Below are 115,343 nucleotides of genomic sequence, written 5' to 3' on the forward strand. Positions count from 1 at the left end.
TTACTTGTGTTAAAAAATTGTTAATTTATTTTAACTCTTAGTAATAAAATCACACCAATAACTGCGGCAATAAATGAAGCTGCAAATACACCAAGTTTAACTGCTGAAATAACTTCTTCACTTACAAAGGCTAAGTGAGTAATGAAAATTGACATTGTAAATCCAATACCAGCAATAAATCCAACTGCTAAAATCTCACTCCAAGAAATAGTATCTGGTTTTTTAACAATCTTAAATTTATGGGCTAAATAAGTAAACCCTAAAATCCCAATAGGCTTACCAATAACTAGACCAAGTACTACACCTAAAACAATTGCTAAGTTAGCATGAACTGTTGAGAAATCTATTAAAACCCCTGCATTTGAGAATGCAAATAAAGGCATAATAAAAAATGCTGATAAGCCATGTAAGTTATGTTCTAATCTTACAAGAGGATTTTGAACTTTATCATAACCATAACCGATAGTTTCTAAAGCATCAATTTGGTGATGATTTAAAACTGGGACTTTATCCATGTTTTTTTCAAAGTCATCTACTGATTGTCTAGTTTCTTTGATAAATTCTTTTTCATCTATTTTTGAACTAATAGGAATGGCAAAGGCTAATAAAACACCAGCGATAGTTGCATGGATACCAATTGCATGTATGTAAACCCAAAGAGCAATACCTAATATAAGATAAGGTAAAAGGTTAGTTACTCCTCTTTTATTTAAAATCCAAATAAGTGCATATATAATACCCGCATGCAAGAAGTATTGAGTTTGAATATCACTTGTGTAAACAGTTGCTACAACTAAAACAGCACCTAAATCATCAACTACTGCTAAGGCAACTAAAAAAAGTTTTAGTGCAGGATTTACTCTTTTACCTAAAAGCATTAATATACCAAGGGCAAAAGCTATATCTGTTGCCATTGGAACACCAAAACCTAAGGGATTACTAGGGTTTAAAGAAACATAAATAAGAGCTGGAATTACCATACCACCAACTGCTGCAATTAACGGGAAAGAAGCTTTTTTTATAGTTGAAAGTTCTCCAATTAACATTTCTCTTTTTATTTCTAAACCAACCATTAAAAAGAATAATGCCATTAATGCATCATCAATCCAATAAGTTAAAGTCATAGAGACTTTTATTTCTCCAATATTAATTCCAAGAGGTAAGTGCCAAAGGTCATAATAAGCTTGTCCAAGACTTGAATTAGCAACAATTACAGCTGCAAGAGTTGCAACAAATAATAAGATTCCACTTAAGGCTTCTTTATTGATAAACTTTTCTAAAGTAATCAATGGTTGAATCATATTTTAATTTCCTTTTTTTAAACAATTTGGGCAGATACCCTTTATAACAATATTATCTATTTTATATCCTACTAAATTGAAAAATGGGCTTTCATGAATACACTCTATTTTTGAACAACTAGTACAAATAAAGTGTGAATGCTCACTTTTTTGAAACTCAAAATATCTTTTTCTATCATTTGATTCGAAAGAAGTAATAATATTTTGATCTTCGAAAATAGAAATATTTCTATAAAATGTAGCTTTATCCATTTTTAATTCATCTTTTATGTCTTCATAACATAGCGGACGTTTAGTATTAATAAGTATTTCTAGAATTGCTCTTCTAGCTGTTGTTAATTTTACATTAGATTTGTTAGCTATTTTTTCTATGTTCATCTTTTCATTATATCTTATTTGTTTTAAATTTTCTATACTTAAAAAGCTAAAAAATACAACTAAGTTGCATAAAAGTTTTTATATACTAATATTTCAAATAAAATGCAACTGGGTTGCAAATAGTATCACAAAGGTAAAAAATGAAAAATATTTTTATAGCTTTTTTTGCATTGTCTGCAATATTGTTAGCTAAAGAAGTTACTGTAAGTATAGTTCCTCAGGAATTTTTTGTAAAGAAAATAGCAGGAGATAAGGTAAATGTAAATGTTATGGTTAAGCCAGGAGCTTCTCCTGCTACTTATGAACCAAAAGTATCACAAATGAAAAGATTAGCACAGTCAGAAATTTATTTTGCAATTGGCGTTCCTTTTGAAAATGCTTGGTTAGAAAAGTTTGAGAATGCAAATAAAAGTATGAAAATTGTTGATACTTCAGAAGGCATTGAAAAATTAGAAATGCAAGCTCATTCTCACCATGACCATGATGAGCATTTATCTAAGCATGAAGAAAATGGGAATACTCATCACGACCATGAAGATGAACATGCACACCATGACCACGATAAAGATGAACATGAACATGCACACCATGACCATGAAGAGCATGATCATGATGGACATAAAGAAGAATCAGAGCACCATGGACATGAACATACAGGACTTGACCCTCATATTTGGTTAGAACCGACATTAGTTAAAAATCAAGCAAAAATTATCTATAGAGAATTAGTTAAAATAGACCCAGAAAATGAAGAGTTTTATAAAAAAAATTTACAAACTTTCTTAGTAGAGTTAGAGTCTTTAGATGCTCAGATAAAAGCTATTTTGAAAAAATATGAGCATAAGGCATTTATGGTATTCCACCCATCATGGGGATATTTTGCTAAAAAGTATCATTTAGAGCAAATAGCAATTGAAATTGAAGGGAAAGAACCAAAACCTTCTCAATTAGTTGAGCTAATTGAAGAAGCAAAAAAACATGATATAAAAGTTGTATTTGTAGCTCCACAGTTTTCTAAAAAAGGTGCAAAAACTATATCAAGTACTATTAAAGCAAATGTAGTTACAATTGACCCATTATCAAAAAACTGGGATAAAAATCTATTAAAAGTAGCAAAAGAAATTGCAAACTCTTATAAATAAATTCTTTTTATTTTTATTTATTTCAAGTAGTGCACTTTATGGGTGCGCTATTTGTACTATTTATTCTCCTGAAACAAAATTCTATGTTGAAGTAGATGCTTCACCTAAAAAAATAAATACTGCAAAAGTTACTTGGGTATTAACAAGAGAATTCACCGACTCATTAAAAGATGTTTATGATAAAAATGCAAACAATTTTTTTGATAAAAATGAATTAGAACTTATTGAACAAGCTATTTATGATTATGTTGTTCCTAGAAATTATTTGGTTCAACTTTCTTATTCAAAAACTTTAGATAAAGAGAGTTTTCTTCCTATAAACGTAAATAAAAGAAATGTTTATATTAAAAACTCAATTTTACATTTTGATTATACTATTGATTTGAATTTTGAGGTAAAAGATGAGCATGTTTTATATTTTAGGCTTAGTGATGATGAAAACTATTTTGTTTTAGTGCATTTTGATAAGTTATCAAAAATTAATAAAATTGAAGATGTTAAAACAACAAAAATAGCAACTAGGGATGAATTGATTTTTAATTTCACCCTTGAAGGTGCACTTGCCCAAAAGCCTACATACGAAAAAAATGTTAAACAAATAAAACAAACAGAAAAAGAAATAGCAAAACAAAATCTATATGAAGAATCAGATAAAGAAAAGAATCAATCTATTTTAAAAGATTTTGTTAAAAAAGTTAAATACTATCTTGTAAGAATTGAAAATGGTGATAACTTAGCTTTACTTATGCTTTTAGTTGTTTCTTTTGTTTATGGAGTTATTCATGCTTTAGGTCCTGGACATGGAAAGTCTTTAGCTTTTTCATATTTTATGGCAAACAAAAGTTCATATACTAAAGCTTTTATAATTTCTCAAGCTAGTGCTTTTATTCATATAATTGGAGCCATGATTTTAGTTATAGTTTCGATTTTTATTTTGCAGTCAGTTTTAAATAGTTTTGTAAATGACTCAGTGGAAATTTTAACAAAGTTCTCTTCTGTGCTTATTATGGCTTTAGCCCTTTTTATTTTATATAGAAAAATCAAAAATAAAGGTTGTTCTTGTAGCTCTTGTTGTTCTACTTCTACTAAAACAACTAAAAGTCCTTGGAGTACTAGTAAACCAAAAACAACAAATAGTTTAAAGCCAAACTTTATGAAGCAAGACTGGTATTTTGTAATAACTTCAGGACTTATTCCTTGTCCAGGTACGGTAGTATTGTTTATTTATGCTTTTGTTTTAAAAACTTATTTTGCTGTAATTTTAGCTTCCATTGCCATTAGTTTTGGAATGGGTCTTGTGATTTTTGCAAGTTCATTTTTAGGTATTAGTGTAAAAAATTTAAGTGAAAAATCTCATAAAGTTACATATGCTTTAGAGATTATTGCTCCAATAGTGATGTTTATCTTAGGAATCTTTCTATTTTTAAATGCTCAGATTTTTTAATTGATTGAAATCAACAGCTAAACTTTTGTATTTGATTATACTTACAATAAAAAGGTCTTCAAATGCAAAAGTTTAATATTTATGACAAGATAGAATATAGTGAGGAAAAAGTTTTAATAACTCCTATGTTTGATGATGAAAATAGAAAAGAAATAAGAATAGTCTTTACAAAAAATCAAATAATGAAAGACCACAAAACAAAGTTTCCAATTACTGTTGAAATAGTTGAAGGTTCTATTGATTTTGGAGTAAAGGAAGAGGTTTTTTCTTTAGTAAAAGGTGATATTGTTGCTTTAGATGGTGATATTATGCATAATCTAAAAGCAAATGAAAATTCAGTTGTAAGATTAAGTTTATCAAAAAATGATACTACAAATAGAGTAAAAGGTGTTTTAAAACTTTAAACTAAAGGTTTAACCCTTTAGTTTATTCTTTATTGCAAGATGAACCACAAGTATTGATTTTAAAAGGACAATAAAGTGGACACCATCTAATAATACCTGTTGCAAGAGGTATTAAGCCAATAAGTCCAAGCCAACTGTTCATGATAAAACCAGCTACGATTATTACAAGTCCAACTACTATTCTAAGTGCTCTATCTATATTTCCAACATTTTTGTTCATGACTTTTCCTTTTTAATCTATGTTATTAAAAGTATAGGATAAAAAGTTCTTTTTGTCAGTAACTTATGTTACATTATTTAAAAGTTCTATTTTTTTTCTGTGAAGTTTTACTATCTTTTTATTTTCTAGTTCTTTTAATACTCTTGAAACAACTACTCTTGAAGTACCTAGTTTACTTGCTATTTCTTCATGGGTTATTTGAATAATATTATTATTCTCTTTTTTTAGTAAGCTTATTATTCTTGAGTCTAGTCTTTTGAATTTTATATCTTCAATTAATGTAGTTAAGGCAGTAAATTTTACAGAGAATAAAGAAAAAATATATTGTTGATAAGTAGGAGATTTTATCATTAGTTCTTGAACTATTTTTGCAGGAATCAACCAGCCTTTGATTTGAGTTGTTGTTTGTGCGGTTGCAATTGCAGGTGTATTTGATATTGTACTTGATACATTAACTATACACTGCTCACCTTTTTTTATTTCATATAAAGGAATAACTTCACCTATATCTGCATAAATCAATAGTTCAACTGAACCTTCTTCTAAAAAAAGGATATCTGTGCAAATATCCCCTTGATTAAATAGTGTAAAGTTTTTTTCAATTTCAATATATTTTGAGTTATCAAGAATATATCTTTTCTCTTCATCAGTTAGATTTTTATAAAACTCAAACTCTTTCAAAATATATCCTTATGATTCTAACTTTTTAAACTCATTGATTATCTCTTCAATGGGTTCAACTCCTACAGAAATACGAATTAAATCTACTGGTAAATTAACTTCTTCTAAATGTTTTCTTCCACTTTCTGTAATAATTAAATCATAGTGTGCAAGATAAGTATAGGGCATAAGAAGTGTGAACTCTGTTCCTAGGCTTGGTCCTTTTGCAAAATTTAATTTATCATAAGTTTGAGTTAAAGGCTTTGTAAATTCAATTGAAATAACTCCACAATATGAATTATCATCAATAATTGTTTGAGAATAAAGCTCTTTATTTTCTTCATCCATACAGTGATAAACTTTTTTTATTAAGTCAGAATTTTCAAGGTATGAAACAAGCTTTTTAGTATTTGTTGAAATAGCTTTTACTCTTTCTTTATAATCTTTTATCTCATATGCTAATCTTTGCATCTCTTTTATATGTACTGGTTCACAGTGTTTAAAAAACTCCCAATTCATATGTGAAAGAACATGTTTTTTATTTAAAATAACTGCTCCCATTAAAACATCTGCATTTCCACAAGCAAATTTTGTGAGTGATTCTACAAAGATATCTGCATAGGCAGTTAAATCAAGGTTGAAAGGCGTAGCAAATGTTGTATCAATAATCAATGGAATATTATACTTATCACAAAGCTCTCTAAGTTTTTTTATATCAAGGCATTTTAGTAAAGGGTTTGTTGGAAGTTCTGTAACTATAGCACTAACTCTTAAACCATTTTCTTTTAAATACTCTTCTAATAAATCAAGTCTATTAAGATGAGGAAAACTTTTTGATTCTTGATTATGATGATTTATTATATTCATAGTATCAAGATATAACCATCCTAATTGAATTAAAACAGTTCTTCCATTTTTTGCTTGAATTGAATTTATTCCTCTTATTGCACTGTACATAGCATTCATTCCTGAAGGTGCTAAGTGTATATTTTCAAATGGTTGTTTATATGCATTAGCTAAAGTAGAAATAATTATATCTTTTGCATTTTCTTCTTTTTCTAGAGTTTCTTTATGAATCTCTTTTATTAAAACTCTTTCATAAAGATAACTTTCTGCTAGCCTTGAAGAAAGATTACAACCAACATGTTGAATATAAGTTAAAACTCTTTGTAACTGGCAAGTTCCATTTTGAACTAAAATTACTCCAAAGGGTTCATCTATATCTATTTTATTGTGAATATAATATTTATCACTTACAAGTTTAACGGCTCTTTGTGAACTTAAAAGTACTACTTCATATGCATCACTTACTTTGTACTTTTCTTTTATATAACAGGCAAGTTTTTTTAAATATGGATGAAGTATAAACCTTGGATAACCACTTTTTATAACTTCTAAAATTTCAGGTGTTTGTTCTTCATAATCAATCACATCTTGAATATTTGGCATAGAAACAGAAACTGCATGAACATTTTTTACAGGTAATGTTTGCCCACAAGAAATATGATTGAAATAGTTTTTATTCATAGTTTGACTCTTTTTAAATTACTGCCTGTTTAATATCTTCAATCAAGTCTTCAATATTTTCTAATCCAATAGAGAATCTAACAGTTCCTTCAGATATTCCAATTGCTTCAAGCTCTTCTTTACTAAATGATGCATGGGAAATCTTAGCAGGAATTTCTATTCTACTATCTGGACTTCCAAAAGAACACTTTTCCCCAAAGATTTTAGTATTTTCAATAAATTTTTCTGCCAACTCTAAACTTTCAAAATCTGCACAGAATACACCAGGAATATACTCCATTTGTTTTTGAGCTAAATCATATTGAGGATGAGACTCTAAAGCAGGGTGAGTTACTTTTGTAATATAGTCTTGTTCTTCTAGGAAGTTTGCTATTTTAATAGATGAATTTTGATGTTCTTTCATTCTAACTTTTAGTGTTGGAATACCTAAAGAGATTAAGTACACGTCCATTGGATTTTGACTTCTTCCACCTGCATTTGCATAATAGTGAATTTGTTGAGCTAAGTCTTCAGTTTTAGCAACAATTGCACCTGCAACTACTGCTCCATGACCAGATATATATTTTGTTGTAGAAAATAAAGAAAAATCAGCTCCTAAATCTAGTGGCTTTTGAGAAATAAATGTTGCAAGAGAGTTATCAACTGCAAAAAGAGCATGATATTTATGTGATAGTTTAGCAACTTCTTCTAAATCAATAATTTTTAGACCTGGATTTGTTGGGCTTTCACAAAGAACTAAATCAATAGGATTATTTGACAGTATTTCTTCTATCTCTTCAAATTTAGTAAAATCAGCAAAGTGAACTGTTACATTATATTTTTCTTTAAATACTTTTAATAATCTAAATGTTCCACCATAACAGTCTGCTTCAACTAAAATTTGAGAATTTGCTTTTAAAGTTGTTTCAAATAAAAGTGCAACTGAAGCAATACCTGTATGCGTACAAACGCAACCAGCTCCATTTTCAACTTGAGTAAATAGGTTTTCTAACATTTCTCTTGTTGGGTTATCTGACCTTGTATAGTCGTAAATTTTACCATTTTCTGATGAAGAATCTTGCTTTTTTAAATCAAAAGTTCCTGTATTGTAAATAGGAAAGTGTGAAGCACCTGCTACATCTTCAAATGGAGCAAATTTAGCTATATGGCTTAATGAGGTTTCAACATGCAAATCTTTCATAATAGTCCTAATTTTTTCGCCGATTATAGCTAAAATTTTCTAAGAGTAAATTTTGTAAGCTAGCTTAATTTAAAAAAGTATTTGAATAGTTAAATAAGATAAAAAATATCTTATTTTATAATTGATAAAATATGAAGAGGTATTAATGAAACTAAATGAACTAGAAGCAAAGTGTGATTACTTTGAATTCGATGATAAATTTTATGAAAAGATACAGCCTCAACCACTTTATGATGCACATTTAATAAGTTATTCTAAAAAAGCATGTGATTTAATAAACTTAGATTATGGTGAGTGTGAAACACAAGAGTTTGTAGAATTTGTAAATGGAAAGAAAACTTTAAAAGGCTCAACTGCTTATTCTCAAGCTTATGCTGGACATCAATTTGGTTATTATGTTCCACAATTAGGGGATGGAAGAGCTATAAATTTTGGAAGTGTAAATGCTTGGCATTTACAAACAAAAGGAGCAGGGCTTACAAAATATTCAAGACAAGGTGATGGAAGAGCTGTTTTACGATCTAGTATTAGAGAATATATTATGAGTGAAGCTATACATGCATTAGGAATACCTACAACAAGAGCACTAGCAATAATTGGTTCAAATCATCCTGTTCATAGATCTTATGAAAAGGAAGAAACAGCAGCAATAGTTTTAAGAATGTCTCCTTCTTGGATAAGAATAGGAACATTTGAGTATTTTGCAAAACAAAAAGATACAAAACATCTAAAACAGTTACTTGATTATGTAATAAAAAACTCATATTCTCATTTAGAAGGTTTAGAATACTCTTATGAAAGGTTTTATTTTGAGCTTGTAGATAAGACTGCAAAACTGATGTCACAATGGATGGCATATGGATTTATGCATGGAGTTATGAATACTGATAACATGTCAGTAACAGGGCTTACTATTGATTATGGTCCATTTGCATTTATGGATAATTTTGAGATGATGTGTATTTGTAATCATACAGATATAGAAGGAAGATACTCTTATAATAATCAACCACATATAGCAAAATGGAATTTAGAAGTTTTAGCATATGCATTAAAAGATGTTTGTGATGTAAATAAGCTACTTGAATATTTAGATACTTTTATGTCCTCTAATCAAAAACACTACTTAGAACTTATGAATAAAAGATTAGGTTTAGATGATAATTTAAGTGGTGATTCTAATTTAAATTTAGTAGTTTCATTATTAGAAGCTTTAGAAGTATCAAAGTGTGATTATAACTGCTTCTTCTGGGAACTTACAAAGATAAATTCACTTGAAGATTTTTCAAATGTTTTAGACATAGTTCCTATTAGAAAACCTTTAAAACAGTGGTTTGAAAAATATGAAGATACTTGTAAAAAACAAAACCAAGACTTTGAGTCTATGAAAAAATTAATGAAAAAAACAAACCCAAAATATGTAATTAAAAACTATATGCTTCAAGAGTCTATTGAAAAGGCAAAAGAGGGTGATTTTTCTTTAGTAAATGATTTGTTAAAAATTGCTCAAAATCCATTTGATGAGCATAAAGAGTTTGAAAGATACTCTAATCCAACTCCTAAAGAGTATGTGAATTTACAGTTAAGTTGTTCTTCTTAAGAAGGACTAGTCCTTCTTAATTCTTTTTTACTTCTTCATATGAGTTTTCTATTCTATTTCCAGCTTCATCAACAAGTTCTTCAGTTTTATCTGCAATATCTTCAGCTTTATCTTCAGCCTCATCAACAATATCTTCAACTTTATCTTGAGCTTCATCAACAATGTCTTCTGATTTATCAGCTGAATCTTCAACTTTATCTTCAGCTTCATCAACAATATCTTCTGACTTATCAGCTACATCTTCAACTTTATCTTCAGCCTCATTAACAATGTCTTCTGACTTATCAGCTACATCTTCTGCTTTATCCTGAATCTCTTCTTTTACGTTATCTATTTTATCACTTGTTGTATCTTCACTCGTACAACCTTGTAACGTAAATATAGCTATTACTAATACAAGTAATATATTTCTAATATCTTTCATTTAAATATCCTTTTTTTTTATTAATATTTTTATTTTTTTTATTTATAACAGTATTTAAAATAACTGAAACAAATAATAATATTAAAAATATAAAAAATATTATTTTAACAATTCAAGTTAAAACATTAGTAATGTCTGTGAAACAAAAAGCTTTAGAAACTAATGTAAAAACTAAAATTTAATTGACCAATATATCATAACTTTTCCTTAAAGGTCAAAATTACAATTATCATACAAAAGAAAAATTGAATAAATCTTTAATAATATTATAAATTTATTATTTAAGGTAAAAATAAAAAAATAATAAGATATTTATTTGGTAATAAAAAATGATATAAATGTTTTATTTTCTGACTGTTAGTCAGTTTTTAAAAATAGTTTAAGTTTCTTTTATTTATACTTCCAACAAGTAATTGACCGACGGTCAGTCAAAAAGTTAAATTTTTGATTACTTTTTATCTGGAAGGAGATAAAACTTGAGTCCTAGAAAAATAAATAAAGAAGAAAAAAGAAGAGAAATAGCTTTAGCTAGCTGTGATTTGATTTATGAAGTAGGAATGAAAAAACTTACTGTTGCTGAGGTTGCAAGAACTGCAGGAATAGGTAAGGGAACTATTTATGAATATTTTGAAAATAAAGAAGACATTATTTTTGAAATAATAAATATGCATATTGAACAACATCATAAAGAGTTTACAGAAAAGGTTTCAAAACTAAATACTATTGAAGAAAAATTAGAATTATTTTTTGATTTTTTATTAAATGATACAGAAGAAAATATGAAACACTTCAATGGATATAAAGAGTTTTTATCAATTGTTCTTGCTGAAGAAAATCTACCTATGAAAGAGTTTAATTGTGAAAAAAATGAATATTTTGGTGGAGAGCTTATTAAGATTTTAGAAGATTCTATTAATAAAGGTGAGATAAAAAAAGAAGCTATCAATTTATCAAATGGAATTTTAACTTATCAAAAAGGACTTGCTATAAGAAAAATGAGTCAAGCTAATTTTGATGTTAGAACAGATTACGAAAGCTTTATTGGAACAATACTGCAATTAATTGAGATTAAAAATGATTAATCCAAAATATAGAAGACTAACTTTTGCTTTTTTTATGTCTTTATTTATGAGTTTTATTATGAGTATGGTAATTACATTCATTAATTTAGGATTTATTGATGGATTTATATTAAAGTGGATGGAAGCATTTGTAAAAGCATTTGTATGTGCTTTCCCAATCGTATTTTTTGTAGCTCCAATGGTACAAAAAATTACAAACAAGTTAATTTTAGAGGAAAAATAATGATAAAAAAATTGTTAGGTATAACTATTTTTTCTGCTTCACTTTTTGCAATGGGAGGTCCTTCGTTAGTTGAGACTTCAAAGGTTGTAAAATCAGAAGTTAACCCGTTACAAGAATTTGTTGGAACAATTAAGTTTGATAAAAAATCAGTATTAGCAGCACAGAATTCAGGTGTTGTAAAATCAATTAATTTTGAAGTTGGAGATAAAGTTAAGAAAAATAAAATTTTAATTCAAATAGATGCTGATATTTTGAATGCTCAAATTCAATCAGCAAAAGCATCTGCTACTAGTACTAAAAAAGATTATGAAAGATATACAAAGTTACTTGATAATAAATCTATTTCTCAAAAAGAGTTTGATGATGTAAAAGTAAGATATATAGAAGCTAAAAGTACTTTACAGGAGTTGCAAATTCAAGCACTTAAAAAAAGAATTAAAGCTCCTTATGATGCTGTAGTTGTAGAAAGACATGTTGATTTAGGAGAATGGGTAAATGCAGGAAGTCCTGCTGTAACAATTGTAGATACTTCTAAAGTAGAAATTACTTTTGATATTCCATTATCAATTGTAAGTGGATTAAAGAAAAATGGTATTTATGATATTGCTGTAGAGAACAACACTTTAAAAGCAAAATTAATTGCAGCTATTCCAGCTGGAGATAAGCTTACAAGAACTTTTCCTGTTAAATTTAAAGCAGAGGTAAAAGATACTTTTATCTTTGATGGACAAGAAGCAAAAGTAAGTCTTTCTAAAAATGGTAAAACTGAAGCTTTAGTTGTACCAAGAGATGCAGTAATTAAAAGATTTGGACAGAATGTTGTATTTATAATTACTGATAAAATGACTGCTCAAATGATGCCAGTTCAAATTGTAGGATATCTTGGTGAAAAAATAGCAATTGATGCACAGGGTTTAAGTGAAGGTATGGATGTAGTTAGTAAAGGAAATGAAAGAGTATTCCCTAACTCACCAGTTAAAGTATTAAATAAATAGAGGTAAATGATGGATTTAATTAAGTTTTCAATAAAAAACCCCGTTACAATAATAGTTTCAGTACTGATTGTTGTACTTTTTGGTTTTTTATCATTATCAAAACTTCCTTATCAATTGACTCCTACTGTTACTAAGCCAGAGATTAAAATTACAACTGCTTGGCCTGGTGCAACTCCCTATGAGATTGAAAGAGAGATAATTGAAGAACAAGAGGATACTTTAAAAAGTTTAAATAACTTGATTGAGTATGAATCTAGTTCAAATGATGATTATGGTGAAGTTACATTAACTTTTAAATTAGGAACAGATTTAAGAGCTGCATTACAAGATGTATCAAATAAATTAAATGAAGTAAGTTCTTATCCTGACAATGTAGAAGAACCAGTAATTGAAACAGCAACAGCTAGTCCTGTTATTTGGATGATGCTTCAAACTTTAGAAAATAACAAAAGACATGTAGATGAATATAAAACATTTTTTGAAGATGAAATAAAACCAGCAATTAGAAGAGTTGAGGGTGTTTCAGGAACCATGGGTGGTGGTGGAAGAGAACAAGAGATGCAAATTGAGTTTGATGTTAACAAACTTGCTTCTTATGGTTTAACAATTCCAAAAGTTATAAATATTTTACAAAATGAAAATGTAGATGTTTCAGCAGGACTTCAAAACTTAGAAAGACGTTCATATAGAATTAGAACTGTTCATAAATTCAAAACTATAAAAGATATTGAAAAAGTTGTTTTAATATCAAACAGAGAACAAAGAGTTACAGTAAAAGATATTGCTAAGGTAAACTTCGGATATGAAACTCCAAGTACAGTTGCAATGTTCTTAGGTAAAGATGGGATTTTTTTAGGTGTTCAACCTAGTTCTGATGTGAATGTTGTAGATCTTACAAATGATGTAGAAAAAGTTGTAAATGATTTAAATGCAGGTGTTTTAAAGGATGAAGGTTTAGAAATAAAATGGATATATGATGAAAGACCATATATCGTTGGTTCTGTTGATTTAGTTCAACAAAACATTATTATTGGTGGTATTTTAGCAGTTATTATTTTAATAATGTTCTTAAGAAGTTTATCTCCAACAGCTGTAGTTTCAGTTGCTATTCCAATTTCTATTATTGGTACATTTATTATTCTATCAGTAATGGGAAGAAGTTTAAATACAATTTCTTTAGCTGGTATTTCCTTTGCAGTTGGAATGCTCGTTGATGCGGCTATTGTAGTATTAGAAAATATTGATAGACATAGAAAATCAGGAGAAGAGATTAGTGAAGCTGCATATAAAGGTGCTAGTGAAGTTTGGGGAGCATTAATTGCTTCAGCATTAACAACAATTGCTGTTTTCTTACCAATTATTTTCTTAGAAGATGAAGCAGGACAACTATTTAAAGATATTGCAATTGCAGTAACAGCTGCTGTTTCATTTTCACTTTTTGTTTCAATTTCAGTTATTCCAATGCTTTGGAAAAAATTTGCTTCTATTTCAAAAAAAGAACCAAAAGATGCAGGGAAATTAGCTCAATTTGGACATAAAGCGGTAGATTTTATTATGTCTATTGTGGAAGTTTCATTAAAAAATACAAAAACAAAAGTTCTTACAATTTTATCATTAGCTGTTTTATCAGTGGGAATTATTTATACTCTATTTCCTAAACTTGATTATTTACCACAAGGTAATAAGAACTTAATTTTTAATATTTTAATTACTCCTCCTGGATTATCTTATCAAGAAAGATATGATATGGGTGCTTATTTAATGAAAGGTGTAGAACCTCATGTAAATAAGGATGTTGGAAATGTACCAGGAATAAATAGAGCCTTTTATGTATCTTTTGGAGATTTCAATCTTTTTGGAGCAACTTCAGTTCATGAAGATAGAGCAAGGGATTTAATTCCTATGTTTGCTCCTTTAGTTAACTCTTTGCCTTCAGTTTTTGGGGTATCTTTACAATCAGGAGTTTTTGAAGATGGAATTGGTGAAGGTAATGTTGTAAATATTGATATTTCTGGTGAAAGAATTGAAGATATAGCTTCTGTTGGAGGTCAATTATATGGTGCAACTATGCAAACAATTAAAGGTGCTCAAGTAAGACCTGTACCTTCAGTTGAATTACTTTATCCAGAAGTAAGACTTAAACCAAATCAAGATGCATTAAAAGCTTTAGGACTTAGTTCAAGAGAACTTGGGGTAACAGTTGATGTTTTAATGGATGGAAGGAAAATTGGTGATTTTGAGCAAGAAGGTAAAAAGAAAATTGATTTAGTTTTAAAAGCTAGTGATAAACAAATAGCTTCTCCTGAAGATATTTTAGCTTCACAAATTGCTTTACCAAACTCATCTTTAGTTCCAGTTTCTTCACTGGCAACTACAGAGTTTACAACTGGTATTAGTGAAATTAGACACTTAGATGGAAAAAGAACAATTACTCTTCAAGTTACACCTCCTCAAGGTATGACAGTTGAAGAGTCTATGCAAATGATAGATGGTATGCTTAAAGGAATGAAAGCAAAAAATATGATTCCTCCTTCTGTAGAAGTTGGAATGTCTGGAACAGCTGATAAACTTACTGAAACAATAGGTTTACTTTTAGGAAACTTTATTTTAGCTCTTGTAATTGTTTATTTACTTATGGCATCATTGTTTGGAAACTTTTTGTATCCAATAGTTATTATGTTTACAGTTCCCTTAGCAACTGCTGGAGGTTTTATTGGGCTTGCCTTAACAAATACTTTTATTGCTCCACAAACCTTGGATATTTTAACAATGCTTGGGTTTATTATTTTAGTTGGTATTGTTGTAAATAATGCAATTTTAATAGTACATCAAAGTTTAAATTATATTAGAACTAAAGGAATGGAACATAAAAAAGCAGTTATAGAAGCTACTAAAACAAGAGTTAGACCTATTTATATGTCTTCAATGACTTCTGTTTTTGGTATGTTGCCTTTAGTATTGATTCCTGGACCAGGAAGTGAATTTTATAGAGGGTTAGGTTCTGTTATTACAGGTGGATTAGCATTTTCAACTATTTTTACTATCTTTGTAACTCCTGCACTTTTAATGTTTTTTATTAAATTAGAACAAAGAGTTAAAAGTAAAAATAGTAAAGAACCAGTTGATGTAAGTAAAGCATAAAGGAGAGTTTATGAATAAAAAAATATTAAAACTTTTGCCTCTAACATTTTTAGGGGCAAATCTATATGCTTTAGATATAAATGAAGCAATAAATAAAGCGTTAACTAATAATAATAGTTATATAAAACAACAATATATTTATGATGAAGCAAAAGCCAATGTAACAAAAAGCCAAGCTGGCTTTTTGCCGAAGTTAAATACTTCATATACATATAATGCAAATAAGTATGATATTGGAGAAGGGAAAGATAATGCTAATGCAAGTGCTATTCTTTCATACAACCTATTTAGCGGCTTAAGTGATTATTATGGGTTAGAAGCTGCAAAGAAAAATAAGTTTGCCTCTAAGTATAGTTTAGAAGCTGCGAGATATGATTTAATATATGAAGTAAAAGTAAAATATATAAATTATTTAAAAAGTCTAAAAAATATTGAGACTTTAGAAAATGCTTATAAATTATTACAAAAGCAATATAAAGATTCAGAAAATAGATTTGATCAAGGTTTATTAGCTAAAAATGACTTACTACAAGTAAATGCACAAATGCTTCAAGCCAAACAAAATCTTGCAAGGGCAAAGGCTAGTTCAAAAACTGCTTGGTATAGTTTAAAGAATATTTTAGGTGGAAACTTATCAAAAGAAGAGAAGATTGAAGATTTAAAAAGAGACACTGCTTTTATTTTTGATTATAAAGAAGAGGAAATATTTTCACGAAGTGAAATAAAAGCTTTAAAAGAAACTATAGAAGCTCTTTTAAACCAAAGAAATGCAAATGCATATGGAACAGCATTACCTTCAGTATCTTTAGATTTAGCTCATACAAAGTATGGTCAAGATGCTTCTTTAAACTCTGATGAATTAGCTTTTGATGAACAATCAAGGGCAACAGTAAATGTAAAGTGGAATTTATATAATGGAGGAGCAGATAAAGCTCAAACAATAATTTTAAGAAAGAAATCTTTACAAGCAAAAGAGGAGTTAGAAGAGTTAAAGTTAAATGTTAAATTACAATATGAAAATGCTGTTGAAGATTTTAATGTCTCTAAGTTAAACTATGAAACAGCTAAGATATCTTTAGAGCAATCAAAAGAGAATTATAAAATTGTAAATAATAGATTTAATGAAGGTTTATCAACAAGTACAGATTTAATAAATGCTAACTTTTTATTAACACAAGCAAAACAAAGTTTTGATGATGCCTTTTATGATAGATTCTTAGCTAAAGCCTCTTTAGATAGAATCTTAGAAAAATAAAATATATCAATCGAAGAATTTGAACTCTTTTTCAAGTTCTTCTTTTGTAGCACCTTCTTCTTTTCTCTTTTTGTATTTTCTCATAGTTTTAAAATATTTGTAACTTTGAAAAATAGCAAAAATTACAAAAATAAATAAAAATAAAGAGAAGATTATAAAAATTATTTCCATATTATTCTCCTATTAGTTTGATCCAAATCCTAGAAAATTACCTTTCTTTTCATTTTTTTCTTCTTGTTGTTTTTTGGTAGGAACATTCTCTACCCCTTTAAATTCATCAAACCATTTTAGTTGTTCTGGTGTACGTTTAATATCTTTGTTCTTATCTGTTGAACTAAAGTCAAATCCGCCTTTTCCAAAGTCTATTCTATCATAAACTAAAAATGCAAAAATTATAATTGCAATTGTAACTAGGATTTTAAACAGTGTTTGAGATACAGTTGTTGCAACTGTCTTCTTTTTTTGTGTTTTGTATTCTTTTGCCATAATAGTAATTATTACATAAAAATTATTAAAGTAACTTTTTTTTAATTAAGAATTAATTTATATACATAAAACAATATTGATACTATTTTATTACCTTTGCTCTGTAAACTTACATAATTAATAGCAGGAATGAAGATGAATCAAATAAATTACAAATATACTTTTTTAACAATATTTTTTCTAATGATCTTTGCATTATTGTCATTATTGACTTATTCTTTTAAAGTTTCAAATAAAAATGATATTAATACTTTGTCTGCTGATAGGATAAAAGAAAAGATGTTTATAAAAGAAAAACAGTTTCTATCTGCAATCAATAGTTATAAGTTGACATTAGAAGCAATTTCTCATAATTCATTTTTTAAAGAGTATATAAATAAAAACGAAAAAAAAGAAGAACTACAACAACTACTTATTATATTACAAAAGGCACTTCCTGAGGCTACGCAAATTAGAGTGTTAGATATGCAGGGTAAAGAAAAAATAAGAATAGATAAAACATTATATGGAAGATTAAAAGAGAAAGAGTTTTTTCATGCAGTTGCAGAAAATAGACTACAAGATAAATCAAAAAAAGACTATTACCATATGTTTAGGAATTTAGATTCTTATGAAATAGGATTTTCAAATATTGATTTAAAAACAGAAAATGAAAAAATTGTAACTCCTAAACAAACTTCATTGAGAATAGCAACTATTGCAAATAATAGTAAAGGTAAAAAAAGTGCTATTATAATTATAAATATAGATATTATGAAGTTTTTTGATAAGTTTAAAAAGAATGTTTTGTATGATGTTATGATTGTGGATAAAGAAGGAAAGTTTATTTTACATTCAGATAAAAATTATGGCATTCTTTCTAATACTTTTTATACATTTCTTTTTAAAGATGCCTTCAATAAAAAAGATACTTCATTGGCATTAAAAGAAGATGAATTCTCATCAAAGGTTTTTTATTCAAAGAAATTAGATGAATTGAATAACGATCAAGATTTAAGACTAGTTTTAGGCTTAAAATATCAAGAGTTAGCAGTTATAAAACAAAAAGATAGAGATTTGACTTATTTAATATTTATTTTATTGGTGCTATTTCTGTTACCTTTGATTGTACATTTTTCAAAGATACCTGATAACTTAGCAAATAAATTAAAAACTCAAATGGTAACTGATAATTTAACAAACTTATCAAATAAAGAAGGTTTACTAATTGAGTATAAAAATAATAAAGATGTAGGAAAAATAGTTGTTATCATAAAAGTTGATAACTTTTTAAAAGTTGCAAATGCCTATGGTTATAAAGTAGCAAACCAATTACTAAAATCAATAACAAGCTTTTTAGAAGAGTACCAGTATAGAGACAAGTTTATGGAACTTTATAAATTAGATAGAGACTCTTTTGCTTTTATATATAATTTTGAAAATATACATATTTTAAAACAAGACTTAGAAAAATTATATAAAGATATTGAAAATGAAGAGTATGTTATCAAAAATAATTTTAGAATTTTAGTTGAGTGTACAGTCTCTTCAAGTAGCATAGAACCTTTTACAAGTATCTCAAGAAAATTACAAGAAGCAGAAATTGCTTTAGAAACTGCACACCATAAAAGAAGTGACTTTTATATTTATAATAAAAATGATAGAAGAGCAGAACTAAATAAAAATAATATAAGATTATCAACTAAGGTAAAGAAAGCTATAGAAAATGATGATATTCTTGTCTATTTTCAACCAATTTATAATAATAGAACAGGGCTCATTGAAAAATATGAAACTTTAGTAAGATTAAAATATGAAGATGAGATTATTTATCCTGATTATTTTTTACCAATTCTAAAAGATATTAAAAAATATAAAAAGGTCACTAAAATAATAATACAAAAGTCATTTGAGTACTTTCAATATTTAGATTGTGAATTTTCTATAAATCTTAGTGTAGAAGATATCTCTTCTAAAGAGATGAGAAGTTATATTTATAAAAAAATAGATGAATATAAAATTGGAAATAGACTTGTTATAGAAATTGTAGAGTCTGAAGCGATTGAAAATTATGATAATTTTCTAAAGTTTATTAAAGAGGTTAAATCTTTAGGTTGCAAGATAGCAATTGATGACTTTGGAACTGGATATTCAAATTATCAATACATTATTAATCTAAATGAATATATCGATTATCTTAAAATAGATGGAACTTTAATTAGAGATATTCATACAAATAGAAAAACACAACTATTAGTTGGGACATTAAAGTTTTTATGTGATAGTTTAGGCATAAAAACAATTGCTGAGTATATAGAAAATGAAGCAATATTTAATTATGTAAAATCAATGGGAATAAATTATTCACAAGGTTATTATATAGGTAAACCACAAGAAGAAGTTATCAATAAGATAGAAGTTAGTTAAAGTTTTTAAATAAATCTCTATTTGAAAATACAAATAAGAAAACTCCTATTAGCATAGATATAAATACTAACATTGTGATATTCCAGCCAAAGTTTGCATATACAAAAGATGGGGCAAAAGAACCTATTGCGCCACCTAAATAATAAAAACTTAAATACATACCTGAGGTAAGTGCCTTTTGATTTTGTTTTAAAGAGTTTGCTATTCTTGTTGAAACAGTATGAATAATAAACATACCTAAACAAAATAAAAATACTAAAGAAAATAAGAATAGGGCATTTGAACTAAAGAATCCTACAGTTGCAAGGAAGAATATTCCAATTCCTGCTAAAACAGTTGGTACTTCTGTTTTGAATAAGGCAATAATCTTGTGAATAGTAAGTGAAACTACAATTCCTACACCATATCCAAGATAAAGTAAACCAATTTGTGTTTCAGTTATTTCTGGGACTTGTTCTTTAATTCTAAATGGTAAAATATTTAATATACCTCCAAAAATAAAGAAAATAACGAACATTAATGAATATATTACAACAAACCTTTTATCTTTTAAAATATTTGCTACATCAGCTAGTTTTGGTTTAGCTAATTTTGTATCACCTTCAAAAGATAATCTTCTAATTAAAAGTAAACCAAATAAAAGGGCTAAAGATAGTGAGAAGAAAACTACTCTCCATCCAAATTCAGTAGCGATAAATCCTGAAAAAACTCTTCCTACAAGTCCACCAAAAACCGTTGCAGCTACATAAATAGACATATTTACTTTTGTTTTTTCTCTATCATTTGCCAAAATAGTCATACAAGCAGTTAAAATAGCTGGAACAATCATAGCCTCAATAGTTCTAATAGTTAAAAATATTTCATATGAGTTTGAAAAACCAAGTGCTAAGTTTGTCATAAATAGTGTAATTGAAGCCACTGTCAAAACAGTTTTTGTTTTTACTGATTCTAAAATGTATCCATAAATAATAGGTGAAATTGCTAAAAAAAGCATGATAACAGCTGTAAAAGAAGAAGCTTTTACAACTGATACATCAAACTCATTTGCTAATAGTGGTTGAATAGGTTGTGTTGCGTACATTACTGATAATAAAACAGTAATTGTATATATAATAATAAAAAGTTCGTTTTTTTTCATTTTTTAGATGTGAGCTCCTGAAGCCGCCATAATATCTTTTCCATCATCACTAATCATTGAAGGATCCCAAGGAGGATCAAAAACTAAATGCACATAAGCTTCATCAATAATATCAACTGTTTGTGTTACATATTTAACTTGTTCAACTAAGCTTTCAGCAACTGGACAAGCAGGAGAAGTTAAAGTCATTTCAACAGTTGCATAAACATAATTGTTTTTTTCTTCAAAATCAATTTTGTATATTAATCCTAAATCATAAATATTTACTGGTATTTCTGGATCATATACAGATTTTAGTCTTTGTATTACATCTTCTTTTAATTTTTCTTTACTTTCTATAATTGACATCTATAATCCTTTATTTAACCCTACTTATAAAGTTAGGGCATACTCTTTAATTTTCTTAATCATGCCAATTACTCCACTTTGTCTATTTGGAGTAATAACTTCACTAAGACCTAGTTCATAAACTATATCCATATCAACTTCTTTTAACTCTTCAATTGTAGAGTCAGAAAAAATATTTAGAATAATATAAACTAAACCTTTTACAATAACTGCATCTGAAGTTCCTTTAAAATAAAGCTTATTGTCTTCTTTTTGGGCAATAAGCCATACTTGAGAAGTACAACCATGTACTATATTTTCAGGAACTTTATATTTTTCTTCAAGTTGGGGAAGTTTTTTCCCTAAATCAATAATATATTCATATTTTTGTAATTCATCATCAAAAAACTCTAAATCTTCTTTTATATCTTGAACTCTTTTTTCAATAGTATTCATATCTCTCCTTAACTTAACATATCAAGGGCTTTTTTTAAAGCTTCAATTAATTTGTCAACATCTTCTTTTGTATTATAAAAAGCAATAGAAACTCTTATAGTACCTTTAATATTTAGTTGTTTCATAATTGGTTGAGCGCAGTGGTGTCCTACTCTTAAAGCAATTTTCATTTTGTCAAGTAAAATCCCAATATCATCATGCATGATATCTTTGAAGTTAAAACTTTTACTTCCAATTGAGTCTTCTAAATTATTATAGAAAATTATATTTGGCAATTTACTTAACTGATTGATTAAATACTCATAAACTTCATGCTCTTGTTTCATAATTGCATCATAACCAACTTTATTTATATATTCTAGGGCTTTTGCAAAGCCAATTACACCCGCAATGTTTTGAGTTCCAGCTTCAAATTTATATGGGGCATCAAGCATAGTTGATTTTGAAAAATCAACTTGGTCTATTGTTGCTCCACCTGTTTGATAAACATCTACTTCTTTTAAATATTCTTCTTTTATGTAAATAGCTCCAACCCCAGTTGGTCCAAAGGTTTTGTGTGCTGAAATAGCAAAAAAGTCCACATCAAGTTCTTGCATATCAACTTTCATATGGGCTAAACTTTGTGCTCCATCAATCATAACAACACAATCATATTTATGAGCTAATTTTATTATTGCTTTTATATCATGTATTTTTCCGAAGGCATTTGAAATATGAGTAACACTTACAAATGAGTTTGGGTTTTGCTTTAATATATTTTCAAAATCTTTAAAATCAAAATCTAAGTTTTCATTACAAGATACTACTTCAAGACCTTCACCTAAAGTTCTTCCTTGCATATGCCATGGAACAATATTTGAGTGATGTTCTAACGAAGAGATGATTACTGTTTTAAACTTTTTAGCAAAAGAAGATGCAATAAAGTTAATTGACTCTGTTACACCTTTTGTAAATATTATTTGCTCTTTACTTGAAGCATTGATAAACTTTTGTAAAATTTTTCTTGCATTTTCATAGTTTAAAGTTGCTTTATTTGCATCTCCAAAAGAGCTTCTGTGAGTATTAGCGCAATAGTTTTCATAATACTCAACTTGTGAAGTAATTACTTCTTTTGGTTTTTGTGTTGTAGCAGCATTATCTAAATAGACAATATCACTATTTGAAAAATAGGGAAAATCTTTTTTAAACATAACTGCTCCTTTCATAATTTATTGCAAAATCTTTTACTTTTTCGTCTAAAATAGTATCTAAAATCTCATTTTCAATGGCTTTTAAAAGCATCTTTTTAGCCAATGCTTCATCTATACCTCTTGATTGTAGATATAAAAGTTGATCTTTATCTAAAGAACCCGTTGTTGCACCATGGCTTGCTTCTAATTCATCAATGTTTATTTCAAGATGAGGTTTTGCAAAAATAGTTGCATCATCACTTAATAAAATAGTGTCAGTATTTTGATGAACCTTTGAATATAAAGCTTTTTCATTTACTTTTGACATAGCTTCAAATACTGCTTTTGAATTATCATGTAAAATATGTTTATACTTTATATTACTTGCATTGTTCTTTTCTATATGATTTGTATTAAATATAGAAGAAGAGTTTGCTTTTTCAAAAAGATTTATATAACCATTTATATTTAAAGTTGTATTCTCTTTTTCTAAATTAGAATCATAAATACAAAGGGCAAAACCTTTTCCTAACTCAAAGTTTGTATGGTTTATAGAAGAGTTATCTTCTAAATTATTTATATAATTAAGTATTAAAGATGTTTTTTCACTCATATCTTGTATTTTTAAATACTCTAAGTGAGCATTTTTCTCACAATTAAACTCTCTATTTACACTATAAAAGTTATTCTCTTTTTCATTTACAAATATTTCAATAACTGAAGCTTTTATACCTTTTGATATATTTATTTTTAAAGAGTTTGTATTTATACTATTTTGATCTTTTAACTTATGTACAATCACAATTGGCTCTTTTGTATCTTCACTTATATTTAATTCATAAGTTTTTGTTTCTAATTTTTCGTTTATTTTAATTAGTTCATTTGAAGATTCTATAGTCTCGCTACTTTTTTGAACTTCTATATTTAGTTTGTATTCAGCAAAAGATTCAAACTCTTTTTCTAATAAAGGGTTTAAATTTATCTTTCTAAAATCTTCATCTTTTTTTGTTGGAAATTTTATATTTTCTAATTCAATTAATTTCATAATTACTCCAATCCTTGAAACCCAACACTATCAAGTTGTTGAGCTAGTTTATAATCTCCTGTTTTAACTATCTTTCCATCTTTTAAAATATGAACAAAGTCAGGTTTTACTAAATTTAGTAGCTTGTCATAGTGTGTAATCATTAATAAAGATCTACTTTTATCTTCTAGTAGACTATTTATAACTTTTGCAACAGTTTTAATAGCATCTACATCAAGTCCTGAATCTATTTCATCTAACATGATTAAATCAGGTTTTAATAAAAGTAGTTGAATTAGCTCATTTCTTTTTTTCTCACCACCAGAAAAACCATCATTTAGATCCCTTTGTAAAAGTGATTTATCAATATCAAACTTTGCTAATTCACCTTTTGAGTATTTTAAAAAGCCCATTGCATCTAACTCTTCTTCTTTATGATATTTTCTTTTTTCATTTACAATAGTTTTTAGAAAATAACTATTATTTACACCTGGAACTTCAACAGGATTTTGAAAACTTAAGAAGATACCTTCTTTAGCACGTTGTGAAACATCTAATTCTAAAAGATCTTTATCTTTATATTTAATTTCACCATTAGTAACTTCACAGTCATAATGGTCACTAATTGTTTTAACTAATGTTGATTTTCCTGCACCATTTTGTCCCATAAGTACATGAATCTCACCTGGCTTTATGTCTAAATTTAAACCTTTTAAAATCTCTTTATTTTCTATATTTACTTTTAAATCTTTTATATTAAGCATTATTTATTCCTTTTAAAATGTTCTTCTTGTTTTATCCCACACTTCCTTCTAAAGAGATACTAAGTAACTCTTTAGCTTCCGCTGCAAACTCCATAGGTAACTCTTTTAATACCTCTTTACAGAAACCATTTACAATCATAGCAATAGCATCTTCTTCATCAATACCTCTTTGAGATAAATAAAATAGTTGTTCTTCAGATATCTTTGAAGTAGTTGCTTCATGCTCAATATGTGCACTTGAATTTTTAATCTCATGGTATGGATAAGTATGAGCTTTACATTTATGTCCAATTAATAATGAATCACACTCAGAAATATTTCTTGCATTTTTTGCATTTTTACCCACACTTACTAAACCTCTATAAGCATTTACTCCACTCATAGCAGAGATACCTTTAGAGATAATAGTAGATTTTGTATTTTCACCTAAGTGAATCATTTTACTACCAGTATCAGCTTGTTGGGCTTTGCTAGAAATTGCTACAGAATAAAATTCTCCAACAGAATTATTTCCTTTTAAAACACATGATGGATATTTCCATGTTAAACTAGAACCAGTTTCAACTTGTGTCCAAGAGATTTTTGAGTTCTCACCTTTACATAAACCTCTTTTAGTAACAAAGTTTAAAATACCACCTTTACCTTGCTCATCACCTGGATACCAGTTTTGAATAGTTGAATATTTTATTTGTGCATTATCTAAAGCAACTAATTCTACAACTGCTGCGTGAAGTTGTCTTTCATCTCTACTTGGAGCTGAACATCCTTCATTATAAGAAACATAAGAGTTTTCATCACAGATAATAAGTGTTCTTTCAAATTGTCCTGTATCTAAAGCATTTATTCTAAAGTAAGTTGAAAGCTCCATTGGACATTTAGTATTAGGTGGAATATATACAAAACTTCCATCTGTAAATACTGCACTATTTAGTGTTGAAAAATAGTTATCATTTTTACTTACAACTGAGGCTAAATATTTTTTTAAAATTTCTGGGTGAGAGTGGGCTGCTTCTGAAATAGAACAGAATATAATCCCTAACTTCTCTAACTCTTCTTGATAAGTAGTTTTAACAGAAACTGAATCAAATACAGCATCAACTGCAACACCAGCAAGCATTTTTTGCTCTTCTAATGGAATACCTAGTTTTTCATATGTTTTTAAAATCTCTGGGTCAACTTCATCTAATGAATCCAATGCCTTTTTAGGTGCACTATAATATGAAATATCTTGATAATCTATTTTTGGATAGTTTAGATGTGCCCAATCTGGCTCTTCCATCTTTAACCAAATATTATATGCTTTTAATCTAAATTCAAGTAACCACTCAGGCTCTTCTTTCTTTTTTGAGATGGCTTTTATTACATCTTCATTTAAGCCTTTAGGAAATGTATCACTTTCTACAAGTGTTTCAAAACCTAATTTGTAGTCTTGTTTCAAAATTTCTTTTAAATGCTTATTTTCACTCATTTTAAAACCTTTTTATATTTAGGACTAAAATTGTCCTATTTAGGTAAATTTAACATATGTTCATTAAATAATAGTATAAATGTTTAACTAATATTCTACTTTAAATTAAATTTTAATTTATTTTATTTTTGCTTCTAATCTCTTTGTATAGTATGAAATAGGGTAGGTTAGAAGTAAATATCCAAGTGCAAGGGGAATATAACTTTCCAGTGTAGAATATGTATAGGCATTTACCTCTTGGGCATTCATCGTAAATTCACTTATTGATATGATAGAAAGCAGGGATGAATCTTTTATAATACTTGCAAATTGTCCTGTTAAAGCTGGTAACATTCTTCTAAAAGCTTGAGGGAAAATCACATATTTATACATCTGATAATTTGTCATTCCAAGACTTAAACTTGTTTCAAACTGTTCAATTTCAACTGATTGTATAGCACCTCTAATAATTTCACTTACATAAGCCCCTGCAAATAAAGCTAAGATAACGGTTCCAACTACATATCTATTTTCAAAGCCTAAATTGTTTGCAAATACATAAAAGAAAATAAGTATTTGTACTAAAAGGGGCGTTCCTCTTATTAGTTCAATATAGAATCTAGAAAAAAATCTAAGAAGTATAAACTTTGAGTTTTGTCCGTAAGCAAAAAATAGACCAATAATAAAACTTAGAATAAGAGCAAAAAATGAAATAAAGATAGTCATAAGAAAACCATCAATAAACTTTTGTCTATATTCATAAACACTATGCCAATTAAAGTTATAAGAGATATTTTTAAACATAAAATAGAATGTAATAAAAATAGTAAAAATTAAAAGTAGAAAATTAAAAAGGTAAATAGCTTTTGAAAGCTTTTTACCTTTTTTTAATCCTAATTCATGGATAAATAAATTTTTTAGTTTAATTTTTAAGTCCTAGAAGAAAAATGCAATGCCAAGTTCATCAAATGTTTTTTTAGCATCAGTTAAATATTTGTCTGCAAAAGAGTCAAATGTTCCATCTTCTTTTGCTTTTTTAATGAAAGCATCTACATCTTTTTTAAGTGGGCTATTCTTTTTAAGAGCAACTCCCCAGTACTCAAAATCTTCTTGGAAAGATTGAAGAAGTGCAACAGTTGTATCTTTATGTTGTGCATAGTTTTTATAAATTGTTAATTGGTCATATAAAAATCCATCAGCTTTTCCTTGAACAACTTCTAATACACAAGCAGCTTCTTTGTCAAATACTAAAATCTCAGCATTTTTTAAATTGTCTTTTGCATAAATATGTCCAGTTGAACCTTTTTTTACTGCAACTTTTTTACCAGCTTGGTTTAAATCTTTAATTGACTTAACTTGGGAATTTTTATTTGTTAAGATAGCTAGTGAAGATTGAGCATAAGGAACTGAAAAATCAATAGATTTTTTTCTTTCTTCAGTAATTGTCATAGAAGAAATGATTAAATCAATTTTTCCAGTCTTAAGTGAAGGAATAAGTCCATCCCATGCAATATTTTCAATTACAACTTCTCTTCCTAGATAATCACCTAGTGCCTTAGCAAAATCAACAGATACCCCAGATGGAGTTCCATCTTTTTCACTCATTTCAAAAGGAGGATAAGCAAGCTCCATTCCAACTTTTAATACTTTTTTTTCTTCTTTTTTGTTTGTAGAATCATCATTACAAGCAGAAATAAATACCATCAAAAATGGTATTAAAAGTGATAATAAAATTTTTCGTAACATAAATAATAACCTTTAAAGTTTTTTATATTATCTCATAAGAAACTTATTTTTTTATTAGAATTAATTAAAATCATCTAAATTTTTTAATTAAGACTATTTTTATCCTATTTGAAATATAATTACGCGATTTAATTAAAAATAACGCATATTTTTGCAATAATATAGTGTTAAATGTAAATAAAAATAGGAAAAAGAATGGAAGTATACTTAGATAATAATGCCACAACTAAGGTTGACCCTGAAGTATTCAAAGCTATGGAACCTTTTTTCTGTCATATTTATGGGAACCCTAACTCTTTACATAAGTTTGGAGCTGGAACACACCCTAAAATGGTAGAAGCTTTAGATTACTTATACTCGGGAATTAATGCAAATGATGAAGATGATATTATCATCACAGCAAATGCAACAGAGAGTATTAATGCAGTTATAAAAGGTATCTGGGTAGATAAAATCTTAAATGGTAATAAAAATCATATTATTACAAGTGAAGTAGAACACCCAGCAGTTACTGCAACATGCAAATTTTTAGAGTCTCAAGGCGTAAGGGTTACATATCTTCCTGTAAATGAAAAAGGTGTATTAGAAGCACAGCAAGTTGCAGATTATATTAAAGAAGATACAGCATTAGTAACAATTATGTGGGCAAATAATGAAACTGGAAAACTTTTCCCAATAAAAGAGATTGGTCAAATCTGTAAAGAAGCAGGAGTACCTTTCCATACAGATGCAACTCAAGCAATTGGAAAAGTTCCAGTTGATGTTCAAGATACTAATGTAAACTATTTATCTTTTTCAGCTCATAAATTCCATGGACCAAAAGGTGTTGGTGGATTATATATTCAAAAAGGTTTTGATTTAATTCCATTATTACATGGTGGTGAGCAAATGGGTGGACACAGAGCAGGTACTGTTGATGTTGCATCTATGATTGGAATGGGACTTGCAATGAAACTTGCAACTTCACAAGAGGCATTAGAGTATGAAAATACTGAAGTTAGAAGATTAAGAGATAAATTAGAGAATGCAATTTTAGAAATCCCTGAAACAATTGTAATTGGTGGAAAAGATAATAGAACACCAAACACTACACTTATTTCAATTAGAGGTGTTGAGGGTGAATCAATGTTATGGGATATGAATCAAAAAACAATTGGTGCATCAACTGGTTCAGCATGTGCAAGTGAAGATTTAGAAGCAAACCCAGTAATGAATGCATTTGGAAGTGATAGTGAGTTAGCTCATACAGGTGTTAGATTCTCTTTAAGTAGATTTAATACAGAAGAAGAGATTGATTATGCAATTGATGTTATTAAAGGTGCAGTTGCAAGACTAAGAGGAATCTCTAGTTCTTATGCATACACTCCAAAAAATCACGTATCAGAGTTGTAAGAAGAAATAAAGGCAACTCGTTGCCTTCTTAAGTAGAAAAAATGAAGGTCCCTTTAACAAATGGGACATTTTTAAAGGATAAAAAATATGGCAAAAAATGATTTAATTAGTGGATCAATTTGGGACGAATACTCAAACCAAGTTATTAGAAGAATGGATGACCCAACTCACCAAGGTGAAATTACTGAAGAAAGAGCAAAAGAGTTAGGTGGTAAACTAATCATTGCTGACTTTGGTGCAGAATCATGCGGTGATGCAGTAAGACTTTACTGGTGTATTGAAGAAGGTACAAACAAAATTTTAGAGTCAAAATTCAAATCTTTTGGTTGTGGTACCGCAATTGCTTCAAGTGATGCGATGGCTGAATTGTGTGAAGGGAAAACAGTTGATGAAGCTGTTAAAATTACAAATATTGATGTTGAAAAAGCATTAAGAGACCATCCAGATGTTCCTGCTGTTCCACCCCAAAAAATGCACTGTTCTGTAATGGCTTATGATGTTATCAAAAAAGCTGCTGCTACATATAAAGGTGTAGATATGGAATCTTTTGAAACTGAAGTAATTATTTGTGAGTGTGCAAGGGTAACTTTAGGGACAATTCAAGAAGTAATTAAATTAAATGATTTAAAAACTGTTGAAGAAATTACTGATTATACAAAAGCAGGTGCTTTTTGTAAATCATGTATTAAACCAGGTGGACATGAAGAGAAAGATATTTATTTAGTTGATATTTTAAATGATGTTAGAGCTGAAATGGAACAAGAAAAATTAAAAGAAGCTGCTGATGCAAGTGCTGCTGGTTCTTCAACTTTTGATAAAATGACTATTGTTCAAAGAATTAAAACAATTGATGAAGTATTAGATGCTGATATTAGACCTATGTTAATGATGGATGGTGGAAACATGGAAATCATTGATATTAAAGAAAATATGCCATTTTATGATTTATATATTAGATATTTAGGTGCATGTAATGGGTGTGCATCAGGTGACACTGGAACTTTATATGCAATTGAATCAGTACTTAAACAAAAAGTTGATGAAAATATAAGAGTTTTACCAATTTAATTAATAGCATAAAATAAATAGATTATTAAAACCCAAGTTGTTTTCAACTTGGGTTTTTTTATATTCAATGAATTATTATTCAATAAAAAGTAAAAAGAAAGTAAATTAAAAGAAAAATAAAGTTAGAATTTATTAAATTTTTTATGGAGTATTTTATGTTTAGTTTTGGTAAAACAGAAGAAGAAGGTAGATTAGCCGCTTTAGAAGAGAATTATGCAATCATATCATTTAAGCCAGATGGAACAATTATTCAAGCAAATGATAATTTTTTAAATGCATTAGGTTATAAATCAAATGAAGTAGCAGGAAAACATCATAGAATATTTTGTGAAAAGACTTATATAAATTCTTCAGCTTATACAGATTTTTGGAAAGAATTAGGCAGTGGAAAATCACAAATAGATGAATTTGAAAGATTTAGAAAAGATGGTAGTTCAATTTGGATTCAAGCTTCATACACTCCTGTAAAAGATAAAAGTGGTAAAGTAACTCGTGTTGTTAAATTTGCACAAGATATAACAGATGCAAAGAGAGTTATTCACTGTGTAAATGATGCTATAGATGTAGCAAAAACTGGTGTAATGAATCAAACTATTACTGAAAAAACTAAAAATGATGGCATTGAAGAGTTAAAAAATGGCATTAACGATTTATTTGAAATAGTCTCTTCAAAAGTAAATGGGAATTTAAATGCTATTTCTGATGCTTTAAATTCTTATCAGAAATTAGATTTTAGATTTAGAATTGAAGATAATGACTTGGGAGATACGGCAAAAGGTTTAAATAGCCTTGCAGAAGTTATAAATAAAATGTTAGTTGATAATAAAGAGAATGGATTAACATTAGATGAAAGTTCAAATATTTTACTTAAAAATGTAGATAAGTTAAATGTAAATACTAACGAAGCCGCAGCTTCATTAGAAGAAACAGCAGCTGCCTTAGAGCAAATTACTAGTAATATCTCTGCAAATACCCAAAATGTAATTAAAATGTCAGAATTTGCAAACCAAGTAACTAGTTCTGCAAATGAAGGTAAAACATTAGCCCAAGAAACAACAAATGCAATGAATGATATAGATGAAGAAGTAAATGCAATTAATGAGGCTATTACTGTTATTGATCAAATTGCCTTCCAAACAAATATTTTATCACTTAATGCAGCAGTAGAAGCAGCAACAGCAGGTGAAGCAGGTAAAGGCTTTGCCGTAGTTGCTCAAGAAGTAAGAAATTTAGCAAGTAGAAGTGCAGAAGCTGCAAAGGAAATAAAATCTTTAGTTGAAAATGCTACATCAAAAGCTAATAATGGTAAAACAATTTCTTCAAAAATGATCGAAGGTTACAATGGACTTAATGAGAATATAAGTAAAACAATTGAGCTTATCTCTGATATTGAAAGTGCTACTAAAGAACAACAAACTGGAATTGAGCAAATAAATGATGCTATTAATAGTCTTGATGAACAAACACAACAAAATGCATCAATTGCTAATCAAACTCATGATATAACTGTTCAAACTGATACAATCGCTAAACTTATAGTTTCAGATGCAAATGAAAAAGAGTTTATTGGTAAAGAAAGTGTAAAAGCTAAAAGCCTAAAATAAATAGATAAATAATTATATGTTTTTAAAGACTAATGTATTTTGCATTAGTCTTTTTTTATTTAAAATAACTACTTGACTAATCGGTCAAATATTTGTTATACTTTTTTGATCACAAATATTATTAACAGGGAAAAGATAATTATGATTGAAAAAATTAAACATTTAGGTTTTCCAATTTTGTTTGTAGCCTTATATGGTAGTGGTTTTGTTGGAGCAAAATATGGTTTACCATATTCAACTCCTCTTAGCTTTTTAACTTTAAGGTTTTTTCTTGCAGGTTTAATTTTACTACTTGTAATGAAGTATATGAAAGTAAAATTGCCAAGTACAAAAGATATTTTTCATATAAGTATTGCTGGTATTCTAACAGTTGCAGTATTTTCAATAGGTGTTTTTATTTCTATTGATATGGGACTTTCTCCTGCACTTAGTGCAATGATTATTGCCTTACAACCTATTTTAGTAGCAACATTAGCAAAAAGTTTTCTAAGTGAAGACACTGGAATTATTCAAGGCTTTGGATTGCTTATTGGTCTTGTTGGTGTAATATTAGTATTAGTAAATAATATGGATATAACAACTGCATCTGTTTACTCTATAGCTTTATCTGTATTTGGTTTGCTTGGACTTTCTCTTGGGAATTTGTACCAAAAGAAATTTTGTCAAGATATGAATATTTTTTCTGGTGGTGCCATACAATCACTTGCTTCTGGTTTTGTTTGTCTTATTTTGATGTTAATGTTTGATTCATATGAAGTTATTTGGACAAATGAGTTTATATCTGCTTTATTATTTATGACAGTTGGGGTTTCAATTGGAGCTTTAAGTTTATTATATATAATGATTAGAAGAGCAGAAGTTAGTAAAGTGGCTTCTATTTTTTATCTTTTACCAGTTAGTGCTGCAATAAGTGGTTATTTTATTTATGAAGAGACTTTTGAATTGATAACTGTATTAGGTATTGCAATTGTTGCAGTAGGTGTTTATTTAAGCAATTATTGATAGTTAAATTAAATTTTAACTATCATTGTTGTTCATACTTTTATATGCTAAATATAAATTTTTAAGAAGTTTTAAATATTTTTCATTGAAATTAATCCAATAATTTAAAGCATATTTGTATTTTTCATCATCCTCTTTATTTATTTCATAATAAGAGATAAATTCATCAATTGTTTTTAAAAGTTTTTCAACTTCTTTACTATTTTCAAAGTCCTCATTCATTTCAAAACATTTTTTATACTCTTTTAAATCATGTTCCCAAACTGATAATTTTTTTATTAATTCAAGTGTATTCAATATTCTCCTTTAGCCAAATATATCCTAATTTTGATATAATCCCATTTAATTAGTCCAAAAGAGGAATTGTATATATGTCAAATCAAAATGAACAAATACTAAAAAATACAAATGCACAAATTTTAGATGAGTTTAATGCCTCAATAATGTTTGATAAAGAGTTATACTCTCAAGATATAAGAGGAAGTATTGCTCATTCACAAATGCTTTGTGAACAAGGTGTTTTAACAAAAGAAGAACAAGAAGCTATTGAAAAAGGTTTATTGCAAGTAAAAGAAGAAATAGAGTCTGGAAATTTTGAATTCACTTTAGCAACTGAAGATATTCATATGGCTGTTGAGTCAAGGCTTACTGAAATTATAGGAGAGCCTGGGAAAAAACTTCATACTGCAAGAAGCAGAAATGACCAAGTTGCAACTGATTTTAGACTTTATGTTCAAGAAAAATCTTTATCTATTAAATCTCAGTTAAAAGAAATAGTTAATACTTTTGTAAATGTTGCAAGCAAACATACAGAAACTTTAATCCCTGGAATGACACATTTACAACATGCACAACCTTTAAATTTTGGTTATCATCTTCTTGCTTATGCAAATATGTTTAAACGAGATTATGAGAGATTTGAAAGTTCATATGAAAGAAACAATTATTCTCCTCTAGGAAGTGCAGCATTAGCAGGAACTCCACATAATATTAATAGAAATTCAACTTGTGAAAAGTTAGGTTTCAAAGCTCCAACTGCTCATGCCATGGATACAGTTTCTGATAGAGATTTTGCTTTAGAGATTTTATTTAATATCTCTACTTGTATGATGCATATTTCAAGAATCTCTGAAGAGCTTATTACTTGGTCTTCTTATGAGTTCCAATTTGTAAGAATGAGTGATGAGTATGCCACAACATCTTCAATTATGCCTCAAAAGAAAAACCCTGATGTACCAGAACTTTTAAGAGGTAAAACAGGAAGAGTTTATGGAAACTTAATTTCTCTTCTTACTGTTATGAAAGGTTTACCTTTAGCATATAACAAAGATACCCAAGAAGATAAAGAGGGTGTTTTTGATTCTGTTAAGACAGTTGAAATTTCACTATCAATTTTAAATGAAGTTATTAAAACTATGATTGTAAATGTAGATAAAATGCAAGCAGCTTGTAAAATTGGACATTTAAGTGCTACTGATTTAGCAGACTTTTTAGTTCAAAAACAAAACATGCCATTTAGAACAGCTTATTATATTACTAAAGATGTGGTAGCATGTGCAAACTCTTTAAATAAAGATATAAGTGAACTTACAATTGATGAAATAAGAAGTTCAAATGATGAGTTAAAAAATATAGATGAAGAAATTATTATGTATTTAGATTTAAGAAACTCTATGAATGCAAGAACAAGTTTTGGTGGTACATCAACACAACAAACTCAAAACCAGATTGAAATTTTTGAGAATTGGTTACAAAATAAATAAAAATAATTAAAAGAAAATAGAATAAAAAAGACTAAAAATAGTCTTTTTTATTTAGTAAGATAAATGTTGCTTAGCAGCTTCGTATAAAGCTTGAATATCAGTTTTACCAATAAAACCATCAACTCCAATACTATTCATTTTATTTTTAACTGCATCAGTAGTCATTGATGAGTTTACAATAATTGGAATATGTGAATATTTACTATTTTGTTTTACAAATGAAGCAACTTGGAAACCATCAGTTTCTGGCATTTCAATATCTGTAATTATTAATGCAACAGTAGAAGGGTCAATCTCTTCAAGTCTGTCTAATAGTAGTGCTCCATTATTATAAATTTCATAATTAATACCAGCTTTTTTGAAGAATTTAGTTAATACTTCTCTTGCAACACCAGAATCTTCTGCTGCTAGCACAATTTTATTAGTATCAAATTTCGATTCAACATATTTATTTAATGTTTCTTCTCCATCTTCAACCCAACCTAAATCTTGTAATAGCTGTTCAGCATTAAATACTGTACATAATTCATCTTTATCGTGTACTTTTACATAAGTAGTATATGTAACTTTTGAGTTTGTTTCTTCTGTATGTCTTAATTCTTCTGTTGTCTTTTCGACAATATCAAGCATATCTCTAATTAAGAAACCAACTTTTTTGTGGTTAAATTCACAATAAATGATTAACTTGTATTCTTCTTGTTTTAATTTTGGAATACCAAGCCATGCATCAAGGTTAATTAATGTAACAGGTTCCCCTCTAATTGTTGCAATTCCAGCAACAACATTACTATCTGAAGGAGTATCATTTATAGTTACTTCTTCTGCGATAACAAATGCTTTAACCTTTGCAATATTGATTGCATAAATGTTATTATGACCAGTATAGAAAACAGCTAATTGCTGTACATTTCTTAAATGTCCTTGTGTCATTTGTTCAACACTATTGATACCACTCATGTATGCCCTTTTTGACTAATATACTAGATTATATAAGTTTTTTTCTTATAATAAACTTTAAAATATTACTAAAGTATTACTAAAGTATTACTTTATTTGTTTCTACTTAGTAACTTATTTATGGTAATTGCAGCCATCATAAAGCCGAATGAACCAGTTACAGCTTCAAAACTACCTTTTTCTATACAATTAGGGTTTTCACCTGAAAAAACAACTTTAAATTTCTTTTTAAAACCTCTTTTTTTAAGTTCAGTTCTAATTTTTCTAATAAACGGGTCATTATAGGTATCCCAAATTGATTTATATTCAATTTTACTTGGGTCTAATCTTTTTGCCCCACCACTTGTACTAATTACTTTAGTAAAGTATCTTTGAATTAGATGAACTTTTGGACTAACATCATCTATTGCATCTAAAATATAATCATAAGAGGAAAAGTCAAAATTGTCTATCCATTGGGGAGTTATTTTTGCATGAATTGCTTCAACTTTTGGATATCTTTGTTTTAAAGCTTCAACTTTAACTTTACCCACATTCCCATGACTTCCTAATTGTCGATTCATATTTGATTCTTCATAAGTATCAAAATCAACAATTGTGATGTTTGTTAAACCAGTATTATATAGAGAGTCTAAAGCAAAGCTTCCTACTCCACCTACACCTAATAAAATAACTTTTGCATTTTTAATTTTTTCAAAATTTTCTTCACCAAATAGTTTTATGGTTCTATCGTATTCTTGCATATCTACTCTTTTATAAAAATTTCGATATTATATCAAATTAATACATAATGAAAATAAAACAATAATTTAATAGGAGCCTTATCATGGATAAAGAACCAATGACAAGAGTTGGGTATGAAAAAATAACAGGGGAATTAGAATTTTTAAAAAATAAAGAAAGACCTGAAACTGTAATTGCATTGGATGAGGCAAGACAATTAGGTGATTTAAAAGAAAATGCAGAATATCATGCAGCAAAAGATAAATTAGCTTTAATAGATTCTCAAATTGGTGAATTAGGTTCTATTATCTCTAAGGCTGTAATTATTGACCCTGAAACATTACCTCATGATAGAGTAAGTTTTGGTTCAACAGTTCATTTAGTAGATGTAGAAACAGACGAAGAGTTTACATATGCAATTGTTGGTGGAGTAGAATCAAATGCAGAAAAAGGATTTATTTCTTTTAATTCACCTCTAGCTAAGCAACTTTTAGGAAAGCAAGAAGGTGATGAACTTACTGCTACTTTACCAGGTGGTCAAACATCTTTTGAAATTTTAAGTGTGGGATATAAGGAGTTAGAATTATAATGAATGTAGCAATTATTGGCGCAAGTGGTTATACAGGCTTAGAGTTAATTAAGATTCTTATTAATCATCCGACTTTTAATATATCTTATATTGCAAACTCTACAGGAGAAGAAAATGTACAAGAATTGCATCCTTGTTTAAAAGATGTTATTGATGTTGAGGTTTCAAAGGCTGATGCTAATGAAGTAGCAAAAGTTGCAGATTTAGCATTTTTAGCACTTCCTCACAAGACTTCAATGTCTTTTGCTAAAGAACTTTTAAATTTAGGTGTAAAAGTAGTTGATTTATCAGCTGACTATAGATTAGAACTTGAAACATATGAAAAACATTATTGTCCCCATGAGGATAAAGAACACATAAAAGATGCAGTTTATGGTTTACCTGAATATTATAAAGAGGAGTTAAAGTCTTCAAAATTAGTAGCTAATCCAGGATGTTTTCCTACAGCAGCACTTTTAGCACTTTTCCCTTTTATTGATTATATTGATACAAATGCACAAATCTTTATAGATGCAAAAACAGGAATGAGTGGAGCAGGAAAAGGTTTAAAAGAGATTACTCATTTTGGACATTTAAATGAAAACTGTCATGCATACAACCCTTTTAAGCACAGACATATGCCAGAGATTCAAGAAAAGGTAAAATTAGTAAAAGGAGTAGATTGTCAAATTAATTTTGTACCACATTTATTGCCTATTACTAGAGGAATGTTAGTTTCTGTATTTGCAACATTAAAAGAAGATGTTGATGTAAACAAAGTACTTGAAGAAGCTTATAAAGACTCTGCTTTTGTTAGAATTAGAAATACCCCTGTTGATTTAAAGTCAACAGCAGGAACAAACTTTTGTGATATCTTTGTAGAAACTAATGAAAAAGCATTATTTGTAAACTCTTCTATTGATAATTTATTAAGAGGTGCTTCATCTCAAGCAGTTGTAAATGCAAACTTAATGTGTGGATTAGATGAAGAAGAAGGAATCCCAATAATAGCTTATGTTCCATAATATAAAAAAAGATTCAATTTTTATAGCAGATTCTCATTTTAATGAGAAAAATCAAGAACTATTAACTATTTTAGAAAAAATAGTTAATAAAGAATTGAACCCATCACAACTTTTTTTGATGGGGGATATTATTGATTTTATTTCTGGCGAAAGTAAATACTTTATAAAGATAAATAAGAAAGTAATTGATTTAATAAATGAAATCTCAAACAGTATTGAAGTTTTCTATCTAGAAGGAAATCATGATTATAATTTACAAAAACTATTTCCTAAAATCAAAGTCTTTAAAAGAGAAAATCAACCAGTAAAATTTATTTATGAAACTAGAAGTATAGCTATGTCTCATGGAGATATATTTACTCCTTGGCATTATAATTTATATTGTAAAATTATTAGAAACACACCACTTCTTATATTTTTAAACTTAATTGATTTTGGTAACTTTATTTCTAAAAGAATAGAAAACGCTTTACTTAAAAAGACTATTTGTAGTGAAATTGAAGATTTTGAGTTTTTTGCAAAAAGTAGGCTTTCAAACTATAAAGAAGAAGTAGTCGTTGAAGGACACTTTCATCAAGGTAAAACTTTCAAAAATGAAAAGCAAACATATGTAAATGTCCCATCATTGTGTTGTAGTAAAAAGTATATGATGTTTGATGGAGAGTTTAAAGGAGTAAATATATGATTAATGAAAGTACAATTATGACTTTTCTTATGATTATTGCAGTAATTATTGTAGTTTTATTAGTTATTATTATCATACTAATAACACAACAAAAACCTGATAAAAAGAGTAAAAAAAGGCATAAAATGAGTACTTCGTACCATAAAATTAATATGCCAAATACAATGAAACTTTATTTGCCCCAAACAATTGAAAAAATGTCAAAAAAAGAAGTTTTAGGAATTACAAAAAAAGTATATGAATCTTATAAAATTTTTGATTATAAAAAAATGGATTTATTTGAATTAGATAAAAAAGAGTGGCATACTTGGCAAATATCATTTTTATTTATGATGTATAAACAAGAGCAAGAGTTTTTTATACCAAATCAAGATGAGATATTTCATCCTTTCTTAATCAAAGCCTCTGCAAATGATATGAAAAGTTTTGTAAAAGGATTAATAAAAAAATATGAAAACCATGTTGATATCTCTTTGAGTAAAGACAGTTTGTGTAAAGAATATCTGTGGTCAAATAAAGATATCTCTATACTTTTTTACTTTTTGGCAAACTATAAAAACTATTAAAAGGATATATTATCGCACAATTTAAAGTTAATAGTGAATATGAACCAGCAGGAGATCAGCCAGAAGCCATTGATTCAATCAGTAAATCAATCTTAAATGGTAATAGATACACTACGTTAGAAGGAGTTACTGGCTCTGGTAAAACCTACACTATGGCTAAGGTTATTGAAAAGACTCAAAGACCAACACTTATTATGACTCATAATAAAACCTTAGCTGCACAGTTATACTCTGAGTTTAGACAATTCTTTCCCAACAATCACGTTGAATATTTTATTTCTTATTATGATTATTATCAACCAGAAGCATATATTCCAAGAACCGATCTTTTTATAGAAAAAGATTCATCAATTAATAGTGAACTTGAAAGATTAAGGCTTAGTACAACGGCATCACTTCTTAGTTTTGATGATGTTATTGTTATTGCATCAGTTTCAGCTAATTATGGTTTAGGTAATCCTAATGAGTATAAAGCAATGGTTCAAAGAATTGAAGTTGGGTTTGAATATTCTCAAAGAGAATTTTTACTTAAACTTGTAGAGATGGGATATAAAAGAAATGATTCATTTTTTGATAGGGCTGACTTTAGAGTAAATGGAGATGTAATTGATATTTTTCCAGCATATTATGAAGATGAGTATATTAGAGTTGAATTTTTTGGTGATGAAGTAGAAACTATTACTAGACATGAATATTTAACAAATGAAAAAACAAAAGAGTTAGAAGAAGCTATTATTTATTCTGTTAATCCTTTTGTTGTAACAAGTGAAAACTTAGGACGAGCAGTAAAACAAATAGAAGAAGAGTTAGATGAGAGACTTGATTATTTTACAAAAGAAGATAAGTTAGTTGAATATCAAAGACTAAAACAAAGAGTAGAGTTTGATTTAGAGATGATTGAAGGTACAGGTATGTGTAAGGGTATTGAAAACTATGCAAGACACTTAACTGGACTTGAGCCTGGACAAACTCCTTATTCTCTTATGGATTATTTTGAACAAATGGGTAAAGACTTTTTACTAATTGTCGATGAATCTCATGTTTCACTTCCTCAATTTAGAGGAATGCATGCAGCAGATAGAAGTAGAAAAGAAGTACTTGTAGATTACGGATTTAGACTTCCTAGTGCTTTAGATAATAGACCTTTAAAATTTGATGAATTTATAAATAAAGCTCCTTCATATCTTTTTGTATCTGCAACACCTTCTGATCTTGAAATAGAAAAAAGTGATGTAGTAGCAAAACAGATTATTAGACCAACAGGACTTTTAGATCCAATTATTCAAATAGAAGATAGTGAATATCAAGTAGAGAAACTACATGATGAAATTAAAAAAACGGTTGAAAAGAATGAAAGAGTTTTAGTAACAGTTCTTACTAAAAAGATGGCAGAAGAGTTAACTTCTTATTATTCTGATCTAGGAATGAAAGTTAAATATATGCACTCTGATATTGATGCAATTGAGAGAAATCAAATCATTAGAGAACTTAGAGTTGGAGAGTTTGATGTTTTAGTAGGTATTAACTTACTTAGAGAAGGACTAGATATTCCAGAAACTTCACTTGTAGCTATTTTAGATGCAGATAAAGAAGGATTCTTAAGAAGTAGAACCTCTTTAGTTCAAACAATGGGACGAGCTGCAAGAAACCAAAATGGTAAAGTAATACTTTTTGCTAAAAAAATAACTGATTCAATGCAGTATGCAATTGATTTAACAAATGAAAGAAGAGCAATACAAGAAGAGTTTAATAAGAAGCATGGAATAACTCCTAAAACAACAAAAAGATCAATAGATGAAAATCTAAAGCTTGAAGAGTATGATGATGTAGCTTGGAAAAAAGAAAAACTACAAAAAATGCCAGCAGCTGAAAGAAAGAAAATCTTAATTGAATTAAATAAAAAGATGCAAAAAGCTGCAAAAGATTTAAACTTTGAAGAAGCAATTAGATTGCGTGATGAGATTGAAAAATTAAAAAAGGCGTAAGGGAAATATTTTGCCAAGACTTAAAAAAGCAACAAAAGAAGAGATTCAAATAATAAAAGAAGCATTCCAAGAAAAATATTCAGGTGCAGTTACTGAATTAAATTATAAAAATGATTATGAACTATTAATAGCAATTATTTTATCTGCTCAATGTACAGATAAAAGAGTAAATATTATTACACCTGCACTTTTTGAAAAGTATCCTTCTGTTTTTGAACTAGCAGATGCAGATCTTGAAGATGTAAAAGAGTTACTTAAAACTTGTTCATTTTTTAATAATAAAGCAAAAAATATCATAAAGATGGCACAAAGTGTTATTGCAAACTATGATGGAGATATTCCACATAATCAAAAAGAGCTTATTAAACTTGCTGGTGTTGGAAATAAAACAGCAAATGTATTTATGATTGAGTTTGAAGGTGCAAATTTAATGGCTGTTGATACTCATGTTTTTAGAGTTTCTCATAGACTTGGACTTTCATATGAAAAAACGGTTGAAAAGACTGAATTAGAATTAGTAAAGAAACTAAAAGATGATTTACATATTTTTCATCAAGCTATGGTGTTATTTGGAAGATATACATGTAAAGCACTAAGTCCAGATTGTGATAACTGTTTATTTCCACATGTATGTAAAACAAAAAAATCCTTTAAACCTCAATAATAAAAGAAAAAATTAGTTTTTTAATTTTATTTACAAATTTTATTATTACTGTTATTATTAATTAGTTAAAAAAAGGAGTTGATTATGAAAACAGTTACAAAAGTTGATTCAATTAGATTAGCTCATCACTTTAAGAAAGATTCGATTAATATTTATTATGTTGATAAACCATATGGTGAATTTAGTGATTCTATAGTTAAAATTGAGATTTTAGAAAATGATAGAATAACAGGACAAGTTGAAGTTCCATATGAAAATATCGATAGTATAATTGATAATCTAACTAAAGTAAAAGAAAAATTCGATAAGAATCCAAAAACAGAAGATTTACATGATGAATTAGCTGCAAATGTTGGAGGAGGTCAATAAACTATTTTTAGATAAACTTTTCTAAAAATAGGCTTTTGATATGAGAATTTAAGCCATTTGAATTAAACATTATAATTTCTCTATAAAATCTTTGTAGATTTTTATCTATTAAAATAGATTTACCACCATTTAAAATCATTGCCGTTGTAATAATATCTTGAATTGTTGTAAATAAGTCTATTCTTATTTGATCTAAATAAGCTGGATTTTCTGTTTTAATAAAAGTATCTTTTAATTTATTTATTCTTTTTTTAGACTCTTTTTTTAATTTTTCATTATCAATATTTTTCATTGCACCTAATGCAATTCCATAAAGGGCATAATGAATAGTTTTTGATAAAGATTTATTTTTTGTATAGTGTCCTATTTCATGGGATGATACTATATTCTCTTCTTTTATAAAAAAATCATCTAATTTTATATTTACTGTATTTAAAGAGTAGCCTACAAAAGTTTCTGGAGTTTCAAGAATATTGAAACCTTTTTTCTTTTTAAAGCTAGCAATTGCTTCGTACTCTTTATTGTCGTAGTGAAATCCAATTAAAAGTTTATCAAAGATTTTATAGCCACTAGCCCAAGTAAGATGTCCATTTAGTTTATATCCATCTTTACATTTTTTAGCATTTATTACAGTTTTATTATCTCTTAAGTGATTTATTGAAATACCACATTTTTTATTAAAAAAATGCTCTTTTCTTTTGAAGTCATTTTTTGTCATAATTGAATTTGCTGCAAGTATTTGAATTGCTAAAAAAGACAAAGACCCAGAATAGGGTGTTATTTTCCTAAATAATCTAAACTTTAATAATTCAGGGTTTTTTATAGAATATTTATGGAAAGAAAAGAGTTCATTTTCATAGGCTATATCAAATGCTTTTTTTAATGTTTTATAATCATTATCCATTTTATGCAAAGGAAGATTTTTAAGTTGATTTGTTGTTTTCTTTATATTTCTTAAAAATGTTTTTTCCAATGACATTTTCTATTTCTTTGTGCATTTTTCATTAAGATTATCAAAATTTTCAAAAACAAACTCATCTTCTATTTTTACTGCTTTTACATTTTTTACACTACAAAGATATTCTTCTCCTGCTTTTAAAGTGATAAAATCAAAATCATAAATAAAGTTAGTTTTTGAAGAAACCGTTTTATTATTTAGTCTTTCAAATGTGAATTTTGAGATTTTAACATTGTGTGTATTCTCATATTTTGTTTTAAAAATCTCTGGAACTTCTTGCTTTTTATCTTCTATTAAAACATAAGTTAGAATACCACTTAAAACTAAAACAGTAATTAAAATAGCAAACTCTTTTCCTTCAAACTTTCCATTTACTTTATATATTATATAAGCTACTAAAATTATAAATAAAATCGCTATTAACATTATTTGCATGATTAGTTTCCTTGTAGTCTTTTTTTAAATTCACTAGGACTTAAATATTTATTTGAAGAAGATGAAGTTTTAGCTGATCTATCTATAGAACTAGAAATTGGTTTTGCTGTTTTATATTGTCTATTCGTTGAGATATTATTTATAAGACCATCTTTTAAATTATCTAAAATATGCATAACTGTTTTTAAATTTTTTTCATCAATATCAAGTGTAATTTTAGCCATAAAAATCCTTTGTGGAAGTATATCATAAAACAAAATAAAAAAAGTTTCAACTCTTTTCTTAAAACTATATAAATTTTAACAATTAATTAACAGTAGAAAATTAGAATAATAAAAAATATAAAGGACGTTTAATGAAAAAGATTATTTCTTTATCTATGGCTTGTACATTTTCTTTATTAGCTAATGACACAATAGATTTACCATCACTTGAAGTTTCTGAAAAGGTAAATAAAAAAGTTGTAAATAATATTAGTAGTGAACAAATAAAATCAGCTGACTTAGCTGAAACTCTTACTAAAAAAGTTCCTTCTATTAGTTTAGTAAGAAGAAGTGGTATTGCAAATGATATTATCTTAAGAGGAGCGAAAAAAGATAATATTAATGTTTTGATAGATAATAGCAAAATCTATGGTGCTTGTCCAAATAGGATGGATCCTACTACTTCTCATGTTTTAACAAATAACATTGAAAGTGTAGAAGTTATTGAAGGACCATATGATGTTGAGAACTTTGGTACTTTAAGTGGTTTAGTAAAAGTTAAAACAAAGCAAGTAAGTGAAAAACTAAATGGCGATATTAATCTAGGTGTGGGTAGTTATGGTTATAAAAAAGCTTCATTTACAGTTAGTGGAGGAAATGAATATGTAAAACTATTATTATCAGCTTCAAAAGAAGAATCAGACCAATATGAAGATGGTGATGGCAATGATTTTTTACAGCAACAAATTGAAAAAAATGTTCCATTCTCAAATAGATATAAAAGTGATGATATTGAAGCCTATGAAAAAGAGACTATCCTTACAAAGGCGATTTTTAATATAGATGATTCTTCTGATATAACAGTATCATATACAGCAAATAGAAGTGATAATGTTTTATATCCAAATACTCCAATGGATGCAGATTATGATGATTCAGATATTTATACCTTTGATTATACTAAAAGAAATTTAGGTGAATATTCAAAAGAGTTAAACTTAGAATACTACTATTCAAAAGTTGATCACCCAATGAGTACAGCTTTAAGAAATAGAACAAACGGTATGATGGCTCCTATGGCAGTAATGACTAACCATATGAAATCTTCAATTTGGGGTGCAAAACTAAAAAATAAGCTTGATGTTGCTAATGGTGAGTTATTAGTTGGACTTGATACAAGTACAAGAAACTGGAGAGGTAGAATGTATAACTCTACAGGTACAATGAATAGTATATCATTATCATCAACTGATACAAGAAATATTGCTATGTTTTCTACTTTTAAAAAATCATTTGGAGCACTTGATTTAGAAGTAGGTGCTAGATATGATGATACTAATATTGATGTTACTGATTCATCGAAAACTGATAGAGACTATAATGAGTTAAATGGCTATATCTTCTCTATTTATAATCTTGATGAAGATACTAAAGTTTTTGCTAGCTTTGGTAAATCTTCAAGGGTTCCAGATGCAAGAGAGTTATATTATAGCTCAACTAATCATGATTTAGAGGCTACAAAAAACTATGAAATTGATTTAGGTTTTGAAAAGACAATGGGAGATTTTAATATAAAAAGTAAACTATTTTATTCAAAACTTGATGATTATATTTATAATATGGGAGCAGGAGTTTTTGAGAATATTGATGCAAAAATTTATGGTGCAAGTGTAAACGGGTACTATTTATTAAATGATGAGTTTATTTTAGATTATGGTCTTGCCTATCAAAGGGGTAAAAAAGATGGAAATTATGCAGATAAAGATTTAGCAGAAATCCCACCATTAAAAATGAACTTAAGTTTAACATATCAAAAAGATGTATCTAAATTTACTACAGAACTTGTTGCAGTTGATAACTGGAATGAATATGATAGTTCAGCCAATGAACAAGAATTGGATGGATATGCTGTTGTTAATATGAAGTATGATAGAGATTTAAATAAAAATTTTATTTTAACACTTGGTGTTGATAATTTATTTGATAAAACATATGCTTCTACAAACACTTATCAAGATATTAAATATATTGCTACTTCAGGGGAACAAACTCTTATAAATGATCCAGGAAGATATTTTTATGTAAATCTAAAATATACTTTTTAAACTAAGAAGGTTTACTTCTTAGTTTAATCAAAATCAAAATTAGCTAGTCTCATAAGTGTAGTACTAGCTGGTTTTATTAGTTTATCATTAAAGTCATAATAGACATTATGACAAGGTTTTTGATGTTTTTCTACTCCATCATCACTTCCAATAAGTGCAAAGGCTCCAGGAATTGTATTTAAATAATAACTAAAATCTTCACTAGCCATAATAGGCGTAGGAATACTACTTTGCCAGTTTTCACCAAGAGTTTGTTTTAAAGCTTCTCTCATCATAGAAGCTTGTATTTCATGATTTATTGTAGCTTGATATCTATCTCTTAATTCAATTTCAACTTCTACATTATAAGCTTTTGCAACATCTTTAGTGATTTTTTCTATTTGTTCAAAAACAAATTGTTTTAGCTCAATTGTAGGAACTCTAATACTTCCTTCTATTTTTGCATTATCAGGAATAGTAGTAAGCTCACCTCTTGCATCTACAGAAGTAACTGAAACAACAACACTATCTTGAGGTGCAATTTGCCTTGCAACAATTTGTTGTAAGGCTATTGTAATAGCACTTGAAGCTAAAACTGGGTCTTTACAAAGTTCAGGTTGAGAAGAGTGTCCGCCTCGTCCTTTAACATCAATATGAAAAGTTCCATTTCCAGCCATAACTGTACCATTTGGACAAACTGCTTGACCAAATTTTATAGCTGGCCAATTGTGCCAACCAAATATCATATCAACACCTTCTAGACAACCTTCTTCAATCATCTTTTTAGCTCCATGTCCTCCTTCTTCAGCAGGTTGGAAAACTAATGATACTGGATTTGGAAGTTTATCTTCATTTTGTTTTAACCATATTGCAGTTGCAATTAATGTTGCAGTATGTCCATCATGACCACAAGCATGCATGCACTGTGGCTTTTGTGATTTATATGATACGTCAGTTTTTTCTTCTAAAGGTAGGGCATCAATATCTCCTCTTAAGGCGATATGAGGTCCCTTTTTATCTTGGGCAAGTAAACCAACTGTCCCTGTATTTGCATATGTTTTATAAGGAATATCATGTTGTTCTAAAATATCACGGATATTTTTTGAAGTATTAGTTTCTTCCCATTTTAATTCAGGGTTTTTATGTAAATTATGTCTAAAATTTATTGCATAATCTATTACTTCATCAAAACTTTTATACATAATAACTCCTTTAAATATTATTTTATAAACAGTTTTCTAGGAAAATCAGATAGTGTTTCTGCTCCATTTTCTGTAATTAAAATACTCTCTGTAATTTCCATTCCCCAGTCATCTTGCCAAATTCCTGGCATAAAGTGGAATGTCATACCTTCTTCTAAAACTGTTAAGTCTGAAGCTCTTAAACTACAAGTTCTTTCACCCCAGTCAGGTGGATAACTAACTCCAATAGGATAACCACACCTTGCATCATTTCTATCTATTCCAAATTTTTTCATTACTCTATCTACAGCATTTGCTATATCACAAGTTCTATTTCCAGGTTTTGCTTCTTCTAATCCTGCATAAATAGCTTCTTGTAAAGCTTTTTCTGCATCAAGAAATTTTTGTTCAGGTTTTCCCATAAAAATAGTTCTTGACATTGGAGCATGGTACCTTTTATAGCATCCTGATATTTCAAAAAAAGTCGCTTCTTTCTTTTTAAAAGGTCGATCATCCCATGTAATATGAGAAGCAGATGCATCAGGACCTGAAGGAAGTAGGGGAACAATTGATGGATAATCCCCTCCAAATCCGTCAACTCCTTCTATAGCAGTTTCATAGATTTGTGATACAACATGACTTTTAGGAATACCTACTCTTACAATATCAAGTACTCTTTGATGTATTTTTTGAGTAATTTTTCCTGCAATCTTCATGTACTCAATCTCTTTTTTACTCTTTTTACCCCTTGCCCAATTTACTAAGTTATTTGCATTTATAAAACTTGCATTTGGAAGAGTTGCTATTAATCTAAAGTGTGCTTCTGCAGAATAATAATAGTTGTCTCTTTCTGTTGCAATATTTAGTTTTCCCCAGCCTTTTTTATTTATAATATTTTCTCCAATCCAAGTCATTGGGTGTTCATCTAAATTTTGTACATACTTTTCAGGATAACCATATAGATTCTCTTCTTTCATATAACATTTAATTAAGGCTGCATTTTTATCCATAAGTCTTCCAAACCAAATTGGTTCTTCTTCATCAAGTGAGATTATTACTCCTTGATGAACATAAAAAGACCAACCATCATACCCTGTAAGCCAGTTCATATTTCCAGGGTCAGTAGCAAGTAAAACATCAATTCTTCTTTGTTGCATCATTGCTTTTACTTTTCTAATTCTTTGAATATACTCTTTTTTTGTAAAAGGTAATTTTGCTTGCATAGTTTTTCCTTTTATTCTCAGTCTATTTCGCTGGACCTACCCACACTTGTTGTGTATTTACAAACATTTTAATACCATGTGGTCCTAACTCTTTTCCAAGTCCAGATTTTTTTACACCACCACTTGGAAGTCTAGGATCTGATTTAACAATCCCATTTACAGAAACTTGTCCTGTAACAATTTTTCCTGCTAATTTTTTACCTTTTTCAACATCTCCTGTCCAAATTGAACCACCAAGACCATATTCTGTATCATTAGCAATTTTTATTGCATCTTTTTCATCTTTTGCTTTTATTACTGCTGCAATTGGACCAAATGTTTCTTGGCATGATACTACCATTCCAGGATTTACATCTGCTAGCATTGTAACTGGGAAAAAGAAGCCTTGACCTTCATGTCTTTGACCTCCTAAAACAAGTCTTGCTCCAGCTTGAACAGATCTATCTACTTGATTGTGCATCTCTTCAACAAGTTCACGTCTTGCTATTGGTCCAATAGTAGTTGATTCATCTTTTGGATCACCAAGTTTTAATTTCTCAAATCTTGTTTTTAATAGCTCAATAAACTCTTCATATATAGGTTCTTCTACAATAATTCTTTTTGCTGCAATACAAGATTGTCCTGCATTGATATATCTTGAAAGTACAATAGTATCAGCAGCTTTTTCTAAATCAGTAGTATCTGCTAAAACAATAGCCGGATCACTTCCTCCTAATTCTAAAACAACTGGTTTTATTTCACTTCCTGCAATAGCTCCAACGCTTGCACCAGCTTTTGAAGAACCTGTTAAAGAAACTCCTTTTACAATAGGATTTCTAATAACTGACTCTAGGCTTTCATGCCCAATTACTAAGTTTTGTACTAAGTTTTTAGGAGCACCAGCTTTTTCAAAGGCTTCAACAATTTTAACTGCACAAAGTGGAGTGTGAGAATCATGCTTCATAACACAAGCATTACCAGACATAAGTGCAGGAGCTAAATATCTAAATGCCAACCAAAATGGCGCATTCCAAGGTAAAATACCTAAAGTTACACCTAATGGTAGATATTGAACATAACTTTCAGTAGCATCTGACTCAAGATATTCAGGTTTTAAGTAATCTTTTCCAAATTGTGCATAATGTTCTGCTGCCCATGCAGCTTTATTTACTTCACCCCTTGCTTCATTGATAGGTTTTCCCATCTCTTCTGTCATTGGAAGAGCATAATAATCAAGGTTTTCTTTCATTTCATTTGCTACATTATTTAAAAGTTCTGCTCTTTGTTCATAACTTGTATCTTCCCAAGTTGTTTCAAAAACATCTTGGGCTTTTTCTAAAATTTCTCTTGCTTCTTGCTGTGTATGCATTTTTATTTCATATACTACTTCTTGCGTATATGGGTTGATTGATTTAAAGTGTGTATTACTGTATCCCATAATATTATCCTTTTAAAATGTTACGCTAATACTGCTTCAACAGAAGCTACAAATCTATTTAAACCTTCATTTAAAACATCTTCTTCAATTGTTAAAGGAGGAATAAATTTGATAATCTCACCCGTTGAGCAAGCACCAATAATTAAGCCATTTTCATAACATTTACCAGTTATCTCTTTTACTGTACTAGCACTATCAAACTCAATAGCTAACATCATTCCTTTTTGTCTAATATCAACTACTTGTGAGTATTTAGAGTCTAAGTTATCTAGGACTTTTCTAATAATGTCACCTTTTCTTTTTGTTTCATTATTAAACTGTTCATCTTTGAAATATTCAATACCTACTTTACCTGCAACAAAAGATAAACCTTGTCCTCTAAATGTACCAGTATGTTGTCCTGGATTCCAAGCTTTATCTATTCCAGGTTTATTTACTAGCATCCCAATTGGAGTTCCTACTCCTCCTAATCCTTTTGCTAAAATAATAATATCTGGATCAACATCTAGATCATCAAAACTAAAGTAGCTACCACATCTTCCACAACCACATTGAATACTATCAAGTATAAATAATGCTCCTGTGTCATTTGCTAGTTTTTGAACCCCTTGTAACCACTCTTTTGTAGCAACTCTAACTCCACCTTCTGCTTGAACAGGCTCTACAATAAATGCAGCTGGAGGAAGCATACCTGAGCCTAAATCAAACATTTTTTGTCTTAAGTTTTTTAAAGCTTCCATATCATTAAAAGTATCTCTAATAACATTTGTTAAAGGAACACCTGAGCTACTTCTAAATGCATTATTAGCTGTGCAAGCTAATGCTCCAAGAGTCATTCCATGAAAACCTCTATTAAAAGCAACTACTTCAGTTCTTCCTGTTACTTTTCTAGCTAGTTTTAATGCAGCTTCAACTGCATTTGTTCCAGTTGGTCCTGTAAATTGAAGTTTTCTATCTTCCCATCCACGTGGCTTTAAAACTGTTTCAACGAAAGTATCAATAAACTCTCTTTTTACATCTGTAAACATATCTAAAGAGTGAATAACACCATCTCTTTGAATAAAATCTATAATCGCTTCTTTCATCTTTGGATTATTGTGACCAAAGTTTAAAACACCTGCTCCTGCAAAGAAGTCAATAAACTCTTTATCATTTTCATCTGTCATAACAGCATTTTTAGATTTTTTAAATACTGTTGGAACTGCTCTACAATATGCTCTAATTTCTGATTCACTTCTTTCAAAAGTTGTAATTTCATTTGCCATTTTAGATCCTTTTTTTAATTTTGATTTTTAATAATATTTGAAAGACCCATTCTAATCTGAATAATTAATATACAAATTAGTTATTCCAAGAAACAATTAACATTAAGTTTTAATTAATTGTTGGAAGGGTCTATCTGGCGATAAGAATAAGGTTTTTTTCTTGAACTAATAAGTTTTGAATAAATTTAATAGGGTGAATACTTATGCAAGTATGTCTGCATAAGTTCATAAGGGCAAAACAAATTATATGATTAATTTTTAAAGTTATTAAGTTAAAAAATCTCATTTGAAAAGCTCCTTTATAAAGTTTATATTCAATATTAACTAATATTTATAAAAGAGTCAATCTTTTTTTTAAAAATTTTGTATAAAAATTAATCAAAGTCCATTCTAACTTGGGTTTGTCCTGTAGTACAAAACTCTTCATCAATTTTTTTAGCAATTGCTTCAAAGTCAACACCTTGAACTTTTTTGAAAGATTTCATAATCTGTTTTTTGCCATTAACTAATTCTTTTGATTTTATACCATGAGAAATAGATAAACTTGCTTCAACAAAAGCAGATAATTTATCACATTGTTTAAGTGCAATGCCATCTATTGCTTTATATTTATCCATATTGTATTTTGAGACATCATCCACAAGTTTTATATTTCCATCTTCATAGATTCTATTTTCAAACTCATCTTTATGTTCTTCAAACATTCCAAGTATATAACAAAACTCATCATGGATAAAGTCTGGAATATTTGGTAAGATTTCATCATTTATTTTTTTGATTTCATACTCTGCAATAATATCTGATAAGTCATCAACTGAATATTTTACTGGAGTAATTATATCTCTTGTTAAAGCTTCAGGTAAATCATGAAAAAGTGAAACAAAGAAATTGTTTTCTAACCTTTTATCACAAGCATTTACTTCAAGAGAGTAAAAGTAAGAGAAAATAGCAACAGTAAGCATATGACCTAAAACAGAAGTTTCTGGAATTCTAGGAGTTTGTGCCCATCTTTTTTGAAATCTAAGTCTTCCACTTAAATCAACTATTTTTGCAAGCTTTTTATTTAGTGCAATTTTTCTAACACCAATTAATTCATAATAGTCTTCAATCTCTTCTTCTACACTTTTTTTAACATCTTCAATATCTGAAAGAAATTGTGAAGTTTGATATACAATAGAAAATTCCCATTTTGTAGATAAGTATGAGGCCGCTTTTAATATAAATCTCTCTTTTTTATACATTTCGGGATTGTTTAAATAGTCTTCAAATTTTTGTAAAAATATACCGTTATCGATATCTTGTAAAGAGTCTTTTAAATTTGCAATTACCCATGAGTTAATCTCTTTAGCTCTTTTTTGTAAAGCATTTCTAAAAACATCAGGTCTAATATCAGTTACAACAACTCGTCTTAGAAACTCAAAAACACCAGCTTCTATTAGATGAGTATAGTTTATGTCTTTTTCAAATTTTGCAATAAAATAAGCAATAATAAATTTGTGAGCTTGTTTATCAAGTTCTACAAGCTCAACCATTCTTGGGTAATCATTCCATCTTTGAATAGATGCAGAAGAGAAGATATAATCTATTATTCTAGGATTAATCATTTATCATCCTTTTTATCTTTTGAATCATCAGTAAAAAACATCATTTTTTTACCTAATAGCATTAAAGCAACAACTGTTAAAACTACAACATAAGCAACCCAATCTTCTCTCATAATAACTCTTTTTTTTTGCTGTCGATTATCACATAATAATGATAAATAGGCGCTTAGAAATAATTTTTTAAATTTTTGACGCAAATTTTGAAATTAGGTGTATAATTTCGCAAAATAAATCTAAGGATAAATAATAAATGTCAACGTTGACAATAAACAACTACAAGCTTAAACATTTTGATTTAAGAGCAAAAGAAGAGATGGAACACTATTTAAAACAAGTAAATGTAAACTTAAGTGATTATACATTTTCTGGTAATTATGTTTGGTTATCAACTGCAACAGGTTTTTATACTATTGTAAATGATACTTTTTGTCTTTTTATTCTAAATTCAGGTGAAATGTCAATGCTTCTTCCTCCTTTAGGAAAAAATAAAAACACATACAAAGCAATATTAGAGTGTTTTGAAATAATGAATACTCATAATAGCAATAAAAACTATTCAAAAATAGAGTATGTGCATGAAAATATTCTTGAAGGTTTTGTTGATTATTTAGAAGAAGGTACTTTAATCTATGAAATGTTAAAGGACTTTATTATTGAAAAAAAACTTGTTGATTATATTTATAAAGTTGATGATTTAATTGAGTTAAAAGGGGACTCTTATAAATCAAAAAGAAATGAAATTAATAAATTTAAAAAGATATATCCAAACTATAGAATAGAAGTTTTAGATAAACAAAAACATGGAGCAGATATTTTAAACTTATTTAATAAGTGGGTAAAAGATAGAACAACTTATATGCCTAAAGAAGAAGTAGAAGTGTTTTTAGATGGAATTTACTTTGAAAGATTTGCAATTAAAAGATTAATAAATGATTATGAAAATCTTGATTTAATAGGTTTAGCAATTTACATTGATGATGAAATAAAAGGTTTTACTGTAGGTGAAAATATAAATGGAGATACTGCAAGTATAATTATTGAAAAAACGGATTTTGAAATTTTAGGTTGTGCTCAATTTATATTTAGAGAATTTACAAAACTATTAAAAGATAAATATAAAGTAGAGTATATAAATGTTGGTGATGATATGGGATTTGAAAACTTAAAAAAAGTAAAAATGTCATATAGACCTAATATGTTAATTCCTAAATATACAATTTATCAAAAATGAGAATAGTTAAAGCATCAAGATGTGATGCAAAAAAACTTTTTGAAATAGAAAGTAGTGTTTTTAAAGGGGACTGTTTTGCTTTAAGTCTTGCTTCTTTTTATTATCATTTAAAAAATAGTATAGTTTATAAGGTTAAAATTGGTGAAACAGTAGGCTACATTTTATGGTTAGAAAGAAAAAACTTCTTTCGTCTTTATTCCTTAGCTATTTTAGATAAATATCAAGGGTTAGGTTTAGCTACTACTTTAATCGAGTATAGTTTGAAGAACTTAGAAAAAAAGTCTTTGCAACTTGAAGTAAGAAGTTCAAATAAAAAAGCAATAAATTTATACAAAAAATTTGGGTTTGAAGAAATAAAGATTTTAAAAAATTATTATGAAAATGAAGATGGAGTTTTGATGAGGCTTGAAAGATAATCTTTCAAGTCCCATTTTAAACTCTACAAGAACCAAATAAGTTGTTTATTTTTTCAACTCTTCCTTCATGTCTTCCACCTTCAAAAGATGAGTTTAACCATGAATCAACAATCGCTTCAATCATTCCAGGACCTGAAACTCTCTCTCCTAAGCAAAGTACATTTGCATCATTGTGTTCCCTTGCCATTTTTGCAGAATATTCATTGTGACAAAGTGCAGCTCTAATTCCATCAAATTTATTAGCTGCCATAGACATACCAATTCCAGAACCACAGATTAAAATACCTTTGCTTCCTTCATTTGCAAGAACTTCTTTACATAGTTTTGCTGCAAAATCTGGATAATCAACTCTATCTTTTGTATTTGGTCCTAAGTCAATTACTTCATGACCTCTTGTTTCAAAAAGCTCCTTTACAAAAGCTTTAAAATCAATACCAGCATGGTCTGCTGCAATAAAGTATTTCATCTTAGTATATTCCTTTTTCATGATTTATTTCTAACTCTTTTCCTCGCATATCTTCTTCTATAGATTCAACAGTTCTAAATACTCTTTCCCATCTAACTTCTTTATTTTCATCCCAAGAAAAATAGATAAACCAAGGTTTTCCAACTATATATTTATAGTTAACTGTTCCCCAAAATCTTGAATCATTTGAGTGATCTCTATTATCTCCCATCATAAAGAATTCATCTTCAGGTATTTTTATAGGCATCATATCAAATAATTGATATGGTTGTAAACCATCTCTTACTACACTTGGGTCATTGTGAATTCCTGGATGGTCATCTTTATATGGATCAACTACAAAAAGTTTTCCACCTGTTTCAATGATTTTTTCTTTTGGATAGTTTTTCTTAACATATTCATTACCTTCATGTGGATGTAAAAATAGATGTTTTTCCTTTAATGCAATAATATCACCAGGAAGCGCCACAGCTCTTTTTACATAGTGAATATTGTCATTATTTGGATATCTAAATACAACAATATCACCTCTTTTAGGTCTATCACCTTCAATTAAGTGACCATTATCATTAAAATCAGGCAATACTTGTACTTCAATCCAAGGAATTCTAGGAACAGGAATACCATATGAAAACTTTTTAACAAAAAGCATATCCCCAATAAGTAGAGTATTTTTCATACTTCCACTTGGAATAACAAAGGCTTGAGCAACAAAAAATATAATTGTTAAAACAATTACAATTGTGCCAGTCCAAGAAGAAGACCAGTTATATAGTTTTCTAAGCATTATTTACTTTCTCTTTTATCTCTTAAATATGCAGCTTTAAGTGTATTTTTAAGAAGCATACCAATTGTCATTGGTCCAACTCCACCTGGAACTGGCGTTATAAATGAACATTTGTCTTTGCAGTCTTCAAAGTCTGCGTCACCTGTAAGTTTTCCAGTATCAAGTCTATTGATACCAACATCAATAACAACTGCACCTTCTTTTATCATGTCTGCTTTTAATAAATGTGGTACACCAACTGCAATAACAACAATATCAGCAGCTTTTGTATGAGCACTTAAATCTTTTGTTCTAGAGTTACAAACAGTCACTGTAGCTTTCGCATTGATTAAAAGTGATGCCATTGGTTTTCCAACAATATCAGATGAACCAATTACAACAGCATTTTTCCCAGATAGTTCAATACCATACTCTTCAAACATTCTCATTACACCAAATGGTGTTGCTGGTAAAAATGAATCTAAATTTGAAACCATTTTTCCTACGTTGCATGGGTGGAATCCATCTACATCTTTCAATGGATTGATTGCTTCTAAAACAGTAGTTGTATCAATATGCTTTGGTAGTGGTAATTGAACTAAAATACCATCAAGTTTTGGGTCATTGTTCATTTTTTCAATTAATTCTAATAACTCTTCTTGTGTAGTAGATGAATCTTTTGTATGAACTTCAGAATAAATTCCTGCTGCTTCACATGATTTATGTTTACTATTTACATAAGTTGCACTTGCTGCGTCATCACCAACTAAAACAACAGCTAATCCTGGAGTGATATTTTGTTCATTTTTAAGTTTTTCAACTTCAACTTTTACTTCTTCTTTGATTTTATTTGATAATGCTTTTCCATCAAGTAGTGTCATTGGGTTATAGCCTCATATCTATTTAATTTTAAGCTAGTATAATATCCAAAATTTTTTTAATATAGAATTACATAATAAAGGCTTATATTGAAGTTTGTATGTTTTGTTTTAGTTATGACAAGTTTTCTCTTTGCAAATAGTTTAGATAATTCTTTTATAACTAGATTTGAATATGGTGCAATGTTATATGAAAATCCAAGGGGAGTAGGGTGTATAAAATGTCATGGAAAAGGTGACAAACCTGTAGTTATTGCAAAATATAAACAAAGAGATAATAAAACAAAAAAATTAGTAGAAAAAAAGATTATTGCTCCAGCAATAAATAATGTGAGCTTTGAAGTTTTTTTAGATAAATTAAGATCTGACAAAACAGAATCAAAAGTTATGCCAACATATTTTATGACAAATGAAGAGTTAAAGTCTCTATATTATTATATTCGTAATATAAAATAAGCTTCTTAAACAAATCTTAATATAAATTTAAGTAAAATTCGCGTTCAAAATTTAAAACAAAGGAAATGTTATGTTAGAGGGTATCATAAGAGATAGTATAACAAAACAAGCAACTAAAACTTTAAGAAGAGATGGTTACTTAATTGCAAATATCTATGGAAAAGGTTTAGAAAACGTTAATGCTGCATTCAAAAAGAATGATTTCATTAAATATTTAAGAAACAAAACAACACTTGCATTTGATGTAAATGTTGGTGGAAACCAAATCAAAGTTGTAGTTCAAGAGTATCAAAAAGATCCTATTACTTCTGATTTAGTTCATGTTGATTTAATGGTTGCACAACCAGGTGTTAAAACTACTTATAAAGTTCCTGTAACTGTAGAAGGTACACCAAAAGGTCTTAAAAATAAAGGTCTATTTGTTTATCATAAGAAAAGAGTTCCAGTTAAATCTACAATTGAAAACTTACCAGAGTCTTTCCATTTAGAAATTTCTGATCTTGATACTGGTGATAACATCCTAGTTAGAAACTTAGAATTACCAGAAGGTGTTCAATGTTTCTTAGATCCAAGAGTACCAATCGTAGGTGTAATTAAAGCTAAGTAATCTTAGGTTTAAAATGCATTTAATAGTAGGTCTTGGGAATATTGGTGAAAAATACCAATTAACTAGACACAATGTAGGTTTTTTAGTCATTGATGAAATGACTAAAAGCCTACAATCTTCAAATATAAATAAATCAAACTTCAAAGCTGATGTTTTAAAATCTGGTTATAACTTATTTGTTAAACCAAGTACTTATATGAACAACTCAGGTCAAGCAGTTGTTGCTATCAAAGATTATTATAAAATTGACATAGAAAATATAATCGTTATTCATGATGATTTAGATTTACCATTTGGAACTGTTAAGTTTAAAATAGGTGGTGGTCATGGTGGACATAATGGTCTTAGGTCATTGGACTCACATATTGGCAAGGATTATATTCGTGTACGAATTGGAATAGGGAAGCCAGAAGATAAGTCTGACGTTGCAAATTATGTATTATCAAACTTTTCAAAAGAGGAATTAAATAAATTAGAAGGTATAATCACTCATACTATTAAAGCAATTGAAGCACTTAAAAGTGAACCAATTGACGAAGTAAAATCTAAATTTACATTGAAATAATGATATGAGAATAATAACAAAATATATTTTAAAAAAATACCTAATTAATTTTATTATTGTATTAATGTCCTTGCAACTATTTTTTGTAGGAATGGACTTTTTACAGAATTCGAAAGATTTGCCTGCTTCAGCCAATCTACAACTTTTATATCTTATGTATAATAGTTTTTTTACATTAACATTAACTTTGCCCTTATCATTGGTATTTGGATGGATTGTTACATTAGTTATTTTTGTTAGAAACAATGAATTAGTTGCTTTTTCTTCTTTAGGTGCAAAAAGAGTTAATATCTATTTTCCTGTAGTTATAATCTCTTTTATTTTATTAGCTATTTTAATATTTATTCAAACAACACCACTTGCATACTCGTATGAACAAAAGAAAAAGATACTTGATGGAAACTATTTTTCTAGTTCAAAATCTGATATTTTCTTAAAATATGATAATAATTTTATCTACTTTAAAAAACTTCATCCTTTAAGAAAAGAGGCAGAAGATATTCATATTTATAAAGTAGAAGATAGAGATTTAGTTGAAACTATTATTGCAAAAAGAGCATATTTCCAAAATAATAAATGGTATGTTGTTGATGCGAAAATAGTTAAAAAACCTAAAGAGATGAATTTTGAAACTTCTAGATTAGAAGTAAGATATGAAAAATTTTTAAATACTTTAGAAGGCTTTAAACCTAAAATTCTTGATAATGTATATGAAGAAAAATCTAATTTTTCTATTATGGATGCATTTTCTGCATTGTCTTTACTTGAAAAACAAGGTGTAAATACAGATAAAATTAGAGCGGCAATCTATTATGAGATTTTTATACCATTTTTTATTTTACCTTTAATTATGATAATATTTAGTTACACTTCATTAAATCGAAGATTCTTTAATGTAGGTAGTTATACATCATTAACAATATTTGGTACATTAGTTATTTGGGGTATCTTTTTTATGCTATATAAGTTTTCAAATAGTGGTGTGATTAAGCCAGAACTATCGTTGTTATTGCCTTTATTCTTGTGGTTTAGTGGTACATATATTATTTATAAGAAGAGAAAGAAGAATGGCTAAAGTTAAAGCATATGGAATTTTATTATATAAAATACAGAACGAAAGTATTAAAGTTTTACTTTGTAAGTCTGTTAAGAGTCTTGATAGATGGGGATGCTTAAAAGGTGTTATCTTAAAAGGGGAAAGCTCAAAAGAGTGTGCAAAAAGAGAGTTTAAAGAAGAGTGTGGAATAACTGTTCCTACTTTTATTTTTGAAAAATATTTTTCTCAAGAGAATGATGAAAAAGATATTGGTGTTTGGATTGTAAATGCTAATAAAATAGAAGGTATTGACTCTTTCTTTTCCAAAGATAAACTTCTTGATAACTATCTTTCATGGGAAAATTCAAAGGTTAAGTTTTTTGATATAAAAGATTTACCAAAGATAAAAAAGAAACAGTCTCAATTAGTCTCTAAAATTAAGGGTTTTTTAGAAAATATGAATCGACACCATTAGCAATACCTTTTGCTAATGCTTTTTGATATTTAGTTTGATATAATCTTCTAGACTCTTCAGGGTGAGTAATATATCCAACTTCAATTAAAACTGATGGCATTTGTGCACCAACTAAAACCCAAAATGGTCCTTCTCTAACTCCACCATCAACTACTTCTTTATAGATTTTTCTTGCATTAAATAGCATATTTCTTTGAATATCAATTGATAGTTTATGTGAAGCAGTAATTCTTGGTCTATTTAAAGATTCTAAGAATGCTTTTTTTGTAGAACCATTCATTTTACTAACATCTGAACCATTCTCTTTTGCTGCAACTCTTTTAGCTCTTTCACTTCTTGCTGGACTTAAAAAGAAGGTTTCTATTCCTTCTAATTTATTTGCTTTTGCTTTTCCAATAGCATTTGCATGAATTGAAATAAATATATCAGCACTTTTTTTATTTGCTAAGACAGTTCTATTTCTCACTTTTATAAATCTGTCTTTGTTTCTAGTAAGATATACTTTATATCCTCTTTTTTTCAAATGAGATTCTAAATATTTTGCTACTTTAAATACCACAACTTTTTCATATCTTTTTCTAGGACCAATTCCTCCAGGATCTTTCCCTCCATGTCCTGCATCAATAACTACAACTTTATTAAGACCAGGTCTATATTGAACCTTTTTAGGTTTTTTAGTAGTAGTTTTTGAACTATTACTAGCATTGTTTTTTGTATCAAGGACTTTTAAAATTAGTCTTTTATTATTTACAAAGAAATAGACAGTTTTTAGGTTATAATTATCTTCAAAAAGTATTCTTAAAGTATTAGGAGTTTTTTGTTTAATAACTATTTGTTTAACCCCATCAATACTTAATTTTGTAGGGTAGGCATCTTTAAAACTACCCTTAATATCGTATATATCTTGATATCCAGATTTTACTTTTTCTTCGAAGAAGTTTATATAGTTTTTAGAAACTTTTGTTTTAAAATCTATAATTATCATATTTTTTCTAGATTCAACTGCTTTAATTGTATATTTATAGTCTTCTGCTCTTTTTTCAATCTCTTTAGAAATTTTTGTTTTAGTAGTCTTTTTAGTTTTTACAACTTCTATTAGTTCTATTTTTATATGTTTTTTTGTTTGATTGTTATATTTATTTAATTCACTTTGGTATTTTGTAATATCTTTATTTAATTTTTTACCAGCTTTAATAAGTATCTTTAAATTTTTTATTTCTTTATCTTTATCACTGTTAAGTACAGCTTTTAAATAGTCCATTCTTGCATCGTTGTACTCTTCTAAAGTACTAGCAAGAATTGAGTTTGTAGTTAAGGTTAATATGAGAAAGGTTTGAAGGAAAAATCTTTTAAGAATTTTTATTCTCCTTTTGTAAGTTTTTCCATTAATTCATGAACTGAAATTAATCTATCAACTTTATATCCATTTGCTCCAGTGAAGAATAATCCTGTATCTAAATCACCTTGATAAGCAGCGCCAAGTCTATCTGCAATACAATATCCTACTGCTCTTGCTTCAACACCTCTATGGCATGGAGCAACACAGTTAGAAATACAAACTACTTTTGGAGCAGTTTTTTCTTCTAAAGATTTTTGAAGGTTTGTCATAACACCTCTTGCAGGAAGACCAACAGGAGATTTCATAAGTTTAATATCATCTTCTTTTGAATCAATTAAAACCTTTTTTAGGTTTGTATCTGCATCACATTCATATGTACCAATGAATCTTGTTGCCATTTGAACACCAGCACAACCCATAGCCATGAATTTATCAATGTCATTTTTATCCCAGATTCCACCAGCAGCAATAATAGGAATATCTTCTCCCCAATTTTTTGCTTCTTCAATTACAGGAGGAACTATGTTCTCTAATTTAGACTCTTCTTTGAAACAGTCTTCATATTTAAATCCTTGGTGTCCTCCACTTAATGGACCTTCAACGATAATTGCATCTGGAACTTTGTTGTATTTTTTCCATTTTTTGCAAATTAGTTTTAAAGCTCTTGCAGAACTTACAATTGGAACAAGTGCTACTTCAGGATAGTCTTGAGTAAATTTTGGCATATTTGTAGGAAGTCCTGCACCAGTGATGATAATATTTATACCAGCTTCACAGGCATCTTTTACCATTCTTCCATAATCATTACAAGCATGAAGAATGTTACATCCAAGTGGTGCGTCTCCACAGATTTTTCTTGCATTCTCTACTATTTCAAAAAATGCATCTCGTGAGTAGAAGTTCATTACATCTTTTGGTTTATCTTTTCTTAAAACGATATTTACGTTTTCACTGGCATTTTTATAATAACCAGTACCTACTGATGATATAACTCCAAGACCACCTTCTTTACTAACATTTCCTGCTAATTGATCCCAGCTGATTCCAACACCCATTCCACCTTGGATAATCGGGTGTTTTATCTCATATTTCCCTATTTTCAAATCTAACCTTCTTTATTTTATTATTATCTTAGCGAAACTTTTTTTACCTTTTTGTAAAATATATTCTCCCGCTTCTAAATTTAATTTTTCATCTTGTACTTTTTCTTGATTTATTGAAACAGCATTTGCTTTAACATCTCTTCTTGCTTGTGAAGTAGACTTAACTAATCCCGAATCAACTAATGCTTGACAAATCCAAATTCCAGCTTCTAATTCAAACTCTGGCATATCACTTGGAATATCTTTTTTAGCAAATACTTTCTCGAACTCTTCTTTTGCTTTTTCTCCAGAACCAGTACCGTGGTATCTTTCAACAATTTCCATAGCTAAAGATTCTTTTACTTTTTTAGGATGTAAAGAACCATCATTTACATCTTTTTGCATTTGCTCAATCTCTTTTAATGATTTTGAAGATAGTAATTCAAAATATCTCCACATTAATTCATCTGAGATAGATAATACCTTTCCAAACATATCATTTGCTTTATCTGTAACACCAATATAATTTCCTAAGGATTTAGACATTTTTTGAACACCATCTAATCCTTCTAAAATTGGCATCATTAAAACAGCTTGTTGTTTTTTACACTCATATGCTTTTTGTAGAGTTCTTCCCATAAGTAAGTTAAACTTTTGATCAGTTCCTCCAAGTTCAATATCAGTATCCATTGCAACAGAATCATACCCTTGAAGTAGTGGATAAGTAAACTCACTTACTGCAATAGGAGTATTTGAAGCATATCTTTTTGAGAAATCATCTCTTTCTAGCATTCTAGCTACTGTTAAGTTAGAAGCTAAGTTAATAAGACCAGCTGTTCCAAGTTCTTTTAACCATTTTGAGTTAAACATTACTTTTGTTTTCTCTGGATCCAAAATCTTAAATACTTGCTCTTTATATGACTCTGCATTTTGTAATACTTGTTCTGGGCTTAAAACTTTTCTAGTTTCACTTTTTCCAGTTGGGTCACCAATAGTAGCAGTAAAGTCTCCAATTAAAAATTGTACAATTCCACCATGTTTTTGAAATGTTGCCATTTTTTGAATAAGAACAGTATGTCCTAAGTGTAAATCAGGAGCAGTTGGGTCAAAGCCAGCTTTTACATTAAAATTCTCACCGTTTTCATAATAGTTTCTAATAAGTTTTTCAATTCTTTCAATATCAATTATTTCTGCAGTTCCTCTTTGAATTTCTGCTAAAGCTTCTTTAATTTGTTCTTCCATAAATCCTCTTTTTTAAACTTATTTGTTATAGGCATCTTTTTTAGAAAAGAATTCTATAACCTTTGCTTCTTTTTCAATTAATTTTCTTACTTCTTCAATATTTGATTTATTTACTTCAAACTCAATGTCACAATATTGTCTATATGAGTGTTTTTCTCTTCCATATTCAACAGATAAAATATAACCTTCAAATTGACTCATATATATTAGAAGTCGTGCTAACTCACCCTTTGTATTTGGTAAGCTAACCACCATTTTATATTGGTAAAGTGTATCTTTTGTCCATTTACAAAAAAGCATTTCATCATTACTCATAATCTTCTTATATGCTTTATCACACATTTTATGATGAATTACTGCTTTGTTCCCTTCTTTGAATGCTACAATTTCGTCAGCAAACTTTGGGTGACAACAGTGGTCAAATGATACAGAATTAATGCTAAAATTCGAATATATAATTATATTGTCAAATTTAAATCTTTTGATTTTACTAGCATACATTTTAAATCTAGCTACAAAACCTCGTTTTTCTATTACTTTTTTCTCAATTTCATGTTTTAAGTGCTTTAAGTAATCAAGATTATGTGGAACTTTTTGTAAAGGTTCTTTTTTTACAAAAGATGTAATACTATCAATATATTTTGAGAAGAAAGAGTTTAAAATATTTCTTCCTGTTAATTCATCTATTTCTCTTAATCTTTGAGAACATAAAAATTTTATTTGTTTTTTTGCTCTTGTTGTTTTTACTAAATCTGCCCATGAACATCTAGGAATAGCATAATCAACAGTTTTAATCGAAACTATATCAGAGCTTTTTAACTCCGTTAAAAGTGGTTTTTTAACTTTGTTAATAAAACATTCAACAGCATTTCTTCCTACATCTGTATGTACAGAATAGGCGTAATCTAAAGCTGTAGAACCCCTTGGTAAGTTGAATGTATCTCCTTGTGGTGAATAAACAACTATATCTTCTGAAAAAAGATCATCTTTTGTATCTTGATAAAACTCTTCTATATTTTCATTAGAGTATTCTAATGATTTCAACCAATTTAAATTTGGTTGATTTTTTGCACCAGTTTTATATTTCCAATGTGCTGCAATACCATATTCAGCTACTTTATTCATCTCAAAAGTTCTAATTTGAACTTCATAGATTTTAGAATTATAAAATACTGTAGTGTGAATAGTTCTATATCCATTCTCTTTTGGTGTAGAAACATAATCTTTAAATCTAGAAATTAAAGGTTTATACTCTAAGTGTAAAAAACCTAGAACCTTGTAACAATCTATATCTTCTTCAACTAAAACTCTAATAGCAAGTAAGTCAAGTACTTCATCTATACTTACACCTTTTCTTTGCATTTTTAAATAAATTGAATAATAATGCTTTATTCTACTATTTATTTGAATTTTACTTAAGTCATAACCATTTTTTTCTAATATCTTTTTTGTTGAAGAAATAAACTTATTAAAAGTTAGTTGGATTGCATGTTGGTGTTCTTTAATAAAATCATCAATTTTTTTGTACTCTTGTGGATAAATATAAAAAAATGCCAAATCCTCTAGGGTATTTTTAATTGTTGAAATACCTAGTCTATGAGCAATAGGAACATATACTACAAGAGTTTCTTCTGCAATTCTTAATTGCTTTTTATGTGGTAGGGCATCTAGCGTTAACATATTGTGTAGCCTATCACAAAGTTTAACAACTAAAACTCTAACATCATCAATTGATGCAATTAACATTTTTCTAAATGTAAGGGCAGAGGCAATAAGCTTTTTATCTGAATCAGAAGGTGCTAATTCATGCTCTCTTATTGCATCAATTTTTGTAAGTCCATCAACCATATGAGCAACTTCATCACCCCAGTTGCTTCTAATAAAGTTGATATCATATTTTGTATCTTCTACTACATCATGAAGTAAAGCTGTTGCAATTACATCCTCTTCTTTAGAAAAGTGAGAAGCAATTGAAGCAACCAATAAAGGGTGCACAGAATATGGTTCACCACTTTTTCTATATTGTCCTTTGTGAGCCTCAATAACAAAGTCAATAATTTCTTGAAGTTTCGGGGTGATTTTTGCTTCTGTATGAAGTAAGTGGATAGCATCGTCAAGAGTATTTATACTCTCTATTTTTTCAATAAATGGATCCATAAAATGATCTTTTAATTAATCATAAAAGCCTAAGCTTTTATAATTAATTTTTATCTACTAAACCTTCTATTACAAGTAGGCCATCTGCAATTTCATCAATTGCAATATCAGTATATTTCATATTTTGAGTATTTTTTTCTAATAATGGTTTTGCACCTTTACTTAACTCATCTGCTCTTTGACCAACTGCAATTGATAAAATATATCTATCGTTGTTTACTCTTTCTAAGGCTTTAGCCATTCTTTCTTCTAATCTCATCGGGTTTTCCTTTTGCCTATAATTTTTTATTTAACAATTGAACATTTAGTATAGTCACCTTGAACGATTTTTAAAAGATTACCTTTTTCGTTCATATTTGCAACTACAATTGGAAGTTTATTATCTTTTGCTAGTGCAATAGCAGTATCATCCATAACTTTGATATGATCTTCTAAAGCTTGGTCATAAGATATTGTATCAAGTTTTACTGCGTCTTCATATTTCATTGGGTCTTTATCATAGATACCATCAACTTTTGTTGCTTTAATTAACATTGATGCATCAATCTCTGTTGCTCTTAATGTAGCAGCAGTGTCAGTTGTAAAGTATGGGTTTCCAGTTCCAGCAGAGAAAATAACAACTCTACCTTTTTCTAGGTGTCTTTGAGCTTTTCTTACAATAAATGGTTCAGCAATTTGTTCCATTTTAATTGCAGTTGAAAGTCTAGCATTTAAACCTTTATGTTCTAAAGCTTCTTGCATTGCAACACCATTAATAACAGTTGCCAACATACCCATATAGTCAGCACTTGTTCTTTTTATAATACCATCAGCAGCAGCTGTAACACCTCTAATGATGTTACCACCACCAATTACTATTCCAACAGCGATGTTATTATCAACTAACTCTTTGATTTCATTTGCAATATAGTCTAAAATCTGAGTGTCAATACCATATCCGTCAGCACCAGCAAGTGCTTCACCTGAAAACTTTACAAGTACTCTTTTGTTCATTGTGTTCCTTTAATAATTACGGGATTATACCTAAAAATTTCTAAAAAAAAAGTTAATAAAACTAACTTAATGCCCATTCATAAAATGGTAAAACATTTATTTCAATATTTTCTTTTTTTATTGTTTCATTGTTTGAAACGGTAATTATGTAAATTTCTTTGATATCATGTTCATTTGCTGATTTGATAATTTTTTTAAGTTGAGAGCTCATAAGCATTGAATTAAAAAAAGGAATAGAGCATATAGCAATATTCTCTTTTGGCAAGTAAAAATCAATATAATCTAAATAAAAAATCTCTTGTTTTTTATTAATTAACTCCTGAAAAACAATATTTGTAAGCTCATTTTTAAATTTCTTTTTATGGGTTATTGCATCTAAAAATGCAGAGTTGTATGAGTATATCTTTTTGGGTGCTTTATCTTGATTATATTTTTTTATAAAATAGATAATCTTTTTATCTTCATACTCTTTGCACTTTGTATAGAATTTATCTTTTGAAATTTTTATATCTTGTTTAAGGTTTAAAAAAAGTTGATTTAATGATTTTTTTTCATCAATATTTTCAAATAGTATTTTTAATATCATTTCACTTGTTTCATCTTGAGTAAATAGTTTTAATACTTGTTGAAGGTGATAATAGACCTTATATTCTGATAAGTTAACTGTTTGAGGTAAATTTCCATGTTTTAGAAAAGTATTAAAGCTTTGGGTAATATTTTGGTTTTTATTTTCATGGAGTAAATACTCTTCAAAATCTAAAGGACTTAAAAACAAATTTTTATATCCTTTTAACTCCTTTTTTTCATATGTAGAAATTATTACACTATCACAATATGGAATTTTAAATGAAAAATCAAAGTTTTCAAGTACTAATACTTTGATATTATTTCTAAAGATATACTCTTCAAGATTTTCTTTTATTACTTCATAAGAGTTTCTAATGTCTTTAAAATCGATATATAAGTAATCTTTTGTATCAAAGTTTGATAGATAATCAAAAATAAGAAATGTTTTTCCTGAACCCATTGGACCAGAAAGTATTGTCTTGGGATGAGTAATTCTAATCTTTCTTTCAATAAAATTTATTTTAGAAAGTTCAAACTCATGACAATACTCTAAAGTATTCATTTTCTTTTTTCGTGAAGGACTACAGCCTCTTTTACTGCATTTACATAACTTTTTATATTTATTTTTCTATTTCTTTTATAGGCAATATCAAATGCAGTTCCATGGTCAACTGATGTTCTTATAATTGGAAGATTTAAACTTACATTAATACTTTGATCAAAGTATAAAGCTTTTAGTGGAGCTAATCCTTGGTCATGGTACATTGCTACAAAGTATTTGTAGTTTTTCCTTGACATTGGAGAAAAAGCAGTATCAGGTACTAAAGGACCTTTGAAAATCTCTTTATTTAGTTCTTTATTTGCATTTTTAATTGCTTTAAAAATTTCTACTTCTTCATTACCTAAAACGCCATTATCGCTAGCATGGGGATTAAGTCCTAAAACACCTATTTTTTTAGCATTTACACTTTTTTGAAAATCTAAAAGAAAAGTAGTTAAATCTTTTTCATTTATTTTTTTAGGAACTTTTTTTAAAGCACAATGTTCTGTAAAAAGACCTACAAACATTTTTTTGCATCCTAGCATCATAATTGCATTTTTACCAAAAAAATCCCTTAGAACTTCTGTATGACCTTTATATTTTATTCCTGCTTTATTCCATGCTTCTTTATTAACAGGAAGAGTTACAATTGAAGTAACTTTTTTGTTTTTAGCAAGATTAATTGCTTTACAAAATGAGTCATATGAAAATTTACCACTTTTTTTTGTAACTTGTCCAGGTTTTATTTCAAAATCAGCTTTTACATTATGAATCTTAAACTCTTTTGGAATATCAAGTTCTAAAAGTTGTGAAGCATTTTTTAACATAGTTTTATTTATACAATAAATAGGTTCACAATATGTAGATATTTTTTCATGGGCACTAAGAGCTATTTCTATACCAATACCATTTAAATCACCTACTGAAATAGCAATTTTAGGTTTTTTGGTACTCATACTAACTCTTTCATATCTTTAATAGCTTTTTCTAATCCTGTGAAAACAGACCTAGCAATAATACTTTGCCCAATATTTAACTCTTCAATTGTTTTGATAGATGAAATAAGTCCAACATTTTGATAGTTTAATCCATGTCCAGCAGCAACTTTTAAATTAAGTTCTTGCGCTAAAGCAGCAGATTTTTTAATATCTTTTCTACTTTTGTTAAGTAAATCTTTAAGTACTTTTTTAGGTAATTCTAACTCTTTAATACAGTGGTGTGTTTGACTTAAATTACTATATAACATTGCATAAATATTTGCAAAAGATCCTGTATGAAGTTCTACCCACTCAACTTTTAGTTTAGAACTTAATTCAATCATCTCTTTAGTAGGATCAATAAATAGTGAAACTTCAATTTCATTGTCATGCAATTTTTTAATAGCTTTTCTGATTTTAGTATAATATGTATCTAAATTAAGTCCACCTTCTGTTGTAACTTCTTCTCTTTTTTCTGGAACAAGAGTCGCTCTATTAGGTTTTAACTTACAAACTATATCAATGATTTCTTCATCAATAGCACACTCTAAGTTAACTGGAAGTGAACTTTGTTCTATAATTGCTTTTGCATCATTATCATGAATATGTCTTCTATCTTCTCTTAAGTGAATAGTAATTTGATCAGCACCAGCAAGTTTACAAATTCCTAATGCATCAAGTGGGTTAGGGTCATTTATTTGTCTTGCTTCTCTTAAAACAGCTATATGGTCTATATTTACTCCAAGTAACATAGTCTTCCTTTTTATGATAAATCTTTTAATGTTGCAATATTAGCTGCAAGTTTATTTTGAACTTCTAAATATTCTAGTTCTGGTTTTGAATCAGCAACAACTCCAGCTCCAGCTTGGAAAATAACTTTATCTTCAGTAAGTAAAGTTGTTCTAATTGTAATACAACTATCCATATTCCCATCAAATCCAAAATAAGCAATGCTTCCAGAATAGAAGTTTCTTTTGATACCTTCAAACTGGGCAATTAATTCCATTGCTCTAATTTTTGGGGCTCCTGTCATAGTTCCTGCTGTAAATGTTGCTGCAAATAAGTCAAACATATCATACTTTTCATCATCAATTAATGCTTCAACATCTGAAACAATATGCATAACATGAGAGTATCTTTCAACTCTCATAAGGTCAGTTACTTTTACTGTTCCTTTTTTAGCAACTCTTCCCACATCATTTCTTCCTAAGTCAATAAGCATGATGTGTTCAGCTCTCTCTTTTTCATCTCCTAAAAGTTCTTGTTCTAGTTCTAAGTCTCTATCTATGTTTTTCCCTCTTTTTCTAGTACCTGCAATAGGTCTTAAAAGAATATGTCCATCTACAAGTCTTATCATAACCTCAGGAGAACTTCCAGCAATTGTAAAATCTTCGTATTCTAAGAATACTAAATATGGGCTTGGATTTTTACTTCTTAATGCTCTATAAAAACTTAAGTGGTCAACTTTTGCTTTTTGGATAAATCTATTTGACATAAGAATTTGAAAAACATCACCACTTTTAATCATCTCTTTTGATTTTGCAACCATTTCAAAAAACTCTTCTTTTGAGTAGTTGAATTTACCTTCATCTAAAAGTTCTGCTTTTTTTAGTGGTTGATAAGAGTATGGAGTATAAAGTTTTTCTTCGATTTTTTCTAAATCATCTTTCTTTTCTTCTAAAGAAGTAACCATTACAAGTTTTGATGTTTTGTGGGAAAATCCTAAAATAATGTTAGGACGAATCAAGTCTAAATCAGGAATATTTAGTTGGTCAACTAAGTTATCCATTGATTTTTTCAACTTTGGTTCAAACTCTTTACCTATGTCATAACCAACATTTCCAATAAATCCATCAACTAAACCAATTCCTAGCTCTCTTGCTTTTTCTTTATAGATGGTTTTGTCAAATTGTTTGTAGTACTTTTGTAAAAATTTTAAGGGGTTTGAATCAACCTCTTTAGTTTCTCCAGCTTCATTTCTAAAAAAAGTTTGATTATTTTCATGCCAAACTCTTTCTCTTTGTCCAATAAAAATAAATGAATAGTTCCCATCACTAGAGTTGATAGTACTTTCGAAAAGAAATGTTAGTTCGTTTGAGTATAGTTCTTTAACTTTTTCGTAGATCGACACCGGAGTGAACTGATCTAGAAAAAGCTCTTTAGAGTAAAATTGCATTATTTAAATAGCCTTTAGAATGTTAAAATAAATGCTCCAGAAATATTAAGTTGTTTTTTAATATTGTCTATAGCAAGTTTTGCTTGTCCTCTTGAGTTGTATGGTCCAATTAAAACTTTATGGAACATTTTATTGTTTATAGAAACTTTATAAATTTTATATTTGAAACCTTTTTTTGTAATAGTGTCTAAGTATTTATTATTTGGCATTTTAGAAAAAGCACCAACTTGAACAAAAGTACCTGAAGGTTTTTGTGTTATAGTTGAGTTTGAAGATGAGCTTGTTTTTCTAACAACAGGCTTTGGTTCTGCTTTTTTAACAACAGGTTTTGGTTCTTGTTTTTTTACAACTGGTTTAGGCTCTTCTTCAACTGTTTCTTTTACATCAAATACATTTGGTTTTGTTTTAGCAACAGGTTGTTCTTTTACTACTTTTTCTTTCTCTTCTATCTTTTCAAGATCAAGATTAGTTGTTGCCTCTTTTAAAGTAGTTGCTTCTTTGTTATTTTCTTCTTTAATATTTTTTAATTTTTCATTGATGATTTTTTGGTATTGTTCTTCAATGTTCTCATCTTGTAAGATAGTTTGAGTATTCTCTTTTTCTGGTGTTGCATTAGAGAAAGACTTATCTTCATTTGAATCATTTGTTAAAAGGCGAATAATGATAATTGTTAATAAAAATAGAATAACAAGAACTAAACCTAATACTAGATATTTCTTTTTGTTATCACTATTTTTTGCTGCAGAAGAGGGAGTTTTCCCCAGCATAATATCACTATATTCTTGCTCTTCTTGCATTCTAACTTCTCTATCTAAATCAGGATTTAACTGTGGTTGTGGTTGATCCTGATGATTTTGTTGCTCTTGATAAGCTGACTGAGCATTTTTAATTTCACTTAGTCTTTGTTCAATTTCAGTTTCTTCTTGCTTTAATTGAACTTTCTTAATAAAATCTTCGCCTTTAATTTCCATAATTGATCCTTATTACTTTCGGTTTGACTCCAGTTAGTACGTCGACTTATTGTAAATAACAAAATTAGAAGCTAACTCTTTAAGCTCACCTTTAATTTGTTTTTGTAAATCTGTATTGTTAATATCATCTAAAATATCAGCAATTTTATTAGCAATGAATTCAAACTCTTTCTCTTTCATTCCTCTTGCAGTAAGTGCTGGTGATCCAATTCTTACACCACTTGTAACAAATGGAGATCTTGTTTCACCTGGTACTGTATTTTTATTTACAGTTATACCTGCATTTTGTAAAGCTGCATCTGCATCTTTACCAGAAAAATCTTTATTTAAAAATGATACTAATACTAAGTGATTATCTGTTCCACCTGATACTATATCATATCCTCTTGCTACTAATACTTCACCAAGTTTTTTAGCATTCGCTTTTACTTGTTTTGCATAATCTTTCCAAGAAGGATCTAAAATCTCTTTAAATGCAACTGCTTTTGCAGCTATTACATGAACTAATGGTCCACCTTGTAAACCTGGGAAAATAGCAGAATTGATTTTCTTAGCAATATCTTCATCATTTGATAAAATGATACCACCTCTTGGTCCTCTTAAAGTCTTATGAGTAGTTGATGTAACTACATCTGCATAAGGGAATGGACTCATATGCTCACCTGCAGCAACTAAACCTGCAATATGTGCGATATCAGCAAAAAGATAAGCTCCTACTTCATCAGCGATTTCTCTAAATCTTTTGAAGTCAATCTCTCTTGCATAAGCTGAAGCACCACATACAATGATTTTTGGTTGAACAATTTTAGCAATATCTAAAACTCTATCATAGTTGATTCTTCCATCTAATTCTACACCATAATAAAATGCTTGATAGTTCTTTCCAGAGAAACTAGGCTTTGAACCATGAGTTAAATGTCCACCATGAGATAAATCCATACCTAAGATTTTATCACCAGCTTTTAATAATGCTGCATATACAGCACCATTAGCTTGGCTCCCTGAATGTGGTTGAACATTTGCATAAGAACATCCAAAGATTTCACAAGCTCTGTCAATAGCTAATTGCTCAGCTTTGTCAGCAAACTCACATCCACCATAATATCTTTTATATGGATAACCCTCTGCATATTTGTTTGTAAATACAGAACCCATTGTTTCCATTACTGCTGGTGATGTAAAGTTTTCACTTGCAATCATCTCTAAGTGTGTTGTTTGTCTTTCTAATTCTGCTTCTACTATATCAAAAATCTCTTTATCTGCTTGTTCTAATCTTGCTTCTGTTATGTAGCTCATTTAAAAGTCCTTTTCAAATATCTTAATTTATCTAATTAGAAGATAATAGTACCTTATATACTATTTTTCTTCCTCTTCATCTGCGTGTAAATCAATCTCATGTTTGATTGGTTTCATAGCAGGGAATAATAATACATCTCTAATAGAGTGTTCATTTGTTAACATCATTACAAGTCTATCAATACCAATACCTTGACCAGCACAAGGTGCCATACCATAAGATAGTGCATTTACAAAATCTTCATCCATTTCATGTGCTTCATCATCACCAGCATCTTTTGCTTCAATTTGACCTTCAAATCTTTGAAGTTGGTCTAATGGATCATTAAGCTCAGAGAAAGCATTCGCAATCTCTTTTCCAGCAATAAATAATTCAAATCTATCAGTTAAATGAGGCTTTTCATCACTTCTTCTTGCAAGTGGAGAAATTTCAACTGGATATTCTGTAATAAATGTTGGGTTGATAAGTTTTTCTTCAACATACTCGTCAAATAACTCACCTTGTAATTGACCTAAGTTCATTGCTTCATTTACATCAAGATTTTTCTCTTTCATGAAAGCAATAATTTTATCTTTGTCTTCAGTAATATCAGCAGGAACACCACCAATAGTTGTAAGTGATTCAATTAATGGAACTTCAGAAAATTTATTAAAGTCAATTTCAACATCTCCATAAGGAAGAGTCATTGGTAAATCTAAATGCTCAAATAAATATTCAAAATACTCTTTTGTTATTTCAATTAAATCTTTATAAGTTTTATAAGCCCAATAGAACTCAATAGAAGTAAACTCAGGATTGTGAGTTGCATCCATACCTTCATTTCTAAAGTTTCTGTTGATTTCAAATACTGCTTCAAATCCACCAACAATTAATCTTTTTAAATATAACTCTGGTGCAATTCTTAAATATCTATCTACACCTAAAGCATTGTGATGAGTAACAAATGGTTTAGCATTTGCTCCACCAGGAATTGGGTGCATCATTGGAGTTTCAACTTCTAAGAAACCTTTATCTTCAAAAAATCTTCTAGTAAGTGAGATAACTTTTGATCTAATATGAAAAGTTTTTCTAACTTGAGAATTCATAATTAAATCTAAATATCTTTGTCTATATCTTAACTCTTTATCTTGAATACCATGGTATTTTTCTGGTAGTGGAGAAATAGATTTTGTTAAAATTGTAAGGTCATGTACGTGTAATGAAAGTTCACCTTTACCAGTAATAAATGGATAACCTGTTACTTCAATAATATCTCCAACTTCAATGTTCTTTTTGAAAACATTATTATAAAAACCTTCTGGTAGATTATCCCTTGCAACATAAATTTGTAAAATTCCACTTTCATCTTCAATTTTAAGAAAAGATGCTTTACCCATAAGTCTAAAGAATTTAATTCTTCCTGCAACTGTATAATGTCTATTTTCATCTCTTTTTTCTTCTTTTTGGAAAATATCTGTATTTACATTTAAATATTTACTAATAGTTGTATTTCTTGCACTATTATTTGCGTATGGGTTTACCCCTAGTTCTCTTAAAACATTAGCTTTCTCTATTCTTTGTTGTATATATTTATTTTCAAACAATATTAATTTCCTTTTTCCGTATTAGTTGTATTTTCTTCATTTGAAATTGAATTAGCAATATTTTCTGTTGCTTCTTTTGTTGCTTTTTCAATCTCTTTATTTACTGCTTCTTTTGTAGATTCAATTGTTTCATTTGTAGTAGTTTTTAAATCTTCAAAAGTTTTTTTTGCTTCTTCTGTAATATTTATTTTTTCACCATTTTCATTAGAGATTTTTTCTTCAATCTTTTTTGTAAAGTCTGCTGGGTCAAGTTTAATAATAAAATCACCAGTTTTTACAAGAAGAGGGAAAGTTATCGAATTAGAAACTTTATCATCTAAAAGGTTTCTAAATGACTCAATTTGATAAACAGCATAAGTAATTACTGAAAATATAAAGAATATTTTTGCACTTCCAAATACAAATCCTAAAATTCTATCAAAAATTCCAAGTCCACTTGCAGAGAAGATGTTACTTAAAATGATTCCAGCTACATATAAAATAATCCAAAAACCAATAAGTCCAACAATAAAACCAATAAGTTTTATTGTAGCACCGTTTTCAAGTGCTAAAATAGGAGCAATTAAATTTCCAATATCTTCAGAAAGTCTTGAAGCAATAAAAATACCACCTATAATTCCAACTAAACCAAAAACCTCTTTTATGAAGCCCTTCATAAGACCTTTTAGACCTAATAAAACAGTAATACTTAAGATTATTATATCAAATGCAGTAAACTCTTGCATAAATATCCTTATATTTATAATATGGCGCAATTATATCTTAGTTTTTCTAAAATAAAAGTTTAAGAGATATTAATCTTTTTTTGCTAGAATTCTTTCTATTATGAACAATGTAAAAAGATATCCAACAAAAAAGATTTTCGTAGGTGATGTTGCTATTGGAGGAGACGCTCCAATATCAGTTCAATCTATGACATATAGTAAGACTTCCGATGTGGAAGCAACCGTAGAACAAATTAGAGCATTGCACTTTGCAGGGGCAGACATCGTAAGAGTTGCAGTTCCTGACTTAAAAGCAGCAAATGCATTAAAAGCTATTAAAGAACAAACTTCTTTACCACTAGTTGCAGATATACATTTTAACTATAAATTAGCACTTATTGCAGCTGAAGTGGTTGACTGTATCAGACTTAATCCTGGAAATATAGGAGATAAAAAAAGGGTTACTGAGGTTGTAAAGGCTTGTCAACAAAGAAATCTTCCAATTAGAATTGGAGTAAACTGTGGTTCTTTAGAATCACAATTTGAAGACAAATATGGCCAAACAGCACGTGGTATGGTAGAGAGTGCAGACTATAATATTAAGTATTTAGAGGATTTAGGCTTTGATGATATTAAAGTATCATTAAAAGCTAGTGATGTTCAACGAACTGTTGAAGCATATAGAATGTTAAGACCTATGAATAATTATCCATTTCATTTAGGTGTAACAGAAGCTGGAACACAGTTTCACTCAACAATAAAATCTTCAATTGCACTTGGAAGTTTACTTCTTGATGGTATTGGTGATACTTTAAGAGTATCTATGACAGGAGAACTTGAAAAAGAGATTGAAGTAGGGCGAGCAATACTTAAAGATGCAGGACTTGTACAAGAGGGCTTAAATATTATTTCATGTCCAACTTGTGGTAGAATTGAAGCTGATTTAGTCAGTGCAGTAGCAGAAGTTGAAGCAAAAACCAAACATATTAAAACACCTTTAAATGTATCAGTTATGGGATGTGTTGTAAATGCTTTAGGTGAAGCAAAAGCTGCTGATGTTGCAATTGCATATGGAAAAGGAGTTGGGCTTATCATTAAAAAAGGTGAAACAATAGCAAAACTTCCAACAGACCAATTATTAGATAGATTTTTAAAAGAAGTAGAATTTGAAGCAAAGAAAGAGGGCAATAATTAGTGGATAGTGTATATAGTATAAATATTGAAAGAGCAGTTTTAAGTTCAGTTCTTTTTAATCCAGAGGAGTTAGAAGATATTTTAGGTGTTTTAAAACCTAAAGATTTCTATTTACCTGCACATCAAAAGATTTACGAAATAATGGGAAAACTTCATGATGAAGGCATGCCAATTGATGAAGAGTTTATTAAAAAAAGAGTTAATTCAAAAGATGTTGATGATTCAATATTATTAGAAATACTTTCTGCAAATCCAATTACTAATACCTTAGCTTATGTAAAAGAAATAAAAGATGGTTCTGTAAAAAGAGAGCTAGCTACACTTGCAACAACAATTAAAAAAGTTGCAATTGAAGATGAAATGAGTGCAAATGAAGCTTTAGATACAGTTCAAGGTGAACTTTATAAAATCTCTACTGATAGTGCTACATCTGAGTTAAAAGAGATGGAAACTATTACTTCTGATACTCTTTCATATATAAAAAAGATGAAAGAGTTAGGAAATACACACCTTACAGGTCAAACAACTGGATTTTATGATTTAGATAAAAGAACAACAGGATTTAATGAAGGTGACTTAGTAATTATAGCTGCAAGACCAGCTATGGGTAAAACGGCACTTGTTTTAAATATGGCTTTAGCAAATGTTGAAGCTAATAAAGGGGTGATATTTTTCTCTTTAGAAATGCCAGCTGAGCAACTTATGTTAAGGATGCTTGCTGCAAAAACTTCAATTCCATTACAAAATCTTAGAAAAGGTGATATGGATGATAATCAATGGGCACAGTTAACAGGAGCCTTTGAAGATTTAAATCAAAAAAAGCTTTTTGTTGATGATGGTGGTAGTATTAATATTAACCAATTAAGAGCAAGAGTTAGAAAACTAGCTCAAAATGAAGATAATAAAATCTCTTTAGTTGTAATCGATTATCTTCAACTTATGCAAGGAACTGGAAATAAAGATAGGCACCAAGAAGTTTCTGATATTTCAAGGGGACTTAAAATGCTTGCTAGGGAGATGAAAATTCCTGTTATTGCTCTTTCTCAGTTAAATAGGGGACTTGAAAATAGACCTGATAAAAGACCTATGCTTTCAGACCTTAGGGAGTCTGGTGCAATTGAGCAAGATGCGGATATTATTATGTTTGTTTATAGAGATGATGTATATAGAGAAAGAGATGAAGCTAGAAAAGAAAAAGAAGCAAAAGACAAAGGTGAAGAGTACAAATCAACATTTGTTAATAAACCAGTAGAAGAAGCTGAAATTATTATTGGTAAACAAAGAAATGGTCCTATTGGTACTGTTAAACTTGATTTCCAAAAACAATTAACTAGGTTTATTGATAAAGAAAACTCTAATGATGCTCCTATTGAAGTAGTATTTGAGTCTATTTCTGATTCTGAAAAAGAGTCAAATATAGATGTCCCTCAGGTTTTATAATAATTTTAATTATTAATTTTTAAGAAAGTACTTGACATAATTATAAATCTTATTTTAAGGTTATGATTATGAAAAAGGCTTTCTCCCTACTTGAACTTATTTTTGCAATTGTAGTAATTGGTATTATTGCTTCTTTTGCAGTTCCTAAATATATAGACACTAGAGATAGTGCCCTTGCAACTACTATAAAAAGAGATCTGATTACAGTTATAACTTCAATTCAAAGCTATTATTTGATTAATCAAAAGATAGACAAGATTTCTGATACAGTAAGTGTAAATGACTCAAATTGGGTTATAAAAGATAAAAGTATGCTTTTTAATGACAAAAAAGAAGAATGTCTAAGCTTAGAACTAAAAGAGTCTAGTATAATTATTACAATTGATCCATCTAAAGGAAATGTTTGTAAAATATTATCACAGATGGGTGTAAAAAATGAAACATTTGATTTAATTTAAGGTTGTTGATGACAAAAGCTATTTTTTTAGATAGAGATGGAGTAGTAAATGTTGAAAAAAACTACTTATACAAAATAGAAGAGTTTGAGTTTATTGATGGAATATTTGAGTCTTTAAAAAAAATACAAAGCTTAGGCTACAAAATATTTATAATAACAAACCAATCAGGTATTAGTAGAGGGTATTATTCAGTAGATGATTTTGAAAAACTTACTTCATGGATGTTAGAAGAGTTTAGAAATAATGAAATTGTAATATCGCAAGTAGAGTTTTGTCCCCATGGTCCCAATGACAATTGTCTTTGTAGAAAACCTAAAAGTGGAATGATAGATAAAATACTAAAAAACTATGATATTGATTTAAAAAATTCATGGTTAGTAGGAGATAAATCTTCTGACATAGAATGTGCTCAACATGCTGGAATATCTAATACAATCCAAGTAAAATCAGGACATAAGTTTAAAAATGATGACTCAAAAGCAGACTATATTTGTGAAAGTATTAAGGATATAGATAAAATTATACAAACATAATATTTTTTTAGATAGAATAATTACACTTTGTAAAAAATATTGTTAGGATTTAATATGGTATTAACTCAAGAAGAGAAAGAAATAATAAATGATTCAATTAGAGATATCAAAGATTTTCCAAAAGAAGGGATTGTTTTTAAAGATATTACAACACTATTAAATAATAAAGAAGCATACCAAACTTTAATGAATCATTTAGAGCAAAGGTACAAATCCTATGATTTAGATTATGTTGCTGGAATAGATTCAAGGGGATTTATTTTTGGTGCAGCATTGGCAGATCGTTTAAAGGTTGGTTTTGTTCCAGTTAGAAAAAAAGGAAAACTTCCTAGTACTACTGTTTGCGAAAAATATGAATTAGAGTATGGTTTTGATGAGGTAGAAATTCACCTTGATGCTTTTCCAAAGAAAAATGCACGAGTTTTATTAATTGATGATTTAATAGCAACAGGTGGAACAGCAAATGCAGCTTCAAAACTTATTAAACATGTTAATGCTAATTTAGTTGAAGTATGTTTTTTATTAAATTTAACATTTTTAAAAGGTGCTAAAAAAGTTGAAGAACATGCACCTGTGTATTCAATATTAGAGATTTAAGAGAAGTAATTATGAAAGAAAATAAGATTTATATACCAAAAAAGAGTAAATTTGACCCAGATGAAAATGGACATTTTGGACAGTTTGGAGGAAGATATGTTCCTGAAACATTAATGCCTATTTTAAAAGAGCTTGAAGAAGAGTATAATAAATATAGATTTGATGAAGCTTTTTGGACTGAAGTTAACGATTTACTTAAAGATTATGTGGGAAGAGAAAATCCTTTATATTTAGCAAAAAATATTAGTGAAGAAATAGGTGCAAAAGTATATTTAAAAAGAGAAGATTTAAATCATACAGGTGCACACAAAGTTAATAATGTAATTGCTCAAGGACTACTAGCTAAGAAATTAGGAAAAACAAAAGTTATTGCAGAAACAGGTGCTGGACAACATGGTGTTGCTACAGCAACAATAGCAGCTTTATTAGGTTTAGAATGCACGGTTTTTATGGGTGCTAAAGATGTTGCTAGACAAGAATTAAATGTATTTAGAATGAAACTTCTTGGTGCAAAAGTTGTAGCAGTTGAGTCTGGAAGTAAAACTTTAAAAGATGCAATGAATGATGCTATTAGATATTGGGTAACAAATGCAAGGGATACTTTCTATATCATAGGAACTGTTGCAGGACCACATCCTTATCCTTTAATGGTTAGAGATTTTCAAGCAATTATTGGTTATGAGTCAAGAAAACAAATCTTAGAAAAAGAGGGAAAACTTCCTGATTATGTATTAGCCTGTATCGGTGGTGGATCAAATGCAATTGGAATGTTTTCACATTTTTTAGAAGATGAAGAAGTAACTTGTGTGGGAATTGAAGCAGGTGGTTTAGGACTTGATACAGATAAACATGGTTGTTCCCTAGAAAAAGGAAAACCTGGGATTTTACATGGACAATGTTCATATCTTTTACAAGATGAAAATGGACAAGTTTTAGAAGCCCATTCTATAAGTGCTGGACTTGATTATCCTGGAATTGGACCTGAACACTCTTTCCATAAGGATAATAAATCAGTTCAATATGATTCAGTAACTGATGATGAAGCTATGGATGCTTTTGTTTGGCTAAGCAGGAAAGAGGGAATTATTCCAGCTTTTGAATCTGCACATGCAATAGCATATCTAAAAAAAGCAAAAGAGAAGTTCCAAGGTAAGACTATTATTATAAGTCTTTCAGGTCGAGGTGATAAAGATATGGTGCAAGCCAAAGAAATTTTACACTTTGACTAACTAAGGCTAGGAATGAAAGAATTTTTAAGAAATAACGCAGGAAAAATACTTTTTGTAGTAGTAGCTTTATTTATAACTTTTTTAGGATATAGCCTTTATCAAGCACCTGTAGAGGGAATTGAAAATAGCTTTTTTTATCTTTTAAAAACTTATGGATATATAATTTTATTTGCTTGGAGTATTTTAGAAGGTGAGGCTGGTCTTATAATGGCTGGTCTTTTATCTCATACAGGCGATATGAATATGTATATGGCAATTTTTATTGCAGGACTTGGTGGCTTTGTTGGTGACCAAATCTATTTTTATACTGGAAGATTTAATAAATCTTATGTTCATAAAAAGTTTAAAGGTCAAAGAAGAAAATTTGCTTTAGCACATATCTTATTACAAAAGTATGGATGGCCAATTATTTTTGCCCAAAGATATATGTATGGTATGAGAACAATTATTCCCATCTCTATTGGACTAACAAGATATAGTGCAAAGACTTTTGCCTTTATAAATCTTATAAGTGCTTGGTGTTGGGCTGCAATTACTATTGTTCCTACTTGGTATTTTGGGGAAGAGATTTTAATTGTGTTAAAATGGTTAAAAGAACATTGGTATTATGCCTTACCATTCGCATTATTGATGGGTGGAAGTATAGTTTACTATTTCCATGTAATGACAAAGAAAAAGGAGAAATAAGTGAAATTAAATTTAATTGAAAAAAATATAAAAAAAGTAAATACTGATTTAGAGATTATAATTGTAGATTCTATTAAAAATTTAAAAGAAAAAGAGATTTTAGAAAATCTTGGTTTTGAAGCAAAAGATGAGGTATCAGTTTTACTTCCTGAATCAAAAAAGGTTTTTGTAGGTTGTGAAGCAAATGATTATGACTCTTTAGCAATAGCAATAGCAACAGCTGTTAAAAAATTTACTTCAACTAAATTTACAAGTGCAAAAGTAAAAGTTGAAAAAGATAGTGTTAAAGCTTTAGTTGAAGGTGCTATACTTGGAGCTTATAAGTTTGATAAATATAAGTCTGAAAAGAAAAAAGAGAAAGAAAAAGAGCTAAGCTTCTGTATTGAAAAAGTTACAAAAAATATTAAAAATAGTTTTGAAGAGTCTTTAGAAATTGCAAAAGCTGTAAATAAAACAAGAGATATGGTAAATACTACACCAGATGACTTTTATCCAGATGTTATGGCAAAAGAAGCAAAAGATATTGCAAAAGAAGCAAAACTAGAGTGTGTAATTCATGGTGAAAAATATTTAGAAAAAAATGGTATGAATGCAATGCTTAGTGTTGGTAGAGCATCAAGACATGAATCTAAACTTATTCATTTATCATATAAACCATCAAATGCTAAGAAAAAAATAGTATTAGTTGGTAAGGGGTTAACTTATGATTCAGGTGGACTATCTTTAAAACCAGCAGACTTTATGACAACTATGAAATCTGATAAAAGTGGTGGTTGTGCAGTTCTTGGTATTATGAGTGTTATTTCAAAACTACAACTTCCACTTGAAGTGCATGGTATTATTGGTGCTGTTGAAAATATGATAGGTGGAGATGCTTACAAACCTGATGATGTATTAAAAGCAAAAAATGGAACTACTATTGAAGTTAAAAATACAGATGCAGAAGGAAGACTTGTATTAGCTGATTGTTTATGTTATGCACAAGATGAAATTAAAGATATAGATTATCTTTTTGATTATGCAACATTAACTGGTGCTTGTGTAGTTGGAGTAGGGGAATATACTTCTGGTATCATGGGTAACAATAATGATTTAGCACAAGAAGTTGTAAATCATGCAACTAATGCAGGTGAATATGCTACTGTTTTACACTTCAATAGATTTTTAAAGAAAACTATAAAATCAGAAGTTGCAGACATAAATAATATTGCAAGCACTAGATATGGGGGGTCTATTACAGCTGGAATCTTCTTAGAAAAATTTATTGCAAAAGAAAATAAAGAAAAATGGGTTCACCATGATATAGCTGGACCCGCGTATGTAGAGAAAGCTTGGGGATATAATCCATTTGGTGGAAGTGGTGCAGGAGTTAGAATGACTCTTGAATTTTTAAAGAATATTAAATAATGTTATAGTATATTTTCAATAGGAGAAAAAATGATAGATATTGAGAAAAAGCCTAAGATTTTAGTTATTGGTGACTTAATGATTGATTCATACCTTATGGGATCTTGTGACAGAATAGCAACAGATGCTCCTATTCCTGTTGTTGATGTAACAAAAGAAGAGTCAGTTTTAGGTGGTGCAGGTAATGTTATTAGAAATCTAACTTCCTTGGGTGCGAAAGTTAGTGTTATGTCTGTTGTTGGTAATGATGATAATGCAAAACTTTTAAAACATCTTCTAGATGAGATTCAGACTAAATCTTTTTTGATTGAGCAAAAAGGAAGAAAAACCTCTAAAAAAACTAGAATTGTTGCAGGTAATTCTCAAGTATTTAGATTTGACCATGAAAGTAAAAACAATATCTCTTTTGATAATGTAAAAAGTCTTTACTCTAAATTAGTTGAAAAAATAAAAGCATATGATGCTATTTTGTTAGCTGATTATGGGAAAGGGGTTTTAACTAAAGACTTCACTGAAAAAATTATTGCATATGCAAATAAGAACAGTGTTAAAACAATAGTTGATCCATATGGAAGCGACTATACAAAATATAAAGGTGCAACTTTAATTATTCCAAATAAAGAAGAAGCACAAGCTGTAACAAACATAGAAATCTCTAATGATGATAAACTATTAGAAGCTTTAAAGGCTATTAAAAAAGAGTTTGATACAGAATATGCAATTATAACTTTAGCAGAAGAAGGAATTGCAGTACTTAAGGAAAATAAATTATCAGTAATGCCAACTGTTCCATTGGAAGTATTTGATGTGACAGGTTCAGGTGATACAGTATTAGCATCAATTGGATTTTCTTTGGGGTTAAATAACTCTATTTATGATTCAGTTGAATTTGCAAATTTGGCTACAGGTGTAGTATTAAGAAAAACTGGAACGGCTACAGTTTCGATAGAAGAAATTCAATCTGATCAAGTATATTTAGATAGAAAATTGATAGAAAAAAACTTAGCTTGTAAAGTTAAATAAAACTATATAGGAATTGACATGGAAAATAGTTATTCAGTATTATATGCAGAGGATGATGAGAACGTAAGGAAAAATTACGTTTTATATTTAGAGCAGTATTTCGATAAGATTTATGAAGCAAGTGATGGATTAGAGGCACTTAATCTATATAAAGATAAGAAGCCAAATATTTTACTTCTTGATATTACTATGCCACATTTAAATGGTTTAGAAGTAATTAAAAAAATTAGAGAAGTTGACCAAACTACACCAATCATTGTTTTAAGTGCACACTCTCACAAAGAGTATCTTTTTGAGGCTATTAAACTTAATCTTGTTGATTATTTAATTAAACCAATAAATAGAAATGAGTTTAAAGAGGTTATTGAAAACTCTTTTGAAAGATTAAAAAATGATACTGTAAATGATGAAGATAAAGTTGTAATTAACAATAAATGTTATTGGGATGCTAGATCTAGGATTTTATTCTTTAAAGATAAGATTGTAGATTTAACTAAAAATGAGAGAATTTTATTTGAATTATTATTAAATAAAAAAAATCAGATTGTAAAACCAGAAGAAATCTCTTCATATGTTTGGAATACTGAAAACAATGTAAATGATGCTAGTATTAGAAACTTGGTTAAAAGATTAAGAAAAAAACTACCTGTGGATATTATTGATAGTATTTATGGTAGTGGATATATTTTAAATTACTAATTAAATATCCTATATCTATAGAAGTAAACTCTTTTGATATAGGATAACTTTCAACCTTTTAAAATCATATACAACTAACCTTTTAAATTCATAATAATTATAATTTTATAAAAAATAACGTAAAAAGTAACGCAAGATAGATATAATTATTAAATATAAAAAAAGGTTTAGATTATGGATGAAAAAAGAACAATAAATTTATTTATATCTTTAATATGGATATTATTAGTAATTACATATGTTCCAGCAGCAGAAAAAGAGAAAAAATGGGAAGCCTATCTCGATGTGGAAGGAAAACTTGGAAGTCACCGACACTTAGCTGAAGGAGACTTCTTCCTCCCTTTAGTTCAAGATGACAACACCCTTTTATATACTGACATCCGATATAGACTGGACAATGAAAGCAGCCGTGAAGGAAACTTTGGCTTAGGTCTTCGAGAGATTTTACCCAGTGATTGGATTATTGGTGGGTACACTTATTATGATAGACGTAAAACTCCTTATGATAACTACTTTTCTCAAATAACTGCAGGTTTTGAAGTACTCTCAGTTGATTGGGATTTTCGTGCAAATGTTTATATTCCCATTGGGACAACAAGCCATTTAGAAGACACTTTAAGTTTAGTCGATTTTTCAGGTACCTCTATCATGTACTCTCAAGGAGAAGAGCGTTCCATGAAAGGGTATGATGCAGAGATTGGTTACAGACTACCTATTTTTGAAGCTCAAGATGAACAACAAATTCGAATTTATGCGGGTGGATTTCGTTTTTACGAAGATGATGTACAAAGTGTGCAAGGTCCACGAGGAAGAATCGATTTAACTTTCGATGAAGTGCCTTTTTTATGGGAAGGCTCACGACTCACTTTAGGAGCCGAGGTACAAAGAGACGATGTGCGAGGCAGACAGAGCTTCGCAACTTTGCGTATTCGTATTCCTTTTGGAAATCAAAAAGAAAAATCTGCTCCTATTCAAAAGCTCAGTGCCATTGAAAAACGTATGACCACTCCTATTATTCGTGACGTGGATATTGTCTCGCAAGCAGGTGTTTTTGATGCGCCTAAAGAAGTTACTGCTGATGCCAATGGAAACCGTATTAAATTTGTAAAAAGCGATTCAACAACAGGTGCAAATTTAACAACAACCATTGAAAGTGCAGGAGAAAACTCTACGGTTGTTTTAAATGGAGATTTCAGTGGTGTTGATTCATACACATCACTCAAAGAGGGACAAACTATTATTGGAGGTGGAAGTATGGGTATCACCACTCCAGCAGGAAAAAAAGTCTCTGTGCTTATTCCCAATGCATCCATAACAGGAAAAGGTGCGTATTTCGGAAATGCGAACACCTTCTTTAATATGGCAAATAACAGCAGTCTTATAGGTATATCCGCCAACCTGAATCATACTGATCCTGCATCAGGGACGAATATGTTTTATATAAATAATGTTAATAATGTCACTATCAAAGATAATAACTTCTCTTTGAGTGCATCAGATGGTACAAATTTTTACATGACTACCATCATTGATTCAACAAATGTTTATATTGGAAACAATACAATGAATATGAAAAGTGATGGAGATTTCTCATACTTTATGAACGTTTTAGGTCGTCAGAACAAGAATATTACTGTTGAAAAGAATGCTTACAATGTTTCAGGAACGGCCCTTCCCATTAGAACTTTCTATGTTTATAGAACAACCATTGAAAACTTAAAAGGTTCAGGCAATACAACTAATCTGAATGCTGCTCAAATGAGGACTTGGGATGGAGATTCAAGTATCATCAATGGAAGTATCAGTTTTACCAATGGGTTTACAGTAACGCTGCCATAGTTATATTTTATTATTATTGATTAGCATAAAGTATTTAAAAAAGTAACGATAAAAATAACGCAAGCTTAATATAATACTTAAATAAGAAAAAGAAAAAAGTTTTTCTAAGTTTAAGGATATATCATGAAATCAAATCACAACTATTCTTCACGTTTTAGAATCCTAAAAGGTGGAAAGATAAGCTTAGTAGTAAGTGCTTTATTAGGAAGTGTAACTCTAAGCTTTGCAGCTCCATCTGGAGGAGTAGTTACTTCAGGGTCTGCAACTATTTCTCAAAATGGAAATACAACCAATATAACCCAATCCACACAAAAGGCTAGTATAAACTGGAATAAGTTTAATATAGCCTCAAATGAAACAGTAAACTTCAATCAACCAAATGTAAATAGTATAACTCTAAATAGAGTAATAGGAAATGAAAGAAGTATTATAGATGGAGCACTTAATGCCAATGGTCAAGTATGGATACTAAACTCAAACGGAGTACTCTTTGGAAAAAATGCTTCAATAAATACTGCAGGATTGTTAGCTAGTACTAAAAATATCACAGATACAAACTTTCAAGCAGGTAACTATACTTTTACAGGAGATTCAACAGAATCTGTTATCAATGAAGGAAGTATAAAAATAAAAGATAATGGATATGTAATCTTAGCTTCAAATGAAGTAAGAAATAGTGGAACAATAGAAGCAGTAAAAGGAAGAGTACAATTAACAAGTGCAGATGAATATACAATAAACCTAAATGGTAACTCTTTAGTAGATTTAGTTGTAAATAAAGGAACCTTAGATGCACTAGTAGAAAACTCAGGAACTATACTTTCAGATGGTGGAGAGGTTTATCTTACAACACATGCAGTAGATGAACTATTAAGAGGTGTAGTAAATAATACAGGTATCATAGAAGCTAACTCTTTAGATGGTATTTCAGGACATGTAGAACTATATGCCCATGGAGGAACTGCAAATATAGCTGGAACTATAAAAGCTAAAGGTGGGTTTGTAGAGACTTCAGGAAAAGAGCTAAATGTATCTTCAACAACTTCAATAGAAACTTCAAAATGGCTTTTAGATCCAGTTAATATGACTATAGAATCTACAGGAGGAACTGACTTAAGTGGAGGAAGTGTAAGTGCCACAGCAATTCAAAGTGCTCTTTCTTCTGCTGATGTAGAACTTCAAGCAGATGAAGATATAACTGTAAATGAAAATATCACTTGGGGTGATGCTACAAAGCTTACACTAACAGCTGGTGATGAGATATATGTAAATGCAACTATAGAAAATACCAATAGTACTAATGGTGGAGTTTATTTTAATGCAGCAAATAACTATGATAAAGTTATCTTTAATAGCAATGGAAAAGTTATCATCAATAATATCAATCAACTTCAATGGATGAATACCGCTTTAAAAGGTAAGTATGAACTAGGTTCAAATATTGATGCAAGTGATACAAGAAATTGGAATAGTGATGGAAGTGGTGGTTACTATGGGTTTAAACAAATAGGTTTTTCTAGCCAATTCTTTGGAAACTTTGATGGTAAAGGCTATGTTATAGATGGTTTGTATATCAATAGAGGCTCTGAAAATGAAGTAGGATTATTTAGTTATGGAGTGGGAGGAAGTATTATATCCAATGTAGGACTAACCAATGTAGATATTACAGGAAAGGATTATGTTGGAGGATTAGTTGGGAATAATAATCCAACAATCCGAAACTCATATGTTACAGGGAGTGTAAGTGGAAATAGATATGTTGGAGGATTAGTTGGGTATTTTAGTGGTACAATTACAAACTCCTACACCGCGGTAACTGTAAATGGAAACGATTCTGTTGGGGGATTAGTTGGATATCTTGACGGAATTAGTGGGGGAAACATTACTAATTCATATGCTACAGGGGCTGTAAGTGGAAATACCGATACTGGAGGATTAGTTGGTGGTATTTTTGACACTGGTTATAGTATCTCAAACTCTTATTGGGATATAGACACCACAGGACAAGCCTCAAGTAGTGGTGGTGGCACAGGCTTAACCACAGTGCAGATACAACAACAAGCAAACTTTACAGGCTTTGACTTTACAAATACTTGGATAATCTATGAAGGACATACAAGACCTCTTTTAAGAACTTTTATGACAGAACTTACTGTAAAAGCAAATGATGCTACAAGAACTTATGATGGGACTACTTATAGTGGAAGTGGGGGTGTGACTTACTCAATTCCAACTTATGATAGCTCTTTATTACAAGGATCTCTTAACTACACTTCAAGTGATGATCTAAAAAATGCAGGAACTGCTACTATAGGTGTAGATGGGCTGTACTCTTCTCAGCATGGATATATCATAAGCTATGATACTGGTACTTTAATTACCAATAAAAAAGATATCACAGCAAACTACACAGCCGAAAATAAAATCTATGATGGAACAACAGATGCCATTGTAAATGGAACATTGGCTGGTATCATCTCAGGAGATACGGTAACTGTATCAAATACATCTGCTAATTTTACAGATAAAAATGCAGGTGAAAATAAAACTGTCAATATAGCAGGGATATCTATAAGTGGAACAGACTCTAGCAATTATTCTATTTCAAATACAAGTTCAGCAACTGCAGATATCACAAAAAGAGCCTTAAGCCTAGAAGCTACAAAAGATTATGATGGAACAGATGACCTTACAGGCTTTGTAAAGTTTGGAAATCTAGTAGGAAGTGAAACACTAGAGTATATAGGAGCAAAAGCAAATTCAAGTAATCCAACAGCAGAAAACTTTATAAAAGAGATTACATTGCAAGATGGAACAAACGGTGGACTAGCTAGTAACTATGAACTACCTTCACTTTTAGCATATTCAGCTAATAATAGTGTTCAAATAGGAGATATTCCTATAGAACCAACTACAACACCTGATTTAAATTCAATTATTAGTTCAATTACAAATAAAACAGTATTAACAAATAAAGATATAGATACTTTATTCAAAAGTGGAATAGATATAAAAACAATCTTTCAACAACTAAATACAAATGAACTAGCTCTTATTCCAGGTGTTGTTTTACAGATGTTAAATGGTGGAATAAATCTTCCCTTTGGAAGTAAACAACAGTTTAATTTCAATGATGAAAATGATGAAGAAAATAGAATCTAAGTAAGGAATATTATAAATGACAAAAACTACAACAGGACTAATTATATCTGCTATTGCAACACTTCATTTACAAGCTGTAGATGTACCAAACATTAGTGACGCACTTAAAGAGGTAAAACCTCCACAAATAGAAAAGAAGAAAGAAGTTCTTCCTCCACTTCAACAAGAGAGTGAGAAGTATAAAAAAAGTTTTGAAGATGGTAAAAAAGTATTTATTAAAAGCTATTTGATTAGTGGAAATACTCAAATAAGCACTAAAAAGCTACAAACTATTTTAAAGCCTTATGAAGGGAAAGATTTAAGCTTTAAAGAGATTCAAGAGATAGTAGCACTTATTAACAAAGTATATAGAGATGAAGGATATTTTGTGGCAAGAGCTTATATACCTACTCAAGATTTACAAGCACAAGATGGTGTACTTAAAATAGCAATTATAGAAGGGGAGTATGGAGAATTTAAACTAGAAAATAGTTCTTTAGTAAAAGACTCTATATTACAAGCCAAACTTGATATTGCAAAAAATAAACAAGTAATAGCCACAAAAGACTTAGAAAGATCACTGCTTTTAATCAATGATACTCCAGGAGTAAAAGTAAGTAGTACAAAAATTACTGCTGGAAAAGAAGTTGGTTCGAGTGATTTTATAATAGGTACTCAAGCGACTGAACCATACAACGGCTATGTTATTGGAGATAATTATGGTTCAGATTATACAGGTAAACACAGACTTATGGCAGGAGTGGATATCAACTCTCCTTTTAAAATAGGAGATAAGATATCTTTGTCTGCTTTGAGTTCTGAAAATATGGGTTTATTAAATGGAAGAGTAGGATATGGTTTTCCAATATATGACAATGGACTAAGGGGTGAAGTAAGCTATTCTAAAACTACTTATGAACTAGGAGATAAATATGAAAATCTTGATGCTTTAGGTCATGCTGATAGTTTTGTGGCTTTATTTACTTATCCAGTTATCCGTTCTAATGGTGAAAATCTAAACACATACTTAAGAACATCATATAATAAAATGAAAGATGAGATTCGTGCTATTTCATCAAATGTAGAAAAAAATACACTAGTTTCTAAACTTGGAGTTGACTATTTAAAAAACCATTTTATTTATGACAAGTATTCTCAAACAAAAATAGATACTTCACTTAGTTTTGGTAGATTAAACTTTAAAAACTCTGTTGATAAATCAGATGATGAAGAAGGAGCAAATACTAATGGAAACTTCTCAAAAATAAACATTGACATAGAAAATAATACTTTACTAAATGAGAAAATAAACTGGAAAAATAAACTTCAACTTCAATATGCTCTTGGAAATAAAAATTTAGATGGAAGTGAAGACTTAAGTTTAGGTGGAATCAATGGTGTAAAAGTATATCCTTCTGGCGAAGAGAGTGCTGAAAATGGATATATTTATAGCACTGAGTTAACTTATACTTTACCTTCATTTAATGGCCTAAATTCAAAAATTGGAATGTTTTACGATGTGGGAAGAGTATATATGAGTAGAAATGTCACAAATGAGAAAAGTAGAACTTTGCAAGATATTGGAGTGAGTTATAGTGCTTCTTATAAAAGATTTTTTATGAATACTCACTTAGCACACAAGCTTGGAGCTGCTGAAGTTACTAGCAAAAACGATTATAATACTAGAGTTATGTTACAACTTGGTATGACATTTTAATTCTTCTTAAAAAAAGAGACCTTTCTTTAAGGTTCTCTTGTTTTAAACATTTAAAATATAACCTTGACCTTTGATAGTTTGAATTTCTAAGTCAGGTATTTTTTTTCTTAGTCTAAAAAGTAGTTGTCTTCTATTTTCATCATAGGTCATACTCTCGTGCCATAAAATTAAATCTATATACTCATTTGACACTAAAGTGTTTTTATTTTGTATTAATAAATGTAAAAACTGTTCTTCTTTTTTTGTAAGTTTAATTTGTTTTGTATCTTTAAATAAGGTTTTGTTTTTTGAATCATAAATATAATTGTTTAAGTGAATTGGTTCAATTTTATCACTTAAACCAAAACGAAAAGAAGCAAGTTTTACTTCCCTTAGTAGGTGACTATCTAAATAAGGTTTAACAATATAGCCTGTAAAATCTACATTAGAAGCTTCTTCCAAAGTTGAGTCATCATGGTATGAGGTTAAAAATATCACGGGAACATTAAAGTTTTTTTGAATTAATTGAGCTGTTTGGATACCATTTAGTTCACCTTTAATATTTATATCAGCAATTATGAGATCAATATCATTGTGCAACATTACTTCAACTGCTTGTTCACTTTTGCTAGCAATTGCAACAACTTGATAACCTGCTAACTGCAAAGTTCTTTTCATTTTTTGTGCAGTTAACATCATATCTTCTATTATTAATATATTTATTTTTTTCATAAAAATATTTTACCACTGTAACGTTATATTTACCGTTATAAGTTAATCAAATTATTTTTTTTATGCTAAACTTTTAGAAAAAGAGTATTATGCGACTATTTTTCTTCCTATTTTTTTCTTTTTTAACTTTAAATGCAACAATTATTTTAGATAAAAAAGAAGTTATTAATCTATTAGAATATTCTGAAATTTACCATGATGTTGGAAATAAAGAAACAATTTTTTCAATCCTTTCAAAAGAAGATAAATTTGAAACAACAAAAAAAGAAGCAATAGATTATTGTAATCTTACTCCTGAGGGAGTGTGGCTAAAGTTTAAAATAAAAAATCCAAAAAATAAAACAATAAACAAGATATTAACAATAGATAATCTCTCTACTGAAAGAATAGATTTATATAAAATAAAAAATAAAAATGTAGTTTCAAAAAAAACAACTGGAATCTACCATCTTAAAAAATTTGATGGAACAATTGCTTTTAGCCTACCTATTTCAATAAAAGCAAATAGTACAGAAAGTTATTATTTAAACGTAAAAAATGAAAAACTCTCTTTGTGGTTTAAACCACAACTTTATGAGCCAAGAGAGTTTTATAGAAAAGATACTTTAAAACAAATTATGTGGGCACTCTTTTTTGGAGGAATATTTTCTTTAATTATATATAATATCTTTTTATTTGTATTTACAAGAGATAAAATATATTTATTCTATTTTTTATATTTAATTGCAACACTTATGCAAAGTCAATTTTCAATTTATGCTAAGTTTTATCTTTTTCCTATGGATAATGCAGACTTTGTAAGGAAAGATTTTTACTTTAATGTTTTTTATGTAAATGTTTTAGTTAGTTTCACTATGACTCTTTTTATCCGATATTTTTTAAATACAAGACTTTATCCAAAAATTGACTTATCTTTAAAGGTCTTAATTCTTATAATTCCAATTTATTTTATTTTACAAATTTTTGATACTTTTACTATTCCACAAGTTGTATTATTCCAATTTTTTACGCCTTATTATTTTTTATGGATTGGCTTTTATGCTCTTTATAAAAAGAATCCACAAGCTAAATTTTTCTTATTAGGTTGGAGTTTTGGTTTACTTGCTTGGTTATCTTTATTTTTCCAATTTATGGGAATATTCCCAGTTGAGTATATATATGATTATACTTTTGAAACTCTTATTATGGCAGAAGTTATTCTTTTTGCCATCTCTTTAGCTTATAGAATAAAGAATTTAGAAAAAAAGAAAAATGATTTAACAGTTGAACTTCTAAAAAAAGAAAAAACAGAGTCAAAACGTCTAGAGAGAATTGTAAAAATTCGTACAAAAGAGTTAAATAATGAGTTAAAACAAAATGAATTGTTATTAAAAGAGTTACATCATAGAGTAAAAAACAACATGCAGTTTATTACTTCTTTATATGCTTTAAAACTTAATGAAAATGCAGATAAAAAAATGGAAGAAAAACTACATGATGTTGAGAGAAAAATTCATGCAATGAGTATTGTTCATCAAATGCTTTATAATCAAAAAAATATTGAGAGTATAAATGCAAAAGTCTATTTTGAAAAAGTTATTGAAAATATAAGAGATAGTTTTGAATTAGAAAATATCTCTTTTAAATTAGATATAAATACTATTCTTGATATTGAAGAAGCTATTTATTGTGGTTTAATAGTAAATGAGTTGGTTACTAATGCTATAAAATATGCTTTTGATGGCAAAAAAGGTTGTATTTCTATTTCTTTAAATAACTATAAAAAAGGAATTTTATTAGAAGTTTCAGATAATGGAAAAGGGTTAATTAAATCAGATAAAATAACTTTTGGACAGATGATGGTTGAGTCTTTAGCAACTGAACAATTAGAAGGAGATCTTAATATAAAAGTAGAAAATGGAACACATATCTCTCTTTATTTTAAGAATAAAATTAGAAAAAGTATTAGTGAAAATAATGAGAACTAAATATAACACTTTATCTATTTTTTTGTGTTTATTGCCTATAATCTACTTTTAAAATATATGAACTATATTTATTGATTCAATAAATAAAAATATAAAACTTCGAAATAATAAAAGGAAATTAATGGGATTAGGTGTAGGTATAGTAGGGCTTCCAAATGTGGGTAAATCAACAACTTTTAATGCTTTAACAAAAGCACAAAATGCAGAGGCTCAAAATTATCCTTTCTGTACAATTGAACCAAATAAGGCTATTGTACCAGTACCAGATAAGAGATTAGATGAATTAGCAAAAATCGTTGACCCAAATAAAATCCAACACTCAACAATTGATTTTGTTGATATTGCTGGATTAGTTAGAGGTGCTAGTAAAGGTGAAGGTTTAGGAAACCAATTCTTATCAAATATTAGAGAAGTAGAAGTAATCTTACACATGGTTAGATGTTTTGATGATGGAAATATTACTCACGTAGAGGGTGATGTAAATCCTTTGAGAGATATTGAGATTATTGAGACTGAACTTATTTATGCTGATATTACTCAGTGTGAAAAGAAAATCGAAAAACTAAAAAAACAATCAAAAGGTTCTAAAGAAGCAGCAGCTATGTTAGTTGTAGCAGAGGCATTATTAAAACACTTAGAAGAACTTCAGCCTGTAAAAACTTTTGAAGATATTGAAAATGATTTATTTCTTCAAATGGATAAAGAGTTAAGATTTTTATCAAATAAAGATGTAATCTATGGTGCAAACATGGATGAAGACTCTTTAATGGAAGGTACAAATGAGTATGTAGATGCTTTAAGAGCTCATGCTAATGAAGTAAATGCAGATGTAATCACTCTTTGTGCTAAAATCGAAGAAGAGCTTGTTGGAATGGATGATAATGAAGCAAAAGAGCTTTTAACTGATTTAGGTGTTGCTGAATCTGGTTTAGAACAAATCATTCATAAAGCATTTGATAAGTTAGGTCTTCAATCATATTTTACTGCTGGAAAAGTAGAAGTTAGAGCTTGGACTATTAGAAAAGGTACAAAAGCTCCTCAAGCAGCAGCTGTTATTCATAATGACTTTGAAAAAGGATTTATTAAAGCAGAAGTTATCTCTTACGAGGATTTCGTGTCTTTAGGTGGAGAAGCTAAGTGTAAAGAGGCAGGAAAGCTAAGACTTGAAGGAAAAGAATACGTTGTTCAAGATGGTGATGTAATGCATTTCAGATTTAACACTTAATTTGATATAATTTTGTTACATAAAATAACCTTTGGTTGCAGGAGAATAAAAAATGACTGATACTATAATTGAGAAGATTGAAGCACTACCACCACTTCCTAAAACAGTTTTAGATATAGAAGAATTTAGACAAAAAAATGAAAAAGAGGCTTTTGAATTATTACAAATCATCGAAAAAGATGCTTTAATAATATCTACACTTTTAAAAGTTTCTAATTCAGCTATGTTTGGATTTAGAAGCAAAGTTGAAACAGCAAGTAAGGCTATTAATCTTTTAGGTATTAACTTTACGATATCTATTGCAATTGGTGGTACAGTTCAAAATCTTTTAAAGTCAAATTTATCAGCATATGGAATAAATAGTGATGATTTCATGAGAGCATCAAACCTAGCAACTACATTGGCTTCTCTTTGGTTAAATAAAGTATCTTTTGACTTAAAAGAGGAGTTAGTCCTTCCTGCACTATTACAAGAAGCAGGTAAGTTTGTTCTTGCCGATGTAATAGATAGTGAAGGAAAAACAGAAGAGTTTAAAGCTCTTTTATCTTCGGGGCATACAATTGCTCAAGCAGAAAAAGAGACTGTGGGTGTAACAACATCTCAAATTACTGCAAAAATCTTCAGACATTGGAAATTAAGTGAAAATCTTATTTCAGTTATTGAGCATGTAGATGATTTAGAGAAAAGTGATCCTGAGTGTAGATCAAAATCTGAAATCTTAGATGTAATTAAAACAATTTGTAATGTAATTGATCCAATGAGTGTTGAAAATATTGAAAAAGGTATTTCAAAAGCAAATAGTTATGGATTAGATATAAAGAGTTTAAAACAAGCTATTGAAAAACTAGAAGATAGATTATTAGACGAATAGTCTTTTATAAACCTTGAAGTAGAATATTCCATAAATATTCTATTTCACTATCATTAAAAAGTATTAAATTTTTATTTAAATATAACTCTTCCATCTTTTTCTTATCAAATTTTCTGCTATAACTACAGGTACTATGTGTAGGTACAAAACTTCTAACAAGTGAAAAATTTTTTGTAATTTTTGATTCACATAAAAAACATTCAAAATCTGGATGAAGTCTTCCTTCATAATCTAAAAGTTCAAGATAGTTATTACAAATAGCTCTTTTAGGGTTTTGTTTAATCATTTCGTGGACAAGCTTATCTAAAAGATTAAAATAAAAATCATCAATTATTTCTACATCTCTTAAATGGGGATGAAACAGTTTTATAAACCTTTGCCAACAATAAAGTTTTTCAGTATCAAATATCCATTGAAACCCTAATTGAATAACATCTTTAAGTCTTGGAATAGTACTTTTTATATTTGTTTCAAGCTCAAAGTCTATTTTATATCCAATATTAATATTAGAATGTCTTGCCCCATAAAATCTATAACATGTATAAACATGGTTTTCAGTTAATATTGTAACTATTAAGTCATCATCTCTGACTTTTTTTATATCTATTATATAGCCTTGCATTCTCTTCTTTTTATTAAAATTGAAAAAAATTATATCAAACATAAAATAGATATTTGCTTCAAATAATTATTATGTTAGAATAAACCAAAATTTTTTAAAATTGAAAAGGGACATTGATGGATTTTAATAATGTAAGTATTGCTAAAGAAGCAAATATCTTATTTGATGGAAACATTACTAGTAGAAGTATTACATTTGAAGATGGAAGCAAAAAGACTTTAGGAATTATGTTACCTGGTGAATATGAATTAAATACAGTAAATAAAGCAACAATTGATATTAATTCGGGAGTTGTAGAAGTTATGTTACCAGCAGAAGACTGGGTTGAATATGTAGCACCTGCAACTATTAAGATTGCTCAAAACTCAAAATATAAATTAAAAGTTACATCTTTAGTAGATTATTGTTGTTCTTTTGAAAGAGTTTAAGTAGAAAAGAAAAGGCTTAGTCCTTTTCTATTTCTTCATCCCAAAGAATAGAGACTCCATACTCATAATCAGGGATTACATATTTAAAGTATTCACCTGTACCTCTTTTTCCATGAAGCCTAATTATTGTTTGTTCATCTTGAAGTAGTTTTTTCATTTCATATTCTGAAAAAGAACGTTTATTCCATCTTAAAAATGCATTTGAATATACTCTAAATCTACAAGTTGAATCAGCAGTAAAAACATATTGTTCACTTTCGTCATACTCTTTTTTAGCATTCTCACAAGAGTAAAGTTTAATGTTTTTACCTTTTACATTTATTTTCTTTGATAAAACACTACCTTCACAATAAGGACACTTGCCAAGTATCATTAAAAACCTTTTTTATTTGTATATTAACAAAAAAGATTTAAGGGATTAAAATAGTTGGCAAAATGCAATATTAATCTTTAAATACTGAAAGAATAAGCTCTTTTAACTCACTTTTCATCTCATCATTCATGTGTTTTTTATTTGTATATATATAAAAAGGAACAGTATTTCTCATAGATTGTTTTAATCTTTTTCTTAAAGTAGAAATTTCATCAAGACTTATTAAGTTTTCTCCATCATATAAAGAGAAATCTCTTTCAATACCTATTTTAAAAGATACTGTTTGGTATGTGAAAAATAACTCTTCTTCTTTCTCTTCCCACTTTTTAATAAATAAATCAAGTAAATTTTGAAGTTTAAATAGTTTTTTAGAAGTTATATAACCAAAGCTTTCTCTAAATTGATATCTTTCAACAGTTGAAAAACCTAATACTTTATAAAACTCATTTAGATTTTTCCATGGACTTCTAAAGAATCTTTTTCCAAATAAAACTTCTTCAAAACAATACTTATATTTCTTTTCTATATGAGATAAAGATTCTTTATTTTTTAGTGAAAAATATTCATTTTTAAATAATGAGATTAACCAATTCTCATCTAAAACAGAAATAATATCAAGCCTTTTATCACTATCTTTTTCTTTTTGAAAATTCCAAAGCATAGAAATAGAGTTTAAAGGATCAGCTTCTGTATCATTTTTGTCAAACCATTTTGAAGAAAGAAATTGAACTACATTTTCAAGTAAAGCATCTGTTTTTGCTATACCATGATTGTAAATTACTTTTTTATATAGATTAAATCTCATTTCTAGCATGTGTTCTATATCAATTAAACCCATATCAAAAAAGCTTAAAAAGTATGAGTCGTTTTCTTTTACAAGTACTGCTTGTTTTGTAATTCTAATATGGTCTAAAGGACCTGTAATATAACCACTTGCAAGCATGTCTCTATTTATATAATCAAGTCTATCTGCATCAACAGTTGAATCAATTATTTTATGAATTGTAGAAAAATCAAAATTTTTGTAAACTTTGTCTTCTAAAATATATAAACATAAAGTTTTAATAAGTTTTAATAACTCTTTTTCTTCATTATCTTTTATAAAATCAAAAATCTCAAACTCAAATAGAAGCTTCACAAGATCTTTTCCAATAGCTTCATGTAAAACTAAAGTAGAATCTTTTGTTATAGTTTCATATAAAGAGATAAATTCTAACTCTTTTTCTTCAAAAGTCTGTTTTTTTAGTAAATCAGTGTATATCTTTTTTAATGCATATTCCACTTGATGAGAAAAGGGTAAATGTCCAACATCATGCATAAGTCCTGCTATTCTAATAGTTTGTAAAAGTATTATATAAACAGCTCTATCTTTTTTATTTTTTGTTGGAATAGTGAATTCATATAAAGCTTTATTATCAAAATAACTTAAATCATCAAGATTGATATTTAGTTTTTGTTCTTTAACAATTGCTTTTATAACTTTTTTCAAGTCTTTCAGAAACTGATTTTTTGTCTCTTTATTTGCATTTAGTAAAGCATTTTTAAAAATAAATGAACTTAAATGCATGGTCCCTAAAGAGTGAATAAATCTTTTAGTAGTAATTGAAGGATATGAAAAATAGGCTAAAGCATTTTGAGTAATAAACTGTAGCCTATTTAAAATTTTTGTTTGTAAAATTTTATCTTCTAATTTTGTATATGCGATGTGATTATATATTGTATCATTAACTAATCTATTTTGGATTTTGATTCCTTTCAAATATTCTTTCAGTAAATTCGGCAAATTTACCACGTACTGCTTTTTCTAACTCTATTGCAAACATATTTATTTCATCATGTTCGTGTCTTGTTTGTTTTAATAAAGTAGTAAGTCCGTTATTATATTTATTTAAATATAAATTATCGATTTGTCTATTTGAACCAATAATAACTGCCATACAAGATTCATCAAGCCTACTTAGTATTAATTGTGTTGTTTTTTCTGATGAATTCTGCCATTCATCCATAATAACAATTGCACTAGAAAGTGTTCTACCTCTAGCTTCTCCTGGCCAAAGTGTTTCAATACAGTATTTTGAAGTAAGTTCAGAAATTTTTGATTCAATGGATTCTTTATTTTCTCTACTTTCACTTTTTTTAAGATGTTTTTTTGCAATAAACTCTAAGGTATCTTGTAATGCCATATTATAAATTCTAAATTTTTCATCATTTCCAGCTAAATAACCTATATCAGCACCTTTATCAAGTGATTCTATAGAGTTTCTAACATAAACAATTTTATCATAGTGCCCTAAATCGATTAATCTCATAGCACTTACCATTGACATTAATGTTTTTCCAGAACCAGCTTTTGCGTCAATTACAAGTAATTCAAACATATCTGAAAGAATTGCTTTCATAAATAGTTTTTGTTTTAAGTTTACAGGTTTTACTTGTAAAGATTTAAAATCTGATTCTGTTAAAAGGTTTATTCTTTCATTAATGATAATTCCATGGCAAGAGTTTCCATCTTCACTTTCAAAAATATAAGAGAAGTTTTCTTTTAAATACTCTTTGTCATATTCTTTTATTTGAGCTTGATCTAATGAATTAAAAAGTGATGAATCAACTTTTATTGTTTTTACAAATCTAAAATCAGGAACTGTAGATTTATCATCATGTAAAGTTTCTGATTTTATACCTTTAAATAAGGCAAAAGTTCTTGCATAAACATCTAATGATAAGAAAATAGTTTGACTTCCTTTATAGTAGTCTTGAGCAATTGCAGCGACTTCTATAATTCTTTTATCATTACTTTCACTTAGGTGAGTTTGTTCTATTTCAGATTCATATTTATCTTTTGAGATTATATGTAAAGTAAGTTCATCGTTGAAAAGCTTTACAACTTTGAAACCTAATTTGTAATCAACTTCTTTAATTTTCATTTTTGCTAAAAGTCTAGCAAACTCTCTAGAATAAAATCCAAGTTCATTAGTAAGCTTCTTTTTATCCTCAAGCTCTAATAGTACAGTTTCAGGGATTACAATAGTATTTGTGCTATTGTCAGATATTCTATTTAAGTTTTGCACATTTTGCAAAATAATATTTGTGTCTAATACATATACTTTATCTTTCATAGAATAATTATAACATGTAATAGTTGCAAGTTAATAACAGTTTGTATATTAATTATCCCTTGGAAGTTTTATTGTGAAACAAGCACCTTTATAATCAATATCATTATAGTTGTACTCTTTATTTTCTAGAAGAATTTCACCTTGCATATTTTTTCTAATAATTTCTTGACTCATATATAAACCAATACCTGTACCTTGGGATTTGTGTTTTGTAGTAAAATAAGGTTCAAATACTCTATTTAGGATATTTTCAGGTACACCACCTGCATTGTCTTTTATAGAAATAGTTATATATTTTTTCTTTTTTACTACATCAATAAATATAACTTTTTCAACATCTAAATCTTTTTTTACTAATTCATCTCTAGCGTTATTTAAGATATTTATAATTACTTGAATAAACTCATTTTCTAGATTCTTAATCTCTCCATCAGCATTATTTCTAATAATTTTAATATTCTTATTGTGAAATTGTACGTAAACAAGAGCTAAGGCTTTATCTAAAGCTTCTTGAATAGAGAAAACCTCTTTTTTCTTATCTGTTTTAAAAAAGTTTCTAAAGTCATCAATAGTTTTAGAAAGAAATTGAGCGGAGTTATTTATTCCATCAAGGCTTTCAAGTAAAAACTTATCATCTAAAATATCCATCTCTTTTTGTAGTTTTAATCCTGTTGCAGTAGTAGAAATAGTTGATAATGGTTGTCTCCATTGATGGGCGATATTTCCAATCATTTCACCCATTGCAGCCATTTTTGATTGTTGGGCTAAAATGTTTTGTTGTTTAGTGTTTTCTACTAGGTGTTCTCTTATATCTCTTTTATATCTTCTAAACTTTTTCTGTAGTAATTTTGAAAAATAGATTGAACTTAGTAATAAAAGGATTAATAAAAATATAGATATTTCAAGAGTGCTTTTCAAACTTTTATGGTATTCATTATCTATCTCTTCTTTTTTCTTTTTGATAGCTTCTTTTAAATCATCTTCATAAAAACCTGTACCAATTAACCATTGCCAATCTTGTAAACCTTTTACAAAACTGATTTTTTTTATTGATTTAGCTCCATCTGGTTTTATAAATTGTGTATATTCATAAAAACCTGAACCATTTTTTGATATTTCAATTAAATCTTTTGTAACTTTTTTTATTTCTTTTGTATCATTATTTGTAATTGCATTTTTGCCAATGTACTCTTTTTTTATGTGACTTAAATAAATAGAATCATAGTTAACTACAAAAATATAACCATTTTTCCCAAACTGTAAGTTTTTGATATATTTTAGAACTTTGTCCTTCACTTCTTTTTCATAATCTTCAATATACTCACCAGTTCCTATAAACCAATCAAAAGGTTTAAAGTTTTTGATATATCCTAATTTTTCTCTCATTACATCTTTTTTGTTAGGGTTATACCAATACCAAGAATAAAAAGTTGACTCTTTTTTAGATAAAAGTTCTTTCATCTCTTGGATGATAAAAGTTCCTTTTGAATCTTGATGGTTTATAAAATTAGTTCCTTCTAATTCTTCATTATGAGGTAAAAGAAGGTTTTTGCCTGATTTTTCATATATAAAATAGTATCCTCTTCCTTTATTAAAACGAACATCTCTTAGGGCATCAATAATAAGTTTTTTTATTAGTTCAGGACTTTTGTCTTTATTTCTTTTGTAAATAGATTTTGCAATAGAGTGAGCATTATCAACTGCTCCTTTAATAGAGTGCCTTAGTTCTTTTTTTGTGTAATCTCTTTCTTTTTCAATAAAGTTATAAATTGAGTTAACTCTGGTTTTGATAAGGCTTTTGTTTTTTTCTATGTATTCTTGAGTAATTTTATTTTTTTCTTTTTCAAAAGTATTATTTCTTGTAGTAAATTGGTATAGAATAATAATTAGTGATACAATAATAATAAAAAAAGAAGGTGCATATTTAATTATTTTTAAAAATTGTTTTTCATTTTCGAATATCATATTTTACAACCTATTGAATGTCATAAATTATAACTATTCTGTAGTTAAACTTTGATATACTTTTACTAAGAAATGGAGAAAAATGAAAAAAAACTTTAGTAAAAAATCATTATTAGAAATTTATGCTTATTTTAATAATAAAAAAAATGAAAAAATAATAAAGATTATAGTTTTAAATCCAGATATTAGTTCAAATGCTTATGCAGGAGAAAAAATAGTTATCAAAAATGAAGAGTATGTATATAGGTCTTACAAATCATGGGTAGATTTAGCTCAAACTTTTTATTTTAAGATGTTAACTCCAAAATTAATAGATGATAATTTCATAGAACTAAACTTTATAAAACTTGAAGATAAAACTTTTCATGCAAGCAAAGAAGTTGAAGAAAAATATGGAAGTGAATCTTTATTTTCAAAGATAAATAAAAATGAAGAGCCAGAATTCTTTCATAGTTTTTTACAAGCATTAAAAAACTCTAAAATAAATAAAAGAAAAAGAGTTTTAAATCTTGGTGTTAATAATGCAGAAGAGTTTGAACTTATAAGAGACTCCTTTAGTGAAGAGTTTGATGATATTGAATTTGTAGGCATTGACTATTGTTCTTCAGCAATTGAAATTGCTAAAAAAAAGTTTCAAAATAATAAAAATGTAAGCTTTTATGCCCATGATATAAATATCTTAGATGAGTTAAATTTAGGTAAATTTGATATGATAATTTCAATTGGTACTTTGCAAAGTTCTAATTTAGATTTTAATGCTATTTTTATGCACATTGTTCAAAACTATTTAGAAAAAACTGGTGCATTAATTTTAGGCTTTCCTAATTGTAGATGGTTGGGTGGAGAGGTTATTTATGGAGCGAAGGCTCCAAACTATAGTTTTAGTGAGCAGTCTTTACTTTATAAAGATGCTTATTTTTGTAAAAAATATTTACAACAAAAGAAATTTAGAGTAACTCTTACAGGTAAGTATTATACGATGTTAACAGCTACTTCAATTAGAGCAAAATAAAAATATGTTTTCTAATAGAGTTTTATTTACACAGACTTTACACAAGAAAATTATAAAATACAAAAAAATATAGGATTAGTTAAATAATGAATAAAGTAAATTCAAGTCTTGTTCTTTTAATGTTTGTGGTAGCTTCTGTTGCTACTTTGGGCTCACTGTTTTTTAGTGAAGTTATGGAGTTTGTTCCTTGTAGTATGTGTTGGTATCAAAGAATTTTTATGTACCCTTTAGTTTTAATATTCTTAGTTAATCTTTTATATCCTGATGATAAACTATTTAAGTACTCAGCACCACTTGTTTTTGTAGGTTTAGGTTTTGCTATTTATCATAATTTACTAATGTGGGGAATTATTCCAGAAAGTGCAGTACCTTGTAAACAAGGTGTTCCTTGTTCAACAGAGTATTTTGAATATTTTGGTTTTATTAATATTCCATTTTTATCATTAGTTGCATATGGATTAATTGCAATATTACTATTAAGTTTTAAAAAAAGTAGAGCATAAAGGAGAAATTAGTATATGAAGAAACTATCTTTAATATTTATATCTGCATTAGCAGTATTAGTTTTTGCAGGCTGTAATTCAAATGATGAAGCAGCAAAAGTTATAGAAGATAATACAAGTTTTGAAGAACTAAAAAAACAAAGTAATAAAACATATAAGTTAAAAACAACAGATGGTAAAACAATTACCTTAACAGTTGAAAATGATGTATTGACATCTGAACAATTAAAAGGAAAATATGTATTACTTAATTTCTGGGCAACATGGTGTCCTCCTTGTATTAAAGAGATGCCTGTATTTAATAAGTTATATGATAAGTATCAAGATAAGTTTGAGCTAATTGGGATTTTATTTGAAAAAGATAAAGATTTAGAAGAGTTAGCTTTATTTATGGAAGAGCATAATATTAAATTTCCCGTTGTTACAGGAGATGAAAACTTTAGAATGGCAAAAGCTTTTGATGATGTAAATAAAATTCCTGAATCTTTTCTTTATGGAACTGATGGAAGATTTTTAAAAAAATATATAGGTGAAGTTGGAGAAAAGGACTTAGAAAGCTATCTTAGTAAATAGTTTATGAAGTTTATTTTAGTATACTAATAATTATTTTTTACACTTAAAGGACAATATACTATGAGTGACTTCTTAAATCTTATAAAAGAATCAAACTATAATTTATTAGAAATTTATAAACAAGCTCCCAATGAAACTTTAATAGTAGTTGCAGTGTTATTAGCTTTAATAGCACTTGCATACTTTTTTATAAACCATACTATAAAAAAATCAATTGTTTTAAAAGAGTTAGCAAAAGTTGATGAAATAAATACTTTTGATGAACTAAATGCAAAACTTGTGCTTTTTGTTAATGAAGTACCAAAAAGAGGTGAGGTTGTAGCAAAAGCCCTAGATGAAAATAAAGACAAGATATTATTTAGATCATTAAAAATACTTTCAGGTTTTTCTATTAAAGATAAAATTAAAAAGTATCAAACTATTAGTAAAAGATTTAAACAACTATCAGATAGTACGTCAAAATACAATAACAACAAACTAACTTCTTTTTTTAAAAACAAGTCTTTACTACTTATAAATAATCATCTAGCTAAAGATATCGATGATTATGCTTCTACAATACATTTTTGTGAAGCTGAGGTAGAAAATGTAAATGCAATTGTTCAATATGCTAATAAGCAAAACTCTCCATGGCAGATTTTAGATGTATTATTTAAAAATTTAAATAGCTTCTCTTTTTCTTATAATCTAGAACTTTACAAATTCACTGAAAAACTTGATAAAAAGAATTCTAAACAAGTATATGATTATTGTACAGAAAAGATTAAAAATATTTTTACAAGTGGTAAAAATGAGGTATCAGTTAATATTTTAGAGTATCTTTATGAAAAAGATGAGAAAGAAAAAGTATATGAATATATAAAAACTTTAACTAAAGTTTCTTACTTACAATATTTATATAAAGTATTATTTGATAATAAGGATGATTTACATTTAGACCTTGCATTTATTGCGAACCCTACAAAGATTAAAAATGAGTATAAAGAGTATATAGATAACTCATTAACTACAAATTGGCGAGATAAAGAACATATAGAGTTTGTTTCAAAATCACCTGGTGTTTTAGAGGTTTTAGGTCATACAGAATTTAGAAGCTTAATTGAAAGAGTTGATAGAATTAAAACTGATATTGAAAATAATAAAAAAATTGAAGAGGCTTTAACTATTGCAAAAAGAGCAGAATCTATAGCAATAGAAGCAAAATCTTTTAATCAAGCAGGCTCTAAAAAGAAAAAAGAGAAACCAGTATTTCAGCCAAAAGTTGATTAGGAGTATTTTTGGAAGTTTTACTTGTTATTATAGGTTTAGCTCTTATCGCTTTTTTAGTATTCCTTTTAGGAAATAATACAAAACAAAAAGAGTATCGTTCAAGTACTTTAAAAAAAGAAGAACTTATTCAAAAGTATGAAGATGAGATGAAAACTATAATTGAAAAGTATAAAGATGATCCTGATACTTTAACTATAAAAAAAATAGAGTATCTAAAAAAAGCAAGTAATAAAATCCACAATAATATATTTTTTAGTGATAGTGAAGCAAAAGCCTTAGTTCAAAGGCTTGCTTCTTTATAGTTTAAAATTCAGCGCTAGCTACCCAGTTATCTGGTTCTTCTAAAAATAAAACAATCTCTTCTAATACTTTTTTGTGTTTTGTCTCTTCGTGAGCTATCTCAATAAAGATTTGTCTTTCTTCTTCATCTTCAATATCTTTAGATTTTTCAATATAAAAGTCATGTGATATTTCTTCTCTTTTGATTGCATCTTTGTAGTAGTTTATTTGCTTTTCATCAAAATTTACATTGTTTTTTTCATTTGAAAGGGTTTCAAAAATGGTTTTAGTATCGGTAATAAGATTTAAATTATCAATATCTAATTTTTCTTTTTTCATCATACTTTTAAAGATATTGTAATGTTTTACTTCTTCATCTGCAAGCATAGTAAAAATTCTTTTTAATCCAGCATTTGGAGACATGTTAGCCATTTCTCTATAATAAGATTCACCTTCTTTTTCTACTTTCATTGCATACTCATAGACATTCATTTTCTTCTCCTTTATGCGTAACAATTAGTGTTACTATAATATCTAACAAAGAAAATAAAGTCAATGAAATATAAAGTTTTAATTATAAGGTTGACTAATAGGTGGAAAACTTTCAAAAGATTTTTTTATTGCACTATGAATTGATGCTTTATATTTTGAAGTTTGTGATGGTGCTGCAAATTGGATAAAATCTTCAGACCACTCTATCGTTTTTTCTCTTTTATAAACAAAAGCAACATTTTTATTTAGTTCATCTTTACATCTTCTATAAATAGTTTGTGCATAGTTATTAATATAAATAAACTCTTTTGGATTTATTTTTTCTCCCCAAGCAAAAAATACAAATTTTCCTTTTGGAATAATATTTTTACAATCTAAATACATGATATCTCTATCAAATTCTGTATTTTGTTGTGAATAATAAATCTCTAAGTCTTGGTCAAACTTCATAAGTAAAGAAGAGGCATCTATGTTTTTTTCCATTAGATTAAATAAGTTTACTATTTCTACAAGTTTACCTTCAAATTGATTTCCCATAGCATGTTTAAATAAAGTGATATAATCTTCACATTTTAATTCTATCATCTCATCATATTGGTCAAAATCTTGGTCTAATAAATATTTATTAGAATCATATCCTACAGGTGTAACAAGAGGGCTATAAAGAATAATTGTTCCAACTATATTTTTCTTTTTATCTTTATTTGTTTTTATTAGTTGTTTTAATTGCTTAGCATCAATTTGCTCATCTTCTTTGTTAAAATATAAGTAGCTAGAAGTTAAAAATACTTCTTCATATTTAGTTTCTAAAGTTCCAAAATATTGCATAAAAATCCTTGTATTAGTGATGAAATAGTATCAAAATAAAGCTCAGACTTAGGTAAAATAGCAATAAAGCTTAAATAAGACTAAAATACTCCTATTTGTTTTAGAGTGTGATTTTTAGTTAAGGGTAGTTTGATAAGATTTCAATACATTAAAAAATTTTGATGTAAACTACACAGCCAAATTTAATGAGAGTTAGCATTTTATTATTCTTCTCCTTCGCTAATGCTACTCTCATTAATATATTTAAAACCCAATCTTTTTATAGTATAATCCATTTTTTAATTATTAGGATAACTTATGCGATATGAAAATATGAACTCTTTTATTGTAATGGATATAGTTAGAGATGCTTTAAAATATGAAGATACGATACATTTTGAAATAGGGCAACCTGATTTAAATCCAAACCCAAAGGTAAAAGAGGCATTAAAGCAAGCTGTTGATGAAAATAGATTTTCTTATACAGAAAGTTTAGGTCTAAAAAGTTTACGTGATAAAATAGTAGCTCATTATAAAAAAGAGTATGATGTAAATATTGATTCTTCTCAAGTATTACTTACTCCTGGAACATCAGGAGCATTTTTAATAGCTTATACCTTAACCTTAAAACAAAATGGAAAACTAGGTCTTAGTGATCCTTCTTATCCTTGTTATAAAAACTTTGCAAATATGCTTGATATTGAGCCTATTTTTATGAATATTGATAAATCCTGTGATTATGAGTTAAAAGTAGAGCATTTAGTAAAAGAAAAACTAGATACATTACAAATTTCATCTCCTTGTAATCCAACTGGAAATATTTATGGAAATAAAAATTTAAAAGAGTTAATTGAGTATTGCGATAAAAATAGTATCTCTTTTATTTCAGATGAGTTATATCATGGTTTAGTTTATGAAAAAGATGCTTCTACTGCTTTACAGTTTAGTGATAATGTATTTGTAGTTAATGGTTTTTCTAAATACTATTGTATGCCAGGACTTAGACTTGGTTGGATTATTGTTCCTAAAAATCTAGTAAGGCAAGCAGAAATTATAGCTCAAAATATTTTTATTTCTGCTCCTACACTTTCTCAATATGCAGCATTAGAAGCCTTTGATTATAAATATTTAGAAAATATTAAAAACAGTTTTAAAAAAAGACGTGATTATCTGTATAAAGAGTTAAATGAAATTTTTAGCGTAGATGCAAAGCCTGATGGAGCTTTTTATCTTTGGGTTGATGTTTCAAAATATACAAATGATAGTTTCTCTTTTGCAAAAGAACTTTTAGAAAATATTCATATAGCAACAACTCCTGGAAAAGATTTTGGTGCTAATCAAACTAATAAATATTTGAGATTTGCTTATACAAGAGATATAGAGCATATGAAAGAAGGAATTAAAAGATTAAAAGAGTATTTACAAAGTAGATAAAAGTTCTTTTAATTCATCAAGTTTTTTAATATGATAATTGGCTTTTGAAAAGTCATGACTTTTTGTAAACTCATTATAAACTATAGCACAATCAATGCCTGCATTGTATGCTGAAGTAAGACCTCTTTGCGAGTCTTCAACTACTAAAGTTTCTCCTTTTTTTGCATTAAATTTTTTAAGTCCTGCAAGATATGGGTCAGGGGCTGGTTTTGCTTTTGTGTATTCTTCAACACAAAGAGTAAAATCCATAAAGTCAACTATACCTCTATTTTTATGAATTAAATCAAAATCAACCCTTCTAGAAGTAGTAATAATAGCCATTTTGTATTTTTGTGATAACTCTTTTAACAAAGGTTTTACCCCTTTGATTTCAATATCTTTAGTTGTAAGAAACTCTTGATAATATTCGTCTCTTTTTTCTCTTTGTCTATCAACTACTTCTTTTGAAAATCCTTCAGCAAATGCAACTTCCCAAGCTGTACCACCTCTAGCCATGATTTCTAAGTAAGTATTTAATTCAAGTGTTAAGTTTAACTCTTTTAGTGCTTTAACGTTAGCTTCATAATACCATTTTTCTGTTTCTACTAAAACGCCATCATTATCAAAAAGAATAAATTTCTTTTTATTTGTCATCATACTCTTCAAACTCTTCATCATAGAAGCATCCAAGTTGACAGTGAGTAACTTTTATATCTGAGTTATTGATTGTTGAGCCTACTTTTCTTAGACTTGCGCCTTTATCTCTTGCTGTGTACCAAGCTATTTCACAATCTATTTTTTTATCTTGCACAAAGTTTCTTGAAAGTTTGTCATATATATTGTCATCAAGTTCAGAAAAAGATATTTTTCCAAATACTCCTAATTCGCAGTTTGTAATTTTTATATTCATTGACTTTGTAACTTGTGCCATATCTTTAGGTTTCATACCTATTAGTCTTGCAACTTTAAAAGCTTTTAGACAAGATAATTTACCTTCTTCATCAAGATTTGTTAATAGTAATTCTCTTTGAATATTGTCAAGTTTTTTCATTAAGTTATATTGCCTTAAAATTTTTTGAAATTATATAATTATATCATAACATACATGTAGCAAATGTGATACTTTTGTACAATTTTTGAAATATTTAAAAAAAAAAGCAGAGCAAGGAGAAAGCTCTGCTTTTAAGGAGATTGTTTTATTCGCAAAAATGCTATGAGTAGGTTCGCTGCTACTCATTGCTTAATAAAATTATAATAGTTAAGTATTAATGAGCAGTAACAAAAAATTAACAGTTTGTTAATGCTTTTAAAATCTCCCATTTACTCTTTGGGGGTTCATAATTAATAAACCCTTTATAAATCTCCTTTATATCATCACTTACTATAATTGAATCGAAATGTTCTTTTAGCATAAAACCTTCATTTACAGCTGTTTGTAAAAATGCTAATAAATTATCATAATATCCATTTATATTAAAAAAAGCACAAGGTTTTTGTGTATATCCTACTTGAATAGAAGTTAATATTTCAGAAATCTCTTCTAAAGTACCACATCCTCCAGGAAAGGCTATAAAAGCATCTGAAAGTTCTTCCATTTGGGCTTTTCTTTCTCTCATATTATTTACTTTAATAAGATTTGAAAGTTTTTCATTTTCTAACTCTTTTGTTGCAAGGTCATGGGTTATTACTCCATATACAGAAATATTTTGTTTTAATGCATAGTTTGAAATAATTCCCATAAGACCAGCTTTACTTCCTCCATAAACTATAGAGCAGTTTTGTTTGGCTAAATAATCAACCATTTGTAAAGCTGTAGTTCTATATATCTCATTTTTACCAAAATTTGAGCCACAATATATTGCAATATTCATTTAGTGGCTATTCCTAGGTTCTTTGTTACCATAAGGCTTTGTAAGAATTAATAATTTTGGAAGTAAAAGTAAAGCAGAGCTTAAAATAGTTGCCATTACAATAACTGTTAATAATCCAAAATAAATAGTAGGAATAAGGTTAGATAAAACTAATATTGAGAAACCAACAATTACTACTAAAGAAGTATAAGTCATAGCATAACCGATACTTTCGTGACTTCTTTTCATAGCTTCCACATAGTTATGGTCTTTTTTATACTCTTCATGGAATCTGTGAATATAGTGAATTGTATCATCTACACCTATACCAATAGAAATAGCAGCAATAGTAATAGTCATAATATCTAAAGGAATTGTAAGCCATCCCATAATTCCAAAGATAATAGAAATAGGAACAATATTTGCTAAAATGGCAATACTTGCTATTTTAAATGACTTAAATAAAATTAAAAACATTATAAATAAAATTACAACTACAAAACCTAGAGTTTTAATTTGTGAATCAAATAGTGATTGCAGCATATTGTTATATAAAACCATTAAGTTTGATAATCTAAATTCTACACTTGAACTATTTATCACAGCTGGAAGTTCATTGTTTATTCTTTTTAAAAGCTCATCTCTTCTTAATTTTGGATTTGAATCAATAATTCTTGTGGTAACCCTTGCTTGATTATGTTCAATATTTATATATGGACTTAAAATTATCTTTTTATATTTTTCAGGAAGTTTTTTATAAAGTAGGGCAAGAGTAAAACTATCTAACTCTTTTCCTTCATTTAAAGTTTTACCAACTTTTAAAAGGGTTGCTAAAGATTGAACTTTTCCTATTTCATCGATAGATTCTAAATAATTGTGTACTCTTAAAATTATATTTAGTTTATCTCTTGTAAACCAGTATTGTTCATCATTTTTATCAATGGCAAACTCATCTTCAAAAGAGTCAAAACTAGAATTATCAGTAGTTTCTTTAGCTTCCTCTTTTTCTTTTTCCTTGAAAGTAATTACAACATCTAAAGGAGTAGTTCCACCTAGCTTTTCATCGATTACTTTCATTCCTTTATATATTTGAGTTGATTCTTTAAAATAGTTAATAAAACTATTTTCAACTATAAGTTTAGAAGCTCCTGTTAGTGAAAAAACTACAACTAGAATACTTGCAAGAATAATTTTTTTACCATGGAATTCTACAAGATATTTTGATAATGCAATTATATTTAGCTTGAAGTTAGATTCTTTTGGACTTTTGATTTTCTTTAATAATATCAAGATAGCTGGAAAAACTATAAATGAGATGATTAAAGAAATAGCAATCCCTGTACTCATCATCCAACCTAGATTTTTAACTGGTTGAATACCTGATAAAACCAATGAACCAAAACCTGCAATAGTAGTTATAATTGCAAAAAAAGATGGATTTAGTTTTGAAAGAATAGTGTTTATAACTAACTTATATTGTGAAGAGTTAGGATAGATAGAACTAAGTTCTCTATATCTTACAATTAAGTGTAAAACAATAGATATAGTAATAATTAATTGTAAAGCAATAAAGTTAGAAGAGATAACTGTCACTTCCCAAGCAAAGAAACCTAATGCTCCCGTTGTAGAAACTACTGAAAGAGTACAAATTAACAACGGTAAAGTTATCCAAACTATTTGTCTAAAGATAATCCATAAAATAAGTATTAAAAGTAAAATTAAAGTTGAGCCATAGATAACTAAATCATTTTTTACAAAAGTGATAATATCATCAGCAATCATATTTACCCCACCTAAGAAGAGGGAAGCATCATCTTTATATTTTGCAATATTTGCTCTTATGTCTTTTATTGTTTGACTATTTTCTTCTCTTTGTTTATCCCTAAAGATTTTAAAATCTGCTTGAATTTTATTTAATTGTTCTTCTTCTTTTTGAGATAATGAATGTTCTCTTTTCTTATCTAAAAGTGTTTTTCTTTTATCAATAAATTCAAAATACTCTTTATTTTCTTTAAGATTTAAAACAAGAGCAGTTGTTTTAAAATCAGAACTAACTAAGGCGTTTTTATATAATTCAGAGGTTAAAAACTCTTCTTTTACGAGTTTTTTATCTGGATTACTATTTTCTAAAGTTCTTATGTTATCAACAAGTTTTGTTAACTTTTGAACAGGAGATTCAAGTAAAGGAACATTTAAAATAGAAGTAACTGAAGCAATATTTTCTATTTGAGTTAGTTCCTCAGATAGTTTTTTTAACTCTTTTAATGTTTCATCATTAAGTAAATCTTTTTTTGGAGAATAAGTAACAAGTAAAAAATCAGGATTATAATATAGTTTAGAAACTTTTCTAGCAAATTGTAAATCTTTATCATTATCAAGTAATAAGGTTTCAGAAGAAGCATCTATTTCTAATTTAGTAGAGTAATATCCTAAGAATATTACTCCTAATAATAATATGAAAACTGTTTTAAATGGATGTTTAATAACAGTTAAATCAAAAAACTTTTTGGTCATCTTATCTATTTTTTACTATTTAAGTTTTTGAATAGTTCATCTAAAGATTTATCTTTTAAAAATCCTGCAAATTGTTGTCTGTAAGTTTGAATAATACTTACTCCAAGTAGATTGATATCATAAATCTTCCATTCATTTTCTTCTTTTTGATAAAATTTATAGTTGATATCAAAATTCTCTTTTTCTCCAATAAGTACAGTATTAAGTACTACTCTATTTTTCTTTGGTTCTTCTATTCCAAGAAACTTGATTTTTTGATTTGTATATAAATCAAGTTTATGTAAATATGAGTTTTTTAAAACTTTAGTAAATAAAGTTGTAAACTCTTCTTTTTTTCCACTTGAAAGAGTATTCCATTCTTTTCCCAATGATAATCTAGCCATTAAAGTATAATCAAAGATAGGGTCCATTATAGAAACTATCTTTTCATTTTTATCTTCTTTTTTTATCTGATCATTTTTTAAAATAGAAAGTACTTCATTTACTTGTTTAACCATATATGGTTCTATCTCTTCTTTATTTACTGCGAATAGTAATGTTGCAGAAATTAGAAATACTAGAAAATATTTTTTTAACATCGATTATTCCTTAATTTCTTTTTCTCTTCTTTGATTGTATGCATTTTTAAGTAATGAATACAAGTCTATTGCATCTTTTGTAAATGCTTCATATCTTCCTTGGTTTAAAGAGATATTATTTACAATATTTACTGTTTGAATTCCTATAGTTTTTTCTGTTCTATTTGGTATTTTGTAGTCTAATGAACCTGTATCTGTTAATGGAGATATATAACCATCGGCAACTAAACCAAAAGTATCTCTTAGGTTTGATGGGCCTAAAAATGGTAGTACTAAATGGAATCCTTCACCTGCACCATAAAAACCAAGGGTTTGACCAAAATCTTCATCTCTTTGCTTTAAATTCATTTTTGTTGCAGGATCCATTAATCCAGCTATACCAACAGTAGAATTTATTGCAAATCTACCTAATTCTTCCAGTGCATAGTCAAATTTCAATTGAAGAATATTGTTTACAAATCTAATTGGAAATTTAATATTATCAATAAAGTTTGAAATACCAGTTCTAGCAACCTTTGGTACAACCTTTGCATATCCATCTGCAGTGGGTTCTAATACATTTAAATAAATATAATGATTAAAAGATGTCATTGCACGATTATATCCTGCAAGTGGATCAAAACTCTCTTTAGGAGTAGTGAATTCACTAAATTCATCGTTTAAATCATCTTTTTCTAATTCTTGAGCAAAACTAATGCTAACAACCATTAAAAAAAGTATAATTAACTTTTTCATTTTAACTTTTCCTTGTGTGTGTGTAAAGAAAGATAGAATAGCTAAAAATATTATAAAAAAAGCTTAATATTATAAATAGTTATTAAGTAAACTTATAGCTTGTAACGGATCTACTTGAATACCATGTATTCTAAAGGAAAAGTGTAAATGAGGTCCTGTAACTCTTCCTGTATTTCCACTTAATCCAAGGATTTCTCCTTTTTTTATGTAATCACCTTTTTTATAATTCATTTTACTTAAGTGGTAGTAACCAGAGTAGATACCATTTCCATGATCAATTACAATAGAGTTTCCAGCATAAAATCTGTGTTTTGCAATGACAACTTTTCCATTATTAATTGCTTTTATTTTTGTACCTACTTTTGCTCTATAATCTGTTCCACTGTGGTATGATTTTAAACTTCCATTATAAACTCTTTTTTTGCCAAAATCACTTGTAATCTTAGTTTCAAGTGGATATATAAACTTATCTTTTATATATAATTTAGGAGTTGTTGTTTTATATATTTTCATTGCTTCTTCATATTCTTTAGAAACGCGTTGTTTATTTTTTTTACTTAAAATAACTTTCGAACTATCTACATTTATAACTTCACTTTTATAGTTTCCATCAATTACTTCAATAGGAATACCTTTAAAAACCTTTTTTCTATCTTCAATATAGGAAATTATTATTTTATATTTTTTAAGTTTTTTGTAATAAGAGATTGGAATTAAAGCATAATAACTATTTTTTTCATTTGGAAAGGCAAAAAAGTTGATATTATGTTTATCTAGAGTTAATTTAGGGTTTTTGATATTCTTTTTAACAATCTTAAGGAAAATAGTATTTGCATTTTCTACTTTTTTTGAAGAAACTTCAATAGCAAAT

114 protein-coding genes (1 of these 114 only partly in view) are annotated in these 115,343 nt (G+C 28.4%); 53 read left to right on the forward strand and 61 right to left on the reverse strand.

Features of this window, described 5'->3' with window-relative positions; translation table 11 throughout:
- Positions 1-20 precede the first annotated feature (20 nt).
- Positions 21-1,301, reverse strand: a complete 1,281-nt coding sequence (gene nhaA / locus CRV01_RS09220; RefSeq protein WP_129007914.1) for a Na+/H+ antiporter NhaA — start codon at positions 1,299-1,301, stop codon at positions 21-23.
- A 3-nt stretch (positions 1,302-1,304) separates the two neighbouring features.
- Positions 1,305-1,679, reverse strand: coding sequence for a Fur family transcriptional regulator (locus CRV01_RS09225; protein WP_129007915.1), 375 nt, complete (start codon positions 1,677-1,679; stop codon positions 1,305-1,307).
- A 140-nt stretch (positions 1,680-1,819) separates the two neighbouring features.
- Here CRV01_RS09225 and CRV01_RS09230 point away from each other — a divergent pair, with 140 nt between their 5' ends.
- From CRV01_RS09230 to CRV01_RS09240, 3 genes are all read left to right on the forward strand, one after another.
- A complete protein-coding gene (locus CRV01_RS09230; RefSeq protein ID WP_129007916.1) occupies positions 1,820-2,821 on the forward strand; it encodes a metal ABC transporter solute-binding protein, Zn/Mn family in 1,002 nt (333 codons plus the stop codon).
- Positions 2,802-4,265: a nickel/cobalt transporter gene (locus CRV01_RS09235; RefSeq protein ID WP_129007917.1), complete on the forward strand. Its 1,464-nt coding sequence runs from the start codon at positions 2,802-2,804 to the stop codon at positions 4,263-4,265. Before CRV01_RS09230 ends, CRV01_RS09235 begins: the two co-directional genes overlap by 20 nt.
- Before the next feature lie 62 nt (positions 4,266-4,327).
- Entirely contained in the window at positions 4,328-4,669 is a 342-nt protein-coding gene (locus tag CRV01_RS09240) for a cupin (RefSeq protein WP_129007918.1), read from the forward strand.
- A 22-nt stretch (positions 4,670-4,691) separates the two neighbouring features.
- Here the strand turns inward: CRV01_RS09240 and CRV01_RS09245 are convergent, their stop codons facing one another.
- The 4 genes from CRV01_RS09245 to CRV01_RS09260 all read right to left on the reverse strand — a co-directional run bounded on the left by CRV01_RS09245 (position 4,692) and on the right by CRV01_RS09260 (position 8,256).
- On the reverse strand, positions 4,692-4,889 hold the full coding sequence (locus CRV01_RS09245) for a DUF2892 domain-containing protein (protein ID WP_129007919.1): 198 nt from the start codon (positions 4,887-4,889) through the stop codon (positions 4,692-4,694).
- A 63-nt stretch (positions 4,890-4,952) separates the two neighbouring features.
- On the reverse strand, positions 4,953-5,570 hold the full coding sequence (locus CRV01_RS09250) for a Crp/Fnr family transcriptional regulator (protein ID WP_129007920.1): 618 nt from the start codon (positions 5,568-5,570) through the stop codon (positions 4,953-4,955).
- Positions 5,571-5,579: 9 nt separating this feature from the next.
- Complete coding sequence (locus tag CRV01_RS09255; RefSeq protein ID WP_129007921.1) at positions 5,580-7,076, reverse strand: PLP-dependent transferase; 1,497 nt, start codon at positions 7,074-7,076, stop codon at positions 5,580-5,582.
- Between the two features lie 13 nt (positions 7,077-7,089).
- Positions 7,090-8,256, reverse strand: coding sequence for a PLP-dependent aspartate aminotransferase family protein (locus CRV01_RS09260; protein ID WP_129007922.1), 1,167 nt, complete (start codon positions 8,254-8,256; stop codon positions 7,090-7,092).
- A gap of 145 nt (positions 8,257-8,401) precedes the next feature.
- Between CRV01_RS09260 and CRV01_RS09265 the strand changes: the two genes are divergently transcribed.
- Positions 8,402-9,856, forward strand: coding sequence for a YdiU family protein (locus CRV01_RS09265; protein ID WP_129007923.1), 1,455 nt, complete (start codon positions 8,402-8,404; stop codon positions 9,854-9,856).
- Positions 9,857-9,872: 16 nt separating this feature from the next.
- Here the strand turns inward: CRV01_RS09265 and CRV01_RS09270 are convergent, their stop codons facing one another.
- The gene (locus tag CRV01_RS09270) at positions 9,873-10,280 is read right to left on the reverse strand and encodes a YtxH domain-containing protein (RefSeq protein ID WP_129007924.1); all 408 of its coding nucleotides are present in this window, start codon (positions 10,278-10,280) and stop codon (positions 9,873-9,875) included.
- A 476-nt stretch (positions 10,281-10,756) separates the two neighbouring features.
- Between CRV01_RS09270 and CRV01_RS09275 the strand changes: the two genes are divergently transcribed.
- The 5 genes from CRV01_RS09275 to CRV01_RS09295 are packed head-to-tail and all read left to right on the forward strand — an operon-like array spanning position 10,757 to position 16,976.
- Positions 10,757-11,362, forward strand: a complete 606-nt coding sequence (locus CRV01_RS09275) for a TetR/AcrR family transcriptional regulator (protein ID WP_129007925.1) — start codon at positions 10,757-10,759, stop codon at positions 11,360-11,362.
- Positions 11,355-11,585, forward strand: a complete 231-nt coding sequence (locus tag CRV01_RS09280) for a DUF2798 domain-containing protein (protein WP_129007926.1) — start codon at positions 11,355-11,357, stop codon at positions 11,583-11,585. Before CRV01_RS09275 ends, CRV01_RS09280 begins: the two co-directional genes overlap by 8 nt.
- Positions 11,585-12,580: an efflux RND transporter periplasmic adaptor subunit gene (locus CRV01_RS09285; protein WP_164970041.1), complete on the forward strand. Its 996-nt coding sequence runs from the start codon at positions 11,585-11,587 to the stop codon at positions 12,578-12,580. The genes CRV01_RS09280 and CRV01_RS09285 overlap by 1 nt, the downstream gene beginning before the upstream one ends.
- Positions 12,581-12,589: 9 nt before the next feature.
- On the forward strand, positions 12,590-15,721 hold the full coding sequence (locus tag CRV01_RS09290; protein WP_129007928.1) for an efflux RND transporter permease subunit: 3,132 nt from the start codon (positions 12,590-12,592) through the stop codon (positions 15,719-15,721).
- Between the two features lie 10 nt (positions 15,722-15,731).
- On the forward strand, positions 15,732-16,976 hold the full coding sequence (locus tag CRV01_RS09295; protein WP_129007929.1) for a TolC family protein: 1,245 nt from the start codon (positions 15,732-15,734) through the stop codon (positions 16,974-16,976).
- A gap of 6 nt (positions 16,977-16,982) precedes the next feature.
- On the opposite strand, the gene CRV01_RS13745 is transcribed toward CRV01_RS09295, so the two are convergent.
- On the reverse strand, positions 16,983-17,147 hold the full coding sequence (locus CRV01_RS13745; RefSeq protein ID WP_164970042.1) for a hypothetical protein: 165 nt from the start codon (positions 17,145-17,147) through the stop codon (positions 16,983-16,985).
- Between the two features lie 12 nt (positions 17,148-17,159).
- Positions 17,160-17,462: a hypothetical protein gene (locus tag CRV01_RS09300; protein WP_129007930.1), complete on the reverse strand. Its 303-nt coding sequence runs from the start codon at positions 17,460-17,462 to the stop codon at positions 17,160-17,162.
- A 135-nt stretch (positions 17,463-17,597) separates the two neighbouring features.
- Here CRV01_RS09300 and CRV01_RS09305 point away from each other — a divergent pair, with 135 nt between their 5' ends.
- The gene (locus tag CRV01_RS09305; RefSeq protein WP_164970043.1) at positions 17,598-19,868 is read left to right on the forward strand and encodes an EAL domain-containing protein; all 2,271 of its coding nucleotides are present in this window, start codon (positions 17,598-17,600) and stop codon (positions 19,866-19,868) included.
- On the opposite strand, the gene CRV01_RS09310 is transcribed toward CRV01_RS09305, so the two are convergent.
- The 9 genes from CRV01_RS09310 to CRV01_RS09350 all read right to left on the reverse strand — a co-directional run bounded on the left by CRV01_RS09310 (position 19,861) and on the right by CRV01_RS09350 (position 27,939).
- Positions 19,861-21,006 carry an MFS transporter gene (locus CRV01_RS09310; RefSeq protein WP_129007932.1) on the reverse strand — a complete coding sequence of 382 codons (1,146 nt, stop codon included), beginning with the start codon at positions 21,004-21,006 and terminating at the stop codon, positions 19,861-19,863. The genes CRV01_RS09305 and CRV01_RS09310 overlap by 8 nt on opposite strands.
- A 3-nt stretch (positions 21,007-21,009) precedes the next feature.
- Positions 21,010-21,354, reverse strand: a complete 345-nt coding sequence (locus CRV01_RS09315) for a metal-sulfur cluster assembly factor (RefSeq protein ID WP_129007933.1) — start codon at positions 21,352-21,354, stop codon at positions 21,010-21,012.
- 24 nt (positions 21,355-21,378) lie between these two features.
- Entirely contained in the window at positions 21,379-21,789 is a 411-nt protein-coding gene (locus tag CRV01_RS09320) for a SufE family protein (protein WP_129007934.1), read from the reverse strand.
- 8 nt (positions 21,790-21,797) lie between these two features.
- A complete protein-coding gene (locus CRV01_RS09325; protein ID WP_129007935.1) occupies positions 21,798-22,979 on the reverse strand; it encodes an aminotransferase class V-fold PLP-dependent enzyme in 1,182 nt (393 codons plus the stop codon).
- Positions 22,972-24,003, reverse strand: a complete 1,032-nt coding sequence (locus tag CRV01_RS09330) for a SufD family Fe-S cluster assembly protein (RefSeq protein WP_129007936.1) — start codon at positions 24,001-24,003, stop codon at positions 22,972-22,974. The genes CRV01_RS09325 and CRV01_RS09330 overlap by 8 nt, the downstream gene beginning before the upstream one ends.
- Before the next feature lie 2 nt (positions 24,004-24,005).
- Positions 24,006-24,746, reverse strand: a complete 741-nt coding sequence (gene sufC / locus CRV01_RS09335) for a Fe-S cluster assembly ATPase SufC (protein ID WP_129007937.1) — start codon at positions 24,744-24,746, stop codon at positions 24,006-24,008.
- 31 nt (positions 24,747-24,777) lie between these two features.
- The gene (gene sufB, locus CRV01_RS09340; RefSeq protein ID WP_129007938.1) at positions 24,778-26,214 is read right to left on the reverse strand and encodes a Fe-S cluster assembly protein SufB; all 1,437 of its coding nucleotides are present in this window, start codon (positions 26,212-26,214) and stop codon (positions 24,778-24,780) included.
- 117 nt (positions 26,215-26,331) lie between these two features.
- On the reverse strand, positions 26,332-26,997 hold the full coding sequence (locus CRV01_RS09345) for an amino acid ABC transporter permease (protein WP_258238379.1): 666 nt from the start codon (positions 26,995-26,997) through the stop codon (positions 26,332-26,334).
- A gap of 132 nt (positions 26,998-27,129) precedes the next feature.
- Entirely contained in the window at positions 27,130-27,939 is an 810-nt protein-coding gene (locus tag CRV01_RS09350) for a transporter substrate-binding domain-containing protein (protein WP_129007940.1), read from the reverse strand.
- Between the two features lie 195 nt (positions 27,940-28,134).
- On the opposite strand from CRV01_RS09350, the gene CRV01_RS09355 reads away from it, so the two are divergent.
- The 4 genes from CRV01_RS09355 (at position 28,135) to CRV01_RS09370 (ending at position 33,005) form a co-directional block, all read left to right on the forward strand.
- The gene (locus tag CRV01_RS09355; RefSeq protein ID WP_129007941.1) at positions 28,135-29,331 is read left to right on the forward strand and encodes a NifS family cysteine desulfurase; all 1,197 of its coding nucleotides are present in this window, start codon (positions 28,135-28,137) and stop codon (positions 29,329-29,331) included.
- An 87-nt stretch (positions 29,332-29,418) separates the two neighbouring features.
- Entirely contained in the window at positions 29,419-30,399 is a 981-nt protein-coding gene (locus CRV01_RS09360; RefSeq protein ID WP_129007942.1) for an iron-sulfur cluster assembly scaffold protein, read from the forward strand.
- A 155-nt stretch (positions 30,400-30,554) separates the two neighbouring features.
- Positions 30,555-32,003, forward strand: coding sequence for a methyl-accepting chemotaxis protein (locus CRV01_RS09365; protein ID WP_164970044.1), 1,449 nt, complete (start codon positions 30,555-30,557; stop codon positions 32,001-32,003).
- A gap of 141 nt (positions 32,004-32,144) precedes the next feature.
- Positions 32,145-33,005 (forward strand): DMT family transporter, encoded by an 861-nt coding sequence (locus CRV01_RS09370; protein ID WP_129007944.1) that lies wholly within the window; start codon positions 32,145-32,147, stop codon positions 33,003-33,005.
- A gap of 15 nt (positions 33,006-33,020) precedes the next feature.
- Here CRV01_RS09370 and CRV01_RS09375 read toward each other — a convergent pair whose 3' ends face one another.
- The gene (locus CRV01_RS09375) at positions 33,021-33,302 is read right to left on the reverse strand and encodes a hypothetical protein (RefSeq protein WP_129007945.1); all 282 of its coding nucleotides are present in this window, start codon (positions 33,300-33,302) and stop codon (positions 33,021-33,023) included.
- Between the two features lie 74 nt (positions 33,303-33,376).
- On the opposite strand from CRV01_RS09375, the gene argH reads away from it, so the two are divergent.
- Positions 33,377-34,768: an argininosuccinate lyase gene (gene argH / locus CRV01_RS09380; protein ID WP_129007946.1), complete on the forward strand. Its 1,392-nt coding sequence runs from the start codon at positions 33,377-33,379 to the stop codon at positions 34,766-34,768.
- Between the two features lie 51 nt (positions 34,769-34,819).
- On the opposite strand, the gene CRV01_RS09385 is transcribed toward argH, so the two are convergent.
- A complete protein-coding gene (locus CRV01_RS09385; protein WP_129007947.1) occupies positions 34,820-35,725 on the reverse strand; it encodes a chemotaxis protein CheV in 906 nt (301 codons plus the stop codon).
- Positions 35,726-35,817: 92 nt separating this feature from the next.
- Positions 35,818-36,468: a ThiF family adenylyltransferase gene (locus tag CRV01_RS09390; RefSeq protein WP_129007948.1), complete on the reverse strand. Its 651-nt coding sequence runs from the start codon at positions 36,466-36,468 to the stop codon at positions 35,818-35,820.
- Between the two features lie 83 nt (positions 36,469-36,551).
- Here CRV01_RS09390 and greA point away from each other — a divergent pair, with 83 nt between their 5' ends.
- The 7 genes from greA to CRV01_RS09425 all read left to right on the forward strand — a co-directional run bounded on the left by greA (position 36,552) and on the right by CRV01_RS09425 (position 42,310).
- The gene (greA, locus tag CRV01_RS09395) at positions 36,552-37,037 is read left to right on the forward strand and encodes a transcription elongation factor GreA (protein ID WP_129007949.1); all 486 of its coding nucleotides are present in this window, start codon (positions 36,552-36,554) and stop codon (positions 37,035-37,037) included.
- Complete coding sequence (argC, locus tag CRV01_RS09400) at positions 37,037-38,041, forward strand: N-acetyl-gamma-glutamyl-phosphate reductase (RefSeq protein WP_129007950.1); 1,005 nt, start codon at positions 37,037-37,039, stop codon at positions 38,039-38,041. The genes greA and argC overlap by 1 nt, the downstream gene beginning before the upstream one ends.
- Entirely contained in the window at positions 38,031-38,726 is a 696-nt protein-coding gene (locus CRV01_RS09405; protein ID WP_129007951.1) for a UDP-2,3-diacylglucosamine diphosphatase, read from the forward strand. The genes argC and CRV01_RS09405 overlap by 11 nt, the downstream gene beginning before the upstream one ends.
- Positions 38,723-39,292, forward strand: a complete 570-nt coding sequence (locus CRV01_RS09410) for a hypothetical protein (protein ID WP_129007952.1) — start codon at positions 38,723-38,725, stop codon at positions 39,290-39,292. Before CRV01_RS09405 ends, CRV01_RS09410 begins: the two co-directional genes overlap by 4 nt.
- An 11-nt stretch (positions 39,293-39,303) precedes the next feature.
- On the forward strand, positions 39,304-41,277 hold the full coding sequence (gene uvrB / locus CRV01_RS09415; protein WP_129007953.1) for an excinuclease ABC subunit UvrB: 1,974 nt from the start codon (positions 39,304-39,306) through the stop codon (positions 41,275-41,277).
- Positions 41,278-41,287: 10 nt separating this feature from the next.
- Complete coding sequence (nth, locus tag CRV01_RS09420) at positions 41,288-41,941, forward strand: endonuclease III (protein ID WP_129007954.1); 654 nt, start codon at positions 41,288-41,290, stop codon at positions 41,939-41,941.
- An 84-nt stretch (positions 41,942-42,025) separates the two neighbouring features.
- A complete protein-coding gene (locus CRV01_RS09425; protein WP_129007955.1) occupies positions 42,026-42,310 on the forward strand; it encodes a hypothetical protein in 285 nt (94 codons plus the stop codon).
- Positions 42,311-42,317: 7 nt separating this feature from the next.
- On the opposite strand, the gene CRV01_RS09430 is transcribed toward CRV01_RS09425, so the two are convergent.
- The 3 genes from CRV01_RS09430 to CRV01_RS09440 are packed head-to-tail and all read right to left on the reverse strand — an operon-like array spanning position 42,318 to position 43,927.
- Positions 42,318-43,289, reverse strand: coding sequence for a hypothetical protein (locus CRV01_RS09430; RefSeq protein ID WP_129007956.1), 972 nt, complete (start codon positions 43,287-43,289; stop codon positions 42,318-42,320).
- Positions 43,290-43,292: 3 nt separating this feature from the next.
- Positions 43,293-43,703 (reverse strand): hypothetical protein, encoded by a 411-nt coding sequence (locus CRV01_RS09435; protein ID WP_129007957.1) that lies wholly within the window; start codon positions 43,701-43,703, stop codon positions 43,293-43,295.
- Between the two features lie 2 nt (positions 43,704-43,705).
- Complete coding sequence (locus tag CRV01_RS09440; RefSeq protein ID WP_129007958.1) at positions 43,706-43,927, reverse strand: hypothetical protein; 222 nt, start codon at positions 43,925-43,927, stop codon at positions 43,706-43,708.
- Between the two features lie 131 nt (positions 43,928-44,058).
- On the opposite strand from CRV01_RS09440, the gene CRV01_RS09445 reads away from it, so the two are divergent.
- Positions 44,059-46,011 carry a TonB-dependent siderophore receptor gene (locus tag CRV01_RS09445; protein ID WP_129007959.1) on the forward strand — a complete coding sequence of 651 codons (1,953 nt, stop codon included), beginning with the start codon at positions 44,059-44,061 and terminating at the stop codon, positions 46,009-46,011.
- Between the two features lie 23 nt (positions 46,012-46,034).
- On the opposite strand, the gene doeB2 is transcribed toward CRV01_RS09445, so the two are convergent.
- The 5 genes from doeB2 to CRV01_RS09470 all read right to left on the reverse strand — a co-directional run bounded on the left by doeB2 (position 46,035) and on the right by CRV01_RS09470 (position 52,680).
- Positions 46,035-47,192, reverse strand: coding sequence for a N(2)-acetyl-L-2,4-diaminobutanoate deacetylase DoeB2 (gene doeB2 / locus CRV01_RS09450; protein WP_129007960.1), 1,158 nt, complete (start codon positions 47,190-47,192; stop codon positions 46,035-46,037).
- A 17-nt stretch (positions 47,193-47,209) separates the two neighbouring features.
- Positions 47,210-48,394: a M24 family metallopeptidase gene (locus CRV01_RS09455; protein ID WP_129007961.1), complete on the reverse strand. Its 1,185-nt coding sequence runs from the start codon at positions 48,392-48,394 to the stop codon at positions 47,210-47,212.
- A 22-nt stretch (positions 48,395-48,416) separates the two neighbouring features.
- Positions 48,417-49,811 carry an NAD-dependent succinate-semialdehyde dehydrogenase gene (locus tag CRV01_RS09460; protein ID WP_129007962.1) on the reverse strand — a complete coding sequence of 465 codons (1,395 nt, stop codon included), beginning with the start codon at positions 49,809-49,811 and terminating at the stop codon, positions 48,417-48,419.
- Between the two features lie 20 nt (positions 49,812-49,831).
- Entirely contained in the window at positions 49,832-51,076 is a 1,245-nt protein-coding gene (locus CRV01_RS09465) for a diaminobutyrate--2-oxoglutarate transaminase (RefSeq protein ID WP_129007963.1), read from the reverse strand.
- Between the two features lie 374 nt (positions 51,077-51,450).
- Complete coding sequence (locus CRV01_RS09470; RefSeq protein ID WP_129007964.1) at positions 51,451-52,680, reverse strand: HD domain-containing protein; 1,230 nt, start codon at positions 52,678-52,680, stop codon at positions 51,451-51,453.
- A 250-nt stretch (positions 52,681-52,930) separates the two neighbouring features.
- Here CRV01_RS09470 and CRV01_RS09475 point away from each other — a divergent pair, with 250 nt between their 5' ends.
- Positions 52,931-53,911, forward strand: coding sequence for a DUF2156 domain-containing protein (locus CRV01_RS09475; RefSeq protein WP_129007965.1), 981 nt, complete (start codon positions 52,931-52,933; stop codon positions 53,909-53,911).
- Complete coding sequence (locus CRV01_RS09480; protein WP_129007966.1) at positions 53,908-54,327, forward strand: GNAT family N-acetyltransferase; 420 nt, start codon at positions 53,908-53,910, stop codon at positions 54,325-54,327. Before CRV01_RS09475 ends, CRV01_RS09480 begins: the two co-directional genes overlap by 4 nt.
- A gap of 16 nt (positions 54,328-54,343) precedes the next feature.
- Here CRV01_RS09480 and rpiB read toward each other — a convergent pair whose 3' ends face one another.
- Genes rpiB through folD form a run of 3 tightly spaced genes read right to left on the reverse strand, consistent with a single transcriptional unit; the run spans position 54,344 to position 56,440 of the window.
- On the reverse strand, positions 54,344-54,793 hold the full coding sequence (gene rpiB / locus CRV01_RS09485; protein ID WP_129007967.1) for a ribose 5-phosphate isomerase B: 450 nt from the start codon (positions 54,791-54,793) through the stop codon (positions 54,344-54,346).
- A gap of 1 nt (position 54,794) precedes the next feature.
- A complete protein-coding gene (lepB, locus tag CRV01_RS09490; protein WP_129007968.1) occupies positions 54,795-55,580 on the reverse strand; it encodes a signal peptidase I in 786 nt (261 codons plus the stop codon).
- On the reverse strand, positions 55,580-56,440 hold the full coding sequence (gene folD, locus CRV01_RS09495; protein ID WP_129007969.1) for a bifunctional methylenetetrahydrofolate dehydrogenase/methenyltetrahydrofolate cyclohydrolase FolD: 861 nt from the start codon (positions 56,438-56,440) through the stop codon (positions 55,580-55,582). Before folD ends, lepB begins: the two co-directional genes overlap by 1 nt.
- Before the next feature lie 87 nt (positions 56,441-56,527).
- On the opposite strand from folD, the gene CRV01_RS09500 reads away from it, so the two are divergent.
- From CRV01_RS09500 to CRV01_RS09520, 5 genes are all read left to right on the forward strand, one after another.
- Positions 56,528-56,893, forward strand: a complete 366-nt coding sequence (locus CRV01_RS09500; RefSeq protein ID WP_258238380.1) for a c-type cytochrome — start codon at positions 56,528-56,530, stop codon at positions 56,891-56,893.
- A gap of 70 nt (positions 56,894-56,963) precedes the next feature.
- Positions 56,964-57,500: a 50S ribosomal protein L25/general stress protein Ctc gene (locus tag CRV01_RS09505; RefSeq protein WP_129007970.1), complete on the forward strand. Its 537-nt coding sequence runs from the start codon at positions 56,964-56,966 to the stop codon at positions 57,498-57,500.
- A gap of 13 nt (positions 57,501-57,513) precedes the next feature.
- The gene (gene pth, locus CRV01_RS09510; protein ID WP_129007971.1) at positions 57,514-58,065 is read left to right on the forward strand and encodes an aminoacyl-tRNA hydrolase; all 552 of its coding nucleotides are present in this window, start codon (positions 57,514-57,516) and stop codon (positions 58,063-58,065) included.
- A 4-nt stretch (positions 58,066-58,069) separates the two neighbouring features.
- Positions 58,070-59,140, forward strand: coding sequence for an LptF/LptG family permease (locus CRV01_RS09515; protein ID WP_129007972.1), 1,071 nt, complete (start codon positions 58,070-58,072; stop codon positions 59,138-59,140).
- A complete protein-coding gene (locus tag CRV01_RS09520; RefSeq protein WP_129007973.1) occupies positions 59,133-59,576 on the forward strand; it encodes an NUDIX domain-containing protein in 444 nt (147 codons plus the stop codon). The genes CRV01_RS09515 and CRV01_RS09520 overlap by 8 nt, the downstream gene beginning before the upstream one ends.
- Here CRV01_RS09520 and CRV01_RS09525 read toward each other — a convergent pair.
- From CRV01_RS09525 to CRV01_RS09590, 14 genes are all read right to left on the reverse strand, one after another.
- The gene (locus CRV01_RS09525) at positions 59,539-60,837 is read right to left on the reverse strand and encodes an N-acetylmuramoyl-L-alanine amidase (RefSeq protein ID WP_129007974.1); all 1,299 of its coding nucleotides are present in this window, start codon (positions 60,835-60,837) and stop codon (positions 59,539-59,541) included. The two genes, CRV01_RS09520 and CRV01_RS09525, sit on opposite strands and share 38 nt — an antisense overlap.
- Positions 60,838-60,935: 98 nt before the next feature.
- Positions 60,936-62,018, reverse strand: coding sequence for a nitronate monooxygenase (locus tag CRV01_RS09530; protein WP_129007975.1), 1,083 nt, complete (start codon positions 62,016-62,018; stop codon positions 60,936-60,938).
- Positions 62,019-62,030: 12 nt separating this feature from the next.
- Positions 62,031-63,239 (reverse strand): tyrosine--tRNA ligase, encoded by a 1,209-nt coding sequence (gene tyrS, locus CRV01_RS09535; RefSeq protein WP_129007976.1) that lies wholly within the window; start codon positions 63,237-63,239, stop codon positions 62,031-62,033.
- Between the two features lie 18 nt (positions 63,240-63,257).
- Positions 63,258-65,396 (reverse strand): bifunctional (p)ppGpp synthetase/guanosine-3',5'-bis(diphosphate) 3'-pyrophosphohydrolase, encoded by a 2,139-nt coding sequence (locus CRV01_RS09540; RefSeq protein ID WP_129007977.1) that lies wholly within the window; start codon positions 65,394-65,396, stop codon positions 63,258-63,260.
- Between the two features lie 43 nt (positions 65,397-65,439).
- On the reverse strand, positions 65,440-65,655 hold the full coding sequence (locus tag CRV01_RS09545) for a DNA-directed RNA polymerase subunit omega (RefSeq protein WP_129007978.1): 216 nt from the start codon (positions 65,653-65,655) through the stop codon (positions 65,440-65,442).
- 26 nt (positions 65,656-65,681) lie between these two features.
- Positions 65,682-66,389: a UMP kinase gene (gene pyrH / locus CRV01_RS09550; protein WP_129007979.1), complete on the reverse strand. Its 708-nt coding sequence runs from the start codon at positions 66,387-66,389 to the stop codon at positions 65,682-65,684.
- A 61-nt stretch (positions 66,390-66,450) separates the two neighbouring features.
- Positions 66,451-67,518, reverse strand: coding sequence for an ATP-binding protein (locus CRV01_RS09555; RefSeq protein WP_129007980.1), 1,068 nt, complete (start codon positions 67,516-67,518; stop codon positions 66,451-66,453).
- Positions 67,515-68,453 carry a 4-hydroxythreonine-4-phosphate dehydrogenase gene (gene pdxA, locus CRV01_RS09560; protein WP_129007981.1) on the reverse strand — a complete coding sequence of 313 codons (939 nt, stop codon included), beginning with the start codon at positions 68,451-68,453 and terminating at the stop codon, positions 67,515-67,517. Before pdxA ends, CRV01_RS09555 begins: the two co-directional genes overlap by 4 nt.
- Positions 68,450-69,226, reverse strand: a complete 777-nt coding sequence (locus CRV01_RS09565) for a pyridoxine 5'-phosphate synthase (RefSeq protein ID WP_129007982.1) — start codon at positions 69,224-69,226, stop codon at positions 68,450-68,452. Before CRV01_RS09565 ends, pdxA begins: the two co-directional genes overlap by 4 nt.
- Positions 69,227-69,237: 11 nt before the next feature.
- Positions 69,238-70,650 carry an anthranilate synthase component I family protein gene (locus tag CRV01_RS09570; protein WP_129007983.1) on the reverse strand — a complete coding sequence of 471 codons (1,413 nt, stop codon included), beginning with the start codon at positions 70,648-70,650 and terminating at the stop codon, positions 69,238-69,240.
- A gap of 14 nt (positions 70,651-70,664) precedes the next feature.
- Positions 70,665-71,621, reverse strand: coding sequence for an SPOR domain-containing protein (locus CRV01_RS09575; protein ID WP_129007984.1), 957 nt, complete (start codon positions 71,619-71,621; stop codon positions 70,665-70,667).
- A 33-nt stretch (positions 71,622-71,654) separates the two neighbouring features.
- Entirely contained in the window at positions 71,655-72,917 is a 1,263-nt protein-coding gene (locus tag CRV01_RS09580; protein ID WP_129007985.1) for a serine hydroxymethyltransferase, read from the reverse strand.
- Positions 72,918-72,977: 60 nt separating this feature from the next.
- Positions 72,978-74,504, reverse strand: a complete 1,527-nt coding sequence (lysS, locus tag CRV01_RS09585; RefSeq protein WP_129007986.1) for a lysine--tRNA ligase — start codon at positions 74,502-74,504, stop codon at positions 72,978-72,980.
- Positions 74,504-75,226 carry a CvpA family protein gene (locus CRV01_RS09590; RefSeq protein ID WP_129007987.1) on the reverse strand — a complete coding sequence of 241 codons (723 nt, stop codon included), beginning with the start codon at positions 75,224-75,226 and terminating at the stop codon, positions 74,504-74,506. The genes lysS and CRV01_RS09590 overlap by 1 nt, the downstream gene beginning before the upstream one ends.
- 100 nt (positions 75,227-75,326) lie before the next feature.
- Between CRV01_RS09590 and ispG the strand changes: the two genes are divergently transcribed.
- From ispG to CRV01_RS09655, 13 genes are all read left to right on the forward strand, one after another.
- Complete coding sequence (ispG, locus tag CRV01_RS09595) at positions 75,327-76,400, forward strand: flavodoxin-dependent (E)-4-hydroxy-3-methylbut-2-enyl-diphosphate synthase (protein ID WP_129007988.1); 1,074 nt, start codon at positions 75,327-75,329, stop codon at positions 76,398-76,400.
- Positions 76,400-77,839, forward strand: a complete 1,440-nt coding sequence (locus tag CRV01_RS09600) for a replicative DNA helicase (RefSeq protein WP_129007989.1) — start codon at positions 76,400-76,402, stop codon at positions 77,837-77,839. Before ispG ends, CRV01_RS09600 begins: the two co-directional genes overlap by 1 nt.
- A 68-nt stretch (positions 77,840-77,907) precedes the next feature.
- Positions 77,908-78,297: a type II secretion system protein gene (locus tag CRV01_RS09605; protein WP_129007990.1), complete on the forward strand. Its 390-nt coding sequence runs from the start codon at positions 77,908-77,910 to the stop codon at positions 78,295-78,297.
- 8 nt (positions 78,298-78,305) lie between these two features.
- Positions 78,306-78,830 carry a D-glycero-beta-D-manno-heptose 1,7-bisphosphate 7-phosphatase gene (gene gmhB / locus CRV01_RS09610; protein WP_258238381.1) on the forward strand — a complete coding sequence of 175 codons (525 nt, stop codon included), beginning with the start codon at positions 78,306-78,308 and terminating at the stop codon, positions 78,828-78,830.
- A 54-nt stretch (positions 78,831-78,884) separates the two neighbouring features.
- Positions 78,885-79,427, forward strand: a complete 543-nt coding sequence (locus tag CRV01_RS09615; RefSeq protein ID WP_129007992.1) for an adenine phosphoribosyltransferase — start codon at positions 78,885-78,887, stop codon at positions 79,425-79,427.
- 11 nt (positions 79,428-79,438) lie between these two features.
- Positions 79,439-80,656 carry a tryptophan synthase subunit beta gene (trpB, locus tag CRV01_RS09620; protein ID WP_258238382.1) on the forward strand — a complete coding sequence of 406 codons (1,218 nt, stop codon included), beginning with the start codon at positions 79,439-79,441 and terminating at the stop codon, positions 80,654-80,656.
- A gap of 12 nt (positions 80,657-80,668) precedes the next feature.
- Positions 80,669-81,343 carry a DedA family protein gene (locus CRV01_RS09625; protein ID WP_129007993.1) on the forward strand — a complete coding sequence of 225 codons (675 nt, stop codon included), beginning with the start codon at positions 80,669-80,671 and terminating at the stop codon, positions 81,341-81,343.
- Positions 81,344-82,750: a leucyl aminopeptidase gene (locus tag CRV01_RS09630; RefSeq protein ID WP_129007994.1), complete on the forward strand. Its 1,407-nt coding sequence runs from the start codon at positions 81,344-81,346 to the stop codon at positions 82,748-82,750.
- A 30-nt stretch (positions 82,751-82,780) separates the two neighbouring features.
- The gene (locus CRV01_RS09635) at positions 82,781-83,773 is read left to right on the forward strand and encodes a bifunctional heptose 7-phosphate kinase/heptose 1-phosphate adenyltransferase (RefSeq protein ID WP_129007995.1); all 993 of its coding nucleotides are present in this window, start codon (positions 82,781-82,783) and stop codon (positions 83,771-83,773) included.
- A gap of 18 nt (positions 83,774-83,791) precedes the next feature.
- On the forward strand, positions 83,792-84,472 hold the full coding sequence (locus tag CRV01_RS09640; protein ID WP_129007996.1) for a response regulator transcription factor: 681 nt from the start codon (positions 83,792-83,794) through the stop codon (positions 84,470-84,472).
- A 174-nt stretch (positions 84,473-84,646) separates the two neighbouring features.
- Positions 84,647-86,311: an inverse autotransporter beta domain-containing protein gene (locus tag CRV01_RS09645; RefSeq protein ID WP_129007997.1), complete on the forward strand. Its 1,665-nt coding sequence runs from the start codon at positions 84,647-84,649 to the stop codon at positions 86,309-86,311.
- A 123-nt stretch (positions 86,312-86,434) separates the two neighbouring features.
- Positions 86,435-89,473 carry a filamentous hemagglutinin N-terminal domain-containing protein gene (locus CRV01_RS09650; RefSeq protein WP_129007998.1) on the forward strand — a complete coding sequence of 1,013 codons (3,039 nt, stop codon included), beginning with the start codon at positions 86,435-86,437 and terminating at the stop codon, positions 89,471-89,473.
- Between the two features lie 16 nt (positions 89,474-89,489).
- A complete protein-coding gene (locus tag CRV01_RS09655) occupies positions 89,490-91,169 on the forward strand; it encodes a ShlB/FhaC/HecB family hemolysin secretion/activation protein (RefSeq protein WP_129007999.1) in 1,680 nt (559 codons plus the stop codon).
- A gap of 42 nt (positions 91,170-91,211) precedes the next feature.
- Here the strand turns inward: CRV01_RS09655 and CRV01_RS09660 are convergent, their stop codons facing one another.
- Positions 91,212-91,880 (reverse strand): response regulator, encoded by a 669-nt coding sequence (locus CRV01_RS09660; protein WP_129008000.1) that lies wholly within the window; start codon positions 91,878-91,880, stop codon positions 91,212-91,214.
- 89 nt (positions 91,881-91,969) lie between these two features.
- On the opposite strand from CRV01_RS09660, the gene CRV01_RS09665 reads away from it, so the two are divergent.
- From CRV01_RS09665 to CRV01_RS09675, 3 genes are all read left to right on the forward strand, one after another.
- Positions 91,970-93,847, forward strand: a complete 1,878-nt coding sequence (locus tag CRV01_RS09665) for a 7TM diverse intracellular signaling domain-containing protein (RefSeq protein ID WP_129008001.1) — start codon at positions 91,970-91,972, stop codon at positions 93,845-93,847.
- Between the two features lie 121 nt (positions 93,848-93,968).
- The gene (ychF, locus tag CRV01_RS09670; protein ID WP_129008002.1) at positions 93,969-95,072 is read left to right on the forward strand and encodes a redox-regulated ATPase YchF; all 1,104 of its coding nucleotides are present in this window, start codon (positions 93,969-93,971) and stop codon (positions 95,070-95,072) included.
- A gap of 52 nt (positions 95,073-95,124) precedes the next feature.
- Positions 95,125-95,943, forward strand: coding sequence for an HDOD domain-containing protein (locus CRV01_RS09675; RefSeq protein ID WP_129008003.1), 819 nt, complete (start codon positions 95,125-95,127; stop codon positions 95,941-95,943).
- 4 nt (positions 95,944-95,947) lie between these two features.
- Here CRV01_RS09675 and recO read toward each other — a convergent pair whose 3' ends face one another.
- Positions 95,948-96,565 (reverse strand): recombination protein RecO, encoded by a 618-nt coding sequence (recO, locus tag CRV01_RS09680; protein WP_129008004.1) that lies wholly within the window; start codon positions 96,563-96,565, stop codon positions 95,948-95,950.
- 116 nt (positions 96,566-96,681) lie between these two features.
- On the opposite strand from recO, the gene CRV01_RS09685 reads away from it, so the two are divergent.
- Positions 96,682-96,993, forward strand: coding sequence for a pyrimidine/purine nucleoside phosphorylase (locus CRV01_RS09685; RefSeq protein ID WP_129008005.1), 312 nt, complete (start codon positions 96,682-96,684; stop codon positions 96,991-96,993).
- 16 nt (positions 96,994-97,009) lie between these two features.
- Here CRV01_RS09685 and CRV01_RS09690 read toward each other — a convergent pair whose 3' ends face one another.
- From CRV01_RS09690 to CRV01_RS09705, 4 genes are all read right to left on the reverse strand, one after another.
- Positions 97,010-97,366 (reverse strand): hypothetical protein, encoded by a 357-nt coding sequence (locus tag CRV01_RS09690; protein WP_129008006.1) that lies wholly within the window; start codon positions 97,364-97,366, stop codon positions 97,010-97,012.
- Positions 97,367-97,436: 70 nt separating this feature from the next.
- Positions 97,437-99,125, reverse strand: coding sequence for an HD domain-containing protein (locus CRV01_RS09695; protein WP_258238383.1), 1,689 nt, complete (start codon positions 99,123-99,125; stop codon positions 97,437-97,439).
- Positions 99,100-100,482, reverse strand: coding sequence for a PhoH family protein (locus tag CRV01_RS09700; RefSeq protein WP_129008007.1), 1,383 nt, complete (start codon positions 100,480-100,482; stop codon positions 99,100-99,102). The genes CRV01_RS09695 and CRV01_RS09700 overlap by 26 nt, the downstream gene beginning before the upstream one ends.
- 48 nt (positions 100,483-100,530) lie before the next feature.
- A complete protein-coding gene (locus CRV01_RS09705) occupies positions 100,531-102,447 on the reverse strand; it encodes a cache domain-containing protein (protein ID WP_129008008.1) in 1,917 nt (638 codons plus the stop codon).
- Between the two features lie 82 nt (positions 102,448-102,529).
- Between CRV01_RS09705 and CRV01_RS09710 the strand changes: the two genes are divergently transcribed.
- The 5 genes from CRV01_RS09710 to CRV01_RS09730 all read left to right on the forward strand — a co-directional run bounded on the left by CRV01_RS09710 (position 102,530) and on the right by CRV01_RS09730 (position 106,106).
- A complete protein-coding gene (locus CRV01_RS09710) occupies positions 102,530-103,459 on the forward strand; it encodes a methyltransferase domain-containing protein (RefSeq protein ID WP_129008009.1) in 930 nt (309 codons plus the stop codon).
- 86 nt (positions 103,460-103,545) lie between these two features.
- A complete protein-coding gene (locus CRV01_RS09715) occupies positions 103,546-103,962 on the forward strand; it encodes a disulfide bond formation protein B (RefSeq protein WP_129008010.1) in 417 nt (138 codons plus the stop codon).
- Between the two features lie 15 nt (positions 103,963-103,977).
- Entirely contained in the window at positions 103,978-104,535 is a 558-nt protein-coding gene (locus tag CRV01_RS09720) for a TlpA disulfide reductase family protein (RefSeq protein ID WP_129008011.1), read from the forward strand.
- A gap of 60 nt (positions 104,536-104,595) precedes the next feature.
- Positions 104,596-105,804, forward strand: a complete 1,209-nt coding sequence (locus CRV01_RS09725; RefSeq protein WP_129008012.1) for a hypothetical protein — start codon at positions 104,596-104,598, stop codon at positions 105,802-105,804.
- Positions 105,805-105,812: 8 nt separating this feature from the next.
- Entirely contained in the window at positions 105,813-106,106 is a 294-nt protein-coding gene (locus CRV01_RS09730; protein ID WP_129008013.1) for a hypothetical protein, read from the forward strand.
- A 1-nt stretch (position 106,107) separates the two neighbouring features.
- Here CRV01_RS09730 and CRV01_RS09735 read toward each other — a convergent pair whose 3' ends face one another.
- Complete coding sequence (locus CRV01_RS09735; RefSeq protein ID WP_129008014.1) at positions 106,108-106,575, reverse strand: ferritin family protein; 468 nt, start codon at positions 106,573-106,575, stop codon at positions 106,108-106,110.
- 78 nt (positions 106,576-106,653) lie between these two features.
- Positions 106,654-107,403 (reverse strand): hypothetical protein, encoded by a 750-nt coding sequence (locus CRV01_RS09740; RefSeq protein WP_129008015.1) that lies wholly within the window; start codon positions 107,401-107,403, stop codon positions 106,654-106,656.
- A 297-nt stretch (positions 107,404-107,700) separates the two neighbouring features.
- Here CRV01_RS09740 and CRV01_RS09745 point away from each other — a divergent pair, with 297 nt between their 5' ends.
- Complete coding sequence (locus CRV01_RS09745; protein WP_129008016.1) at positions 107,701-108,816, forward strand: pyridoxal phosphate-dependent aminotransferase; 1,116 nt, start codon at positions 107,701-107,703, stop codon at positions 108,814-108,816.
- On the opposite strand, the gene CRV01_RS09750 is transcribed toward CRV01_RS09745, so the two are convergent.
- From CRV01_RS09750 to CRV01_RS09780, 7 genes are all read right to left on the reverse strand, one after another.
- Complete coding sequence (locus tag CRV01_RS09750) at positions 108,802-109,449, reverse strand: HAD family phosphatase (protein ID WP_129008017.1); 648 nt, start codon at positions 109,447-109,449, stop codon at positions 108,802-108,804. The genes CRV01_RS09745 and CRV01_RS09750 overlap by 15 nt on opposite strands.
- The gene (locus tag CRV01_RS09755; protein WP_129008018.1) at positions 109,439-109,846 is read right to left on the reverse strand and encodes a ModE family transcriptional regulator; all 408 of its coding nucleotides are present in this window, start codon (positions 109,844-109,846) and stop codon (positions 109,439-109,441) included. The genes CRV01_RS09750 and CRV01_RS09755 overlap by 11 nt, the downstream gene beginning before the upstream one ends.
- Before the next feature lie 235 nt (positions 109,847-110,081).
- The gene (locus CRV01_RS09760) at positions 110,082-110,666 is read right to left on the reverse strand and encodes a TIGR00730 family Rossman fold protein (RefSeq protein WP_129008019.1); all 585 of its coding nucleotides are present in this window, start codon (positions 110,664-110,666) and stop codon (positions 110,082-110,084) included.
- Positions 110,667-113,159 carry an RND family transporter gene (locus tag CRV01_RS09765; protein WP_129008020.1) on the reverse strand — a complete coding sequence of 831 codons (2,493 nt, stop codon included), beginning with the start codon at positions 113,157-113,159 and terminating at the stop codon, positions 110,667-110,669. It abuts the gene before it with no gap.
- 5 nt (positions 113,160-113,164) lie between these two features.
- Positions 113,165-113,737, reverse strand: a complete 573-nt coding sequence (locus tag CRV01_RS09770) for a phospholipid-binding protein MlaC (RefSeq protein ID WP_129008021.1) — start codon at positions 113,735-113,737, stop codon at positions 113,165-113,167.
- 3 nt (positions 113,738-113,740) lie between these two features.
- Positions 113,741-114,472, reverse strand: coding sequence for a VacJ family lipoprotein (locus CRV01_RS09775; protein ID WP_129008022.1), 732 nt, complete (start codon positions 114,470-114,472; stop codon positions 113,741-113,743).
- Positions 114,473-114,541: 69 nt separating this feature from the next.
- Positions 114,542-115,343: the 3' portion of a M23 family metallopeptidase gene (locus CRV01_RS09780; RefSeq protein ID WP_129008023.1), read on the reverse strand. The gene runs 44 nt beyond the window's last position; 802 of the gene's 846 nt are visible here — the last part of the coding sequence; its start codon lies off the right edge, out of view — the gene reads right to left on this strand; the stop codon is at positions 114,542-114,544.

The organism is Arcobacter sp. CECT 8983 (genome assembly GCF_004118855.1).
In the GTDB taxonomy this organism is placed as follows: domain Bacteria; phylum Campylobacterota; class Campylobacteria; order Campylobacterales; family Arcobacteraceae; genus Halarcobacter.

Coding starts and splice junctions, on each gene's coding strand:
- lepB (WP_129007968.1), bottom strand. CDS start 55,580: ATGCTTAGAAAACTATATAACTGGTCTTCTTCTTGGACTGGCACAATT.
- CRV01_RS09445 (WP_129007959.1), top strand. CDS start 44,059: ATGAAAAAGATTATTTCTTTATCTATGGCTTGTACATTTTCTTTATTA.
- CRV01_RS09265 (WP_129007923.1), top strand. CDS start 8,402: ATGAAACTAAATGAACTAGAAGCAAAGTGTGATTACTTTGAATTCGAT.
- CRV01_RS09740 (WP_129008015.1), bottom strand. CDS start 107,403: ATGCAATATTTTGGAACTTTAGAAACTAAATATGAAGAAGTATTTTTA.
- CRV01_RS09330 (WP_129007936.1), bottom strand. CDS start 24,003: ATGAAATTAATTGAATTAGAAAATATAAAATTTCCAACAAAAAAAGAT.
- CRV01_RS09245 (WP_129007919.1), bottom strand. CDS start 4,889: ATGAACAAAAATGTTGGAAATATAGATAGAGCACTTAGAATAGTAGTT.
- doeB2 (WP_129007960.1), bottom strand. CDS start 47,192: ATGTATAAAAGTTTTGATGAAGTAATAGATTATGCAATAAATTTTAGA.
- CRV01_RS09260 (WP_129007922.1), bottom strand. CDS start 8,256: ATGAAAGATTTGCATGTTGAAACCTCATTAAGCCATATAGCTAAATTT.
- CRV01_RS09505 (WP_129007970.1), top strand. CDS start 56,964: ATGTTAGAGGGTATCATAAGAGATAGTATAACAAAACAAGCAACTAAA.
- CRV01_RS09460 (WP_129007962.1), bottom strand. CDS start 49,811: ATGGGATACAGTAATACACACTTTAAATCAATCAACCCATATACGCAA.
- CRV01_RS09290 (WP_129007928.1), top strand. CDS start 12,590: ATGGATTTAATTAAGTTTTCAATAAAAAACCCCGTTACAATAATAGTT.
- sufC (WP_129007937.1), bottom strand. CDS start 24,746: ATGCTTAATATAAAAGATTTAAAAGTAAATATAGAAAATAAAGAGATT.
- CRV01_RS09545 (WP_129007978.1), bottom strand. CDS start 65,655: ATGAGATTAGAAGAAAGAATGGCTAAAGCCTTAGAAAGAGTAAACAAC.
- CRV01_RS09435 (WP_129007957.1), bottom strand. CDS start 43,703: ATGCAAATAATGTTAATAGCGATTTTATTTATAATTTTAGTAGCTTAT.
- CRV01_RS09280 (WP_129007926.1), top strand. CDS start 11,355: ATGATTAATCCAAAATATAGAAGACTAACTTTTGCTTTTTTTATGTCT.
- CRV01_RS09320 (WP_129007934.1), bottom strand. CDS start 21,789: ATGAATACTATTGAAAAAAGAGTTCAAGATATAAAAGAAGATTTAGAG.
- CRV01_RS09225 (WP_129007915.1), bottom strand. CDS start 1,679: ATGAACATAGAAAAAATAGCTAACAAATCTAATGTAAAATTAACAACA.
- pth (WP_129007971.1), top strand. CDS start 57,514: ATGCATTTAATAGTAGGTCTTGGGAATATTGGTGAAAAATACCAATTA.
- CRV01_RS09650 (WP_129007998.1), top strand. CDS start 86,435: ATGAAATCAAATCACAACTATTCTTCACGTTTTAGAATCCTAAAAGGT.
- CRV01_RS09230 (WP_129007916.1), top strand. CDS start 1,820: ATGAAAAATATTTTTATAGCTTTTTTTGCATTGTCTGCAATATTGTTA.
- CRV01_RS09355 (WP_129007941.1), top strand. CDS start 28,135: ATGGAAGTATACTTAGATAATAATGCCACAACTAAGGTTGACCCTGAA.
- CRV01_RS09580 (WP_129007985.1), bottom strand. CDS start 72,917: ATGAGCTACATAACAGAAGCAAGATTAGAACAAGCAGATAAAGAGATT.
- pyrH (WP_129007979.1), bottom strand. CDS start 66,389: ATGAACAAAAGAGTACTTGTAAAGTTTTCAGGTGAAGCACTTGCTGGT.
- nhaA (WP_129007914.1), bottom strand. CDS start 1,301: ATGATTCAACCATTGATTACTTTAGAAAAGTTTATCAATAAAGAAGCC.
- CRV01_RS09565 (WP_129007982.1), bottom strand. CDS start 69,226: ATGTTACTTGGAGTAAATATAGACCATATAGCTGTTTTAAGAGAAGCA.
- CRV01_RS09750 (WP_129008017.1), bottom strand. CDS start 109,449: ATGACAAATAAAAAGAAATTTATTCTTTTTGATAATGATGGCGTTTTA.
- argH (WP_129007946.1), top strand. CDS start 33,377: ATGTCAAATCAAAATGAACAAATACTAAAAAATACAAATGCACAAATT.
- CRV01_RS09370 (WP_129007944.1), top strand. CDS start 32,145: ATGATTGAAAAAATTAAACATTTAGGTTTTCCAATTTTGTTTGTAGCC.
- CRV01_RS09325 (WP_129007935.1), bottom strand. CDS start 22,979: ATGTTTAAAAAAGATTTTCCCTATTTTTCAAATAGTGATATTGTCTAT.
- CRV01_RS09440 (WP_129007958.1), bottom strand. CDS start 43,927: ATGGCTAAAATTACACTTGATATTGATGAAAAAAATTTAAAAACAGTT.
- CRV01_RS09715 (WP_129008010.1), top strand. CDS start 103,546: ATGAATAAAGTAAATTCAAGTCTTGTTCTTTTAATGTTTGTGGTAGCT.
- CRV01_RS09465 (WP_129007963.1), bottom strand. CDS start 51,076: ATGGCAAATGAAATTACAACTTTTGAAAGAAGTGAATCAGAAATTAGA.
- CRV01_RS09475 (WP_129007965.1), top strand. CDS start 52,931: ATGTCAACGTTGACAATAAACAACTACAAGCTTAAACATTTTGATTTA.
- CRV01_RS09455 (WP_129007961.1), bottom strand. CDS start 48,394: ATGCAAGCAAAATTACCTTTTACAAAAAAAGAGTATATTCAAAGAATT.
- CRV01_RS09700 (WP_129008007.1), bottom strand. CDS start 100,482: ATGAAAGATAAAGTATATGTATTAGACACAAATATTATTTTGCAAAAT.
- CRV01_RS09350 (WP_129007940.1), bottom strand. CDS start 27,939: ATGTTACGAAAAATTTTATTATCACTTTTAATACCATTTTTGATGGTA.
- CRV01_RS09655 (WP_129007999.1), top strand. CDS start 89,490: ATGACAAAAACTACAACAGGACTAATTATATCTGCTATTGCAACACTT.
- CRV01_RS09365 (WP_164970044.1), top strand. CDS start 30,555: ATGTTTAGTTTTGGTAAAACAGAAGAAGAAGGTAGATTAGCCGCTTTA.
- CRV01_RS09305 (WP_164970043.1), top strand. CDS start 17,598: ATGAATCAAATAAATTACAAATATACTTTTTTAACAATATTTTTTCTA.
- CRV01_RS09685 (WP_129008005.1), top strand. CDS start 96,682: ATGGATTTTAATAATGTAAGTATTGCTAAAGAAGCAAATATCTTATTT.
- CRV01_RS09240 (WP_129007918.1), top strand. CDS start 4,328: ATGCAAAAGTTTAATATTTATGACAAGATAGAATATAGTGAGGAAAAA.
- CRV01_RS09675 (WP_129008003.1), top strand. CDS start 95,125: ATGACTGATACTATAATTGAGAAGATTGAAGCACTACCACCACTTCCT.
- CRV01_RS09690 (WP_129008006.1), bottom strand. CDS start 97,366: ATGATACTTGGCAAGTGTCCTTATTGTGAAGGTAGTGTTTTATCAAAG.
- CRV01_RS09735 (WP_129008014.1), bottom strand. CDS start 106,575: ATGAATGTCTATGAGTATGCAATGAAAGTAGAAAAAGAAGGTGAATCT.
- CRV01_RS09705 (WP_129008008.1), bottom strand. CDS start 102,447: ATGATATTCGAAAATGAAAAACAATTTTTAAAAATAATTAAATATGCA.
- CRV01_RS09755 (WP_129008018.1), bottom strand. CDS start 109,846: ATGAAAAAACTTGACAATATTCAAAGAGAATTACTATTAACAAATCTT.
- CRV01_RS09300 (WP_129007930.1), bottom strand. CDS start 17,462: ATGGCAAAAGAATACAAAACACAAAAAAAGAAGACAGTTGCAACAACT.
- CRV01_RS09315 (WP_129007933.1), bottom strand. CDS start 21,354: ATGTCAATTATAGAAAGTAAAGAAAAATTAAAAGAAGATGTAATACAA.
- CRV01_RS09385 (WP_129007947.1), bottom strand. CDS start 35,725: ATGAGTGGTATCAATAGTGTTGAACAAATGACACAAGGACATTTAAGA.
- CRV01_RS09480 (WP_129007966.1), top strand. CDS start 53,908: ATGAGAATAGTTAAAGCATCAAGATGTGATGCAAAAAAACTTTTTGAA.
- CRV01_RS09725 (WP_129008012.1), top strand. CDS start 104,596: ATGAGTGACTTCTTAAATCTTATAAAAGAATCAAACTATAATTTATTA.
- ispG (WP_129007988.1), top strand. CDS start 75,327: ATGAACAATGTAAAAAGATATCCAACAAAAAAGATTTTCGTAGGTGAT.
- CRV01_RS09540 (WP_129007977.1), bottom strand. CDS start 65,396: ATGGATCCATTTATTGAAAAAATAGAGAGTATAAATACTCTTGACGAT.
- CRV01_RS09295 (WP_129007929.1), top strand. CDS start 15,732: ATGAATAAAAAAATATTAAAACTTTTGCCTCTAACATTTTTAGGGGCA.
- trpB (WP_258238382.1), top strand. CDS start 79,439: ATGAAAGAAAATAAGATTTATATACCAAAAAAGAGTAAATTTGACCCA.
- CRV01_RS09765 (WP_129008020.1), bottom strand. CDS start 113,159: ATGACCAAAAAGTTTTTTGATTTAACTGTTATTAAACATCCATTTAAA.
- CRV01_RS09345 (WP_258238379.1), bottom strand. CDS start 26,997: ATGTTTAAAAATATCTCTTATAACTTTAATTGGCATAGTGTTTATGAA.
- CRV01_RS09635 (WP_129007995.1), top strand. CDS start 82,781: ATGATAGATATTGAGAAAAAGCCTAAGATTTTAGTTATTGGTGACTTA.
- folD (WP_129007969.1), bottom strand. CDS start 56,440: ATGACACTACTTGATGGAAAAGCATTATCAAATAAAATCAAAGAAGAA.
- ychF (WP_129008002.1), top strand. CDS start 93,969: ATGGGATTAGGTGTAGGTATAGTAGGGCTTCCAAATGTGGGTAAATCA.
- recO (WP_129008004.1), bottom strand. CDS start 96,565: ATGCAAGGCTATATAATAGATATAAAAAAAGTCAGAGATGATGACTTA.
- CRV01_RS09470 (WP_129007964.1), bottom strand. CDS start 52,680: ATGATTAATCCTAGAATAATAGATTATATCTTCTCTTCTGCATCTATT.
- argC (WP_129007950.1), top strand. CDS start 37,037: ATGAATGTAGCAATTATTGGCGCAAGTGGTTATACAGGCTTAGAGTTA.
- sufB (WP_129007938.1), bottom strand. CDS start 26,214: ATGAGTGAAAATAAGCATTTAAAAGAAATTTTGAAACAAGACTACAAA.
- CRV01_RS09770 (WP_129008021.1), bottom strand. CDS start 113,737: ATGTTAAAAAAATATTTTCTAGTATTTCTAATTTCTGCAACATTACTA.
- CRV01_RS09745 (WP_129008016.1), top strand. CDS start 107,701: ATGCGATATGAAAATATGAACTCTTTTATTGTAATGGATATAGTTAGA.
- CRV01_RS09590 (WP_129007987.1), bottom strand. CDS start 75,226: ATGCAAGAGTTTACTGCATTTGATATAATAATCTTAAGTATTACTGTT.
- CRV01_RS09615 (WP_129007992.1), top strand. CDS start 78,885: ATGGTATTAACTCAAGAAGAGAAAGAAATAATAAATGATTCAATTAGA.
- gmhB (WP_258238381.1), top strand. CDS start 78,306: ATGACAAAAGCTATTTTTTTAGATAGAGATGGAGTAGTAAATGTTGAA.
- CRV01_RS09660 (WP_129008000.1), bottom strand. CDS start 91,880: ATGAAAAAAATAAATATATTAATAATAGAAGATATGATGTTAACTGCA.
- CRV01_RS09710 (WP_129008009.1), top strand. CDS start 102,530: ATGAAAAAAAACTTTAGTAAAAAATCATTATTAGAAATTTATGCTTAT.
- CRV01_RS09255 (WP_129007921.1), bottom strand. CDS start 7,076: ATGAATAAAAACTATTTCAATCATATTTCTTGTGGGCAAACATTACCT.
- CRV01_RS09405 (WP_129007951.1), top strand. CDS start 38,031: ATGTTCCATAATATAAAAAAAGATTCAATTTTTATAGCAGATTCTCAT.
- CRV01_RS13745 (WP_164970042.1), bottom strand. CDS start 17,147: ATGGAAATAATTTTTATAATCTTCTCTTTATTTTTATTTATTTTTGTA.
- CRV01_RS09775 (WP_129008022.1), bottom strand. CDS start 114,472: ATGAAAAAGTTAATTATACTTTTTTTAATGGTTGTTAGCATTAGTTTT.
- CRV01_RS09425 (WP_129007955.1), top strand. CDS start 42,026: ATGAAAACAGTTACAAAAGTTGATTCAATTAGATTAGCTCATCACTTT.
- CRV01_RS09410 (WP_129007952.1), top strand. CDS start 38,723: ATGATTAATGAAAGTACAATTATGACTTTTCTTATGATTATTGCAGTA.
- CRV01_RS09270 (WP_129007924.1), bottom strand. CDS start 10,280: ATGAAAGATATTAGAAATATATTACTTGTATTAGTAATAGCTATATTT.
- CRV01_RS09625 (WP_129007993.1), top strand. CDS start 80,669: ATGAAAGAATTTTTAAGAAATAACGCAGGAAAAATACTTTTTGTAGTA.
- CRV01_RS09390 (WP_129007948.1), bottom strand. CDS start 36,468: ATGCAAGAATACGATAGAACCATAAAACTATTTGGTGAAGAAAATTTT.
- greA (WP_129007949.1), top strand. CDS start 36,552: ATGGATAAAGAACCAATGACAAGAGTTGGGTATGAAAAAATAACAGGG.
- CRV01_RS09360 (WP_129007942.1), top strand. CDS start 29,419: ATGGCAAAAAATGATTTAATTAGTGGATCAATTTGGGACGAATACTCA.
- rpiB (WP_129007967.1), bottom strand. CDS start 54,793: ATGAAATACTTTATTGCAGCAGACCATGCTGGTATTGATTTTAAAGCT.
- CRV01_RS09515 (WP_129007972.1), top strand. CDS start 58,070: ATGAGAATAATAACAAAATATATTTTAAAAAAATACCTAATTAATTTT.
- CRV01_RS09645 (WP_129007997.1), top strand. CDS start 84,647: ATGGATGAAAAAAGAACAATAAATTTATTTATATCTTTAATATGGATA.
- CRV01_RS09640 (WP_129007996.1), top strand. CDS start 83,792: ATGGAAAATAGTTATTCAGTATTATATGCAGAGGATGATGAGAACGTA.
- CRV01_RS09575 (WP_129007984.1), bottom strand. CDS start 71,621: ATGGAAATTAAAGGCGAAGATTTTATTAAGAAAGTTCAATTAAAGCAA.
- CRV01_RS09430 (WP_129007956.1), bottom strand. CDS start 43,289: ATGTCATTGGAAAAAACATTTTTAAGAAATATAAAGAAAACAACAAAT.
- CRV01_RS09520 (WP_129007973.1), top strand. CDS start 59,133: ATGGCTAAAGTTAAAGCATATGGAATTTTATTATATAAAATACAGAAC.
- CRV01_RS09605 (WP_129007990.1), top strand. CDS start 77,908: ATGAAAAAGGCTTTCTCCCTACTTGAACTTATTTTTGCAATTGTAGTA.
- tyrS (WP_129007976.1), bottom strand. CDS start 63,239: ATGGAAGAACAAATTAAAGAAGCTTTAGCAGAAATTCAAAGAGGAACT.
- CRV01_RS09555 (WP_129007980.1), bottom strand. CDS start 67,518: ATGAATACTTTAGAGTATTGTCATGAGTTTGAACTTTCTAAAATAAAT.
- pdxA (WP_129007981.1), bottom strand. CDS start 68,453: ATGAGTACCAAAAAACCTAAAATTGCTATTTCAGTAGGTGATTTAAAT.
- CRV01_RS09720 (WP_129008011.1), top strand. CDS start 103,978: ATGAAGAAACTATCTTTAATATTTATATCTGCATTAGCAGTATTAGTT.
- CRV01_RS09310 (WP_129007932.1), bottom strand. CDS start 21,006: ATGAAAAAAAACGAACTTTTTATTATTATATATACAATTACTGTTTTA.
- CRV01_RS09570 (WP_129007983.1), bottom strand. CDS start 70,650: ATGCAATTTTACTCTAAAGAGCTTTTTCTAGATCAGTTCACTCCGGTG.
- CRV01_RS09285 (WP_164970041.1), top strand. CDS start 11,585: ATGATAAAAAAATTGTTAGGTATAACTATTTTTTCTGCTTCACTTTTT.
- CRV01_RS09760 (WP_129008019.1), bottom strand. CDS start 110,666: ATGAATATTGCAATATATTGTGGCTCAAATTTTGGTAAAAATGAGATA.
- CRV01_RS09665 (WP_129008001.1), top strand. CDS start 91,970: ATGCGACTATTTTTCTTCCTATTTTTTTCTTTTTTAACTTTAAATGCA.
- CRV01_RS09525 (WP_129007974.1), bottom strand. CDS start 60,837: ATGGACTATTTAAAAGCTGTACTTAACAGTGATAAAGATAAAGAAATA.